The organism is Massilia sp. LXY-5, assembly GCF_059801075.1.
In genome coordinates, this window is sequence record NZ_JBNNEH010000001.1 from 229216 (window position 1) to 340966 (window position 111751).

The 111751-nt window shown below is 65.2% G+C and carries 106 protein-coding genes, 1 tRNA gene and 1 pseudogene (2 of these 108 running past the window's edge); 56 read left to right on the forward strand and 52 right to left on the reverse strand.

Annotation, left to right across the window (positions count from 1 at the left end; genetic code table 11):
- Positions 1-2317: the 5' portion of an MHYT domain-containing protein gene (locus ACI48I_RS01015; protein WP_498573080.1), read on the reverse strand. Its footprint begins 1046 nt before the window's first position; the window shows 2317 of its 3363 coding nt (coding positions 1-2317); the start codon lies at positions 2315-2317; the stop codon falls past the left edge of the window.
- A gap of 242 nt (positions 2318-2559) precedes the next feature.
- Between ACI48I_RS01015 and ACI48I_RS01020 the strand changes: the two genes are divergently transcribed.
- Positions 2560-3366 (forward strand): substrate-binding periplasmic protein, encoded by an 807-nt coding sequence (locus ACI48I_RS01020; protein ID WP_227496666.1) that lies wholly within the window; start codon positions 2560-2562, stop codon positions 3364-3366.
- A 24-nt stretch (positions 3367-3390) separates the two neighbouring features.
- Here the strand turns inward: ACI48I_RS01020 and ACI48I_RS01025 are convergent, their stop codons facing one another.
- From ACI48I_RS01025 to hutC, 9 genes are all read right to left on the reverse strand, one after another.
- Positions 3391-4650 carry a GGDEF domain-containing protein gene (locus ACI48I_RS01025; protein WP_498573081.1) on the reverse strand — a complete coding sequence of 420 codons (1260 nt, stop codon included), beginning with the start codon at positions 4648-4650 and terminating at the stop codon, positions 3391-3393.
- 131 nt (positions 4651-4781) lie between these two features.
- A tRNA-Leu gene (locus tag ACI48I_RS01030) sits at positions 4782-4866 on the reverse strand.
- Positions 4849-5421: a hypothetical protein gene (locus tag ACI48I_RS01035; RefSeq protein ID WP_193688233.1), complete on the reverse strand. Its 573-nt coding sequence runs from the start codon at positions 5419-5421 to the stop codon at positions 4849-4851. The genes ACI48I_RS01030 and ACI48I_RS01035 overlap by 18 nt, the downstream gene beginning before the upstream one ends.
- Before the next feature lie 341 nt (positions 5422-5762).
- Positions 5763-7484 carry an ArnT family glycosyltransferase gene (locus ACI48I_RS01040; RefSeq protein WP_498573082.1) on the reverse strand — a complete coding sequence of 574 codons (1722 nt, stop codon included), beginning with the start codon at positions 7482-7484 and terminating at the stop codon, positions 5763-5765.
- A 134-nt stretch (positions 7485-7618) separates the two neighbouring features.
- Complete coding sequence (locus tag ACI48I_RS01045) at positions 7619-7894, reverse strand: type B 50S ribosomal protein L31 (protein ID WP_193688235.1); 276 nt, start codon at positions 7892-7894, stop codon at positions 7619-7621.
- Positions 7895-8119: 225 nt separating this feature from the next.
- Entirely contained in the window at positions 8120-9382 is a 1263-nt protein-coding gene (gene rho / locus ACI48I_RS01050) for a transcription termination factor Rho (protein ID WP_056343345.1), read from the reverse strand.
- A 160-nt stretch (positions 9383-9542) separates the two neighbouring features.
- Positions 9543-9869 carry a thioredoxin TrxA gene (gene trxA / locus ACI48I_RS01055; RefSeq protein WP_193688236.1) on the reverse strand — a complete coding sequence of 109 codons (327 nt, stop codon included), beginning with the start codon at positions 9867-9869 and terminating at the stop codon, positions 9543-9545.
- A gap of 227 nt (positions 9870-10096) precedes the next feature.
- Positions 10097-10489: a response regulator gene (locus ACI48I_RS01060; RefSeq protein ID WP_498573083.1), complete on the reverse strand. Its 393-nt coding sequence runs from the start codon at positions 10487-10489 to the stop codon at positions 10097-10099.
- 105 nt (positions 10490-10594) lie between these two features.
- Positions 10595-11314, reverse strand: coding sequence for a histidine utilization transcriptional repressor HutC (gene hutC, locus ACI48I_RS01065; protein ID WP_227496667.1), 720 nt, complete (start codon positions 11312-11314; stop codon positions 10595-10597).
- A gap of 138 nt (positions 11315-11452) precedes the next feature.
- Here hutC and ada point away from each other — a divergent pair, with 138 nt between their 5' ends.
- On the forward strand, positions 11453-12535 hold the full coding sequence (gene ada / locus ACI48I_RS01070; RefSeq protein WP_193688239.1) for a bifunctional DNA-binding transcriptional regulator/O6-methylguanine-DNA methyltransferase Ada: 1083 nt from the start codon (positions 11453-11455) through the stop codon (positions 12533-12535).
- 28 nt (positions 12536-12563) lie between these two features.
- Here the strand turns inward: ada and bla are convergent, their stop codons facing one another.
- Positions 12564-13430 (reverse strand): subclass B3 metallo-beta-lactamase, encoded by an 867-nt coding sequence (gene bla / locus ACI48I_RS01075; RefSeq protein WP_193688240.1) that lies wholly within the window; start codon positions 13428-13430, stop codon positions 12564-12566.
- A 143-nt stretch (positions 13431-13573) separates the two neighbouring features.
- Between bla and ACI48I_RS01080 the strand changes: the two genes are divergently transcribed.
- From ACI48I_RS01080 to hutI, 7 genes are all read left to right on the forward strand, one after another.
- On the forward strand, positions 13574-15238 hold the full coding sequence (locus tag ACI48I_RS01080; RefSeq protein ID WP_193688241.1) for an amidohydrolase: 1665 nt from the start codon (positions 13574-13576) through the stop codon (positions 15236-15238).
- Between the two features lie 104 nt (positions 15239-15342).
- Positions 15343-17055: a urocanate hydratase gene (hutU, locus tag ACI48I_RS01085; RefSeq protein ID WP_193688242.1), complete on the forward strand. Its 1713-nt coding sequence runs from the start codon at positions 15343-15345 to the stop codon at positions 17053-17055.
- Between the two features lie 23 nt (positions 17056-17078).
- Entirely contained in the window at positions 17079-18629 is a 1551-nt protein-coding gene (gene hutH / locus ACI48I_RS01090) for a histidine ammonia-lyase (protein ID WP_498573084.1), read from the forward strand.
- A gap of 144 nt (positions 18630-18773) precedes the next feature.
- Positions 18774-19562, forward strand: a complete 789-nt coding sequence (gene hutG, locus ACI48I_RS01095; RefSeq protein WP_498573085.1) for an N-formylglutamate deformylase — start codon at positions 18774-18776, stop codon at positions 19560-19562.
- Positions 19559-20920, forward strand: a complete 1362-nt coding sequence (locus tag ACI48I_RS01100) for a formimidoylglutamate deiminase (RefSeq protein ID WP_498573086.1) — start codon at positions 19559-19561, stop codon at positions 20918-20920. The genes hutG and ACI48I_RS01100 overlap by 4 nt, the downstream gene beginning before the upstream one ends.
- 13 nt (positions 20921-20933) lie before the next feature.
- Positions 20934-21545 (forward strand): HutD/Ves family protein, encoded by a 612-nt coding sequence (locus ACI48I_RS01105; RefSeq protein WP_227496668.1) that lies wholly within the window; start codon positions 20934-20936, stop codon positions 21543-21545.
- Positions 21538-22782, forward strand: coding sequence for an imidazolonepropionase (gene hutI, locus ACI48I_RS01110; protein ID WP_498573087.1), 1245 nt, complete (start codon positions 21538-21540; stop codon positions 22780-22782). The genes ACI48I_RS01105 and hutI overlap by 8 nt, the downstream gene beginning before the upstream one ends.
- Before the next feature lie 91 nt (positions 22783-22873).
- On the opposite strand, the gene ACI48I_RS01115 is transcribed toward hutI, so the two are convergent.
- The 6 genes from ACI48I_RS01115 to ACI48I_RS01140 all read right to left on the reverse strand — a co-directional run bounded on the left by ACI48I_RS01115 (position 22874) and on the right by ACI48I_RS01140 (position 26916).
- The gene (locus ACI48I_RS01115) at positions 22874-23053 is read right to left on the reverse strand and encodes a hypothetical protein (protein WP_498573088.1); all 180 of its coding nucleotides are present in this window, start codon (positions 23051-23053) and stop codon (positions 22874-22876) included.
- Positions 23054-23359: 306 nt separating this feature from the next.
- Positions 23360-23857 (reverse strand): GNAT family N-acetyltransferase, encoded by a 498-nt coding sequence (locus ACI48I_RS01120; RefSeq protein WP_498573089.1) that lies wholly within the window; start codon positions 23855-23857, stop codon positions 23360-23362.
- On the reverse strand, positions 23854-24792 hold the full coding sequence (locus ACI48I_RS01125) for a DMT family transporter (protein WP_193688249.1): 939 nt from the start codon (positions 24790-24792) through the stop codon (positions 23854-23856). Before ACI48I_RS01125 ends, ACI48I_RS01120 begins: the two co-directional genes overlap by 4 nt.
- Before the next feature lie 114 nt (positions 24793-24906).
- Positions 24907-25353, reverse strand: a complete 447-nt coding sequence (locus ACI48I_RS01130; RefSeq protein ID WP_498573090.1) for an outer membrane lipoprotein — start codon at positions 25351-25353, stop codon at positions 24907-24909.
- Positions 25354-25453: 100 nt separating this feature from the next.
- Positions 25454-25909, reverse strand: coding sequence for an Mpo1 family 2-hydroxy fatty acid dioxygenase (locus tag ACI48I_RS01135; RefSeq protein WP_193688251.1), 456 nt, complete (start codon positions 25907-25909; stop codon positions 25454-25456).
- A gap of 56 nt (positions 25910-25965) precedes the next feature.
- On the reverse strand, positions 25966-26916 hold the full coding sequence (locus ACI48I_RS01140; protein ID WP_498573091.1) for a LysR family transcriptional regulator: 951 nt from the start codon (positions 26914-26916) through the stop codon (positions 25966-25968).
- A 183-nt stretch (positions 26917-27099) separates the two neighbouring features.
- On the opposite strand from ACI48I_RS01140, the gene ACI48I_RS01145 reads away from it, so the two are divergent.
- From ACI48I_RS01145 to ACI48I_RS01170, 6 genes are all read left to right on the forward strand, one after another.
- A complete protein-coding gene (locus tag ACI48I_RS01145; protein WP_193688253.1) occupies positions 27100-27282 on the forward strand; it encodes a hypothetical protein in 183 nt (60 codons plus the stop codon).
- A complete protein-coding gene (locus ACI48I_RS01150; RefSeq protein ID WP_498573092.1) occupies positions 27279-28139 on the forward strand; it encodes an alpha/beta hydrolase in 861 nt (286 codons plus the stop codon). Before ACI48I_RS01145 ends, ACI48I_RS01150 begins: the two co-directional genes overlap by 4 nt.
- A gap of 146 nt (positions 28140-28285) precedes the next feature.
- Positions 28286-29473, forward strand: coding sequence for an efflux RND transporter periplasmic adaptor subunit (locus ACI48I_RS01155; protein WP_498573093.1), 1188 nt, complete (start codon positions 28286-28288; stop codon positions 29471-29473).
- A 3-nt stretch (positions 29474-29476) separates the two neighbouring features.
- Positions 29477-32656 carry an efflux RND transporter permease subunit gene (locus ACI48I_RS01160; protein WP_498573094.1) on the forward strand — a complete coding sequence of 1060 codons (3180 nt, stop codon included), beginning with the start codon at positions 29477-29479 and terminating at the stop codon, positions 32654-32656.
- Complete coding sequence (locus tag ACI48I_RS01165) at positions 32653-34146, forward strand: efflux transporter outer membrane subunit (RefSeq protein WP_498573095.1); 1494 nt, start codon at positions 32653-32655, stop codon at positions 34144-34146. The genes ACI48I_RS01160 and ACI48I_RS01165 overlap by 4 nt, the downstream gene beginning before the upstream one ends.
- Positions 34147-34248: 102 nt before the next feature.
- On the forward strand, positions 34249-34797 hold the full coding sequence (locus ACI48I_RS01170) for a DNA-deoxyinosine glycosylase (protein ID WP_193688258.1): 549 nt from the start codon (positions 34249-34251) through the stop codon (positions 34795-34797).
- Between the two features lie 13 nt (positions 34798-34810).
- Here the strand turns inward: ACI48I_RS01170 and ACI48I_RS01175 are convergent, their stop codons facing one another.
- The gene (locus tag ACI48I_RS01175) at positions 34811-35566 is read right to left on the reverse strand and encodes a DeoR/GlpR family DNA-binding transcription regulator (protein WP_498573096.1); all 756 of its coding nucleotides are present in this window, start codon (positions 35564-35566) and stop codon (positions 34811-34813) included.
- 75 nt (positions 35567-35641) lie between these two features.
- Here ACI48I_RS01175 and ACI48I_RS01180 point away from each other — a divergent pair.
- Positions 35642-36205, forward strand: a pseudogene (locus ACI48I_RS01180) (NUDIX domain-containing protein); the annotation flags it as partial.
- An 898-nt stretch (positions 36206-37103) separates the two neighbouring features.
- Positions 37104-37373: a translation initiation factor IF-1 gene (infA, locus tag ACI48I_RS01185; protein WP_193688260.1), complete on the forward strand. Its 270-nt coding sequence runs from the start codon at positions 37104-37106 to the stop codon at positions 37371-37373.
- A gap of 156 nt (positions 37374-37529) precedes the next feature.
- Here infA and ACI48I_RS01190 read toward each other — a convergent pair whose 3' ends face one another.
- Positions 37530-38702 carry a tetratricopeptide repeat protein gene (locus ACI48I_RS01190; protein WP_498573097.1) on the reverse strand — a complete coding sequence of 391 codons (1173 nt, stop codon included), beginning with the start codon at positions 38700-38702 and terminating at the stop codon, positions 37530-37532.
- 57 nt (positions 38703-38759) lie between these two features.
- Positions 38760-39635, reverse strand: coding sequence for an HDOD domain-containing protein (locus ACI48I_RS01195; protein ID WP_498573098.1), 876 nt, complete (start codon positions 39633-39635; stop codon positions 38760-38762).
- A gap of 158 nt (positions 39636-39793) precedes the next feature.
- On the opposite strand from ACI48I_RS01195, the gene ACI48I_RS01200 reads away from it, so the two are divergent.
- Positions 39794-40363, forward strand: a complete 570-nt coding sequence (locus ACI48I_RS01200) for a DNA-3-methyladenine glycosylase (RefSeq protein ID WP_498573099.1) — start codon at positions 39794-39796, stop codon at positions 40361-40363.
- Here ACI48I_RS01200 and ACI48I_RS01205 read toward each other — a convergent pair.
- Together ACI48I_RS01205 and ACI48I_RS01210 are read right to left on the reverse strand one after the other, a co-directional pair.
- A complete protein-coding gene (locus ACI48I_RS01205) occupies positions 40344-42068 on the reverse strand; it encodes a methyl-accepting chemotaxis protein (RefSeq protein ID WP_498573100.1) in 1725 nt (574 codons plus the stop codon). The two genes, ACI48I_RS01200 and ACI48I_RS01205, sit on opposite strands and share 20 nt — an antisense overlap.
- 55 nt (positions 42069-42123) lie before the next feature.
- Positions 42124-42576: a cache domain-containing protein gene (locus ACI48I_RS01210; protein ID WP_193688264.1), complete on the reverse strand. Its 453-nt coding sequence runs from the start codon at positions 42574-42576 to the stop codon at positions 42124-42126.
- Positions 42577-42869: 293 nt separating this feature from the next.
- On the opposite strand from ACI48I_RS01210, the gene ACI48I_RS01215 reads away from it, so the two are divergent.
- From ACI48I_RS01215 to ACI48I_RS01225, 3 genes are all read left to right on the forward strand, one after another.
- Positions 42870-44285, forward strand: coding sequence for a KamA family radical SAM protein (locus ACI48I_RS01215; RefSeq protein WP_193688265.1), 1416 nt, complete (start codon positions 42870-42872; stop codon positions 44283-44285).
- A 24-nt stretch (positions 44286-44309) separates the two neighbouring features.
- A complete protein-coding gene (locus ACI48I_RS01220) occupies positions 44310-45599 on the forward strand; it encodes an MFS transporter (RefSeq protein WP_498573101.1) in 1290 nt (429 codons plus the stop codon).
- Positions 45600-45694: 95 nt separating this feature from the next.
- Positions 45695-47011, forward strand: a complete 1317-nt coding sequence (locus ACI48I_RS01225) for a PQQ-dependent sugar dehydrogenase (RefSeq protein ID WP_498573102.1) — start codon at positions 45695-45697, stop codon at positions 47009-47011.
- A 23-nt stretch (positions 47012-47034) separates the two neighbouring features.
- On the opposite strand, the gene ACI48I_RS01230 is transcribed toward ACI48I_RS01225, so the two are convergent.
- From ACI48I_RS01230 to ACI48I_RS01245, 4 genes are read right to left on the reverse strand one after another with little or no spacing between them, the layout of a single operon-like run.
- On the reverse strand, positions 47035-47367 hold the full coding sequence (locus ACI48I_RS01230) for a hypothetical protein (protein ID WP_193688268.1): 333 nt from the start codon (positions 47365-47367) through the stop codon (positions 47035-47037).
- A gap of 3 nt (positions 47368-47370) precedes the next feature.
- Entirely contained in the window at positions 47371-49887 is a 2517-nt protein-coding gene (ctaD, locus tag ACI48I_RS01235; protein WP_498573103.1) for a cytochrome c oxidase subunit I, read from the reverse strand.
- Positions 49884-50813 carry a cytochrome c oxidase subunit II gene (gene coxB, locus ACI48I_RS01240; protein ID WP_498573104.1) on the reverse strand — a complete coding sequence of 310 codons (930 nt, stop codon included), beginning with the start codon at positions 50811-50813 and terminating at the stop codon, positions 49884-49886. Before coxB ends, ctaD begins: the two co-directional genes overlap by 4 nt.
- Positions 50814-50821: 8 nt before the next feature.
- Positions 50822-51214 carry a c-type cytochrome gene (locus ACI48I_RS01245; protein WP_227496671.1) on the reverse strand — a complete coding sequence of 131 codons (393 nt, stop codon included), beginning with the start codon at positions 51212-51214 and terminating at the stop codon, positions 50822-50824.
- A gap of 90 nt (positions 51215-51304) precedes the next feature.
- Between ACI48I_RS01245 and ACI48I_RS01250 the strand changes: the two genes are divergently transcribed.
- The 3 genes from ACI48I_RS01250 to ACI48I_RS01260 all read left to right on the forward strand — a co-directional run bounded on the left by ACI48I_RS01250 (position 51305) and on the right by ACI48I_RS01260 (position 53164).
- A complete protein-coding gene (locus ACI48I_RS01250) occupies positions 51305-51865 on the forward strand; it encodes a c-type cytochrome (protein WP_498573105.1) in 561 nt (186 codons plus the stop codon).
- Positions 51862-52239, forward strand: coding sequence for a c-type cytochrome (locus tag ACI48I_RS01255; protein WP_498573106.1), 378 nt, complete (start codon positions 51862-51864; stop codon positions 52237-52239). Before ACI48I_RS01250 ends, ACI48I_RS01255 begins: the two co-directional genes overlap by 4 nt.
- A 76-nt stretch (positions 52240-52315) precedes the next feature.
- Positions 52316-53164, forward strand: a complete 849-nt coding sequence (locus ACI48I_RS01260) for a fumarylacetoacetate hydrolase family protein (protein WP_193688273.1) — start codon at positions 52316-52318, stop codon at positions 53162-53164.
- Between the two features lie 36 nt (positions 53165-53200).
- Here the strand turns inward: ACI48I_RS01260 and ACI48I_RS01265 are convergent, their stop codons facing one another.
- Positions 53201-54532, reverse strand: coding sequence for an aspartate aminotransferase family protein (locus ACI48I_RS01265; RefSeq protein ID WP_498573107.1), 1332 nt, complete (start codon positions 54530-54532; stop codon positions 53201-53203).
- A gap of 114 nt (positions 54533-54646) precedes the next feature.
- Here ACI48I_RS01265 and ACI48I_RS01270 point away from each other — a divergent pair, with 114 nt between their 5' ends.
- Positions 54647-55201 (forward strand): carboxymuconolactone decarboxylase family protein, encoded by a 555-nt coding sequence (locus ACI48I_RS01270; RefSeq protein WP_193688275.1) that lies wholly within the window; start codon positions 54647-54649, stop codon positions 55199-55201.
- A 15-nt stretch (positions 55202-55216) separates the two neighbouring features.
- Here ACI48I_RS01270 and ACI48I_RS01275 read toward each other — a convergent pair whose 3' ends face one another.
- The 4 genes from ACI48I_RS01275 to yjgA are packed head-to-tail and all read right to left on the reverse strand — an operon-like array spanning position 55217 to position 57348.
- A complete protein-coding gene (locus tag ACI48I_RS01275) occupies positions 55217-55417 on the reverse strand; it encodes a hypothetical protein (RefSeq protein WP_193688276.1) in 201 nt (66 codons plus the stop codon).
- 50 nt (positions 55418-55467) lie between these two features.
- Positions 55468-56136, reverse strand: coding sequence for an alpha/beta hydrolase (locus ACI48I_RS01280; RefSeq protein ID WP_193688277.1), 669 nt, complete (start codon positions 56134-56136; stop codon positions 55468-55470).
- Positions 56133-56768, reverse strand: coding sequence for a molybdopterin adenylyltransferase (mog, locus tag ACI48I_RS01285; RefSeq protein ID WP_193688278.1), 636 nt, complete (start codon positions 56766-56768; stop codon positions 56133-56135). Before mog ends, ACI48I_RS01280 begins: the two co-directional genes overlap by 4 nt.
- Complete coding sequence (gene yjgA, locus ACI48I_RS01290) at positions 56749-57348, reverse strand: ribosome biogenesis factor YjgA (RefSeq protein ID WP_193688279.1); 600 nt, start codon at positions 57346-57348, stop codon at positions 56749-56751. The genes mog and yjgA overlap by 20 nt, the downstream gene beginning before the upstream one ends.
- A 95-nt stretch (positions 57349-57443) precedes the next feature.
- On the opposite strand from yjgA, the gene pmbA reads away from it, so the two are divergent.
- Together pmbA and ACI48I_RS01300 are read left to right on the forward strand one after the other, a co-directional pair.
- On the forward strand, positions 57444-58796 hold the full coding sequence (gene pmbA / locus ACI48I_RS01295; RefSeq protein ID WP_498573108.1) for a metalloprotease PmbA: 1353 nt from the start codon (positions 57444-57446) through the stop codon (positions 58794-58796).
- 17 nt (positions 58797-58813) lie between these two features.
- Positions 58814-59053 (forward strand): hypothetical protein, encoded by a 240-nt coding sequence (locus ACI48I_RS01300; RefSeq protein ID WP_193688281.1) that lies wholly within the window; start codon positions 58814-58816, stop codon positions 59051-59053.
- Positions 59054-59063: 10 nt separating this feature from the next.
- On the opposite strand, the gene ACI48I_RS01305 is transcribed toward ACI48I_RS01300, so the two are convergent.
- The 5 genes from ACI48I_RS01305 to paaX form a co-directional block, all read right to left on the reverse strand.
- On the reverse strand, positions 59064-60788 hold the full coding sequence (locus ACI48I_RS01305; protein ID WP_498573109.1) for a response regulator: 1725 nt from the start codon (positions 60786-60788) through the stop codon (positions 59064-59066).
- Complete coding sequence (locus ACI48I_RS01310) at positions 60775-62292, reverse strand: ATPase domain-containing protein (RefSeq protein ID WP_193688283.1); 1518 nt, start codon at positions 62290-62292, stop codon at positions 60775-60777. Before ACI48I_RS01310 ends, ACI48I_RS01305 begins: the two co-directional genes overlap by 14 nt.
- A 155-nt stretch (positions 62293-62447) precedes the next feature.
- Entirely contained in the window at positions 62448-62681 is a 234-nt protein-coding gene (locus ACI48I_RS01315; protein WP_193688284.1) for a hypothetical protein, read from the reverse strand.
- Between the two features lie 57 nt (positions 62682-62738).
- The gene (locus tag ACI48I_RS01320; protein WP_498573110.1) at positions 62739-63872 is read right to left on the reverse strand and encodes a M14 family metallopeptidase; all 1134 of its coding nucleotides are present in this window, start codon (positions 63870-63872) and stop codon (positions 62739-62741) included.
- Between the two features lie 166 nt (positions 63873-64038).
- Complete coding sequence (paaX, locus tag ACI48I_RS01325; protein WP_498573111.1) at positions 64039-64977, reverse strand: phenylacetic acid degradation operon negative regulatory protein PaaX; 939 nt, start codon at positions 64975-64977, stop codon at positions 64039-64041.
- A gap of 106 nt (positions 64978-65083) precedes the next feature.
- On the opposite strand from paaX, the gene paaA reads away from it, so the two are divergent.
- The 13 genes from paaA (at position 65084) to ACI48I_RS01390 (ending at position 77549) form a co-directional block, all read left to right on the forward strand.
- Complete coding sequence (gene paaA, locus ACI48I_RS01330) at positions 65084-66073, forward strand: 1,2-phenylacetyl-CoA epoxidase subunit PaaA (RefSeq protein ID WP_498573112.1); 990 nt, start codon at positions 65084-65086, stop codon at positions 66071-66073.
- Positions 66074-66180: 107 nt separating this feature from the next.
- Positions 66181-66465, forward strand: a complete 285-nt coding sequence (paaB, locus tag ACI48I_RS01335) for a 1,2-phenylacetyl-CoA epoxidase subunit PaaB (RefSeq protein ID WP_020651929.1) — start codon at positions 66181-66183, stop codon at positions 66463-66465.
- Between the two features lie 8 nt (positions 66466-66473).
- Complete coding sequence (paaC, locus tag ACI48I_RS01340) at positions 66474-67226, forward strand: 1,2-phenylacetyl-CoA epoxidase subunit PaaC (protein WP_193688288.1); 753 nt, start codon at positions 66474-66476, stop codon at positions 67224-67226.
- Entirely contained in the window at positions 67226-67744 is a 519-nt protein-coding gene (gene paaD / locus ACI48I_RS01345) for a 1,2-phenylacetyl-CoA epoxidase subunit PaaD (RefSeq protein WP_498573113.1), read from the forward strand. The genes paaC and paaD overlap by 1 nt, the downstream gene beginning before the upstream one ends.
- 19 nt (positions 67745-67763) lie before the next feature.
- On the forward strand, positions 67764-68840 hold the full coding sequence (paaE, locus tag ACI48I_RS01350; protein WP_193688290.1) for a 1,2-phenylacetyl-CoA epoxidase subunit PaaE: 1077 nt from the start codon (positions 67764-67766) through the stop codon (positions 68838-68840).
- Positions 68841-68862: 22 nt separating this feature from the next.
- Positions 68863-69654, forward strand: coding sequence for a 2-(1,2-epoxy-1,2-dihydrophenyl)acetyl-CoA isomerase PaaG (gene paaG, locus ACI48I_RS01355; RefSeq protein ID WP_498573114.1), 792 nt, complete (start codon positions 68863-68865; stop codon positions 69652-69654).
- 2 nt (positions 69655-69656) lie between these two features.
- Positions 69657-71219, forward strand: coding sequence for a 3-hydroxyacyl-CoA dehydrogenase PaaH (gene paaH / locus ACI48I_RS01360; protein WP_498573115.1), 1563 nt, complete (start codon positions 69657-69659; stop codon positions 71217-71219).
- Complete coding sequence (gene paaI / locus ACI48I_RS01365; protein WP_193688293.1) at positions 71212-71655, forward strand: hydroxyphenylacetyl-CoA thioesterase PaaI; 444 nt, start codon at positions 71212-71214, stop codon at positions 71653-71655. The genes paaH and paaI overlap by 8 nt, the downstream gene beginning before the upstream one ends.
- 23 nt (positions 71656-71678) lie before the next feature.
- On the forward strand, positions 71679-72995 hold the full coding sequence (gene paaK / locus ACI48I_RS01370; RefSeq protein WP_498573116.1) for a phenylacetate--CoA ligase PaaK: 1317 nt from the start codon (positions 71679-71681) through the stop codon (positions 72993-72995).
- A gap of 19 nt (positions 72996-73014) precedes the next feature.
- A complete protein-coding gene (gene pcaF, locus ACI48I_RS01375) occupies positions 73015-74220 on the forward strand; it encodes a 3-oxoadipyl-CoA thiolase (RefSeq protein WP_193688295.1) in 1206 nt (401 codons plus the stop codon).
- Positions 74221-74222: 2 nt separating this feature from the next.
- Positions 74223-74822, forward strand: coding sequence for a phenylacetic acid degradation protein PaaY (locus ACI48I_RS01380; RefSeq protein ID WP_498573117.1), 600 nt, complete (start codon positions 74223-74225; stop codon positions 74820-74822).
- 72 nt (positions 74823-74894) lie between these two features.
- Positions 74895-76949, forward strand: a complete 2055-nt coding sequence (paaZ, locus tag ACI48I_RS01385; RefSeq protein ID WP_498573118.1) for a phenylacetic acid degradation bifunctional protein PaaZ — start codon at positions 74895-74897, stop codon at positions 76947-76949.
- Positions 76950-77015: 66 nt separating this feature from the next.
- Positions 77016-77549 (forward strand): cupin domain-containing protein, encoded by a 534-nt coding sequence (locus ACI48I_RS01390; protein WP_498573119.1) that lies wholly within the window; start codon positions 77016-77018, stop codon positions 77547-77549.
- A gap of 160 nt (positions 77550-77709) precedes the next feature.
- Here the strand turns inward: ACI48I_RS01390 and ACI48I_RS01395 are convergent, their stop codons facing one another.
- The 6 genes from ACI48I_RS01395 to argH form a co-directional block, all read right to left on the reverse strand.
- Entirely contained in the window at positions 77710-78384 is a 675-nt protein-coding gene (locus ACI48I_RS01395) for an HAD-IA family hydrolase (protein WP_498573120.1), read from the reverse strand.
- Positions 78385-78392: 8 nt separating this feature from the next.
- The gene (locus tag ACI48I_RS01400; RefSeq protein WP_193688300.1) at positions 78393-78620 is read right to left on the reverse strand and encodes a hypothetical protein; all 228 of its coding nucleotides are present in this window, start codon (positions 78618-78620) and stop codon (positions 78393-78395) included.
- 116 nt (positions 78621-78736) lie between these two features.
- Positions 78737-79711 carry a tripartite tricarboxylate transporter substrate-binding protein gene (locus tag ACI48I_RS01405; protein ID WP_498573121.1) on the reverse strand — a complete coding sequence of 325 codons (975 nt, stop codon included), beginning with the start codon at positions 79709-79711 and terminating at the stop codon, positions 78737-78739.
- Positions 79712-79906: 195 nt separating this feature from the next.
- A complete protein-coding gene (locus ACI48I_RS01410) occupies positions 79907-80638 on the reverse strand; it encodes an ABC transporter substrate-binding protein (protein ID WP_498573122.1) in 732 nt (243 codons plus the stop codon).
- Between the two features lie 49 nt (positions 80639-80687).
- A complete protein-coding gene (locus tag ACI48I_RS01415; protein WP_498573123.1) occupies positions 80688-81491 on the reverse strand; it encodes a lipid II flippase Amj family protein in 804 nt (267 codons plus the stop codon).
- Positions 81492-81598: 107 nt separating this feature from the next.
- Complete coding sequence (argH, locus tag ACI48I_RS01420; protein ID WP_498573124.1) at positions 81599-82993, reverse strand: argininosuccinate lyase; 1395 nt, start codon at positions 82991-82993, stop codon at positions 81599-81601.
- Positions 82994-83123: 130 nt separating this feature from the next.
- Between argH and ACI48I_RS01425 the strand changes: the two genes are divergently transcribed.
- From ACI48I_RS01425 to ACI48I_RS01475, 11 genes are all read left to right on the forward strand, one after another.
- Positions 83124-83684 carry a hypothetical protein gene (locus tag ACI48I_RS01425; protein ID WP_227496672.1) on the forward strand — a complete coding sequence of 187 codons (561 nt, stop codon included), beginning with the start codon at positions 83124-83126 and terminating at the stop codon, positions 83682-83684.
- A gap of 85 nt (positions 83685-83769) precedes the next feature.
- A complete protein-coding gene (locus ACI48I_RS01430; RefSeq protein WP_193688305.1) occupies positions 83770-84207 on the forward strand; it encodes a GNAT family N-acetyltransferase in 438 nt (145 codons plus the stop codon).
- A gap of 69 nt (positions 84208-84276) precedes the next feature.
- A complete protein-coding gene (locus tag ACI48I_RS01435; RefSeq protein WP_193688306.1) occupies positions 84277-85491 on the forward strand; it encodes a cyanophycinase in 1215 nt (404 codons plus the stop codon).
- A gap of 276 nt (positions 85492-85767) precedes the next feature.
- Positions 85768-86433 carry a hypothetical protein gene (locus ACI48I_RS01440; RefSeq protein WP_193688307.1) on the forward strand — a complete coding sequence of 222 codons (666 nt, stop codon included), beginning with the start codon at positions 85768-85770 and terminating at the stop codon, positions 86431-86433.
- A gap of 65 nt (positions 86434-86498) precedes the next feature.
- Positions 86499-87818, forward strand: a complete 1320-nt coding sequence (locus tag ACI48I_RS01445; RefSeq protein ID WP_193688308.1) for a caspase family protein — start codon at positions 86499-86501, stop codon at positions 87816-87818.
- A 33-nt stretch (positions 87819-87851) separates the two neighbouring features.
- On the forward strand, positions 87852-88700 hold the full coding sequence (locus tag ACI48I_RS01450; RefSeq protein WP_498573125.1) for a DUF4384 domain-containing protein: 849 nt from the start codon (positions 87852-87854) through the stop codon (positions 88698-88700).
- A gap of 45 nt (positions 88701-88745) precedes the next feature.
- A complete protein-coding gene (locus ACI48I_RS01455; RefSeq protein ID WP_193688310.1) occupies positions 88746-91751 on the forward strand; it encodes a tubulin-like doman-containing protein in 3006 nt (1001 codons plus the stop codon).
- A gap of 72 nt (positions 91752-91823) precedes the next feature.
- Positions 91824-92531, forward strand: coding sequence for a TPR end-of-group domain-containing protein (locus ACI48I_RS01460; protein WP_193688311.1), 708 nt, complete (start codon positions 91824-91826; stop codon positions 92529-92531).
- Between the two features lies 1 nt (position 92532).
- Positions 92533-93207, forward strand: coding sequence for a TPR end-of-group domain-containing protein (locus ACI48I_RS01465; protein ID WP_498573126.1), 675 nt, complete (start codon positions 92533-92535; stop codon positions 93205-93207).
- Between the two features lie 54 nt (positions 93208-93261).
- Positions 93262-94677, forward strand: coding sequence for an IgA Peptidase M64 (locus ACI48I_RS01470; protein WP_498573127.1), 1416 nt, complete (start codon positions 93262-93264; stop codon positions 94675-94677).
- Positions 94678-94824: 147 nt separating this feature from the next.
- Complete coding sequence (locus ACI48I_RS01475) at positions 94825-95349, forward strand: hypothetical protein (protein WP_498573128.1); 525 nt, start codon at positions 94825-94827, stop codon at positions 95347-95349.
- 147 nt (positions 95350-95496) lie between these two features.
- Here the strand turns inward: ACI48I_RS01475 and parC are convergent, their stop codons facing one another.
- Entirely contained in the window at positions 95497-97824 is a 2328-nt protein-coding gene (gene parC / locus ACI48I_RS01480) for a DNA topoisomerase IV subunit A (RefSeq protein WP_193688315.1), read from the reverse strand.
- A gap of 78 nt (positions 97825-97902) precedes the next feature.
- Positions 97903-99900, reverse strand: coding sequence for a DNA topoisomerase IV subunit B (locus ACI48I_RS01485; RefSeq protein ID WP_193688316.1), 1998 nt, complete (start codon positions 99898-99900; stop codon positions 97903-97905).
- Between the two features lie 283 nt (positions 99901-100183).
- On the opposite strand from ACI48I_RS01485, the gene ACI48I_RS01490 reads away from it, so the two are divergent.
- Both ACI48I_RS01490 and ACI48I_RS01495 read left to right on the forward strand, forming a co-directional pair.
- A complete protein-coding gene (locus ACI48I_RS01490; RefSeq protein WP_498573129.1) occupies positions 100184-101017 on the forward strand; it encodes a PleD family two-component system response regulator in 834 nt (277 codons plus the stop codon).
- 52 nt (positions 101018-101069) lie between these two features.
- A complete protein-coding gene (locus ACI48I_RS01495; RefSeq protein WP_193688317.1) occupies positions 101070-102059 on the forward strand; it encodes a gamma-glutamyl-gamma-aminobutyrate hydrolase family protein in 990 nt (329 codons plus the stop codon).
- A 105-nt stretch (positions 102060-102164) separates the two neighbouring features.
- Here the strand turns inward: ACI48I_RS01495 and ACI48I_RS01500 are convergent, their stop codons facing one another.
- Positions 102165-103301, reverse strand: a complete 1137-nt coding sequence (locus tag ACI48I_RS01500; protein WP_498573130.1) for a YbdK family carboxylate-amine ligase — start codon at positions 103299-103301, stop codon at positions 102165-102167.
- Positions 103291-104493, reverse strand: coding sequence for a cation:proton antiporter (locus ACI48I_RS01505; protein WP_498573131.1), 1203 nt, complete (start codon positions 104491-104493; stop codon positions 103291-103293). Before ACI48I_RS01505 ends, ACI48I_RS01500 begins: the two co-directional genes overlap by 11 nt.
- 175 nt (positions 104494-104668) lie before the next feature.
- Between ACI48I_RS01505 and ACI48I_RS01510 the strand changes: the two genes are divergently transcribed.
- Positions 104669-105274, forward strand: coding sequence for a CPBP family intramembrane glutamic endopeptidase (locus tag ACI48I_RS01510; protein ID WP_498573132.1), 606 nt, complete (start codon positions 104669-104671; stop codon positions 105272-105274).
- Positions 105275-105400: 126 nt separating this feature from the next.
- On the opposite strand, the gene ACI48I_RS01515 is transcribed toward ACI48I_RS01510, so the two are convergent.
- From ACI48I_RS01515 to ACI48I_RS01525, 3 genes are read right to left on the reverse strand one after another with little or no spacing between them, the layout of a single operon-like run.
- Positions 105401-106573, reverse strand: coding sequence for a vWA domain-containing protein (locus ACI48I_RS01515; RefSeq protein WP_193688321.1), 1173 nt, complete (start codon positions 106571-106573; stop codon positions 105401-105403).
- A 3-nt stretch (positions 106574-106576) separates the two neighbouring features.
- Positions 106577-107167 (reverse strand): GNAT family N-acetyltransferase, encoded by a 591-nt coding sequence (locus ACI48I_RS01520; protein WP_193688322.1) that lies wholly within the window; start codon positions 107165-107167, stop codon positions 106577-106579.
- Complete coding sequence (locus ACI48I_RS01525; protein ID WP_193688323.1) at positions 107164-108018, reverse strand: AAA family ATPase; 855 nt, start codon at positions 108016-108018, stop codon at positions 107164-107166. The genes ACI48I_RS01520 and ACI48I_RS01525 overlap by 4 nt, the downstream gene beginning before the upstream one ends.
- 179 nt (positions 108019-108197) lie before the next feature.
- Between ACI48I_RS01525 and ACI48I_RS01530 the strand changes: the two genes are divergently transcribed.
- Together ACI48I_RS01530 and ACI48I_RS01535 are read left to right on the forward strand one after the other, a co-directional pair.
- The gene (locus ACI48I_RS01530; RefSeq protein WP_193688324.1) at positions 108198-108533 is read left to right on the forward strand and encodes a c-type cytochrome; all 336 of its coding nucleotides are present in this window, start codon (positions 108198-108200) and stop codon (positions 108531-108533) included.
- 12 nt (positions 108534-108545) lie between these two features.
- Positions 108546-108887, forward strand: a complete 342-nt coding sequence (locus ACI48I_RS01535) for a c-type cytochrome (RefSeq protein ID WP_193688325.1) — start codon at positions 108546-108548, stop codon at positions 108885-108887.
- A gap of 56 nt (positions 108888-108943) precedes the next feature.
- Here the strand turns inward: ACI48I_RS01535 and ACI48I_RS01540 are convergent, their stop codons facing one another.
- The 3 genes from ACI48I_RS01540 to ACI48I_RS01550 form a co-directional block, all read right to left on the reverse strand.
- Positions 108944-109372, reverse strand: coding sequence for a DUF1841 family protein (locus ACI48I_RS01540; protein ID WP_193688326.1), 429 nt, complete (start codon positions 109370-109372; stop codon positions 108944-108946).
- A 64-nt stretch (positions 109373-109436) separates the two neighbouring features.
- Positions 109437-111005, reverse strand: coding sequence for a retroviral-like aspartic protease family protein (locus ACI48I_RS01545; protein ID WP_498573133.1), 1569 nt, complete (start codon positions 111003-111005; stop codon positions 109437-109439).
- Positions 111006-111138: 133 nt separating this feature from the next.
- Positions 111139-111751: the 3' portion of an RNA pyrophosphohydrolase gene (locus ACI48I_RS01550; protein ID WP_193688328.1), read on the reverse strand. The gene runs 8 nt beyond the window's last position; 613 of the gene's 621 nt are visible here — the last part of the coding sequence; its start codon lies beyond the right edge, outside the window; its stop codon occupies positions 111139-111141.

A 111751-nucleotide genomic window follows, 5' to 3' on the forward strand; every position in this document is an offset into this window, starting at 1 on the left:
TGCGCACGCGCGCCTGCTGCGGCGCGAAGCGCGCCACCAACAGCGGCAGCACCACGTGGAAGGTCGTGCCTGCGCCGACGGTGCTCTCGGCCCAGATCTTCCCGCCCATCAGCTCGACCAATTGTTTACTGATCGTGGTACCGAGGCCGGTGCCGCCGAAGCGGCGCGTCATCGAGGCGTCGGCCTGGGTGAACGGGTCGAAGATCGCCTGCAGGCGTTCCGGAGCGATGCCGATGCCGGTGTCCTGCACGCTGAAGTGCAGCATGCCGTCCTGCTGTTCGGCGCGCAGGGTCACGCTGCCGGTGGCGGTGAACTTGATGGCGTTGTCGAGCAGGTTCGTCAGCACCTGGCGGATGCGCAGCTCATCGCCCCGCAAATTGGTCGGCAGGGCCGGGTCGTAATGGATGTCGACCTGCAGGCCCTTGGCGCGCGCGTTCGCGGCCAGCGTCGAGGACAGTTCGTCGATCAGGGACAGCAAATTGAAATCGTTGACCTCGAGTTCGACCGCGCCTTTTTCCAGTTTCGCGGTGTCGAGGATCTCGTTCAGCAGGCGCAGCAGCGAACGGCCGTTGCTGCGCACGGTGTCGAGGTGGCGCCGTTGTTCCGGAGCCAGGTCTCCGTCCAGCAGGACGTCGGTGAAGCCGAGGATCGAATTCATCGGCGTGCGGATTTCGTGGCTCATGTTGGCGACGAAACTGGCGCGCGCGGCGGCGGCCTGCTCGGCCGCGTCCTTCGCCTGGCGCAGCGCGTCTTCCATCGTGCGGCGTTCGCTGATGTCGAGGATCACGCCGTCGAGCCAGGTCAGTTTGCCTGCTTCGTCGCGCACGCCGGTGCCGTTCTCCCACAGCCAGCGGGTCGAGCCGTCGGCGTGAAGAAGGCGGTATTCGACCAGGTAGGGGCGGTCTTCCGCGAGCGCCGCCGCAATCGCCTCGGACACGCGCACACGGTCGGCGGCGTGGATCAGGGCGCCGAAGCAGCGGCGCGGCGCTGTATTGGCACCGTCTGCCGGCGGATCGCCCAGGAAGTCACGCGCCGGATAGCCGGCCACGCGTTCGACGGCGTCGCTGATGAAGACCATCGGGTGCGCGCCTTCGATCCGGCTGCGGTAGGAAATGCCGGGGATGGTGCCGATCAGGGAGCGGAACTGCTGTTCGCTGGCGCGCAGGGCGGCCACCATTTCGCGGCGTTCGGAGATGTCGGTGACGAAGCAGACGAAGAGCTCGCGCTCCTGCATCCGCGCGTGGCCGACGGCGACGCGCAGCGGCACCAGGCTGCCGTCGCGGCGCACGGCATCGACTTCTTCATTGTTGGGCGCCGCGTGGGCGCTGCTGTCGCGCAGGTAGCCGAGCAGGCCGGCCTGCTCGTTGGCGCGCTCGGCCTCGGTCATCAGGAGGCGGATGTTGCCGCCGACGATGTCGGCGCGGCGCCAGCCGAAGATCTTTTCGGCCGAGGCATTGAATTCCTCGATCGTGCCTTCGCGGTCGATCGTGATCACGCCGTCCACCGTCGTGGTGAGCAGGGCGCGCATCCAGGCTTCGCTGCGCGAGAGTTCGAGGTACAGCTGGCGGTAGCGCAGCAGGCCGTTCGCGGCCAGTACGACGACCGTGAACAGCACCGTGATCAGGGAGATCGCCAGCGCCAGGAAGGTGGTGTCGGAGGCGACGGCGTCCTTGCCCACCGTGCCCACGAAACGCGCGGCCGCCATGGCGGTGTAGTGCATGCCGGTGACCGCGCAGCCCATGACGATGGCCGCCAGCAGCAGGCGCCGGCCTTCGCTCACGCGGCGCAGGCGCGCCAGGCCGAAACGCACCCACAGCGCCAGCGTGGCCAGCACCACCGCCACCACGATCGACAGGCCGAACATCAGGGGATCGTAGCGCAGGTCGAGACTCATGCGCATGCCGGCCATGCCGGAATAGTGCATCGCGCCGATGCCGGCACCGAGCAGCACGCCGCCCACCAGCAGGCTGGGGGTGCCGATCCGTTCGCGCGCGATCAGGCTCAGCGCCACGAAGGAGGCGCCGATGCTCGGCAGGTTCGACAGGATGGTGATCATCGGGTCGTAGGTAACCTGTGTGCACAGGTTAAAGGCGAGCATGCCGATGAAGTGCATCGACCAGACGCCGGCGCCGAGCGCCAGGCTGCCGGTGAGCAGGAACAGGGTGCGCTGGCGGGTCTGCTGGCGCGCCTGGCCGGCGATTTGCAGTCCCATCCAGGACGAAAAGATAGCCACGAGCAAGGACAGCACGACCAGTTTCGGGTCGTACACACCGTAACTGAGCAACGACGGATCGTCGGGCAACATGAAAAGCGACATGGGAGGTCCGGCAGAAGAGGTCGCCCGAACAGGCGACGTAATCGTCAGTATGACATTTTCCATACGGAAAGTCTTGTCTGGATTTGTCGAAATTGCCGAACATGCAAGCCTTTGTCGCGCGCATGCCACCATAAGGATGAGCATATTGCCAGGCCGCAGGCAAGGGCAGGCCGTTACGGTATGCTGCGTGGATGCGGGGCACTTTTCGCGCGCTTTTACATTGCCCAGGATGGGTGCACGATATGCTGATTCGACAATTTCGATGGGCGGCGCTGGCCATGGCCTGCCTGCTTGGCGCCGGCCCGGCAGGGGCGGATACGGACGCCGATGCAAGCGCGGATGCGGGTGCGCGGGCGGGCCGTCCCGGGGCGCTGTACATCACGACCGAGGCCGCGGCCCCGTCGAGCATGCTCGACAGCGAGGGCAGCGTGATCGGCATCTCGACCGACAAGGTGCGGGCGGCCCTGGACCGTGCCGGCATGGCCTACACGATCGAGCTGCTGCCCTGGAAGCGCGCCTATGCCGCCGCCCACGACCGGCTTGACGCCTGCGTCTACTCCACCACCCGCACGCCGGAGCGCGAAGCCTTGTTCAAATGGGTGGGGCCGATCGACAGCGCCGAATGGGTCCTGATGGCGCGCGCCGACCACCACTTCGCCCTGCGCACGCTCGACGATGCGCGCCCCTACCGGATCGGCACCTATAACGGCGACGCCCGCGAGCAGTACCTGCGCAGCCGCGGCTTCCGGGTCGACTCGGCGCCGAACGACCTGACCAATCCGCGCAAGCTCTTATTGGGCCGCATCGACCTCTGGGCCGCCGCCCTGCGCGTGGGTAGCCCCGTGCTCGAGCAGAACGGCTGGGCCGGCCAGATCGTGCCGGTGCTGGTGTTCAACCGCCTGGACGTCTATCTTGCCTGCCACCGCGCCATGCCGGACGCGCTCATTGCGCGCCTGAACGGGGCCTTCGCCGCGCTCGCGCGGGAGGGAACGATGCGCAAGATCGAGCGGGCCTACGATAACTGGTCGGTGCGGCAGCCGGCGAAATAGCCGCGTTGCGCGCCGCGTTGGCGGCTACATGAGAAAATCCTGGTGCGCGACGCCGCTGGCTTGTGCAGGCATGTTCACGGAAGGACGCACCTGGTTGCGCCCCGCATTCTTGGCGTGGTACACGGCAGCGTCGGCCCTGGCCAGCAATTCAGCGATACTTTGCCCTTGTTCCATTGTTGAAACGCCGATCGACACCGTGACCTGCACGCGCGGCTTTTCCAGCAGAGGAGACTGCGCAATGCCCTTGCGAATGCGTTCCGCCACTTCGAGAGCGACGGCCAGGGCCGTCTGCGGCAGCACGACCACAAATTCCTCGCCGCCGAAGCGGGCGCAAAAATCTCCCGGCCGCAAGTCAGCGCGTAACCTGTGCGCGAAAGCGCGCAAGACATCGTCGCCGACCATGTGACCCAGTTCATCGTTAATCTGTTTGAAGAAATCGATGTCGAGCATCAGGATGGAAAAGGGCTGGTAAGCGACGGTTTGCAGCTCGACTTGCTGCTTGAGGAAGTTGTCGAGTGCCCGGCGGTTCCACTGCCCGGTCAGCGCGTCGGTCGCGGCATCGAGCTCCACCTTCTGCAGCGCCGAGCGCAGCTGGGCAGCCAGTAATCCATTCGCATACTGCAAGCGAATGCCTTCCATCAGACGTTGTGCGATGGCGCGCGAATAGTAGGCGGTGAGGGCGATGAACACGCCCAGGCCGGCAGCGAAATCGAGCGCACTTGGACTATTGGACGCGGTCAATAAACCCAGTACCGACACCGCCAGCTGGACGCCGATCTGCGAATAATAGGCCGATACGTAGGTACCGTAGACTTGGGCATTGATGGAGGTGACGCCGCACAGCAGGGCCATCAGGATGGCGTCCAGGACGGGGTCGTATCCGACCAGGAACCACGTCGACAAGCCCCATCCGAAGCCATCGAGCGCGGCGACCCAGTGCACCCAGCTGCGATGCACATCCACCTTCGAACCGGCGCCGATCACCCGCTGTAAAACGAACAGGCTGCCCGCCCAGACAAAGGCAGCCGTTGCCAGCCACGACACGATCGAGCCCAGCGGCACGCGGCCCCAGCAGAACCATACCGCAAGCGACCATCCAACCGGCGTCGTCGTGAGTGCGCGCCGCAGCGCGATCACGCATTCCGAAAAACCTTTGGCACGGGCAATGGCCGTGTCGGATTGGCTGATGGAGTCGATGGTGCTCACGGCCTGCCTGTACGCTTGGATAAAGGGTGGACTGGGAGTAAAACCTGCCGGTTGAGCAAGAAAATTATCCCAAGGCAATTGATTTAGTTGTCGAGGATAGCACACAAGTAGCCGCGAGATTGCTATCTGTTGGGCTGCAGGCACAGCGCTACAAAAGCAAAAACCCGCGTTCTCCAAAGAAGAACGCGGGTTTTTTATATTCATGCGTGTGGTGCCGGGAACCGGAATCGAACCGGTACGCCTCGCGGCGCGGGATTTTGAGTCCCGTGCGTCTACCTATTCCGCCATCCCGGCAACGCGCTCCGCATTATCGCTGATTTGGATTGCAGCGGCAACAGTTTCCCGGCTTGAAAGATCGGTGCGGCAGGTGGCGGGGACGGCGGGAGCGGTCGACGCGGCCGGTCCGGCCAGCGCCGCCTGCAGGGCGCGCAGGGTCGGGATCGGGCCGACGACTTCGAGGACATGGGGCTGGATGCGCACGCTGAGCGAGCGCGTGCGCCAGCCGCGGGCGGTGCTGGCGTAACGGATGCGGTCGGGGCCGGCGCATACCTGCGCGTAGCCGAGGTCGGCGAGCGCGCTGTCGAGCGTGGCGCGCAGGTGGCGCGCATCGAAGCGGGTGCTGACGTCGAGCCGGCCGGGGGCGGGCGTGCACAGCGGCAGGGCCAGGCCGGCCAGCACCGGCAGCACGATGCAGGCGAGCGGGGCGCCGGGATCGAGCAGGCGCAGGGCCAGCACCAGCAGCGGCGTGCCGAGCGCCAGCGTCAGGCCGTAGGCGGCCAGCGGCGACAGGCGGCGCGGTCCGGCACCGCGCGGTGCCCCGACGATTTCCGAGAACATTACGCTTTTCATGTTGTCTCCTCTTAGGGGCGAATCTGGATCGGCATGGCCTTTGTCATTGTCGGCCCCGCTTGCGCCCTGGAGTTGACGTGACTCAATAAATCTGCCCGGGCGCACGTCGACCCGCCGAACCACCGCCAACTTGCCGATGGCGACACCATGGAAATGACTTTTGTTCGTACCGGGAGCAGTACTCCTGGCCGTCCTCACGGGCGCACCGCTGGCTGGCGCTGGGCGCTCGACGGCGCCCGCGTCAAGACGCCGGAGGCTTTGCTGCGGGCGGCCATCGGCATATTCCACACTTAACGCGAACAGCGCCAAAAGAAAAGCCGCCCAAGGGGGCGGCTTGACGGTCAGCGGGCGCGCCGGTACAGGCGGAAGCGCTCGTCGCGGTCGGAGGCACGCCGGCCTTCCCACAGCAGCGTGGCGCCGCGCGTGCCCCAGGTGCGCGACAGGAGGCGGTCGTCGCGCGTCTTGACCCGGTCCTGCAGCAGCACGTAATCGCACTGGCCGCCTTCGACGCCGACAAACGGCAGGCGACCGTAGTAGGCGAAGGAGGCGCGCTGGGCCGCGCCCACGTTGGTGTCGATGCAGTTCGCGTCCGCCGGCAGCTTGGCGGCGAGGGCCTGTGCCACGCCGGCGTAGCTCTTGCTGTAGTTCAGGTCCTGCAGGAACAGGGTCATCAGCAGCACCCACAGCAGGATCAGGCCGCTGGACGACAGCACGACGGCGCGCCACAGCACCGTTCTCTGGCGCGACACGCGCCAGCGCACCAGCCAGATCCAGCCGATCGAGACGGCGGCCGCCACGGTGAAGGCGATGATGCCGAATTCCGGCACGAAGCCCGGCACCAGCTTGAGGGCATTGTGCGACAGCTGGGCCGGCCAGCCCGTCAGTTTGGCGATCCAGAACAGCCAGACCAGGGCGGCGAGGGTCGTCAGCGCCATCACCGAGAACCAGTCGATGGCGTTGATCGCGCCGCGCTTCATCGTCGGCAGGCCGAAGGCGGCCATCAGGGCCAGCGGCGGCAGCAGTTTCAGCAGGTCGCCGGTCTCGGGCGACGGGTCGCACAGGAACAGCGCGGTCAGGGCGCCCAGGAAGGTCAGCGGCAATACGATGTGCAGCATGTTTTCCTGGCGCCGCCAGGCCCAGATCGCCCAGCCGGCGAAGGGCCAGGCCGGCCAGAAGAACCAGACGCCGACCCGGAAGAAGGCTTTTGCCGAGGTCCAGCTCGGCACGTCGAACTGGCCCACGTGCGCGCCGAACCATGCCGCCGCCGGCGACTCGCCGTAGGGCTGCACCAGGGTCGCCGGCAGGATCCAGACCAGGGCCAGGGCCAGCGCCGCGACCGCCGCCACCGCCATGTGGCGCAGCGCGCTGGCGGCCGGGATGCGGAAGAAACGCGTGCATAGCAGCAGCGCCAGCAGCAGGACGACCGGCGACACCGGCCCGCGCGTGAGCGCCAGCGCGCCCAGCGCCAGGCCGACCAGGGCCGCGTTGCGGACGCTGGCGGTCTCGATATAGCGCACCGCGCGGTACAGGAAATAGGCGACCAGCGAGCCCTGCAGGGTGACGGCCAGGGTTTCGTGGCTATACAGCAGCAGGCCGAGCGAGCCGAGGTAGACGAGGACCGTGGTGTCGGCCAGGGTGCGGCCATAGGCGTCGGGTTCCGGCTGGCCGCCGAAGGCCAGGCGCAGCGGCTGTGCTTCAGGCCGGCGGCCGAGGTGGAAAGCGGTGTACCAGAGCGACATGCCGCCGGTGACGAACATGCCGATGTTCGACACGCGCGCGGCCAGCACGTCGCCCAGCATCCAGCCGAACAGCTTGATGCAGATGGCGCCCAGCCAGAACACCAGCGGGCCATCGTCCGTGCTCGGGAGACCGGCGACGTTCGGATACAGCCAGTCGTTCAGGCCGCCGCGGGCCATGGTCCACATGATGCCGAAGCTGCCGGCGTCGTCCTTCCACGGATCGCGGCCGATCAGCCCCGGCAGGATATACAGCAGGCCGAGTGCGAACAAGGCCCAGCGCGGCAGGGCCAGCGTGGCGGCGGCGGGGAGGCGGACTGGTTTCATCGATAAGTCTGATGTCTGGAATTAATGTCGCGCTAGTATAGCGAGGAATAAAAAGATGAAAAAAAAGAAGCCGAACGGCTTCTTTTTTTGAGACCCTGGCGGGCTTCGGGAAGCCCGCGCGGGGCTTCCTGAAATTAACCTTCGTTGTTCGCGACTGCGGTCTTCGAACCGACGGCGCCGAACTTCTGGCGGAACTTCTCGACGCGACCAGCGGTGTCGACGATCTTGTGCTTGCCGGTGAAGAACGGGTGCGATTCAGCCGAGACTTCGATCTTGATCAGTGGGTAGTCCTTGCCTTCGTGGTTGATCGTCTCGCGGGTAGCGATGGTCGAACGGGTCACGAATTTGAAGTCGCACGACACGTCGTGGAAGACGACTTCGCGGTAATCTGGATGGGTTTCGGTTTTCATGTTTCTGCCTTGGGTTTATTTGGTAGCCAAACAGCACTTCGTCGGTCGTCTTGCTTCGTGACCCGATTGCCGCTCACTTGCCAGTTGAACTGCTGAACCGACGATTATAAATCGGTTGGGCGGCCGTGGCAACCGCACGCAGGGTGGTCGCGGCGTTTACGCGTGGGCACCTGCGCAAACAAAAAAGGGCAGCCGCAGCTGCCCTTGTCGATGCTTTAACGGTAATTAGCCGCCGCGGCGCATCATGTCGAAGAACTCGATATTCGTCTTCGTCGCACGCATCTTGTCGAGGATGAACTCCATCGCTTCGATCTCGTCCATCGAGTACAGCAGCTTGCGCAGGATCCAGATCTTTTGCAGCTGGTCCGGCTTGATCAGCAGTTCTTCGCGGCGGGTACCCGATTTGTTCAGGTTGATCGCCGGGTAGACGCGCTTCTCGGCCAGGCGGCGCTCGAGGTGCACTTCCATGTTGCCGGTGCCCTTGAATTCTTCGTAGATGACGTCGTCCATGCGCGAGCCCGTTTCGATCAGGGCGGTCGCGACGATGGTCAGCGAGCCGCCTTCTTCGACGTTACGGGCGGCGCCGAAGAAACGCTTCGGACGCTGCAGCGCGTTGGCGTCGACACCGCCGGTCAGCACCTTGCCCGAAGCCGGGATCACGGTGTTGTAGGCACGCGCCAGGCGGGTGATCGAGTCGAGCAGGATCACGACGTCCTTCTTCATTTCGACCAGGCGCTTGGCCTTTTCCAGCACCATCTCGGCAACCTGCACGTGGCGCGTCGCCGGTTCGTCGAAGGTCGAGGCCACGACTTCGCCGCGCACCGAACGCTGCATCTCGGTCACTTCCTCAGGACGCTCGTCGATCAAGAGGACGATCAGGGTCACGTCAGGATGATTCGCGGTGATCGCGTGGGCGATGTGCTGCAGCATGACCGATTTGCCGGACTTCGGCGACGCGACCAGCAGGCCGCGCTGGCCCTTGCCGATCGGGGAAATCAGGTCGACGATGCGGCCGGTGATGTTCTCGGCGCCGTTCATGTCGCGCTCGAGGCGCAGCGGCTCGTTCGGGTGCAGCGGCGTCAGGTTTTCAAACAGGATGCGGTGCTTCGAGGCTTCCGGCGATTCGCCGTTGACCTTGTCCACCTTTACCAAAGCGAAATAACGTTCGCCGTCTTTCGGCGTGCGTACTTCGCCTTCGATCGAGTCACCCGTATGCAGGTTGAAGCGGCGGATCTGCGACGGCGAGATATAGATGTCGTCGGTCGAGGCCATGTAACTGGCATCGGGCGAACGCAGGAAGCCGAAGCCGTCCGGCAGGACTTCGAGGGCGCCGTCGCCGAAGATCTGCTCGCCGGACTTGGCGCGCTTCTTCAGGATCGCGAACATCAGTTCCTGCTTGCGCAGGCGGGCTGCGTTGTCGATGTCGAGGCCGATGGCCATCTCCAGCAGCGCGGAGACGTGCATTGCCTTCAGTTCAGATAAGTGCATGTTGTGTGGGTGTCCCGTGACGGGAAGGTAAAGGTAGGGGAGGGAACGACGTGGAATAAATAAACTGCGTTAAACAACGTCAGGTTGGGAAGCGGCCGGAGCCGACCGGATCCCGTCCGGACAATGGCGGCAGTGCGGGCGCGCTGCCGCCGCTATGCGTTTAGATGTTGCTGTCGATGAAGGCGGTCAATTGGCCTTTGGCCAGTGCGCCGACTTTTTGCGCCGCCACGGCGCCGTTCTTGAACAGGATCAGGGTCGGGATGCCACGGATGCCGAACTGGGCTGGAATAGCCTGGTTGGCGTCGACGTCCATCTTCGCGATCGTGATCTTGCCGTTGTAGTCTTTAGCGACTTCTTCGAGGATCGGGGCGATCATCTTGCACGGACCGCACCACTCGGCCCAGAAATCGACCAGTACCGGAAGCTCGGACTTGAGCACGTCGGTTTCGAAAGAAGCATCGCTGATGTGTTTAATGTTTTCGCTCATGTTTTCCTCAAAGAGAGGTAAGGATCAATGTACGCCTGGAGACGACCGTGTTAAGGCGCGTCCGGCTTCCGCTTGTTGATAAAACAGCTGCAGCACAATGGTGGAGGCAAAGTGCGCGAACTCAATGGGAAGGGCGTCGGGAGGACGTCAGGCGGGGGATTTAGGCCGAATCATACCTTATTTTCCCAAAAAGTGTTCGGGCCTTTGTACAAAATCTTAACATACCCTCAGCACATCACCGCCGAGCGCAACTGGTCCAGGCCAATGGGCTTGCGGAAGATACCCGCCACGCGTAATCCGAGCACCCGCGCCAGTTCGCCGGCGGCATCGCGCACGCCGGAATCCATGCCCGACAGCAGGATCACGCCGCCGCGAAAGCCGCGTTCGGCTGCTGCCTGCAGGAATTCGATGCCGTCCATGTCGGGCAGGGCGAGATCGCAGATGAGGACGTCCGGGCCTTGCTCGGCGAGCGTGGACAAGGCGTGGCGGGTGCTGGCTTCGGTATAGACTGCACGAACCCCGATGGTATGCAGCATGTCTTTCAACATCTCGAGCATGAAAGGATCGTCGTCGAGCACCAGCACGCGCGGCGGCTGGCTTGATGCGGCGAGGTCATTCATACAGTTGGTTCCGGCAAATTATTGACTGGCAGGGATTATGTGCGAGAACGGCTGTCCATGGCACATGTTGTACAAAATATTCTGTCCAGTATTAAGGCATTGCCTTCAGCCGACGCTGCCGTTGAACTGGATCAGGTGGCCCGGATGCCACATCGTGACGACCGAGGCCACGGCGCCGTGCGAGGTCGTCCTGCGTTTCAGCACGAGACAGGGAGAGCGGGCGTCGATGCCGAGCAGTTCCGCCACGTCGCGCGGCGGGGCCAGGGCCTCGAGGCTGTAGGTCGCGCCTTGCAGCGGGGCGACCGCCATCAGGTGTTCGTTCGGGGTGATGCTGGCAAAATCCTGTTCCAGGTAGGCCGGGGCGCAGGCCGGATTGACCCAGCGGTCCTCGAGCTGGATCGGGACTTCGTTTTCGAAGTGCACGATCAGCGAGTGAAACAGCGGAGCGCCCGGCGCCAGGCCGAACTGCAGCGCCAGGGCCTCGGTCGCGGGCGCTTCTTCAAGCAGGTGCAGGCGGCTGGCATGGCGGTGTCCGCGGGCGCGCACTTCGTCGGCGATGTTGCGGATCTCGACCAGGGTCGCCTGGTATTTGCGCGGCGCGACATAGGTGCCCGAACCCTGGCGGCGCGTGAGCACCTGTTCGGCGGTCAGCTCGCGCACGGCGCGGTTGACCGTCATGCGCGAGACGCCGAACTGCCGTACCAGCGCCTGTTCCGACGGCACCAGGTCGCCTTCCTTCCAGCGTCCGGTGGCGATTTCGCCGACCAGGTAGTCCTTGATGCGCTGGAAGATGGGGGTGCTCGCTTGCGCGCTGGATTCGTCCAAACTGCTCTCCGGAAGAGGATAATGATGAGGGTTGACTGCCCCCGATTCTAGCATCGCGAATTCGAAAGCAAGCGGCGGGGTGCCGATATTGCCTCCTGCTGGCAGGATGAAGCCATTCACCCATTCCGGACAAGTGCCATGAAGATCGAGACCATCGCCGAACCTTATGCCAGCCTTGACGCGCGCTGGGCCGCCGTGCAAAGCCGCGACCGCGCCGCCGACGGCGTTTTTGTTTATTCGGTGCGTACGACCGGCGTCTACTGCCGGCCCTCCTGCGGCGCCCGGCCCGCGCTGCGCGCGAATGTCGCTTTCCACGCCAGCTGCGCGGAAGCGGAAGCGGCCGGCTTTCGTCCCTGCCTGCGCTGCAAACCGGGGCAGCCGCCTTTGAGCGAACGCCAGGCCCAGCTGGTCGCCGAAGCCTGCCGCCTGATCGACGCGCAGGACGAGGCGCCCGATCTCGATGCGGTAGCGCGCGCAGTTGGCATGAGCCGCTTCCACTTTCAACGCGTCTTCAAAACGCATGCCGGCGTGACGCCCAAGGCCTATGCAGCGGCACGCCGGGCCGCGCGCGTGCGCGACGCGCTGGCGCAGGAGGGCAGCGTCACCGATGCCCTGTATGCGGCCGGTTTCAATTCCAGTTCGCGTTTCTATGCCGGGAGCGAAGCGATGCTGGGGATGGCGCCTTCACGCTTCAAGGCCGGCGGCGCGGGAGAAGCGATCCGCTTCGCGGTAGGTGCCTGTTCGCTCGGCGCGATCCTGGTCGCTGCCACCGAACGCGGCATCTGCGCGGTGCTGATGGGCAACGATCCGGAGCCGCTGGTGCGCGATTTACAAGACCGTTTCCCGAAGGCGCAGCTGATCGGCGCCGATGCCGGTTTCGAGGCGACGGTGGCGCAGGTCATCGGCTTGGTGGAGGCGCCGCGCATCGGCCTCGATTTGCCGCTCGACGTGCGCGGCACCGCCTTCCAGCAGAGAGTATGGGCGGCGCTGCGCGCGATTCCGGCCGGCGAGACGGTGAGTTATACCGAGCTGGCGCAGCGCATCGGTGCGCCGGCGGCAGTGCGCGCGGTGGCCGGGGCCTGTGCCGCCAATCCCGTAGCGGTAGCGATTCCCTGCCACCGCGTCGTGCGCAACGATGGGGGCTTGTCGGGCTACCGGTGGGGGATCGAGAGAAAGGCGGCGCTGATCGCGCGCGAGAAGGACGATACGGGCCGCGCCTGACCGCGGGGCCGCCGCGGCCCCCTACGAATTACTGCTTCGCCGCTTCCTGCGCCAGCGTCTTCGCCAGCCGCTTGCGGCCCGTGTCGGCGTAGGCGACGCAGGCCCCGGGATTGACGAAGGCGAGGTTACCGAGCTGCTTCTGCTTCGCCTGCCGCTCCAGCAAATCGCTGGCGTCCGGATGCGCCGTCACCAGGATGTCGCAGGGCAGCGCCGCCACGCGCGCAATCGAGCGCTCGATGTCTGCCCTGGCGGTCGGGTAGACCGTATTTCCGCTGTAACGGAAGCTGCCGGCGCTGATCGCATTCAGGCTGTCCGCATACACCATGCTCATCCCCTTGCCGTGTTCGACGGCCGTCCAGGTCCAGCTGATGCCGCCTTGCGTGTGGCCGGGCGTGTAATGCGCCTTGATCGACAGCGGCCCCAGCTCGACGGACTCGCCGTCGCGCACGCTGCGCACCGGAGAAACAGGGGTCATGTCCGGCATGTCGTTGGCGAATTGCGGGTCGCCCTTGTCGGCCTTGCCCGATTCCAGCACCGGTTTCGCGGCCGGGCTGGTGAGCACGGTGGCGCCGCTCAGCCGTTGCAGTTCCGCGATGCCGCCGGCATGGTCGAGATGCTCGTGCGAGACGAGGATGTAGCGGATGTCTTCCAGCTTGAAGCCGAGTTGGCGGATGTGCGCGGCAATCGCCGGGCCTGCCTTCGGGCTGGCACCATCGATCAGGATGTGGCCGGCGGGTGAGGTGATCAGCACCGAGCTCAGGCCCTCGGTGCCGACATAGTAGCTGTTGCCGTAGAGCTGGAACGGGTCTTGCGGCCCTTCCCACTCGGCCGCTGCGGCGAAGGAGGAGGCGGCAAGGGCGCACACGCAGGAGAGGACGGAGGCGATTCGTTTCACAAGGATTCCCATGTTCGTTGATTGGCTATTGCTCATCTGAAATCATAACGAAAAAACAGGTGCGCAGGGTGGCCGCCAGTGTCCAAGCCGGGTGGACTTCGCTACACTCATGTTTTGCATTTTATAAATGTCCAGGAGAGTCCATGCAGCCCACCCTCAAGCAGTGTTCCGCGTTCGTCCTTGCCGCTCTCGCTGCCGCCTGCGCGCAGGCGGACACGGCGATCGTCAACGCCAACGGCTACACGCTGAACGCCAAGGGTGACCTGGTGCAGTTCGCCGCGCTCGCATTCGACGACGGGGGCAAGATCCTGGCCGTCGGAACGAACGCCGAGGTGGCGGCCAAGGCGCCCGGTGCGCGCCAGGTGGACTTGCAAGGCAAGACCGTACTGCCGGGCCTGATCGACGCCCACGGCCACGTGTTCGGCCTGGGCCAGATGCTGACCCAGCTCGATCTGTCGGCCACGACCTCGCTGCAGGACGCCTTGAGGGCCATCGGCGACTACGCACGCGCCAATCCAGGCGACGGTTGGCTGCGTGGCCGCGGCTGGAACCAGGAAAACTGGAAACTGGGCCGCTTCCCGACCGCCGCTGACGTCGACGCCGTCGTCAGCGACCGTCCGGTCTGGTTCGAGCGGGTCGACGGCCACGCCGGCTGGGCCAACAGCCGCGCGCTGGCGGCGGCCGGCATCACCGACAAGACGCCGGATCCGGCCGGCGGCAAGATCATGCGCGATGCTGCCGGCCGCGCCACCGGCGTGCTGGTCGACGCGGCGAAGGAACTGGTCGTGAAAGTTCTGCCGGCCCAGACCGAGGCGGAAGGACGCAAGGTCCTCGACCGCGCGCTCGCCGAGATGGCGCGGGTCGGCCTGACCGGCGTCCATGACGCCGGCCTGGGCGTGGCGGAAGACCGCCTGTACCGCGCCTATGCGGACCAGGGGAAACTGAGCGCACGCATCTACGGGATGATCGGCGGCACCCAGGGCGACTTCGATGTGCTGGCGAAGAACGGTCCTGTTAAAACCTATGGCAAGGACATGTACGCGCTGCGTGCCGTGAAACTGTATTCGGATGGGGCGCTCGGCAGCCGCGGTGCGGCCCTGATCGCGCCCTACAGCGACGAGCCGCATTCGCACGGCCTGCTGTTCCACAAGACGGCCCAGATGGACGCGATGATGAAGAAGGCGATGGCGCGCGGCTACCAGGTCAACGTGCATGCAATCGGCGACGCCGGCAACCACCAGATCCTCGACATCTACCAGAAGGAAGTGGGCGCAACGAAAAGCGCAGCCCAGCGCCACCGCATCGAGCACGCCCAGGTCGTGACGCAGGCCGACATCGTGCGCTTCAAAACGCTTGGCATCATTCCGTCGATGCAGCCGACCCACGCCACTTCGGATAAAAACATGGCGGAAAGCCGCGTCGGCCCCGAGCGCATCAAGGGCGCCTACGCCTGGCGCAGCTTCCTGCACCAGGGGTCGCGCATCGCCTGCGGTTCCGACTTCCCGGTCGAATCGCCGAATCCCTTCTTCGGCATCCACGCGGCCGTCACGCGCCAGGACGCGTCGGGCCAGCCGATTGCCGGCTGGTATCCGAACCAGGCGATGTCGCTAAAGGAAGCCTTCCGCTGCTTCACGCTTGACGCAGCCTATGCGGGCCATGCCGAAAACAGCTTAGGCTCGCTGGAGCCGGGAAAATGGGCCGATTTTATCGTCGTCGACCAGGACTTGTTCAAGGTCTCGCCCTACGACATTTATAAAACCGGCGTGTTGCAGACCTGGGTGGGCGGCAAGGCGGTGTATCAACGGTAAGGCATGACAAAATGGATTGACTGGCTTGTATAGACAACTTAGACTCCGAGCATGTCAGGGTGGACGGAAGGCCGTTCGCCCGTCCTTCTCTCCCAGGAGCTGCCATGACCCAAGAATCGCCCCGAGTTGATGTCGATCCCCGTTTCGATCCGACGCGCAGCATCCGCGCCCCGCGCGGCACCGAGCTCAACTGCAAGAGCTGGCTGACCGAAGCCGCCTACCGCATGCTGCAAAACAACCTCGACGCCGAGGTGGCCGAGGACCCGCAGCGCCTGGTCGTGTATGGCGGCATCGGCCGCGCCGCGCGCAACTGGGAGTGCTACGACCAGATCCTGGCGAGCTTGCGCACCCTGGAAGACGACCAGACCTTGTTGATCCAGTCCGGCAAGCCGGTCGGCGTGTTCCAGACCCACGAAAACGCCCCACGCGTGCTGCTGGCGAATTCGAACCTGGTGCCGAAATGGGCGAACTGGGAGCATTTCAACGAGCTCGACCGCAAAGGCCTGTTCATGTACGGCCAGATGACGGCCGGCAGCTGGATCTATATCGGTACCCAGGGCATCGTGCAGGGCACCTATGAAACCTTCGCCGAAGCGGGCCGCCAGCATTTCGAGGGCGACTGGGGCGGGCGCTGGATCCTGACCGCGGGCCTGGGCGGCATGGGCGGCGCGCAGCCGCTGGCGGCCAGCTTTGCCGGCGCTGTTTCGCTGAACGTCGAATGCCAGCAGAGCAGCATCGATTTCCGCCTGCGCACGCGCTACCTCGACAAGCAGGCGCGCGATATCGACGACGCCCTGGCTCTGATCAAGGAGCACACGCATAAACGCGAAGCGATTTCCATCGGCCTGCTCGGCAACGCCGCCGACGTGCTGCCGGAACTGGTGCGCCGCGCCCGCGCGGGCGGCCTGGTGCCGGACCTGGTGACCGACCAGACCTCGGCCCATGACCTGATCCACGGCTACCTGCCGCAGGGCTGGACGGTCGAAGAGTGGAAGGCGGCGCAGGCCGACCCGGCGCAGCATGCGCGTTTAAAAGCTGCCGCGGCGGCGTCGTGCGCGGTGCACGTGCAGGCCATCCTCGACTTCAAGGCGCTGGGCGCCTACGCGGTCGACTACGGCAACAACATCCGGCAAGTGGCGCTGGACGAAGGCGTCGAGAACGCCTTTGATTTTCCCGGCTTCGTGCCGGCTTACATCCGCCCGCAGTTCTGCGAAGGGCGCGGACCCTTCCGCTGGGTGGCCCTCTCGGGCGACCCGGAAGACATTTATAAGACGGACGCCAAGATCAAGGAGCTGTTCCCGCAGCACGCGCAGGTGCACCGCTGGCTCGACATGGCGCGCGAACGCATTGCCTTCCAGGGCCTGCCGGCGCGCATCTGCTGGCTGGGATTGGGCGAACGCCACCTGGCCGGCCTCGCTTTCAACGAGATGGTCCGCACAGGCGAACTGAAAGCGCCGATCGTGATCGGGCGCGACCACCTCGACACCGGTTCCGTCGCCAGCCCGAACCGGGAGACCGAGAGCATGCGCGACGGTACCGATGCCGTCTCCGACTGGCCGCTGCTGAACGCCATGCTGAATACCGCAGGCGGCGCGACCTGGGTCTCGCTGCACCACGGCGGCGGCGTCGGCATGGGTTATTCCCAGCATTCCGGCGTCGTCATCGTTGCCGACGGTACCGACGCCGCCGCGAAACGCCTGGCGCGCGTGCTGGTCAACGACAGCGGCTCGGGCGTCATGCGCCATGCCGATGCCGGCTACGAATCCGCGATCGCCTGTGCCAAGCGCACCGGCCTGAATCTCCCGATGATCAAGTAAAAGTAAAGTAAAAGGCAGTCAACATGAAACACGAAGCACACCATGGCTGGTCCCTGCAACCCGGCGCCCTGACGCTGTCCGACCTGCGCGCGGCCTGGGCCAGCCATTTCCCGATCGCCCTCTCGCCCGAGGCCGCGGCGCCGATCGCGGCGTCGGCCGCATTGGTAAAAACCATCGTCGACAAGGGCGATCCTGCCTACGGCATCAACACCGGTTTCGGCATCCTGGCCAAGGCCCACATCCCGAACGACCAGCTGGAGCAATTGCAGCGCAACCTGATCCTGTCGCACGCGGTCGGCACCGGCGAACTGATCTCGGATGCGGTCGTGCGGCTGATCCTGCTCACTAAAATCGGCAGCCTGGCGCGCGGCTATTCGGGCGTGCGCCCGGTCATCATCGACACCCTGATCGCGCTGTATAACGCCGGCGTGATGCCGGCCATCCCAAGCCAGGGTTCGGTCGGTGCCTCGGGCGACCTGGCGCCGCTGGCGCACATGACCCTCGCCATGCTCGGCGTCGGTCCGGTGCGCTATCGTGGCCAGGTCATGGAAGCAAGCGCAGCCCTGGCGGCGGCCGGCATCGAACCGGTGACGCTGGCCGCGAAAGAGGGCCTGGCCCTGATCAACGGCACGCAGGTCTCGACCGCACTGGCTTTGCATGGCCTGTTCATGGCCGAGCGCCTGGTGGAAGCGGCGATGGTGACCGGTGCGCTGTCGGTGGACGCCGCGCGCGGCAGCGACGCGCCCTTCGATGCCCGCATCCACGCGGTGCGCGGCCAGCCGGGGCAGATCGCCGCGGCTGCCATCTACCGCGAGCTGGTCGCGGGCAGCGCGATCCGCGCCTCGCACCTGGTCGGCGACGAGCGCGTGCAGGACCCGTACAGCCTGCGCTGCCAGCCGCAGGTGATGGGCGCGGTGATGGACCTGGTGGCGAATGCCAGCCGCACCCTGCTGATCGAGGCGAATGCCGTCACCGACAATCCCTTGTTATTCCCCGAGGATGGCGACATCCTCTCCGGCGGTAACTTCCATGCCGAGCCGGTCGCCTTTGCCGCCGACACGCTGGCGCTGGCCATTGCCGAAATCGGCGCCCTGGCCGAACGCCGCATCGCGCTGCTGATCGACGCGAATTTGTCCGGCCTGCCGGCCTTCCTGGTGCGCGAGCCGGGGCTGAACTCCGGCTTCATGATCGCCCACGTGACGGCGGCCGCGCTGGCCTCGGAAAACAAATCGCTGGCTCATCCGGCCAGCGTCGACAGCCTGCCGACCTCGGCCAACCAGGAAGACCATGTCAGCATGGCGACCTTCGCGGCGCGCCGTCTGGACCAGATGGCGCACAATACGGCGGTTATTGTCGGGATCGAGCTGCTGGCGGCGGGGCAGGGGATCGAATTCCACCGGCCCCTGGCCACGTCAAGGCACCTGGAGCACGTGCACGCGCAGCTGCGCAAGCGCGTGGCGCCTTTCGATGCCGACCGTTTCTTCGCCCCCGACATCGAAGCGGCGCGCCAGATGGTGGTCGATGGCGAGCTGTCGGCGTCGTGCAAGGAGTTGTTCGCAGTACTGCACCCATAGGAACCTCGATAAACCTACTGCGCGTCGTAGGTTCGGTCTGCGATGCTCGCTGTACATTCGTACAGCTGTGCTTCTCGACCAAACCTACTTCCGCTCGCTACGGTTTCTCGAGGTCCCTGTAAACTAATTTCAACAGGAGTCGTAATGGATTTCCGGTTCAAGACAGGCGACGCGCCGATGCTGCTCTCGATGCCCCACGTGGGCACCGACATTCCCGACGAGGTGGCCGCGCACATGGCGCCCTGCGCGCTGGCGAAAGCGGACACCGACTGGCACCTGGCCGAACTCTACGCATTTGCGGACCGCCTCGGCATCTCGACCTTGAGTGCCCGCTGGTCGCGCTATGTCATCGACCTGAACCGGCCGCCCGAGAATACGAACTTGTATCCGGGCCTGGATACGACCGGTCTCTGCCCGGTCGATACCTTCGGGCGCGAAAGCCTGTACCAGGAGGGGCGCGTGCCGGATCAGGCCGAGGTGGCGCGGCGCCTGGAGCGTTACTGGCAGCCCTACCACACCCAGCTGCGCGCCGAGCTGGGGCGCCTGCTGGCGCTGCACGGACGGGTGGTGCTGTGGGATGCGCATTCGATCGCCTCGCACGTGCCGCGTTTCTTCGAGGGCCGGCTGCCAGACCTGAATTTCGGGACTGCCGAGGGTAAATCCTGCGATCCGGGTCTGGAAAATGCCGTCCTCAAGGTGGCACGTGCCCAGGACCGCTTCAGCATCGCGGTGAACGGCCGTTTCAAGGGCGGCCACATTACCCGCTTCTATGGCCAGCCGAAGGAGGGCGTCCACGCGATCCAGCTCGAGATGTGCCAGTGTTTATATATGGACGAAACGCCCCCCTTCGCCTACCGGCCTGAAGTCGCGGCCGAGGTCCAGCCGCTCCTGAAGGACATGATTGGCGCAGCGTTGGCCTGGGTGCACACATGAACGCCCTGTTCGCGCGCCACGCGCTGCTGCCGGATGGCTGGCAGGGCGACGTGCTGATCGAATGGGATGCGCGCGGCGACCTGACACGGGTGCAGCCCGGTGCCCGTCCGCCGATCGGCGTGCCGCGCGCCGATTACGTGGTGCCGGGCATGGTCAACCTGCATTCGCACGCGTTTCAAAGGGCGCTGGGCGGCCTGACCGAAAAGGCGGGAGATGGACCCGACAGTTTCTGGACCTGGCGCGAGCTGATGTACCGCTTCGCCGCCCACATCACGCCCGAGCAGGTGGAAGCCATCGCGGCCCAGCTGTTCTCCGAATGCCTGCGCCATGGCTACACGGCGCTGTGCGAATTTCACTATATCCAGCGCGATCCGGCAGGAGACATGTACGCGCGGCCCGCCGAGATGGCCGAACGCGTCGCGGCCGCCGGCCAGCAGGCCGGCATCGGGCTGACCATGCTGCCGGTCCTGTACAGCCACAGCGGCTTCGGCGAACAGCCCCTGAAACCGGAGCAGAAGCGTTTTCAAACGGATGTCGATACCGTGCTGCGCATTGTCGAAGCCCTGGAGCCGCTGCGCGGCGGCCAACTGGAAGTCGGCGCGGCGCCGCATTCGCTGCGCGCGGCCGGCATCGAACAAATCCGGGCGCTGGCGGCTGCGCTGCCGCGCGAACGCCCGCTGCACATCCACATCGCCGAGCAGCAGGCGGAAGTCCGGCAAAGCCTGGACTTCTGCAGGCAGCGTCCGGTCGAATACTTGTTCAACCAGCTCGCCGTCGACGCGCGCTGGTGCCTGGTGCATGCGACCCACCTGAACGAGGGGGAGCTGGCGCAGCTGGCCGCCAGCGGCGCCGTTGCCGGCCTGTGCCCGACGACCGAAGCCAACCTGGGCGATGGCTTGTTCCCGCTCGGCGAATACCTGGCGGCGGGCGGGCGCTGGGGTATCGGCAGCGACAGCCACGTGTCGCAGAGCCCGGTCGAAGAACTGCGCTGGCTCGAGTACGGCCAGCGCCTGGTGCACCAGCGCCGCAATGTCGCCGCCACGCCAGCGCGGCGCGACGTGGCATTGAACCTGTGGCAGGATGCACTCGGTGGCGGCGCCCAGGCGGCCGGGCGGCCGGTCGGGGCGTTGGCGCAGGGGCGGCGCGCCGACCTGCTGGTGCTCGATTGCTCCCATCCGAACCTGGATGGCGTGTGCGAGTCCGATGTGCTCGGCCGTCTGGTATTCTGCGGTAACGACAACCTGGTGCGCGACGTGCTGGCCGGCGGCCGCTGGGTGGTGCAGGGCGGGCGCCACATGGCGCAGGAAGCGATCGGGCGCCGCTACCGGCAAGCCATCCAACGATTGCGCGAAGTATAAGCATGAGCGAGGCATGAGCATGAATATCCTGATTCCGTTTGCCGGCCTGTCGGCAGTCCCGTGGAAGAACGGCGGCGGCAGCACCACCACGATCGCGATCGGCCCGCCCGAGGCCGGCTTCGACGACTTCGACTGGCGGGTCAGCCTCGCCACGATCGCGGAAGACGGTCCCTTTTCTCGCTTCCCCGGCGTCGACCGCACGCTAGCGCTGGTCGACGGCCACGGCATGACGCTCGATATCGACGGCAGCGAACGCGTGATCATCTGCGAGAGCGGCCCGGTGCTCGCCTTCGACGGCGATTCGGAAGTCAACGCCAAGCTCAATCGCGGCCCGACCACCGACTTCAACGTCATGACCCGCAGCGAGCGCTGCTATCACCAGTTCGGCCGCCGCCGCCTGGCCGGCAAATCGCGTTTCGTCGCGCGCGCCGACCTGACCCTGCTGTTCCTGGCCGAGGGCGATACCCTGGAAATCGCCAGCGACGCCGAGCGCATCAACATGGTGCGCTACGACGCCGTGCTGTTCGACCCGGGAACCATCTGGTCGATCGAGGCGAACCAGGCGGTGATCTTCATTGTCGACATTTTCTATTACAACGAGGACGAGGAATACGAAGATGAGTGAGCGCCACGGGCCGCGCTATGACGCGGTGTTTGCGAACGTGAACCTGGCCACGATGGTCGAGGGCTTCGGCGAAGTCAGGGATGGCGCGATCGCCGTGCACCACGGCCGCATCGCCTGGCTGGGCCCGCGCCGCGAGGCGCCCCGTGCCGCCGTCATCCACGACTGCGACGGCGCCTGGCTCACGCCCGGCCTGGTCGACTGCCACACCCACATCGTCCACGCCGGCAACCGCAGCGACGAGTGGGAGGCGCGCCTGGAAGGTGCCAGCTACGAAGACATCGCGAGAAATGGCGGCGGCATCATGTCGACCGTGCGCGCCACCCGTGCCGCGAGCGTGGTCGACCTGCTGCGCGAAAGCGCGCCGCGCGTCTCGCAACTGCTGGCCGAAGGCGTCACCACACTCGAAATCAAATCCGGCTACGGGCTGAACCTGCAGGGCGAAGCGAATCTGCTGCGCGCCGCGCGCCGTATCGGCGAACTGCTGCCGGTGAAGGTGCGCACCACCTTCCTCGGTGCGCATGCGCTGCCGCCGGAGTTTATTGACCGTCCCGACGACTACATCGCCGAAGTCACCGAACGCATGCTGCCGCTGCTGGTGAAAGAAAACCTGGTCGACGCCGTCGACGCCTTCTGCGAGCGCATCGGTTTCAGTTATGACCAGACCGAACGCGTGTTCGCCGCCGCTCGCAAGCTCGGGCTGTCGGTGAAACTCCATGCCGAACAGTTATCGGACCAGCGCGGCGCCGAACTGGTGGCGCGCTACCGCGGCCTGTCGGCCGATCACCTGGAACACGTGACGCCGGCCGGCGTCGCCGCCATGGCCGCTGCCGGCACCGTTGCCGTGCTGCTGCCCGGCGCCTGGTATTTCCTGCGCGAGACGCAGGCGCCGCCGATTGCCGCCCTGCGCGAAGCCGGCGTGCCGCTGGCGGTCGCCTCCGACTGCAACCCCGGCACCTCGCCAATGAGCTCGCTGCTGCTGGCGATGAACATGGCCTGCACCTTGTGGCGCCTGACGCCGCGCGAGGCCCTGCAGGGCGCCACGGTGAACGCGGCGCGCGCGCTGGGCCTGCAGGACCAGGTCGGCACGCTGGAAGTGGGCAAGCGGGCCGATTTTGCGCTGTGGGACATCAAGCGGCCGGCCGAGCTGGCGTACGCGATCGGGTTCAATCCCTGCCAGGCGGTCGTGAATGGCGGCGTGATGCGGGCGCGGGATGTGGAATTGCCGGCGGGGTTTTAAGGCAGTTGCGCGGTAGCGGGCGGAACGAGCGGCCGTCCAGCTTGATAAAACCGTTCGGCGCGGGCGGATGCCTGTCGCCTGCGCGACATCGTCACAGCGACTGCAGCTTCGACCGCGTCGCCGACACAGCCCGGTGCAGTATCCGCTCCGCATGGAAATCGTTCTCGCGCTGGGCGGCGATGTGTTCCAGGCTGCGCTTGTAATTGTCCAGGCGGGAGCGTAGCCACGCCTTGTAGAGCCGCGCGGTAATCGGTTTCAGACTTGGTTTCATAGGGTCCCCTTGTGCGAAGAACACATTGTCGGGGACACCCATTCCTTGCATTTGTGTTCACTCAATCGTGCAACAGCGCTTACCGAACCTTGAGCAGGGTCAATTCGCCCATCTCCAGCTCGGTAATTATAGGTATCAGACAATCCGTAAGAGAGGTAAGCAATTGTAAGAACAACGGCTCCCGGCGATCTCACGCGGCTATAGTGAAATCGTTGATTTCCAGTCTCCCCTCCCCATTGACTCAATGGGTTCGCCCACGGCACCTCCCGGTCCCGTGGGCTTTTTATTGCCGGGCGATTTGGTTGATCAATCCGCGCGGCGCGCCAGGTGATCGAGCGCCTCGCCGGTGACGCGGCAGATGCGCCATTCCGGCAGGATCTCGGCGCCCATCGTCTGGTAGAAGCCGATGGCCGGCTCGTTCCAGTCCAGCACCGACCACTCGAAGCGGCCGCAGTTGCGCTCCACGGCGAGCTGGGCCAGCTTCGACAGCAGTGCGGTGCCGTAACCCTTGCCGCGGTGCGATTGGCGCACGTACAGGTCTTCGAGGTACAGGCCCTTCTTGGTGAGGAAGGTCGAGAAGTTGTGGAAGAACAGGGCAAAGGCGACAACTTCGCCGTTTTCCTCGCCGACGATCGCTTCGCAGGCCGGACGGGAGCCGAACAGGCCGTCGTGCAGCAGCTCTTCGGTGGCGACGACCATGTGCTCGAGTTTCTCGAACACGGCCAGCTCGACGATCATCGAGTGGATGTGGGTGACGTCGGCAGGTTCGGCGGGACGGACGGAAAAATGGGTGGCAGCGGTCATTGGATTTCGGTTGCGTTGTTCAAAGTAACGGTGTGCACGGGTTTGGCTGCGGGTGCGAGCAGGGCCCAGGCCACGCTGCCCAGGCACAGCAGCATGCCCAGGAATTCGACGGGACCGGGACGGTAATGTTCGAGTTGGATGGACAGCAGCACCGACAGCACCGGCGTGATGACGCCGATGTAGACGGCTTTCTGCGGCCCGATGCGGTTGATCAGGGTGAAATAGGCGAGGAAGGCGATCACCGAGCCGAAGATCGACAGGTATAACAGGCCCAGGGTATACGAAAGGGTCGGCGGCAACACGAAGCGCTGGCCGGTCAGCAGGACGTAGACGGCCACCAGCGCCGTTCCCCAGAACATCGACCAGGCGGTGGTCAGCATCACGTTGCCCGACTGTTCGCGCACCTTGCCGACGACGATGCTGCCGGCCGAGCTGGCAATCGTCGCGACCAGGGCCAGGATGACGCCCAGCAGGAAATGCCCGCTGCCGCCCGCCTGCACGTCGCGCCAGGCGGCGCCGATCGAATGATAAAAAAGCAGGGCCACGCCGCCGGTGGCGACCGCGCCCGCGCCCCAGGTGCGCGCCGCGATCGGGGTGCCGTAGAACACGCGGCCCAGCACCGGCGTCCAGAACACCATCAGCGCGAACAGCACGGCCACCAGGCCCGAGACCACGACTTCCTCGGCCTGGTAGGTGCAGATGTACGACAGGCCGAAGGTCGCCATGCCTTGCAGCATCAGCCACTTCTGGGTGCGCCAGGGCAGCTGCAGTTTGACACCGCGGCCGATGCAGATGGCGAACAGTACGCTCGATGCCAGCGCGAAGCGGTAGACCACGGACACCGCCGGCGGGACCTCGCCCAGCTGCAAGGTAATGGCAAAGAAGGTCGAGCCCCAGATGAGCGAGGCAATGGTAAACAGGGCGGAAGAAGGCATCGCGGAAGTATACGTGCTTTCCCCATTTCCTGCCGTCTACAAGTTGGAAAAACACGGGCGCACGGCGGGGCTGGCGCCCCCTTGTGGCGAGGCCGCATCAACCGGAAGACGCGCTCAGTGCGTCACACGCGTCATGTAGCCATTGCTCAGCAGGCGCACCCGCTCGCCGGGGCGGAACAATTCGTCGGCGGCCTGGGTGACGGCGCGCAGCTCGCCGCTGTCGAGTTTGACGGTGATTTCGAAGCCGGGACGGTTGTTGGCGCCCGCCTCGACCCGCTGGCCGATCAGTCCGCCTGCAATGGCCCCGACGATGCCCATCGCCGCCGAGCCATTGCCACGGCCGGCCTGGGAGCCGGCCAGACCGCCCAGCGCCGCGCCGCCCATCGTACCGACGCCCGACTCCGGATTGACGATGACGACATTGCGCACCGACTCGACCGTGCCGGTGCGCACGACTTGCTCGTTCTGGGTCTGGTAGGCGCGGTAGACATTGCCCGACTGCGGCGTGCTGGCGCAGCCGGCCAGCAGGGCCGCGATGATGAAGAGGGAAACAGCTTTCATGACGGCCTCCGGGAAACGCACTGCGTTTTCGAAAGCTTACTACTGGAAGGCGGGCCGCGCCGCACACGTCGTTGCGGCGAACCGACTCAGTAGGCCAGATTCAATAGGCGAGATTCAGGCGCCGGTACAGGAAGCCCAGCACGAACAGCGGCCCGACCAGCAGGAAGCGCAGGTCCTCGAGAAACGACGGTTTCTTGCCCTCGATCTTGTGGCCGATGAACTGGCCGATCCAGGCGACGACGAAGACGGCGATCGACAGCGGCAGTACCGTCATCGGCGGCATCGCGGCCAGGATCGCCAGCATCAGGATAGACATCGCCAGCATGCCGACCGCGAACGGCTTCGACAGCTGCAGGTAATACCACATCGCGCCGGCCACGGCGGCCAGGGCGACGACCGGGTGCAGCGCCCACAGGATGCCGAGCAGAGAGAAGACGATCACCGGCACGCAGACGAAGTGAATCAGTTCGTTGGTCGGATTGCGATGGCTCTCGCTGTACTGGGCGAGCAGGGCGTCGATGTTGCGCGTGTTGTGCGACTGTGCGGTCTGGTCCATGGGCGTCTCCGGCCGAATTGTTATGCGAAGATTCTACACCCGTTACGGCCGCGAAATCAGGCGGCAAGGCCGGCCGCCGGCGCGACTGCCGGCTGCGCGCCGAGGCGCATCTGCGGGTGATTCGCGAACACCTCGGACACCCATTCCACGAACACGCGCACCTTGGCCGACATGTGGCGGTTCTGGGGGTAGACGATGTGCACCGGCAGCGCATCGCTGACCCAGTCCGGCAACACCTGCACCATGCGTCCTTCCTCGACGTGGCGCATCAGGAGGTAATCGGTCATCTGCACGATGCCCAGGCCCGCCAGGCCCGCCTGCACATAGGTGTTCGAATCGTTCAGGGCGATCACGCCCGGCATCGGCACCTCGATCCGCTCGCCGTCGCGGTTGAAATCCCAGTCGTAGACTTTACCCGTCTTGGCCGAAAAATAGTTGACGCAGCGGTGGCGGACGAGATCGTTCGGATGCTGCGGCATGCCGTAGCGCGCCAGGTAGGCGGGGGAGGCGGCGGTGACGAAGTTGATGATGCCGACCCGCCGCGCAATCAGGCTCGTGTCCAACAGGGGCCCGCCGCGCACGGCGCAGTCGACGCCTTCCTCGACCAGGTCGATCGGCCGGTCGGTGCTGCCCAGCTCCAGCGTGATGTCGGGGTAGCGCTCGAAAAACGAGGGGAGCGCAGGCACCAGGATCTCGCTCGACAGTCCGGTCGGCGTGTCCACGCGCAGCCGGCCGCTCGGATTGATGCGCATGCGCGACAGCGACTCCTCGGCTTCGCGCACGTCGGACAGGATGCGCACGCAGCGTTCATAGTAGGCGGCGCCGTCGGAGGTGACGGTGACCATGCGCGTCGTCCGGTGCAGCAGCTTGGCCGAGAGCGAGGCTTCCAGGGCCTGCACCAGGGTCGAGACGCTCGCCTTCGGCAGGTCGAGCACCTGCGCGGCGCGCGTAAAACTGCCGGTATCGACCACCTGGACGAACACTTCCATCGCCTGCAGCTTGTTCATATACCGCCTCTTTAATCCATTCTTAAGCTTATTGTTCGCGAAATCCGAACAATGGATTCGCAAATGCCATCTTTATCAGATTGTAGATGATGTCTATAGTGTCCGTACTGGAGCATCAATGACGTGGCAAATCGGAGCAGCAGAATGAACATTCGGAACATTCGGGGAACGCGGGACAGCATCGTGGCAACGGTCGCACTGGCGATCAGCACCGTGGCGATGGCGAGTGTCGTTGGCAGCGGCGCTTATGCGCAGGCGGCCGGTGCCGAAGCGCGTGGCATGCATGCATTGTCGACCGTGATGTCGCATTCCCTCTGCAACGAGAACCCGACCCTGGCCGCCGTTTCGCCGGAGGTGACGCCATGAACAACCGTCTCGATGTGGCGAACGCCATCGCGGACGAGGTCCGGGTGCGCGAACTGGAAGTAAGCGGAGAACAAGGCCCTTTGAAGGCGCGCCTGTACGCCGCCGGCCCCGCCAAGACCAGGCGCGATACCCTGGTCGTCTTCTTCCACGGCGGCGGCTTCGTTGCCGGCGACCTCGATGATGCCGACGGCTTCCTGCGCCACCTGGCCGGCGTCAGCCATACCCCGGTGATCCTGGCGTCGAATTACACGCTGGCCACCGTGCGCCCCTTCCCGGCCGCCGTCGAGGATGCCCATGCCGTGCTGCTGTGGGCCAAAAAGAACAAGACCAAACTTGGCTGGAACGGCAAGCATCTGCTGGTGGCCGGCATCGAGGCCGGCGCCAATCTCGCCGCCGTCTGCGCCCTGATGTCGCGCGACCGAGGCGCACCGAAACTGGCCGGCCAGATCCTGTTGATGCCGATGCTCGACCCGGGCCTGTCGACCTGCTCGATGCGCGAAATGCCGCAGTGTGCCGACAAAGCCAGGCTGGCCGACAGTTGCGCCGCCGCCTACCGCGGCTACCTGCCGAACGCGGCCGACCGTACCCACCCGTACGCGTCTCCGCTGCAATCGAGCCGCCTCAAGAATTTGCCGCCCGCCTTGATCCTCTCGGCCGACGACGACCCATTGCGCGACGAGGCCGAAGCCTACGGCGCAAAACTTGCCAGCTTCGGCGTGCCGACCACGGTGCGCCGCATGCTGCCCGCCCCGCAAATGGCGGACGACCGTAACGAATGCGCCTGCGAACAATCGGCGCTGGTCGAAATTGCCGACTTCATCGCAAGTCTCGAGGAGCAGGGGGCTCCTCCAGCCTGAGTCAGCACCTTTCCTGATTTTCCACATTCACTGAACTGGACAACCGCGCCACCCGGCGCGGCGGGGCCCGCTTTTTCCTGTGATGCGTCATGGGCGGGACGGGTGTCGCCATCTTTTTAACATTCTCACAAGAAAAAGGGGTCAACATGAGAAACCTGACACAACTTTCAAGCGCGGCCAAGCCGCTGATCGCTGCATTGGCAGCGGTCGGCCTGATCGGGCTCTCGCTCGCCGGCTGCGACAACGCGACCGGCAAGACTGCCGCGCCGGCGGCGCCAGGCGCGCCGCCGGTCTCGGCCGCCATCGTGCTGGAAAAGCCGATCGCCGAGACCCAGGAATTCTCCGGCCGCCTGGAAGCGATCGAACGGGTCGAGATCCGTCCGCGCGTCAGCGGTTTCATCACCGCTGTCAACTTCAAGCCGGGCAGCGAGGTGAAAAAGGGCGACGTGCTGTTCGTGGTCGACCCGCGTCCCTACCAGGCCGAAGCCACGCGTGCCCAGGCCGCCGCCGCATCGGCCCGTGCCAAGGCCGATCTCGCCAAACGTGAACTGGCGCGCGCCGAGAGTCTGATGGCCGATAAAGCCATCGCCCGCCGCGAGTTCGACGAAGCCGCCGCCAGCCAGAAGGAACTCGAAGCCAATGCCGGCGCCGCCCAGGCCCAGTACGAAGCGGCGCGCCTCAACCTCGCCTATACCCGCATCGTGTCGCCGATCGACGGCCGCGTCTCGAAAGCCGAGATCACGATCGGCAACCTGGTCGACGCCACCGCGGTGCTGACCTCGGTCGTCTCGCTCGAGCGCATCTACGCCAGCTTCGACGGCGACGAGGACACCTATCTGCGCGTCGGCGCCAAGGCGCGGGACGGCGCGCCGGTGGCGGTGCGCGTCGGTCTCGCCAACGAAGAGGGCTTCCCGCATGAAGGAAAACTCGAATTCGTCGACAACCAGCTCGATACCCGTACCGGCAGCGTGCGCATGCGCGCCGCCTTCGACAACAAGGATGGGGCGCTGGTGCCCGGCCTGTTCGCCCGCGTCCAGCTGGGGGCAGCAGACAGCCGCAAGGCGGTCGTCATCAACGAGCGGGCAGTGGGCACGGACCAGAGCCGCAAGTTCGTGTTCGTGGTCGGCGCCGACGGCAAGGCCGAATACCGTCCGGTGATCCTGGGCCCGGTGGTCGACGGCCTGCGCGTGGTGCGCAGCGGCGTGAAACCGGGCGAAAAAATCGTCGTCAACGGTCTCCAGCGCGTGCGTCCCGGCGCACCGGTGGCGCCGCAGATCGTCCCGATGGACAGCGCAGCGCCAGTGGCTTTGGCTGCTGCGAACGTGAAGGAATAAGCCATGAACTTCTCACGCTTCTTTGTCGACAAACCGATTTTTGCCGTCGTGCTGTCGGTGCTCGTCTTCGTGTCGGGCCTGATCGCAATTTTCCAATTGCCGGTTTCGGAATACCCGGACGTGGTCCCGCCCTCGATCGTGGTGCGCGCCCAGTACCCGGGCGCCAACCCGAAGGTGATCGCCGAAACCGTGGCCGCGCCGCTGGAAGAGCAGATCAACGGCGTCGAGAACATGCTCTACATGTCCTCGCAAAATACCTCGGACGGCGCGCTGATGCTGACGGTGACCTTCGCCATCGGTACCAACGTCGAGCAGGCCGAGACGCAAGTGCAGAACCGCGTCCAGCGCGCGCTGCCGCGCCTGCCGGAAGAGGTGCGCCAGATCGGCGTCACGACGGTGAAAAGCTCGCCGAACCTGACGATGGTGGTGCACCTGAATTCCCCGGACGGCCGCTATGACGACCTGTATCTGCGCAACTACGCGACCCTGAACATCAAGGACCGCCTGGCGCGCATCGAGGGCATGGGAGAGGTGCAGCTGTTCGGCTCCGGCGACTACGCGATGCGTGTCTGGCTCGACCCGCAAAAGGTGGCTGCGCGCGGCCTGGTCGCCGGCGACATCGTCGACGCGATCCGCGAACAGAACGTGCAGGTCGCGGCCGGCGTGATCGGCCAGGGACCGGCGAAGGACGCCGAGTTCCAGCTGACCGTGAATACGCAAGGCCGTCTGCAGACGGTCGAGGAATTCGGCAGCATCATCGTCAAGACCGGAGAAGACGGCTCGACGACCTTGCTGAAAGACGTGGCGCGCCTGGAAATGGGTTCGAATTCCTATGCCCTGCGCTCGCTCCTGAACAACAAGTCGGCGGTGGCCATCCCGATTTTCGAGGCGCCAAATGCGAATGCGCTGCAGCTGTCGAAAGACGTGCGCGCCACCATGGCCGAACTGTCGAAAGAGTTTCCGGAAGGTGTCGAATACAGCATTGTGTACGACCCGACCCAATTCGTGAGCGAGTCGATCGACTCGGTCATCCACACCCTGGTCGAAGCGATCGTGCTGGTGGCGATCGTCGTGATCGTGTTCCTGCAAAGCTGGCGCGCATCCATCATCCCGCTGCTGGCCGTGCCGGTGTCGGTGGTCGGCACCTTTGCCGTGATGCTGATGTTCGGCTTTTCGATCAACACCTTGTCCCTGTTCGGGCTGGTGCTGGCGATCGGCATCGTGGTCGACGACGCGATCGTCGTGGTGGAAAACGTCGAGCGCAACATCACCAACGGCCTGAACCCGCATGACGCCACGATCCAGGCGATGCGGGAAGTGTCCGGCCCGATCATCGCCATCGCGCTGGTGCTGTGCGCCGTGTTCGTGCCGATCGCTTTCGTCTCCGGCCTGACCGGCCAGTTCTACCGCCAGTTCGCCCTGACGATCGCGATTTCGACCGTCATTTCGGCCTTTGCTTCGCTGACGCTGGCCCCGGCCCTGTCCGCCGCGCTGTTGAAAGCGCACGACGCGCCGAAGGACCGCCTGACGCGTGGCATCGACACGGTCTTCGGCCGCTTCTTTGCCGCCTTTAACCGCTTCTTCGGCCGTGCCTCGCACCGTTACGAAGGCGGCGTGCAGACGGTCCTGCGTCGCAAGACCATGTCGCTGGCCGTGTATGCGGTGCTGGGTGTGGCGGCCCTGTTCATGTTCAAGGCGGTGCCGCCGGGCTTCGTGCCGCAGCAGGACAAGGCCTATCTGATCGGTTTCGCCCAGCTGCCGGACGCCGCCTCGCTCGACCGTACCGACGCCGTGATCCGCCGCATGTCGGCCATCGCCAAGGAAATCCCGGGCGTCGATTCCTCGGTGGCCTTCCCGGGCCTGTCGATCAACGGTTTTACCAATGCGCCGAACGCCGGCATCGTGTTCACGACCTTGAAACCGTTCAGCGAGCGCCACGGCAAGGAGCAGTCCGCGGAAGCGATCGCCGCCGAAATCAACAAGCGCATGGGCGCCGTGGAAGACGCCTTCGTGATGGTGCTGCCGCCGCCACCGGTGAGCGGCCTGGGGACCACCGGCGGTTTCAAGATGATGCTGGAAGACCGCGGCAACCTCGGCTACGACGCGCTGTACAAGGCGGCGCAGGCGATGCAGGCCAAGGCCTGGGCCGATCCGCGTTTGCAGGGCGTGTTCTCGAGCTACCAGATCAACGTGCCGCAGCTGTTCGCCGACATCGACCGGGTAAAAGCCAAGCAGCTCGGGGTGCCGCTGCAGACCATCTACCAGACCTTGCAGGTGAACCTCGGTTCGCTCTACGTGAACGATTTCAACCAGTTCGGCCGGACTTACCAGGTGCGGGTGCAGGCGGACGCCCAGTTCCGCTCGCAGCCGGAGCAGATCGCGCAGCTGAAGGTACGCAGCGTGAAGGGCGAGATGATTCCGCTGTCCTCGCTGATGCAGGTGAAGGACAGCTATGGCCCGGACCGCGTGCAGCGCTATAACGCCTATGTGACGGCCGACATGAACGGCGGCCCGGCGGCCGGCGTCTCCTCGGGCCAGGCGCAAGCCATCTTCGAGCAGATCGCGAAAGAGACGCTGCCGAAAGGGATCGCGTATGAATGGACGGATCTCACCTACCAGGACATCCTGTCGGGGAATACCATGGTCTTCGTCTTCCCGCTGTGCGTGCTGCTGGTGTTCCTGGTGCTGGCCGCCCAGTACGAAAGCTGGACGCTGCCGCTGGCCGTGATCCTGATCGTGCCGATGTCGATCTTGTGCGCCCTGGTCGGCGTCAAATTGACCGGCGGCGACAACAACGTGTTCACCCAGATCGCGCTGTTCGTGCTGGTGGGACTGGCCTCGAAGAACGCGATCCTGATCGTGGAATTCGCCAGGGAGCTGGAACACCATGGCCGCAGCGTGATCGACGCCGCACTGGAAGCGAGCCGCCTGCGCCTGCGTCCGATCCTGATGACCTCGATCGCCTTCATCATGGGTGTGGTGCCGCTCGTGTTCAGTAGTGGCGCCGGCGCCGAGATGCGCCATGCGATGGGCGTCGCCGTGTTCGCCGGCATGCTGGGCGTGACCTTCTTCGGCCTGTTCCTGACGCCGCTGTTCTACGTCCTGCTGCGCACCTTCGCCAAACGTTTCGAGAAGCCTGCCGCCGCTCCTGCGGTGGTGGCAGTGGAAGGAGTCGCACAATGAAATCGATGATTGCACGCGGTATTGCACCCCGCTTCATAGCCCCGCTATTGGCGGCACTGCTGCTGACCGCCTGCGCCGCGCCTGTCTTCAGGCAGCCTGCGCTCGATACGCCGGTGGCGTTCAAGGAAGCGGCCCCTGTTCTCACCGCTGCCGACGGTAGCCGCTGGGCCCCGGCCCGCCCGGCCGAGCAGCAGCCGCGCGGCGAATGGTGGCTCGCCTTCCAGGACCCGGGACTGACGGAACTGGTCGACGAGGCGAGCAAGAACAACGCCAGCCTGGCCGTGGCTGCGGCGCGCGTGAAACAGGCAAGGGCGATTGCCGGAATTGCGCAAGCGGAGCGCATGCCGCAGGTCGGCCTGGGTGTCGGTGCCCAGCGCGCCCGGCCATCGGCATTGGAATCGGGCCTGCCGCAGGGCAGTGCGCTTGCGCCGCACACCAGCTACAGCGCCAGCCTGAGTGCCAGCTACGAAGTCGACCTGTTCGGCCGTGTGAGTTCCAGCGTGGAAGCGGCGCGCCAGGATGCCGGCGCCAGCGAGGCCAGTTACCGCTCGGTGCTGCTGTCTCTGCAGGCGGACGTGGCGCAACAGTGGTTCCGCCTGCGCACCCTCGACGCCGAACTGGCGACCGTCGACGACGCGGTGCGCCTGCGCGAGGAAAGCGTGCGCGTCAACCAGCGCCGTTTCGACCTGGGAGATATCGGCGAATTCGACCTGACCCGCGCCAAGACCGAACTGTCGGCCACGCGGGCCGAGGCGATCGGCCTGCAGCGCCAGCGCACGAATGCCGAACACGCACTCGCCGTGCTGCTGGGCCGTCCGGCCGCGCGCTTCACGGCGAGTACCAGTCCGCTGCCGGAGGGCGTCGCGCTGCCGGCGATTCCCGCCGGACTGCCCTCGACCCTGCTCGAGCGCCGGCCCGACATCGCCGCCGCCCAGCGCACGATGGAAGCGGCGAATGCCCGCATCGGCGTGGCGCGCGCCGCCATGTTCCCGGCGCTGAACATCAATGCCGCGGGCGGCGGCGTCGGCGGCACGATGGCCGAGGTGTTCAATTGGAGCAGCCGCTCCTGGGTGCTGGGCGCGCTGCTGTCGCTGCCGATCATCGACGGCGGCCGCAACAAGGCCAACGTGACGCGCAGCGAGGCGGCGCTGGAAGAGTCGGTCGCGGCGTACCGGCAAAGCGTGCTGGTCGCCTTTGCCGAGGTCGAGGACAACCTGGCCGGCGTGCGCATCCTGGCCGAGCAGGGTGTAGAGGTCGACGACGCCGTGCGCTCGGCACGCCGTTCGGCGGAACTGGCGCGCAAGCTCTACGATGCCGGCCGCTCGAGCTACCTCGACCTGCTCGACGCCCAGCGCAACCTGGCCTCCGTCGAGCGCAGCGCGGTCCAGCTGCGCGGCAACCAGGTGCTGACGACGGTTGCCCTGATCCGGGCGCTGGGCGGCGGCTGGGATGCGCCGGCAGCGCAAACGCTGCCGCTCGCCGCGCGCTGATTCGATCCCTGGTTTTATCGTGTGCCCCTTGCGGCGAACCCCTGGCGGGTTCGCCGTTTTTTATGTGCGGCCCCGCCGAGCGGGCGAGGCTACAATCGGCGCATGACGACTTCGGCACCGATTGAATCCACCCTGCTGACCGGCCTGGCGCCGGTACTCGCCCCAGGCATCCGCATCCTCATCCTCGGCAGTTTTCCGGGCGCGCGGTCGCTTGCCGCCGCCCAGTACTACGCGCATCCGCGCAACCAGTTCTGGCGCCTGGTCTCCGCATTGGTCGACGAAGACCTCGCGGCGCTGCCTTACGAACAGCGCCTGCCGCGCCTGCTGGCGCACGGCATCGGCCTGTGGGACGTATTGGGTGCCTGCGAGCGCGAAGGCAGCCTCGATTCCGCCATCCGCAAACCGGCCGCCAACGATTTCGAGCGCCTGCACGCGCTTTGCCCGGAATTGAAAACGGTCGGCTTCAACGGCCAGGCGTCAGGAAAATTCGCGGGCCAGTTCGAACAGGCCGGCTACCGGACCGTCGTGCTGCCGTCCAGTTCACCGGCCCACATGGCGCTGAGCTTCGAACAGAAGCTCCAAATCTGGCGCCAGCTGGTCGCAAGCGACGCGCCCGATCTCCCTGCCCCGGCCCAGGGCTCCCTGCTGTGACCTTCCCGCCCGCTTACGCCAGGTGAATTGAAATCCCACGCTTGCGGTAGGGTGCGAGGATCTCTTCCGACACGCTTGCCATCGTCACCAGTCCCGAGAGCTCGTCCAGCGGGATGACCTGGTAAGGGGAAGCCGTCGCCAGCTTTTCGGGGGAGGCCAGTACGATCGTCTCCGCGGCCGCCGCACTGAGGGCGCGCTTCACGCAGGCTTCTTCGAAGTCGCCGGTCGACAGGCCGGCCTCCGGGTGCACGCTGCACACCCCCATAAAATACACGTCGGCGCGCACTTGCCGGATCGCCTCCACGGTCGCCGAACCGACGCCCACCACCGAATGCTTGAACAGGCGCCCGCCCAGCATGATCACCTCGACGCCCGGATGCGTGCTCAGCTCGACGGCGACCGAAGGGCTGTGCGTGATCACGGTCGCTTGCAAGTCCCAAGGCAGGTGCCGCACCAGTTGCGCTGAGGTGGTGCCGCCGTCGATGAAGACGACCTGTCCCGGCTGGATCAGTTGCGCGGCGACGCGGCCGATGGCGCTCTTGTCGTCGACGGCAATGTGCTGGCGCGCCGTGAAATCGGCCATCGCAGGCGAGGCGGGCAGGGCGCCGCCGTGGACACGCTGCAGCAGGCCTTCTCCGGCCAGTTCGCGCAGGTCGCGCCGGATCGTGTCTTCCGATACGTCGAGCAGGCCTGCAGCGGCCTTGGCGACGATTTTGCCTTCCTGCTTGAGCAAGTCCAACAGGATGAGTTTTCGCTGGGAAGTCAACATGGCTACACGATTTATCTTGATATTGCACGATTTTGCACGATAGTATGCAAGAGTGCAAACTATTCGGAGAAAGTCATGCAGGAACGCGTCCGTATTCGTCACGAGCAATTGCTGGCTGACGATTGGCATGTGCTGAAAAAGACCACCTTCGACTATTGCCGGCGCGACGGCCGCTGGCAGACGCTGACCCGCGAGACCTACGACCGCGGCAATGGCGCCACCGCGCTGCTGTACAACCGCGCGCGGCGCACGGTGCTGCTGACGCGCCAGTTCCGTTTTCCCGCCTATGTCAATGGACATGACGGCTTCCTGATCGAGGCGGCTGCTGGCCTGCTCGACAAGGCCAGCCCGGAACAGCGCATCCGCGCCGAACTGGAAGAGGAAACCGGCCGCCGCATCGGGCACCTGGACAAGGTATTCGACGTCTTCATGAGTCCCGGATCGGTCACGGAAAGGCTCCACTTCTTCGTCGGCGAATACGACGCCCGCTCGCAAGTGGGCGAGGGCGGTGGCCTGGAAGCGGAAGGCGAGGACATCGAGGTGCTCGAGCTCGATGCCGACGAAGCCATGGCGATGGTTGCACGCGGCGAAATCATGGACGGCAAGACCATCATGCTGCTGCAGTACCTGCATTTGAACCTGCTCGCGCCGCGCAGCATGATGATCCTGATTGCCGGTCCTTACCGTTCCGGGACCGGCGACGATCCGGCGCGCCTGGCGGCGAATGTGGCTGCGATGGAGGCATGCGCCTTGCCGCTGTACGAGCGTGGACACGTGCCCGTGCTGGGCGAATGGCTGGCGCTGCCCATCGTCCATGCGGTCGGATCGCAGGCCATTGGCGACAGCGTGTACGACGCCATCTTCCATGCGCATTGCGAACGTCTGCTCGCGCATTGCGACGCGGTCCTGCGTATCGGCGGCCCGTCGGCGGGTGCTGACCGGATGGTCGCGGCAGCCGAGCGGCGCAGGCTTCTCGTCTACCGCGACCTGACCGAGGTTCCCTGCGTGGCGTCCGCGGTATCGGCTGAACTGTTGCAGGCGAGCGGTGAATAAACCGCTCGTCCATACGTCGTTTGCCGATCCGTGTTACACTGGTTCCAGTCGTCGAGGCCTCAAGGCCTGGAAGACATCCCGCAGCAGCCCGCAACGCGATATGTGTAATGTCGCCAGCGACCAGCCGAGCGGGATTGTGATTCGAGATACGTTGGTCGACTTACACCGATGGAGGCACCACGCAGATAGCGCGGGCGTCCAGGGCTCCGCACCTTGCAGATAGCATCGGCTGGAGCAGCGATACAAGCATTGGCAAACCATTGAAACGAAGCCCGCAGCAAGCGGGCTTTTTTTTCTTCCCGCGCAGGTCGGCGTCCGGCTGCAGTCCCGGATCGAAGCCGCCGCCGTCAACTGTCCGCCAGATAGCGGCCCATTCACCTCTTATTCCGATCCAGTCAAGCTTCAGGCACTGGCATCGAGCAGCATCGTCGCGGCGCCGTCATCTTGCGCCAGCTTGAAACACCCATCTTTAAAGGAAAACACCATGGCAAAAGAAGAACTCATCGAAATGAATGGCCTCGTGACCGAAGTGCTGCCGGAACTGCGCTTCCGCGTCGATCTCGACAACGGCCACAAGCTGATCGCCTACACCTCGGGCCGGATGAAAAAAAACCACATCCGCATCCTGGCCGGCGACAAGGTGACGCTGGAATTGTCGCCTTATGACCTGAACAAGGGCCGCATCGTGTTCCGTCACATCGAAACACGCGGCGCCCCGGCGCCACGTACGGGCGGCTTCCAGCGCCGCCGCTGAGCGGGCGCCGTTAAGTCGTTGGTGGCTGGACCTCGATGCGTGCAACGCGCCCATCGGGATCCGCCATCGTCGCAGCGGCGCGGCCATATAATCGCGCCCCCAGGACGGCTCCTGCTCCTGGCGAGCCGTCCTTACTCCCTTCAGTTCTCCACCGCCTCAATTGCGGCGCGTTCCGGCTCCGATGCCGCGCAGGTGCGCCAGCTTCGCCGAATAGCGCTCGCGCGTTTCGCCGCGCACGCTCGTATCGCGCGCCAGCGCCAGCTGCTTCTCCGCCGTTCCCAACTCTCCCAGCTGCATGTTTGCGATGCCGAGCCAGAAATGGAACTCGTCGTTGTAGGGCGCGCGCGCCACTTCGCGGGCGAACAGTGCGCGTGCTTCTGCGAACCTCCCGGCCGTATAGGCGCGCATCCCCTGGTCGAAGTAGTGATAAGGCGGCGCCGGATAGAGGCGCGCCAGCCGCTGTGCCAGCGCCGCGGACTCGGTGCCTTTGCCGTTGGCGGCCAGTACCGGGGCCAGGTTCTGCATCACGACCAGGCTGTCGGGTTCCTGGTCGAGGGCGGCGCGGTAGACCTGTTCGGCCAGCAGCGAGCGTCCGCTGCGCTCGTAGACGACGCCCAGGGTGTTGAGCGCGGCCGTCAAGGCCGGTTTTTTCAGGAGGGCGCCGCGCGCCCACCAGTAGGCGTCGGTGTAGCGCCCCTGCGCCAGTTCTTCCGCCGCGCGGTTGTTCATGTAGCGCGCGACGATATCGGCTTCGTCGAGAAAGCGCACGCGCTCGCTGGCCTGGGGCGGCAGCGGCACGAAATCGACGGTCAATATGGCCGAGGTGTCGTAATCGCCGCGCGGTCCGCCTGCGCCGAGCACCAGGTTCACGTGCGAACTGACGAGGTAGAGCGCACGGTCGCGGCTCCAGGTTTCCTCGACCTGCACCTCCTGGAAGCGCACGCTCATGCCCAGTTCGCGCGCGAAGGCGGCAGTCATGATCACCAGCGACAGGCAGTTACCCTTGCGCGCGGCATAGGTCTCGGCGGCCGTACCGGTGTAGGTGGAATCGTAGTCGAGCGCGAGTTCGTGGCGGTCGTAAAGGGCGCGCAACAGGCCTGATGCCTGACCGTTCTCGCGCAGGAGCGTGCGGAAGGCTGTGCTGTTGAGGTGATGCCGCATCGCGGGGCTGAGTGCGAACAGGCCGTTCGCATCGACCCGTGCCGCTGGCGGCGGAAAGGCGGCGTCGTCGAGGAGGGCGGCGATGCGGCTGGTGGAGACAGGGGGCTGGCCCACGTGGGCGCAGCCGGACAGCAACACGAGCAGCGACAAAATCCAGGTTCTCATCATGCCTCCCAGCCGGTAGCGACACTTCAGTATCGTCCTGGCGGGGCGGCCTGTCAAAGCCTAGTGGTCGTCGTGCAGCGCTTCCTCGAGTTCGTCCAGCAGTTCGGCTGTTTCGTCCTCGTCGAGCGAGAGATAGGCGCGCGCGCGCTCGCCGCCCTTGTCCCATTCCGGCGAGCCGGCGTGGCCCTGGTAGCGGCGGATTGCGCGCTCGGCCAGCAGCGACAGGGCGACCAGCGAGCGCACGACGTCGTCGGTGTGCTCGTCTTCCAGCACGGCGTAGTCGTGGTGGTGCAGGATGGCCCAGGACACCTCGCTCGACAAGCCCCAGTTACGCGCCAGCAGGGTGCCGACGGCCGCGTGGTTGGTGCTGTGGCGCTCGTCCTCGAGTGCCGTGAACGCCCGCACCGCTTCGGCGCCGGCGTCCAGGAACGTGGCTTCGTAGTCGGGAAAGCGATTTACCAGAAGCGGCATGCCGGTATCGCAGAACAGGCCGAAGGTATGGGCGATATCGGGCGCGCCGATGCGCAGGCGGCGCGACAGGAACACCATCGCGTGCGAGCGCTTGGTCGATACGTCCCAGAAGTTGGCGAGGGCCGCGCGCTCGACCGGAATCGCCTGGCGCGCCAGCAGGCCGGTCATCAGGGCCGCCACCTGGTTAATCCCGAGGAACAAGATCGCCTGCTCGATCGACTTCGCGCGGCGCCCGCCGAACAGCGACGAATTGGCGAGCTTCAGCAGGGCGCCGGCCATGCCGACGTCGCGCGCGACGATGCGGCCGATGCGTTCGGGAGAGGGATCGCTTGAGGCCAGTTCCGCCTGCAGGTCGGCCAGCAGGGTGGGACGCGGCGGGATGCGGATCGACTTGATCAGCTCGTCAACCGGGTCGGCCGGCGCGGCAGCGGGCACCGCGACGCGCGATGCGGCACGCGTTGGCATTGCTTTAGCGGCAACATTACTCATGGAAGAAAGGTGCTTAGGGGAAATAAAAGCGAAGACCGTCACTATAAACGATGCTGCATTTCCTTGCAGTAATAGGCCAGCTTATGTGGAAAATCGGACAGAACGGTGTTGTCGGAAGGCCTAAAATCGCTCGCATGAACACAGCGAACCTTGCAGGAATCGATTTTTATGCGCCCAGCGAGATCGTCGCGCGCCAGTTGATCGGGGTCGTGGTGCTGGTCGACGGCGTCGGCGGACGCATCGTCGAGACCGAGGCCTATGACCGCGAAGACCCGGCCTCGCATGCCTTTTCCGGTCCTACCGAGCGCAATATGGCGATGTTCGGCCCACCGGCGCATTGTTACGTCTATCGCTCCTACGGCATCCACTGGTGCCTGAATTTCGTCTGCCGCGAGGAGGGGCACGGCGCCGGGGTGCTGATCCGTGCGATCGAGCCGCTGGCGGGGATTGACGTGATGCGCGCGCGCCGCGATGCCGAGGACATCGCGGCGCTGTGCTCGGGGCCCGGAAAACTGTGCCAGGCACTGGAGGTGACGCGCGACTTCAACGGCCGCTCGCTGGCGCAGCCTCCGTTCGCGCTGGAGGCCGCGCCGGCCGGACTGGAGATCGTCAGCGGCCCCCGGATCGGCATCTCCAAGGCGATGGACGTGCCCTGGCGTTTCGGCCTGGCCGGCTCCCGCTTCGTCAGCCGTCCGTTCCGCTGATCCGCTCGCGGCGCGCGCTTTTGACGGCAGCGCCGGCATCCGGCAGGGCGCGCGGCGTGCCGCGCATCGCGCTGCCCGGCGCGCGCCGCTCCGCCGGATCCTGGAACTCGGCCATATCGCACGTTTGGGACGTTTCGGATGCCTCGGCCAGCGGCTCGATGCCCTCGATTTTGAACACCGAGACCGCGCGCGCCAGGTTCACCGTCTGCTCATGCAGACTTTCCGCGGCCGCCGCCGCTTCCTCGACCAGGGCCGCGTTCTGCTGGGTCATGTCGTCCATCTGCCCCACCGCGCGATTGACCTCCGCAATGCCGTCGGCCTGCTCGGTGCTGGCCACGCTGATGCGCTCGATGATGTCGTTCACCTGTTTGACCGAGGCGACGATGTGGCCCATGCTGTTGCCCGCTTCGTTGACGGAAGCGGCGCCGCCGTCGATGATCGAGACCGAGTCCGCGATCAGCGACTTGATTTCCTTCGCCGCCGCCGCCGAACGCTGTGCCAGCGTGCGCACTTCGGAGGCGACCACGGCGAAGCCGCGCCCCTGTTCCCCGGCGCGCGCCGCTTCGACCGCCGCGTTCAGGGCCAGGATATTGGTCTGGAACGAGATGCCGTCGATGACGCCGATGATCTCGACGATCTTGCGCGAGCTGGCCCGGATCGATTCCATCGTCGTCACCGCGCGGTCGACCGCCTGGCCGCCGTGATCGGCCAGGCGCGCCGCTTCGGCCGCGAGGTCGGTCGCCAGGCGTGCGTTATTCGCGTTGTCCTTCACCGCCACCGTCAGCGTTTCCATCGCGCTGGCGGTCTGCTCGAGCGAGCCGGCCTGCATCTCGGTGCGGGTCGACAGGTCGAGGTTGCCGGTGGCGATCTCCTTCGAAGCGGTGTCGATCGAGCGCACCGAGGTCAGGATCGCGTGCAGCGTCGTGGTCAGGGTGCCGATCGTGTGGTCGAGCGCACGCGACGTGTCGGCGATCTCGTCTTTGCCATCGCTATCGGTGGCGCTGGCGAGGCGCCCTTCGGCCAGTTCGGACACCACGTCCGAAATCGCCCGGATGTCGGACAGCATGGCGCGCCGCACCAGCATCGTCACCGTGAGCGAGAGCGCGATCGACAGCACGACCAGCACCGCCATCGAGATGCCGAGCGTGCGGAACTCGGCGCCGGCGGCGGCATAGGCCTGCTCGCTCAGGTGCGTTTCCAGCGTCGCCAGCTGGGCCAGCTGGGTATTCAGTGTGACGAATTCCTTCTCCGCCTTCTGCATCGAATTGGTCGCGATCGACTGGTCGACCGAGGCCATCTCGATGGTGTCGAGGACCGCCTTTCGGTAAGCGGCGAGGGCGGTCCTGGAGGCCTCGATCAGCTTGCGCTCGGACGGCTCGGCGACTTTCGCCAGCGCGTCCAGGCGGGTCTTGATGTCCGCGTGCTTGTTGTTGATCTCCTTGACGAGGGCATCGAGCCGGTTCTTGGCGAAGCTGCCGCTGACCCAGGCCAGCAACTGATAAATGTTCGCGTGCGCGTACTTGGCGTCGCCGGCGACATCGGCCGCGTCCTGCAGGCGCGCCGCGCGCACCTGCACCATGTTCTCGAGCGAGGCATGCTGGCGCACCATGCCGTAATAGGCGGCGCCGGAAAGCAGCGTCAGCAGCACGAGCACCAACCCCGGCGCCAAGAGCAGCTTCGGGCCAATCCGTAGTTTTTTCAGCATCCCGTTCTCCCGCAATGAAAAAAGGCGGCCGAAGCCGCCCCAGGTGAGACCACGTTTACTTCTTGTAGATACCGGCTTCCAGCACGACGCCGTCGACCAGCAGGATATAGGTCGTCTTCGGCTCGATCTTGCCGTTGGTCGGGTTCTTGTACTGGTAATCGACCCAGCCTTTACCCTTGGCGGCGGCCAGTTCGATGATTTCGCGGCGGTATTTCTTGCCGTTCGCGTCAGGCACGTCGGTCAGGTCCTTGCCGACGATCGACGGGTTGTACGGGTGCGCCAGCACGATGCCGGTCTTGACGTCGCGCAGGTCGACATACAGTTCGCCCTGGACGAAGTCCGGATCCTTGGCGTTGATGCGCTTCATCATTTCATCCTTGCCCTTGGCCTTGATCAGGGCGGCGCCGCGTTCGGCCATCGCGATCGCATCCTTTTCGGTCGGTTCGGCCAATGCACCCGAGCAGGCGAGTCCGAGGCACAGGGCGGTGGCAGTGGCGAGCAGCTTCATGAGAACGGTCCTTTCGGTTGAATCCAGCTGGAGGGAAACTTTCCTAAGTGCATTGAGGAATGTACGCTGCACTTTCGCTAGGCAACTTGCGCTATCGCAAATGGGTAAGGACGCTGCACACATGGCGCCACATGTCTTGCAGCAAACATTCAATTCCATGTGGAAATTTTGTGTGTATTTGATTGATTGTGTGCAATTGCGCGCGCCGTGCACGCTCTACGATGAGTTCCCGTCGGCAACTTCTTACTCAAGAATTCGTCCGTCGCCCCACCCCATCTTTCCTTTCCAGGAGCATGCCCGTGACCACCACCGAATCGACGCCCGCCAAGTTCAAGCCGTATACACGCCAGACCATCGCGCTTGCCCGTCAGTGGCAATGGATGAGTCCAGAGTTGCAGGAAGCAACCCAGGTCGTCTCGCATGTGCTGCCGTTTCGCGTCAACGAATATGTGCTCGACCAACTGATCGACTGGGACCGGATTCCCGACGACCCGATTTTCCGGCTCACCTTCCCGCACCGCGACATGCTGCCGGCTCGCGAGTACGAACAGCTGCGCGACCTGGTGCTGCATAAAAAGGACGATGCGGCGATCGCAAAGCTGGTGCACCAGATCCGCATGCGCATGAACCCGCACCCGGCCGGCCAGATGACCCATAACGTGCCGCGCGTGAACGATGCGCCCCTGAAGGGCTTGCAGCACAAATACAAGGAAACCGTGCTGTTTTTCCCGAGTTCGGGCCAGACCTGCCACGCCTACTGCACCTTCTGCTTCCGCTGGCCGCAGTTCGTCGGCATGGACGACATGAAGTTCGACGCCCGCGAATGCTCGGAGCTCGTCGCCTACCTCAAGACGCATCCGGACGTGACCGACGTCCTGATCACCGGCGGCGACCCGATGATCATGAATACGCGCTCGCTGACCGAATTCCTCGAGCCGCTGCTGGCGCCGGAGCTGGCGCATATCCAGAACATCCGCATCGGCACCAAGTCGGTTGCCTACTGGCCGCAGCGCTACGTCTCGGACAAGGATTCGGATGACCTGATGCGCCTGTTCGAGCGGGTGGTAAAAGCCGGCAAAAACCTCGCCATCATGGGCCACTACAACCATGCGGTGGAGCTGCGCCAGCCGATCGCGCAGCAGGCAGTCAAACGCATCGTCGGCACCGGCGCCACGCTGCGCATGCAGGGCCCGCTGATCCGCCACATCAACGAAGACCCGAAGAGCTGGGCCGAGCTGTGGACGACCGGCGTGCGCCTGGGCGCCATCCCGTACTACATGTTCGTCGAGCGCGACACCGGTCCGAGCGAGTATTTTTCGCTGCCCCTGGCGCGCGCACACGAGATCTTCCAGCAGGCCTATTCGATGGTCTCGGGCCTGTCGCGCACCGTGCGCGGTCCTTCGATGAGCGCCTTCCCGGGCAAGGTCGTGATCGACGGCGTGGTGACGATCAATGGCGAAAAACTGTTCGCGCTGCAGTTCCTGCAGGCGCGCAATCCGGAATGGGTGCGTAAGCCCTTCTTCGCCAAATACGACTCGGAAGCCACCTGGCTCGACCACCTGAAACCGGCTTTTGGGCGCAAGAAGTTCTTCTTCGAAGACGAGGCCGGCGAAGGCGGCCACCACGGACCCGCCGGCCGCGTGATCCCGATCGTGCAGGCGTCGCAGAACGACCGCCGCGCCAGCGACAGCCAGCCCAGCGCTGCTTGAGCTGAACCCGGACCCGGACCCGCCATGGGCGACCAGAACGCGCCACGCCTGTCCGGCGTGGCGGTTTTCTTCTACGTGTTCCTGCCGTTCGCGCTGGGACACTACCTGTCCTCGCTGCTGCGCAACGTGAACGCCGTGCTGGCCCCCGACCTGGTCGGCTCGCTCGCGCTCACGCCGGGGCAACTGGGCCTGCTCACCAGCGCCTTCTTCTTCGCCTTCGCGCTGGTGCAGCTGCCGGTCGGGATTGCGCTCGACCGCTACGGGCCGCGCAAGGTACAACTGCTGCTGATGCTGGTGGCGGCCGTCGGGGCCCTGCTGTTCGCGCGCGGCCAGGGCTTCGGCCAGCTGGTGCTGGCGCGGGCGATCATGGGCCTGGGCCTGGGCGGCTGCTTCATGTCGGCCGTGAAAGCCATCTCGACCTGGATCGCACCGGGCAAGCTGCCTTCGGTGCACGGCTACCTGATCGCGGTCGGCGGCCTCGGTGCGGCATCGTCGACCATGCCGGTGCGCATGGCGCTCGAATACACGGACTGGCGCGGGCTGTTCGTGCTGCTGGCAGCATGCATCGCCGCCAGCGGTGCCCTGATCTGGCTGTTCGCGCCGCGCAGCGCGGCATCCACCGGCAACCGCCCGCCGATGCTGTCCTCGATCCTCAGCGTCTACCGCACGCCCGCGTTTCGCTCGACCATTTCCCTGGTCCTGCTGCCGCATGCGGTGTTCTTCGGGATCCAGGGCCTGTGGATCGGGCGCTGGCTGGCGGACGTGGCGCGCTTTCCGAACGATGCCGTGGCCTACCTGCTGTATCTCGGCATGGCCGCCGTCATCTTCGGGGCGATCGCGGTGGGCATGATCACCGAATGGGCGGGCCGGCGCGGCGTGACGCCGCTCGACGTCGCCGGCGCCGGGATTGCCCTGTTCATGCTGGTGCAGGCGGCTTTCGTGTTCGGCTACAAGCCGAGCTTCCAGCTGCTGTCGGTGCTGTTCACGCTGGTGGGCACGATCACCGGCATCGAATACGCGATCGTTGCCCAGAGCATGCCGCGCGAGCTGACGGGCCGCGCCGCGACCTGCCTGAACCTCCTGATTTTTGTCGGCGCCTTCCTGGTGCAGGCCGGGTTCGGACTGGTGGTCGGGCTGTGGCATCCGGACGGCGGCGGGCATTATCCGGCCTTGGCGTACCAGGTGGCGTTCGGGGTGCTGGTGCTGCTGCAGCTGCCCGGACTGGTCGGCTACGCGCGGCGGCGATTTGCGTCTTGCCCAGCTCCCGACCCGGCCGCGCCGGCGGACATCGAGGAGGCGCGCACACCCGCCTGAGCGGCGCATGTGCCATGGACGGAATCGAGCGGAACGGTCTTGTCTTATTCGCTACAATGGGCCGACCCGTCCTTCGATTCCGTCCAGGAGACATCATGCGCTTTCGCTCGTCCTCCCTCGTGGCCGCCGCCGCGTTACTCAGCCTGTCTGCATGCGGCGACAAATCCACGCTCCCGGTCGGCGCCGGTGTCGGGCCTTCGCCGACCCTGCCGGAGCCGAAGAAAAGCCTGATCCCGACGGTCGACATCGCGCCGGCCAAGGGCTGGAACGGTGCCAGGCCGCTTGCCGCCCAGGGCCTGGAAGTGAGCGCACTGGCGAGCGGCCTGGATCACCCGCGCTGGCTCCACGTGCTGCCCAACGGCGACGTGCTGGTGGCCGAGACCAACGCGCCGGAGCGGCCGGACGACAAGAAGGGGATTCGGGGCTACATCATGGGCAAGGTGATGGCGAAGGCCGGCGCCGCCGTCCCGAGCGCCAACCGCATCACCCTGCTGCGCGACACGGATGGCGACGGCGTGGCAGACGTGCGCAGCGTCTTCCTGAAGGGACTGTATTCGCCCTTCGGCATGGCGCTGGTGGGAGACATGCTGTACGTGGCGAACGCGGACGGCATCGTGCGCTTCCCGTACAAGGAAGGCGCGACCGAGATCACGGCCGCGCCGCAGAAGGTGGCGCCGCTGCCGGGCGGGTCGCTCAACCACCACTGGACCAAGAACATCATCGCCAGCAAAGACGGCAGCAAGCTGTACGCGACCGTCGGCTCGAACAGCAATGTGGCCGAAAACGGCATGGAGAACGAGGTCAATCGCGCGGCGATCCTCGAAGTGGACCTGAAGAGCGGCAGCACGCGCCTGTTCGCTTCGGGCCTGCGCAATCCGAACGGCATGGCCTGGGAACCGCAGACCGGTACCCTGTGGACGGTCGCCAACGAGCGCGACGAGATCGGAAGCGACCTGGTGCCCGACTATCTCACTTCGGTGAAGGAGGGCGCCTTCTACGGCTGGCCCTACAGTTACTATGGCCAGCACGTCGACGAACGGGTGAAACCGCCGCGTCCGGACCTGGTGGCGAAAGCGATCGCTCCCGACTACGCCCTCGGCGCCCACGTCGCCGCGCTGGGCCTTACGTTTGCCGAAGGCGCGAAGCTCGGTCCCGCCTATGGCAGCGGCGCCTTCATCGGCCAGCACGGCTCCTGGAACCGCACGCCGCTGTCGGGCTATAACGTCGTGTTCATCCCCTTCGCCGGCGGCAAACCGAACGGCAAGCCGGTCGAGGTGCTGACCGGATTCGTCGACAAGAACGGCGATGCGCGCGGGCGGCCTGTGGGTGTGGCGATCGACAAGGCAGGCGCGCTGCTGGTGGCCGACGATGTCGGCAATGTCATTTGGCGCGTGCGGCCGGCGGCGAGGTAGATTCTCGATCGTTCGCGAACGAATTACGAACAACTATCGACGAACCACAAAGGCACCGAGGTCCACGCAATCCCCGCGAACGCCAGCAGCGCCGTGAGCGCCGCCGCCCAGTCCAGCAGGGCCGTACCCTCGTCGCCGCCGCCAAGCGTGCGCCGGCCACGCCACGCCAGCGCCGCGCAGATCGCCAGCGCGACGATCGTCATCAGGGCCAGCGGCAGCCGGTGCGGACTGCCCGGGGCGAACCCGGCCGGGCTGCACTGGCCCGCCACCAGCACATAGCTGCCGGCGAAATGCGCGGCCCAGACCAGGAGCGGCAGGGTACCGCGAATGAGCTTCGTGAAGAACCGTTCGCGCATCGATCACTCCATCAGCAAGGGAACGCCATGCACCGCCAGCGCCAGGGCGATGCCCTGCAGCGTCGTGTAATGCCAGATCAGCGCCGTGTTGTCGAGCGTCGCACGGCTGGCCGGGGACAGGCGGCCGCTCCATGCGCGCGCCGCCAGATAGGGGCCGGCCAGTGCCAGCACGATCACGTGCAGGCCCTGGTAGCTTAGCAGCGCCGCGATCGTCGCGCTCCATGCCATCGTGCGCGGCGCCAGGCCTGCCAGTTGATAACCGTGCAGGTCGACCAGGAAGCTCGCCAGGACGCAGCCGGTCGCCGCGAGCGCCAGCCAGGGCAGGCGCCGTTTGCCGAGGCTGCGCCCGGCCCACAGCATCAATCCCGAGCCGGCAAGCAGCAGGGCGCCCGCGATCAGCGGCCAGCGCAGCGCCGGCAGGCTGGCCGAAGGCGGAGGACACACCTCGAGACGCATCGAGATGTGGATATAGGCGAAGACGAAGGAAGCGAAAATGGTCGCGTCCACCACCAGCATGATGATCGTCGCCCACCAGGAGTGCGAAGCCGTGCCGCGCGCGCCCACGGGCAGCACCAGCGTGTCCGAAACGCGCGCTTCGGTCATGGATGGCTTCCTGTCCGAACCCCACAGCCAGATCACGGTCGCGACGATCGCCGCGATGCCGCAGATCCAGGCCGTCACGTTCATCTTGACCGTCAGCAGCAGGAAGAAGCCCGCAGTGCCGGCCGCCGCGATGAAGGGCAGCCAGCTGTCGCCCGGCAGGATCAGCAGATACGTCGGCTTACCCGCGACCGGGCTGGTGGCGATCGTCTCGCGTCCGCCGCTCACCGTGCCGGGCAGGTAGTGCTGGCCTGCCTCCACCTGTTCGGCAAGGCCCGGCTGGTCCCATAAGGGATCGGCGGATCGTACTTCCGGGATGCTGCGCGTCGCGTAGTCTTCCGACGGCAGCCATTCGAGGGTCGAGGCATTCCAGGGATTGCCGACCGGCTGCCCGGGCCGGCGCAGCGTGCGCACGGTATCGACCAGGAACACGACAACCCCGAGCGCCAGCATGAAGGCGCCAATCGTGGATGCCATGTTCAAGCCGTCCCAGCCCATCCCGGCTGGATAGGTATACACCCGGCGCGGCATGCCCAGCAGCCCGGTGACGTGCATCGGGAAGAAGGCAATATTAAAACCGCCGAACATCAGCCAGAACGCCCATTTCGCCACCCGCTCCGACAGGCGCTGGCCCTTGATCAGCGGCAGCCAGTAGTACAGGGCCGCGAACACCGGGAATACCATCCCGCCGACCAGCACGTAATGCAGGTGGGCGACAATAAAATACGTGTCGTGCGCCTGCCAGTCGAAGGGCAGCAGCGCCACCATCACGCCCGTCAGGCCGCCGAGGACAAAGATGAACATGAAGCCGGCCAGGAACAGGGCCGGCGCCGTCATCGTGATCCTGCCGCGCCAGAGCGTGGCGATCCAGGCGAACACCTGGATCGCGGTCGGCACCGCGACCGCCATGCTGGCGGCCGATACGAAACTCATCGTCATCACGCCCAGGCCGGCCGTGAACATGTGGTGCGCCCACAGCGCAAAGCTGAAGAAGCAGACGACCACCAGCGCCACGATGATCGCTTTTCTCCCGACCAGGGCGGTGCCGGCAATCGTCGGAATCATGGTCGAGACCATGCCGGCGGCGGGCAGGAAGATGATGTAGACCTCGGGGTGGCCGAAGAACCAGAACAGGTGCTGCCACAGGATCGGATCGCCCCCGCGCTCGCCGATGAAGAAGGGCCAGTCGAAGGCGCGCTCCATCTCCAGCAGGGCGGTGCCGGCGATGATGGCCGGGAAGGCGAACACGATCATCACGGCGACCACCAGCATGGCCCAGGCATATACCGGCATGCGAGAGAGCGTCATGCCCGGTGCGCGCGTAAACAGGATGCCGACGATCAGTTCGATGGCGCCGGCGATCGCCGAGATCTCGATGAAGCCGATCCCGAGCAGCCAGAAGTCGGCGTTCAGCCCCGGCGAATACTGTTTACCCGTCAGCGGCGGGTACATGAACCAGCCGCCGTCGGGCGCGAGGCCGAAGAACAGGGTACAGAAGAAGGCCAGGCCGCCAATCGCATACGCCCAATAGGCGTAGGCCGACAGGCGCGGGAAGGGCAGATCCCGCGCGCCCAGCATGTTCGGCAGCAGGTAGACGGCCAGCGCTTCGACGATGGGAATCGCGAACAGGAACATCATCACCGTGCCGTGCATGGTGAAGATCTGGTTGTAGCTGCCGGCCGCGAGCAGCGTGTTGTCGGGCACGGCCAGCTGGGTGCGCATCATCAGGCCGAGGATCCCGGCCAGCAGGAAGAACAGCAGGGCGGTGCCGATGTAGAGCAGGCCGATATTCGTGTTGTTGACGCTGGTGAGAAAGCGCAGGCCGGTCGGCGTGCGCCAGGTTTTCTCCAGCCGCGCCAGCTCGTCGGGAGGGCGGGGGAGGGAGCTCGGTAGTGTCGCTTTGCCGATGGTTGTCGTCATTTCAGCTGCTCCAGCCAGGCGGCCAGGGCGTGCAGCGCCTCGCCGTCGATGTCGAGGGCGGCCGGCATGCGCGCGCCCGGCTTGATCGCTTGCGGATTGGCGATCCAGCCGGCCAGCGTGCCGCGGTGATTCTGCAGGGTGCCGGCGGCAATATGCATGCGGCCGCCCACGTGGGTCAGGTCCGGGCCCAGGCGCGCGCCCTCGGCCACGCCGCGGACCGTATGGCAGCTCTGGCAGCGCTGCTCGAGAAAGGCGGCGCGGCCGCGTTCGATCAATGCCTTATCCGGCGCCCTGGCCGGCTGCGCCTCGCGCGCCAGCCAGGCGTCGAATTCGGCGGGCGCCATGGCCACCACGTGCAGCGCCATACGCGCGTGCTGCTCGCCGCAGTATTCGGCGCACTGGCCGCGGTAGATCCCGGGTTTGTCGGCATGCAGGGTGAGGCCGGTGACGCGTCCCGGTACCGTATCCATCTTGCCGTTCAGGGACGGCACCCAGAGGCTGTGGATCACGTCCGTCGACGTCAGGCCCAGGTAGACCGGGCGTCCCGTGGGAATGCGGATCTCGTTGGCGCTGACGATGTCGCGCCCGCTGGCCGGATCGCGGTAACGCACCTCCCACCACCACATTTTCGCGGTGACGCCGATGCTCATCGCCCCGCGCGAGGTTTGCGGCGACAGATTCGCGCTGCGCCAGGTGCTCCAGACCAGCAGCGCGGTGAGCACCACGACCGGGAAGGCAATGCCGGCGCCGGCGATCCACCAGCGCGTCGAGGCGTGGCGCGCATCGCGTCGCAGGCTGAGTACCATCAGCGCCATGACGGCAATAAAAATGACCGCGCCGCCGCCGAACAGCACCCAGGCCAGGTGCGCGATGATGGCCGCGTCGGGACTGGCCGGGTGCAGGACCGACTGCAGCGGAAGGTTCATCGTTCCCGTCATTGCAGCGTGAACAGGTAGGCCGCCATATGGCGCGCTTCCTGGGGCGAGACGCCCAGGTCGGGCATGCCGGTGCCGGGTTTCATGGCCGGCGGGTTGTCGAGCCAGCGGGTGAGATTGTCCGCCGTGTTCGGGATACCCCCTGCGATATAGCTGCGCCGCCCGAACTGGGCCAGGGGCGGCCCGGCATCGCCGACTGCGCCCGGCACCTCGGGAATCGCGTGGCAGGCCGTGCACTGGTAGTGCGCCATCAGGCGCTGGCCCTGGGCCGGATCGCCGCCGCTCACCTTTTTCGGCACGTCGCGCTCGCCGCAGCCGGCCAGCAATGCCGCGCACATGCCGGCGAGGCAGAGCGCACGGGACAATGCGAGGAGGTGAAAGTGATTGCGCACAATTGAATCCGATGAAGCCGATGGCTCTATATAATACAAGAGAAACAATATCATTTTTTCAACAGTGCGCACCCCAGCCAGCCACGACCCATGCCTTCGAACCGGACTCGCCTGATCCTGAAAACCGCTGCCGCCACGCTGGTGCTGTCGGGCCTGGCCGCCGCCGTCGCCGGCACCGTCGTCATGCGCGCCGGCTGGTACGACATCGGGGCCACCGCCCAGCACCTGCAGCCCGTGTATTCGCTGCTCGAACTGGGCATGCGCTACTCGGTGCGCAATCATTCGAGTGAGGTCAAGGTGCCCCCGCTGGGTGCGCCGCAGCAGGTGCAGCGCGGGGCGCAGGTCTTCAACGCCCAGTGCGCCCAATGCCATGGCGGCCCCGGTTTTGCCCAGGCGAAGATCGGCCAGAGCATGCAGCCCCTGCCTGGCCCCCTGGTCGACGCCAGCGCGCGCTGGCAGCCGCGCGAGCTGTACTGGATCACCAAGCACGGCATCAAGATGAGCGGGATGCCGGCCTGGCAGTTCCACCTGAGCGAGGACGAGCTGTGGGCGGTGGTGGCCTTCATGGGCGTGCTGCCGACCCTGTCGGCGCGCGATTACGCGCAGGCGACGGGTGCGCCCGCGCCGGTGCCGGCGGGAGCATCGCGATGAGTGCGCGCCTGTTCGGCTGCAGTGTGGTGCAAGTGCTGGCGCTGGCGCTGCTGGCCGGCTGCCAGGACAAGCAGCTGGCCGCCAGCGTGCAGGGCGATCCCGCGCGCGGACGCATCGCGCTGGCCCAGCATGCCTGCCGCGCCTGCCACATGATTCCCGGCGTGACCGGCTCCGAGACCTATGTCGGGAGGCCGCTGGACGACCTGGCCGAACGCCGCTTCATCGCCGGGGTGCTGCCCAACACCCAGGCCAACCTGGTGCACTGGATCCGCGATCCGAAATCGGTCGACCCGCGCACCGCGATGCCGACGCTGGGCGTGAGCGAACGTGATGCGCTCGACATGAGCGCCTGGCTGCTGACCGCGAAAAAATAAGCGCAACTGGTATCATGCGGACCCGTCCGGGACGCCATGGTGGCGCCTGCGGACGAGCGAAAGACAAGGGGAAAACATGAGATTGGTGCGCTATGGCCGCCCGGGCAAGGAAAAGCCGGGCCTGTTCGACGACGAAGGGCGCCTGCGCGACCTGTCCGGCGTCATCGCCGACATCGATGCCGCCGTGCTGAACGATCGCGCGCTGCGCAAACTGGCCAAGGTCGACACGAAGACGCTGCCGCTGGTGCGCGGCAATCCGCGCCTGGGCGTGCCGGTCAAGGGCGTCGGTAAATTCATCGGCATCGGCATGAACTACGCCGACCACGCCGCCGAGACGGGCGCCGCGGTGCCGACCGAGCCGGTCTTCTTCACCAAGGCGATCAGCTCCCTGAACGGCCCGGACGACCCGATCCAGCTGCCGAAAGGCTCGAAAAAAACCGACTGGGAAGTGGAGCTCGGCGTCGTCATCGGCACCCGCGCCCAGTACGTGAGCGAAGAGGAGGCGTTGAACTTCGTCGCCGGCTACTGCGTCGTGAACGACGTCTCCGAGCGCGCCTACCAGTTCGAAATGGGCTCACAGTGGGATAAGGGCAAAGGCTGCGATACCTTCGGCCCGGTCGGCCCCTTCCTGGTCACGCGCGACGACGTCTATGACGTGCAGGACCTCGACCTGTACCTGGAACTGAACGGCAAGCGCATGCAGACCGGGAACACCTCGAGCATGATTTTCACGGTGGCGCAGATCGTCAGCTACGTGTCGCGCTTCATGACGCTCGAGCCGGGCGACATCATCACCACCGGCACGCCGCCGGGCGTCGGCCTGGGGCGCAAGCCGCAGCGCTTCCTGAAAAAGGGCGACACGCTGAGATTGGGGATTGCCGGCTTGGGCGAGCAGCAGGCGGAAGTGGTGGCGTTTCCGAAATGAAGATGTCGGGTGGGCACATCGTGCCCACCCATCCGGTCATTTCACCAGCGCCGCGTCGACCGCTTCGGCCAGCCGCGCCACGATCTCCGACAACTCCGACGCACTCACGATGAACGGCGGCGCCAATAAAATGTGGTCGCCGCGCTGGCCATCGATCGTCCCGCCCATCGGATACACCATCAGCCCGCGCGCCATCGCCTCTGCCTTGATCGCCGCATGGAGTTTGCGCTCCGGCGCGAACGGCTCCTTGGTCGCCCGGTCCCGCACCAGTTCGATCCCGAGGAACAGCCCGCGCCCGCGGATGTCTCCCACGTGTTCGTGCTTCCCGAAGACGTCGCCCAGCATGCGTTTCAGGGTGGCGCCGCGCCGCTGCACCTGCTGCAGCAGGCCGTCGCGCTCGATCACCTGCTGTACGGCCAGCGCGGCCGCTGCCGCCACCGGATGGCCGATGTAGGTGTGGCCATGTAAAAAACTGCCGCTGCCCTGGCGCAGGCGCTCGACGATCGCGCCCTGGGCCAGCACCGCGCCGATCGGCTGGTAGCCGCCGCCCAGCCCCTTCGCCACCGTGATGATGTCAGGCGCCACGCCATCCTGTTCAATTGCGAACAGGGTGCCGGTGCGGCCCATCCCGCACATGACTTCGTCGGCGATGAACAGGATGCCGTGGCGGTCGCAGATCTCGCGCACGCCCTTGAAGTAGCCGGGCGTGGGCGGAATCGCGCCGCCGGTGGCGCCCACCACCGGTTCCGCGACAAAGCCGATCACCTTGTCCGGCCCGGCCTTGATGATGGCCGTCTCGAGTTCGTCGAGCAGAGCGGCCGTGTACTCGTCGACGCTCTGGTTGTCGCGGCGGTCGCGGTATTCGTAGCAGGGAGCCACGCGCGGCACCTCCATCAGCAGCGGCGCGAAGGGCTTGCGGCGCCACTCGTTGCCGCCGACCGCGAGCGCGCCCAGCGTGTTGCCGTGATAGCTCTGGCGCCGTGCGATGAAGAGCGAGCGTCCCTCTTCGCCGCCTTCGACGAAATACTGGCGCGCCAGCTTCAGCGCCGTCTCCATCGCCTCCGAGCCGCCCGAGACCAGGTAGACCGCCCCGATCCCGGCGGGCGCGCGCGCTACCAGCGTGTCGGCCAGCTCTTCGGCCACCTCGGTCGTGAAGAAGGCGGTGTGCGCGTAGGCGCAGCGGTCGATCTGGCGGTGCATCGCGGCGATCACGTCCGGGTGGCCATGCCCGAGCGAAGACACGGCCGCGCCGCCGCTGGCGTCGAGGTAGGCGTTTCCGGCGCTGTCGTAGACGGTGACACCCGAGGCGCCGACGGCAAACGGCGGCGTCTGGCGCAGGCTGCGGTGGATGATATGAGTCATGAGCACTCCCTCCGGCAAAAAGTTGACGGTTGACAATAAGCTTGCCGGGGCCGGATTCCTTTGATCTTTGCCGTAAGCTGTGCGAATATTTTCTGTAAAGACACTTCCGTGACGCCCACCATGACCGACCGCCTCCGTCCGATCCCACCCAGCGAGATGACCGAAGCCCAGCGCCGGGCTGCCCAGGCCGTCATCGAAGGGCCGCGCGGCGCCCTGTACGGGCCGTTTGTCCCGCTGCTGCGCAGTCCCGAGCTGCTGGAAAACGCGCAGCGCATGGGAGAGTACCTGCGCTACCGCAGCGCGATCGGGATCAGGTTATCGGAACTGGCGATCCTCGTCACCGCGCGCCAGTGGAACCAGGGCGTGGAGTGGGCGATTCACGCGCCGATCGCGGCGCAGGTCGGCGTGCCGCCTGAAGTGATCAATGCGATCGCGCGGCGCGAGCGGCCGGCAAGCATGCTGGTGGACGAATCGGTGGTGCATGACTTCTGCATCGAGCTGCACCAGACCAAGGAAGTGTCGGACCGGACCTATGCCGATGCGGTGGCGCTGTTCGGCGAGCAGGGCGTGGTTGATTTGATGGGATTGAACGGCTATTACACGTTTCTGGCGATGGTCATGAACACGGCGCGCACCGAGATTCCCGTGTCGAGCGCGCCGCCGCTACCGAAGTAGCAGCGGCGCCGGGCATCAGGCCAACGCTTCCTTCGCCGCTTCTTCCGGGCTCAGGCCGTCATAAAACAGGTCCGTGAACCACTCGACCTGCTCCTCGATATGGTCCTGCGCTTCCTTCTGCGTGGCGCCGCCGGCGACCAGGTGTTTTTCGACTTCGATGCACCAGTTAATCAGTGCCATCGTTTCTTCGTCGAGCTGCTCTTCCTTCTTGGCCATGATGGGCTCCAATGTAAAACGGGAGCCGCAGCTCCCGTGGTTGAGGCTTCTTAAGCCAATACCTTCTTCAGCCAGGCCGAGATGTCCTGCACTTCCTCGAAGCAGAGCGAATGCTGCATCGGGTAGTCGTGCCACTCGATCGTATAACCGAGTTCCTTGAGGATGTCGCGCGACTGCTCGGCGCGGATGAAGGGCACCACGTGGTCCTGGCGGCCGTGCGCCATGAAGACCGGGGTGTCGATGCTTTCTTCGGTGCGCTCGTGGACGACCTTTTCGTTGAGCGGCAGGTAGCCCGACAGGCACAGCATGCCGGCCAGCTTTTCCGGGTGGCGCAGGCCGGTCTGCAGCGTCATCGCGCAGCCTTGCGAGAAGCCGGCCAGGATGATGCGCGAGGCCGGGATGCCGCGTGCCTTTTCGCGGGCGATCAGGGCCTCGACGTCGCGCTGCGAGTCGCGCAGGCCGGTTTCGTCTTCGCGGCGCGTCAGTTCGGCGCCGGTGATGTCGTACCAGGCGCGCATGATGTAGCCGCCGTTGATCGTCACCGGAATCGTCTTCGCATGCGGGAAGACGAAGCGGATGCCGCCCAGGCCTTTCAGGTCGAGCTCGCGCACCAGCGGCACGAAGTCGTTGCCGTCGGCGCCCAGGCCGTGCAGCCAGATGATCGCGGCCGTCGGGTTGGGCGCGGTTTCGATTTCGATGTTTTGCAGCAGATCGCTCATGCGTTGTCCTGGGTAGTGGCGGCGGGGCGCTGGGCCGTCTTTGGGCGCCATGCCTTGCTGACCGCCGGATTGGTTTCCATGTAGGGGCCGCCGATCAGGTCGATGCAGTAGGGGACGGCCGCGAAGATGCCGCCGGCGACGACATTCCCGTCGGCGTCTTTCAAGCCCTCCAGCGTTTCCTTGATCGCCTTCGGCTGGCCCGGCAAGTTCATGATCAGGGCCGCGTGGTCTTCCAGCTCGCGGATCACGGCGACCTGGCGCGACAGGATCGCGGTCGGCACGAAGCGCAGGCTGATCTGGCGCATCTGCTCGCCGAAACCCGGCATTTCCTTGGTGCCGACGGCGAGCGTGGCCTCGGGCGTGACGTCGCGCCGCGCCGGGCCGGTGCCGCCGGTGGTCAGCACGAGGTGGCAGCCGGTCACGTCGACCAGTTCGACCAGGGTCTTCTCGATCTGCGTGCGCTCGTCGGGAATCAGGCGCGGCTCGATGCGGTAGGGCGTCGTGATGGCCGAAGCGATCCAGTCCTGCAGCGCAGGAATGCCCTGGTCCTCGTACACGCCGCCGCTGGCGCGGTCCGAGACCGACACTAGGCCGATCACCAGCGGCACATCCTTACTCGTCTGCGGACTCATCGTCGTCGGATTCGCTTTCGTCGTCGGTCGGGGCGGCCTTCTTCTTGCTCAGGTCCTTCAGGATCTGGAACAGTTCGCGGTAGGCCTTCGGCGGCTTGTTCTCGGCCTGCTCCTTGCGCGCATTGCGGATCAGGGTGCGCAGGTGCTGCACGTCGAGTTCCGGATGCTCTTCCAGCAGCGTGGTGAGTGCCTTGTCGTCGGTCAGCAGCTTCTCGCGGCGGCGCTCGAGCGCGTGCAGCGCGGCCGTCTCGGCCTTCGAGGCGCCTTTCCAGCTGTCGATGGTGCGCTGGATGACGGCCACTTCCTCTTCGGTGAGCGTGCGCATCTTCTTGCCGACGAACTGCAGCTGGCGACGGCGGCCTTCGTGGTTCGTGATGGTCTGGCACATCAGGATGGCGTCCTTGACGTCTTCCGGCATCGGCACGCGCTTGACGCGGTCGCGCGGCTCGGCAACGAGCTGCGCGCCGAGTTTCTGCAACTCGTCCATCTGACGCTTGAGTTCAGATTTGGAAGGGCGTTCGTATTCTTGCTCGAACTCGTTGGACTGGAAGCCCACCGAGCCGCGGTTTGGATTTGGCATGGTATCGAATGATCCGATTGGCACGGAGCCGATCAGTAAAAACAGTAAACGGCTGCTATGATAACTGTTTTAGGGCTCGCGACGAAAAACACGATATGAACGACTCCGTTTTTACCCACACCCAGGACCAGCTGAAAGCGCTGGCGCAGAGCGTGCTCGCTTTCGCCAAAGAGCAGGGCGCGACCGATGCCTCGGTCGAGATCAGCGAGGGTAGCGGACTGTCGGTGTCGGTGCGTCGCGGCCAGATCGAAACCATTGAGCAGAACAAGGACAAGGGCATCGGCGTGACGGTGTACGCCGGCCAGCGCCGCGGCAACGCCAGCACCTCCGATTTTTCGGAGACCTCGCTGCGCGCCACCGTGGAGGCGGCCTGGAACATCGCCCGCTTCACGGCCGAAGACGATGCTGCCGGCCTGCCCGACGCCGACATGCTGGAGATGAACCCGCGCGACCTGCGCCTGTGCTACCCATGGCAGATCAGCACCGAGGCAGCCGTGGAACTGGCCCAGCGCTGCGAGAACGCGGCCTTCGAGGTCGACCGCCGCATCACCAACAGCGAAGGCGCCAGCGTCTACGTGCAGCAATCGCACTTCGTGGCCGCCAACACGCGCGGCTTCATGGGCGGCTACCCGTTCTCGCGCCACACGATGTCGGTCGCACCGATCGCCGGCAAGGGTAATAAAATGCAGCGCGACGACTGGTACACCTCGGCGCGCGACCCGAAAAAGCTGGCCAAGCCGGAAGCGGTCGGCCGCTACGCCGCCGAACGCGCGCTGGCACGCCTGAACGCCAGAAAACTCGACACCCGCAGCTGCCCGGTGCTGTTCGAGGCGCCGCTGGCTGCCGGCCTGGTCGGCGCCTTTGTCCAGGCCGTCTCCGGCGGCTCGCTCTACCGCAAGTCGAGTTTTCTCCTCGATACCCTGGGCAAGCAGGTCTTCCCGAGCCACATCCAGATCATGGAAGACCCGCACGTGATCGGCGAAGTCGGTTCTTCGCCTTTTGACGAGGAAGGCGTGCGCACCGTGCGCCGCAAGGTCATCGACAGCGGCGTGCTGCAGGGGTACTTCCTGTCCTCGTATTCGGCCCGCAAGCTCGGCATGAAAACCACCGGCAATGCGGGCGGCGCGCACAATCTCACCATCACGTCGGACGAGACCAGGCTGGCCGACGATTTCGAAGGCATGCTGCGCAAGATGGGCACCGGCCTGCTCGTGACGGAACTGATGGGGCAGGGCGTGAACTACGTCACCGGCGACTATTCGCGCGGCGCCTCGGGCTACTGGGTCGAGAATGGCGTCATCCAGTATCCGGTCGAGGAAATCACGATCGCCGGCAATATGCGCGAGATGTTCCAGCAGATCGTCGGCGTCGGCAACGACGTGCTGTCGCGCGGGAATAAATCGACGGGCTCGATCCTGATCGAGAAGATGGTCGTCGCAGGTAATTGATTTATATAGGGAATAGCATGAGCCGATTCGTTCGTATCGACAAGGAAAACAACCCGAAGAAGGCGGTGCTGCTGAACCTCGACCTGGTGGCATCGGTCGAGCTCTCCCCCCAGTCCGACCTGCTCAGTTCAGCCGATGAAAAGCGGGTGTATGCCAGCTGCCTGGCGCACGACAAGACGGTGATCGCGACCGTGCACTTCGATACGGTCGAAGATGCGCATGCCTGGGTGGAGAAGCACCTGGGCGTGCAGCTCTGAGGCTGGGTCCTCAGCCCGCCGTTGCCTCGTCTCCCAGCTTGTGCAGCGCCTTCTCCACGGCCGTGGCCAGCTCCGCCAGCTGGAACGGCTTGCGTAGCAGCATATCGTTTCCGATCACCTGTTCGATCGCCTTCATGTCGGCATAACCGGTGGCGATGATCATCGGCACGCCCGGCAATTCGGCGCGGGCGCGCTGCACCAGTTCCGCCCCCGTCATCCCCGGCATCAGGTAGTCTGTAATGATCAGGTCGGGCCGCGCCCGCAGCAGTTCGCGCAAGCCGGCCTCGCCGTCGGCCGCCTGGGCCACCCTGTGGCCGAGCGCCTCGAGCGATTCGACCATCGACTCGCGCACGAAATCGTCGTCCTCGACCACCAGGATACGCGCCCCCGGACGCGGCGTGGCGGTGACCGCGCGTTCCGGCAGGGCTGGCGCGCCTGCGCCGCTGGAGGCCACCGGCAGCCAGATCTCGACTGTCGTGCCGATCCCCTGTTCGCTCAGGATGCGCGCCGCGCCGCCCGATTGCTGGGCCATGCCGTAGACCTGGGACAGGCCCAGGCCCGTGCCCTTGCCGACGCCCTTGGTGGTGAAGAAGGGCTCGAATACGCGCGCCGCGACTTCAGGCGGCATGCCTTCGCCGCTATCGGTGACCGCGATGCGTACGTACTCGCCGGGCGGCAGCAAGCCCTCCGGCGGCGTGGCCGGCCCGGCGCTGAAGCGCAACTCTCCGCCGCCATCCATGGCGTCGCGCGCATTGATGGCCAGGTTCAGCAGCGCCATCTCCATCTGGTTGGTGTCGGCCATCACGCTGGCGCCGGGCGCCTCGACCTCGAACCGGAGGCGGATGCTGGAGCCGAGCGAGGTGGCGACCAGCTCGCGCACGCCTTCGAACAGGGTATGGACGTCGAGCGGGCGCAAATCCAGGCTCTGGTTGCGCGAGAAGGCGAGCAGCTGGCTGGTGAGTTTGCCGCCGCGCTGGCAGGCGCGGCGCGCCACTTCGGCGCGCTGCTTCGCCACCTCGTCCTTCGACATCAGCAGGATCAGGTCCATGCTGCCCTGGACCACGTTGAGCAGGTTATTGAAATCGTGCGCGATGCCGCCGGTGAGGCGGCCCACCGCTTCCATCTTCTGGAACTGGACCATGGCCTGCTGCACCCGCTCGCGCTCGATCACTTCGTTCATCAGGCGGTCGTTGGCCTGGGCCAGCGCGCGGGTGCGCTCCTCGATGCGCGCTTCGAGGGTTTCGTTCAGGTGCACCAGCGCTTCCTGGCTCTGGCGCAGGCTCTCGGCGGTGCGCTCGCGGTCGAGCAGCACGTCGCGCGCCTGGTACTGGCGGCGGCGCGCGCGCAGCACCGAGGTCGCGGCACTGCGCAGCGTCTGCGCGTTCAGCGGGCGCTCGAGCAGGATCACGTTGCCCAGTTCGCCGAGACGGGCGCGGGCGCCGTCGGCCGGCACGCCGATGATGCGGGTCAGGAGCACGACGAAGGGGAAGTCGGACCAGTGTTCCTGGCGCTCGAGCCAGGCGAGCAGGGGAGTACTGTCTTCGCCCTGCAGCGCTTCCTCGGCGACGATGGCCGCGCCGGCGCCGGCCGCGATGTCGGCCATGAAACGGTCGAAGCTGTCGACGATCTCGCACACGAAGCCGTCACGCGACAGTACCGAGCACATGACCTCGGCGTCGCGCCCGCGCGGCGCGAAGATCAGGATGCGCTCTTCGCGCGGGTCAGTCTTTTGCATGCGCAGTCGGCACCATCATCGGCGTCGACCCGTGATAGCTCGGCAAACCGGTGAGGACGCCTTCGAAGCCTTCGAGCGGCTCGCCGACGCGCACCCCGTCGCTGCCGAGCTGCAGCTCGTGGATGGTCAGCGCGTGGCTCGTGGTACGGCTCTTGATGACGGTGATGGCGCGGCGCAGGCGGCCGTTCGATTCGAAGAAGCGCAGCAGCACCGTGGTATCGGCCAGGTAGCTCAGGTCGACGTCGCTGTGCACTTCGCCGATCAGGCCGTGCTGGCCCAGCACCAGCACCGTCGTCACGCCCTGCTGGTTCAGGTAGGAGAGCAGTTCGTGCATCTGCAGCGTCAGGTACTGCTCGCCCGGCATCGCCTGCAGGTAGGCGTTCAGGCTGTCGATGGCGATGAAGCTCACGCCATGCTGCTCGACCGCATCGCGCAGCATCTGCGCGAACTGGCCCGGCGACAGCTCGGCCGGATCGATGTGGTGGATGCGCAGCTGGCCATTGTCGACGAAGGGCCGCAAGTCCATGCCGAGGGCCACGCAGCGGGCGAAGAAGGTGCCGAGGCCCTCGTCGAACAGGTAGAACGAGGCCGTTTCGCCGCGCTCGAGCGCCGACAACAGGCAGCGTGCCGACAGCGTGGTCTTGCCGATGCCGGAAGGGCCGACGATCAGGGTGTTCGTGCCGCGCACCATGCCGCCACCGAGCAGCTTGTCGAAACCGGACGACCCGGTCGAGCGGATCGCTGGCATGAAGTCGAGCATGTGCTCGGCCGCGACCAGGCGCGGATACATCGTGATGCCGCCGGTGTCGAGCGTGTAGTCGTGGAAGCCGCCACGGAAGCGGATGCCGCGCATCTTGATGATGTTGACGCGGCGCCGTTCCTTGCCGTATTCCTTGGCGATCTGCTCGAGGCTGATGACGCCGTGCGCAATGCTGTGCAGGTGCTGGTCGGGCTGGCTGGTTTTGTCGTCGAGCAGCAGCACGGTGCAGGCACGGGTGGTGAAGAACTGCTTCAGGGCCAGGATCTGGCGCCGGTAGCGCAGGGGGTTCTGCGCCAGCAGGCGCATCTCCGACAGGCTGTCGAAGACCACGCGCACCGGTTTCACGTGGTCGACCTCGGCCATCACGTTGCGCGTGGTTTCGCCCAGTTCGACCTCGGAAGGATGGAAGATCGACTGCTGGGCATCGATGTCGAGGGCCGTGTCGCTGGCCAGTTCGAACAGGGACAGGGCGTCGATCGACCAGCCATGGCTGGCGGCGACGGCTTTCAGTTCGTCGGTGGTTTCGGACAGGGTGATGTACAGGCCGTGTTCGCCGCGCGCTTCGCCGTCGAGCAGGAATTGCAGGCCGAGCGTGGTCTTGCCGGCGCCGGGCGAACCTTCCACCAGGTAGACGCGCTGCGGGGTCAGGCCGCCGCCGAGGATGTCGTCGAGGCCGGCGATGCCGGTCGAAATGCGCGGGGGAGGAGAGGGGTCTGCGGTGCGCAGCGAGGATGCGGAATTCATGAAGACGGCCTATCGAATGACCGGGGCGACTGCTGACTGCCGGCAGACGCCGTCGCAAGCCCGAGCGGGTGTGGGTGCACTGCCGTCCGATCCGGCATTGCTGATGCCGCGATTATAGAACGATTTGCTGCCGCGCCAAGCCCCGCACGTGCTCGTCAGGTGTTCTCGATACGGCTCAGGCGCTGGCCGTAAATACCCCAGGTGACGTCGACGCCGTCGACCTGGCCGCGCAGGACCCAGCCGGTGCCGAATTTCTCGACGGTGATCTCGGTTTCAAGCTCCCTGGCGACTTTTTCGGCCCACATGCGGGCCGCGCCCTGGCCTTTAAAAAGCTCCTGGCCGTTGTAGGTGACGGTGGCGTCGAAGACGGAGGCGGCGAAGATGGTCATGGTGCGTGGTTCTCTCTAAAGTGAAAAACGCCCCGGCTGGCGGGGCGTCGAAGCTTGTTACTTGATCGCGCGGACCGACTGCAGCACCGGCTGCAGCACCGCCGCACCCAAACGGGCGCTGCGGGCGCCGTCCCAGCCCACTTGCGGGTCCGGGTCGTTGGCGTTGTCCTTGAACGGCAGTTCGAGGGTCAGGGACAGGCAGCCGAAGGCGTGTGTGACGTGGGGCGAACCCATGGTCAGCGTCTCTTCGGTATACGGCGATTCGCCGTAGCCGTGCACGTCCTGGAAGTCGGGGCTGGCGATTTTGAAGTCGTCGCTGAAGCGTTTTTGCGCCGCGGCCTGCTCGGGCGTGAAATTCGGGAGCGACTCGCTGCCGGCCACGAACACATACGGCAGGCCTTCGTCGCCGTGCACGTCGAGGCAGAGGTCGACGCCGGTTTCATGCATCTTCTGCTTGACCAGGAAGACTTCCGGGCTGCGTTCCATGGTCGGGTTCAGCCACTCGCGGTTCAGGTTGGCGCCGGCCGCGTTCGTGCGCAGGTTGCCGCGCACCGAGCCGTCCGGGTTCATGTTCGGGACCACATAGAACACCGTCTCATTCAACAGCTGCCGTCCGAACGGATGCGCCGGATCCAGTAAGGCGTCGAGCATGCCTTCGACGAACCATTCGGCCATCGTTTCGCCCGGGTGCTGGCGTGCGATGACCCAGACTTTCTTTTTGCCTTCCGCGGGTTCGCCGATGACGAGCATGTTCAGGTCGCGGCCGTCGACGGTCGAGCCGAGATCGAGCATGCGCACGTGTTCGCTCATCTGCGCGCGGTCGAGCAGTTCCAGGTGGCGTTCCCACGAATAGGGTTCGAAGTAGGCGTAGTAGACGCTGTCCATGCCCGGCGTGTGCGCGATCGTCATGACCTGGCCGTCGTAGGAAGTCGGCACGCGGAACCAGTTGATGCGGTCGTAGCTGGCCATCGCGTTGTAGTCTTCCCAGCCGGCCGGATACGCGGCCTGGCCGGCGTTGAGCAGGCGGATGGTGCAGGCTTGTCCCCCCGCGCCCTGGAGGCGGAAGTAGAACCACTGGGTGATGTCGGCGTGCGAATCCTTGCGGATGTTCAGATCGATTGCGTTCGCGCTCGTGGCGTTCACGATCTCGATGGCGCCAGCGTCGAACTGGCTGCTGATCTTGATAGACATGGTGTGTCCTGTAGATGGAAAGCGTAAAGCCGAGATCATACTCGGTTTCAGGGTGTATTTGAGGACGTGGATGGTCATGTGATGATACCGCGTGGGCGCGAGAGCCCGCCCTACAAAACCGATAACCGTAGGGTGGGCTCTCGAGCCCACGCGGTCCACCCGTTGGTCAGCCGCGCAATCCGCCAAAGCGCTGAAAAAACGCGTCATCCGCCGCCGGCGCCGCCTCATCCTCGCGCCGCAATACGGCATCGATATGCACCTCCGCCTGCGCGTACACCAATAAATAGACGGCCCGCGCCACCTGGTAGGCATCCGACCCCGGCCACGGATCGGGCAGCAGCTCGATCGGCAGCATCGGATCGTGCAGCTGCAAGCGCCGGTATGCGTGAATCAGCAGCGAGCGGATCGCAAACGCACTCGCGGGCGCCACGGGCGAGTCCTCGCGCAACAGGGCGAGCAGCGGCGTGAACTGCGCAATGAAATCGCGATAGCCCTGCGCCACGGCGGTAAGATCCCAGCCTTCCTTGACGAGTTCCCGCAGCGGCCGCGACCCGGTACCGGGCAGCTCGCCCGCGCTCAGCACGAATACCCGGTCCGCCGCGCCGGTGCGCTGAAGCGCATCGGCCAGCCCTTCGGAGTCGGCGCCCGGATGCGCCAGCACGCCCGGCCCCAGCATGGCGAACCCTTCCCACTCGAGTTCCTTGCGCACCGCCGCGCGCAGGTCGCCGTCGATGCTGCCGGGTTTTCCGGTCTGGGCCAGCACCAGTGTCCAGCGTCCGTCCCAGTGCAGGCCGGGCGGGGCGTAGATGCGGCGGTCGGCGCGCTGGAAACGCGCAAGCGATTTCGCCTCGAAGGTATAACGGCTGCGCCGCCCCTCGCGGCTCGCATTCAGCCAGCCCTCCTGTACCAGCCGGAATACGCTGGTGCGCACCAGGCGGTCGGTCACGCCCAGCGGGGCCAGCAACTCGATCAGGCTGCCCAGCCAGACCGCGCCGCCGTGCGGGGCGATGGCGTCGCCCATCACCGTCATGACGAGCGATTTCGAACGCAAGGTTTCAGCCGAAAGCGCGGCGGCGATCCACTCCATGCTGCTTATTTGTTTCATGCAATTCCGTTGTTGGGTGCTGCTCGATATGATTCAAAATTTTGGTGTACATCTCGTTTTCTGTATCGTATTATTGTTGGACGATGTTTGCAACCGGAGACTGACCATGTACGCACAGATGGTGGAAACGGGCCTCAAAAAGGTCCAGACGAACGAGGACATGAGTGCCGAAGAGCAGGCCTTCCAGGCCCGCATCGACGCAGGCGTGAAGATCGAAGCGAAGGACTGGATGCCCGATGCCTACCGTAAGACGCTGGTGCGCCAGATCTCCCAGCACGCGCACTCGGAAATCGTCGGTCAGCTGCCCGAGGGCAACTGGGTGACGCGTGCGCCGACGCTGAAACGCAAATCCGTCCTGCTGGCGAAAATCCAGGACGAAGCCGGCCACGGCCTGTATTTATATAGTGCCGCCGAGACCCTGGGCGTGTCGCGCGACGAACTGCTGGCCGCGCTGCACTCGGGCAAAGCCAAGTATTCCAGCATTTTTAATTATCCGACCCTGAGCTGGGCCGACATGGGGGCGATCGGCTGGCTGGTCGACGGCTCGGCCATCATCAACCAGATCCCGCTCTGCCGCTGCTCGTACGGTCCGTATGCGCGCGCCATGATCCGCGTCTGCAAGGAAGAGTCCTTCCACGCGCGCCAGGGCTACGACATCATGATGAGCCTCGCCAAGGGAACGCCGGAACAGAAGGCGATGGCGCAGGATGCGCTGAACCGCTGGTGGTGGCCGTCGCTGATGATGTTCGGCCCGTCGGACGCCGAGTCGGTCAACAGCGCGCAGTCGAGCAAATGGCGCATCAAGCTGTTTTCGAACGACGAGCTGCGCCAGCGCATGGTCGATCAAACCGTGCCGCAAGCCGAATACCTCGGCCTGACGATCCCCGACCCCGACCTGAAGTTCAACGAAGCGACGGGCCACTACGAATTCGGCGAGATCGACTGGAGCGAATTCCACAACGTCCTCAAGGGCAACGGCCCCTGCAACCGCGACCGCCTGCGCACGCGTGTGAAAGCCTGGGACGACGGCGAATGGTTCCGCGACGCGCTGGTCGCCCACGCCGACAAGCAAGCCGCCAAAAAGGCCGCAGCATAAATGTAGGGTGGGCACTCCGTGCCCACGCGGTACGCACGTATCGGCACTTCGCGGCCGTGAGGGATCGTCCGCGAACGTCCACAAACATCGAAACACCGGAGACAACCATGAGCAAAGAATGGCCCCTGTGGGAAGTATTCATCCGCAGCCAGCACGGCCTCGCCCACAAGCACGTCGGCAGCCTGCACGCCCCTGACGCCGAAATGGCGATCAACAACGCGCGCGACGTCTACACGCGTCGCAACGAAGGCGTCTCGATCTGGGTCGTGCGCGCCGCCGACATCGTCGCTTCCAGCCCCTCCGACAAGGAAGCCCTGTTCGAGCCGGCCAACAGCAAGGTTTATCGTCACCCGACCTTCTTCCCGATGCCGGAAGAAGTCAAGAACCTGTGAGTCCAGTCATGGATGCGAAGATCGAATACCTCCTGCGCCAGGGCGACAACGCCCTGATCCTCTCGCAACAGCTCAGCCAGCTGTGCGGCAAGGGCCCGGCGCTCGAAGAAGACATGGCGCTGACCAACGTCGCGCTCGACCTGCTGGGGCAGACCCGCATGTGGCTGACCTATGCCGGCGAGCTCGAAGGACGGGGACGCGACGAGGACAAGCTCGCCTTCCACCGCGACGCCGGCGAGTACCGCAACTGCCTGCTGGTCGAGCAGCCGAACGGCAGCTATGCCGACACGATGGTGCGCCAGTTCCTGTTCGATACCTGGCACTACTTCCTGATGCGCGGCCTGCTGCAGTCCAGCGATCCGCGCATCGCCGAGATCGCGGAGAAATCGTTCAAGGAAGTCACCTACCACCTGCGCCGCAGCGGCGACCTGGTGGTGCGCTTGGGCGACGGCACCGATGTCAGCCACAGGATGATGCAGGACGCGCTCGACGACCTCTGGATGTACAGCGGCGAATGTTTTATTTACGACGAGATCGACAACGCGATGGTGGAGCAGGGCATCGCCCCGAAAGCGGAAGACCTGCGCGCCGCCTTCCTCGACCACGTGAACGACATCCTGGTCGAAGCGACACTTGTCATGCCGTCGCCGGAGGCGTACATGCAGCGCGGCGGCAAGCAGGGCCGCCACACGGAACGCCTCGGGTTTATTTTGGCCGAGATGCAGTTCCTGCAGCGCGCCTACCCCGGAGCGGAGTGGTAATGAACGCGCAGGAAGTCACCACCAGCCAGGTCTGGTCCTGGCTCGGTGAAGTGCCGGACCCGGAGATCCCGGTGATCTCGGTGGTCGACCTCGGCATCGTGCGCGACGTCGCCTTCGACGGCGACGAGTGCGTGGTGACGATCACGCCGACCTATTCCGGCTGCCCGGCGATGCAGGTCATCAGCGAGCTTGTGAGCGAAGCGCTGCACGCGCACGGCCTGGAAAAGGTGAAACTGGTGAACCGGCTGTCCCCCGCCTGGACCACCGACTGGATGAGCGAGACCGGCAAGGCGGCCCTGAAGGGCTATGGCATCGCGCCGCCGGTGCAGCAGGCGATCGACATCAGCGGCCTGCGCGGCGGCGTCAAGCGCGGCACGTTCAAGGAGCCCGAGATCACCTGCCCGAACTGCGGTTCGACGCATACGCAACTCACCAGCCAGTTCGGTTCGACCCCGTGCAAGGCGCTCTACAAATGCCTGGACTGCCGCGAACCCTTCGATTACTTCAAGTGCCATTGAGCCCGAACAGCCAACGACCATGAGCAAATTCTATCCACTCACCGTGGCCAAGGTGAAGCACGAGACGCGCGACGCGGTCGCCGTCACCTTCGCCGTGCCGCCGGAACTGAAATCCACCTTCGCCTACCAGCAGGGCCAGCACCTGACCCTGCGCGCACAGATCTCCGGCGAAGACGTGCGCCGTTCCTACTCGATCTGCTCGGCCGTGCAGGACGAACAGCTGCGCGTGGCGATCAAGAAGACGCCCGGCGGCCTGTTCTCGAACTGGGCCAACGACAGCCTGCAGGCCGGCGCCACCCTCGAAGTCATGCCGCCGATGGGCCACTTCAACGTGCCGCTCGACCCGGACAGCGAGCGCCACTACCTCGCCTTTGCCGCCGGCAGCGGCATCACGCCCATCCTGTCGATCATCAAGACGACCTTGCTGGCCGAGCCGAAGAGCCGGTTTACGCTCGTCTACGGCAACCGCGCCTCCTCGTCGGTCATCTTCCGCGACGAACTGACGGACTTGAAGGACATCTACATGGGCCGCCTGAAACTGGTCTATGTGATGAGCCGCGAGCAGCAGGACATCGAACTCTTCAACGGCCGCATCACGGGCGAGAAGTGCAGCGCTTTCCTGCGCCACTGGATCGACGTGCAGGACATCGACGTCGCCTTCATCTGCGGCCCGGAAGACATGATGCACGGCGTCTCGAAATCGCTGCAGGACGCCGGCATGGCCAAGGAAAAGATCCGCATCGAGCTGTTCGCCGCGAGCATCCCGAAGCACGAGCACAAGCCGCGCCCGATCGTCGAAGGCGCACGCCACCAGACCGAAGTCACCGTGATCATGGACGGCAGCGCGGCGAGTTTTACCATGGACAAGGACAAGGAATCGATCCTCGATGCCGGCCTGCGCGCCGGCATCGACATGCGCTACTCCTGCAAGGGCGGCGTCTGCTCGACCTGCCGCTGCAAGGTCGTCGAGGGCAATGTCGAGATGGACGTGAACTACGCACTGGAAGACTACGAAGTCGCACGCGGGTTTGTCCTGTCCTGCCAGGCCTTCCCGATCACGGACACCGTCATCGTCGATTTCGACCAGCACGAATAACTATAAAACTGGAGGAGACACCATGAGCTACGAATCGATTCAATTCACGATTGAAGACGGCGTCGCCGTCCTGACCCTGAACCGCCCGGACCGCCTGAACAGCTTCACCCAGGCCATGCACCTCGAAGTACGCGACGCGCTCGACAAGCTGCAAGCGGATAAATCCGTGCGCGTGCTGGTGCTGACCGGCGCCGGCCGCGGTTTCTGCGCCGGCCAGGACCTCGGCGACCGCGCCGTCGCACCGGGTGCGCCGGGCGTGGACCTGGGCGAATCGGTCGAAAAGTTCTATGCGCCGCTGGTGCTGACGCTGCGCTCGCTCCCGATGCCGGTCATCTGCGCCGTCAACGGCGTGGCAGCCGGCGCCGGCGCCAATCTCGCATTGGCCTGCGACATCGTCCTCGCCGCGAAATCGGCCAGTTTCATCGAAGCCTTCTGCAAACTGGGCCTGATTCCGGACACCGGCGGCACCTGGCACCTGCCGCGCCTGATCGGCCATGCGCGCGCCACGGGTCTCGCCATGCTTGGCGAGAAGCTCAGCGCCGAGAAGGCCGAGCAATGGGGCCTGATCTGGCGCGCCGTCGATGACGATGCGCTGATGAGCGAGGCGATGGCAATGGCGAAGCACTTCGCCACGGCGCCAACCAAAGGGCTCGCCTTTACCAAGAAAGCGCTGCAGGCCAGCTACGCCAATACCCTGCCGGACCAGCTGAAACTGGAAGGCGAGATGATGCGCGAACTCGGCTACAGCCACGACTACCGCGAAGGCGTTGCCGCCTTCATCGCCAAGCGCCCGGCGCAGTTCAAGGGAGAGTAAGGATGACGCCACTGGCAAAGGGCAGCATCGTTGCCGTCATCGGCAGCGGCGCCATGGGTTCCGGCATCGCGCAAGTGGCAGCGGCCAGCGGCCACGAGGTACGCCTGTTCGACACGCGTCCTGAAGCCGCAAGCAAGGCCATCGCCGACATCGGCAAGGTCTACGCCAGGCTGGTCGAGAAGGGCCGTATGGGCGCCGCCGAAGCGGATCTCGCACGCGAACGCCTGCAGACGGTCGATGCGCTGAGCGGCGTAAAAGATGCCGCGTTGGTGGTGGAGGCCATCGTCGAAAACCTCGATGTCAAGCGCGCCCTGTTCGCCGAACTGGAAGCCATCGTCGACGCGCGCTGCATCCTCGCGACCAATACCTCCTCGATTTCCGTCACCGCGATCGCGGCGGGGCTGCGCCATCCCGAGCGCTTGGTCGGCATGCATTTCTTTAACCCGGTGCCGCTGATGGCGCTGGTCGAAGTCATCAGCGGACTCGCCACGGATAAGGGCGTTGCCGACACCGTCTACGCCACCGCGCAAGCCTGGGGCAAGGACCCGGTGCACGCGAAGTCGACCCCGGGCTTCATCGTCAACCGCGTCGCCCGCCCATACTATGCCGAAGCGCTGCGCCTGCTGCAGGAAGGCGCAGCCGATGCGCCGACGCTGGACGCCGTGATGCGCGACAGCGGCGGTTTCCGCATGGGTCCCTTCGAGCTGATGGACCTGATCGGCCATGACGTGAATTTCTCGGTCACGCAGTCGGTGCACGCGGCCTATTTCGGCGATCCGCGCTTTACGCCCTCGGTGCTGCAGCAGGAACTGGTGAACGCCGGTTTCCTCGGTCGGAAGTCAGGCCGCGGCTTCTATCGCTACGGTGACGATACGGTCAAACCCGTGGTGCAAACCGAGCCGCATGCGGTGCGCCCGCACACGGTCGGCATCAGCGTTGCGCGCGAAGTCACGAGCAGCGTCCTCTCCCCGATGGAAGCCCGCCTGACGCATGCCGGTTTTACGGTTGCCCACCGCGAGCCGCTGCAGGGCGCCGAAAAGCACGAGGCGCCGGCCTTTCATACCAACGGCGTCGCGATCTTCCTCACCGACGGCCGCAGCGCCACCGAGCGCGCCGCCGCCAACGACCACCCCAACACCGTGGTCTACGACCTGCTGTTAGACCACGCCAAGGCCACGCGCATCGCGCTGGCGCGCGCCGACCAGTGCAGCGAAGAAGCCTACCAGGCCGCTGTCGGCCTGTTCCAGGCGGCCGGCTTCCAGGTCACGCGTCTGGACGACGTGCCCGGCATGGCCGTGATGCGCACCGTCGCCATGCTCGCCAACGAGGCGGCCGACGCCGTGAACCAGGGCGTATGCAGCGCCGTCGCGGTCGACATCGCGATGCAGAAGGGCGTGAACTATCCGCGCGGGCCGCTGGCCTGGGCCGACAGTGTCGGCATCGCCCACATCGTCACCGTGCTCGCGAATCTCGGCGCGAGCTATGGCGAAGACCGGTATCGGGTTTCGCCACTCCTGCGCCGCAAGCTTGCCGCCAACCCATTCGGAGCACGTTTCCATGCATAGCGTTCATGTCGATCCACAGGCACTGGCCGAACTGGCCGGCAAGACCATGTACGAACGCGATCCGGCGAGCCAGGCATTGGGGATGAAGCTCGACGAAATCCGTCCCGGCTATGCGCGCATGTCGATGCCGGTACGTGGCGACATGCTCAACGGTCATGCCACCTGCCACGGCGGTTTTATTTTCATGCTGGCCGACAGCGCTTTCGCCTTCGCCTGCAATTCGCACAATTTCAATACGGTCGGCGCAGGCTGCACGATCGACTACCTGGCTCCAGGGCGCGAAGGCGACCTGTTGATCGCCGAGGCGGTCGAGCAGGCGCTGGCCGGCAAAACCGGCGTCTACGACGTCACGGTGAAAAACGGAGAAGGGCGCACGGTCGCGCTCTTTCGCGGCAAGTCCCACCGCGTGAGCGGGATGGTGGCTGAAGTCGCATAGTCGAAGCTAGAGGAGACACGAACATGGTCCAACGCATTCCCTCGCCCGGCGAGCTGGAACCGATCGAACGCGCCAGCCGCGACGAACTGCAGGCCCTGCAGCTCGAACGCCTGAAGTGGTCATTGCAGCACGCCTACGACAACGTGGCGCATTACCGCAAGGCCTTCGACGAAGCGGGCGTGCATCCCGGCGATCTGAAGACCCTCGCCGACCTGGCGAAATTCCCCTTCACCGAAAAGAAGACCCTGCGCGACAACTACCCGTTCGGCCTGTTCGCAGTGCCGCGCGAGCAGGTGGTGCGGGTGCACGCCTCGTCCGGCACGACCGGGCGCCCGACGGTGGTCGGCTATACGAAGAAGGACATCGACACCTGGGCCGACGTCGTCGCACGCTCGATCCGCGCCGCAGGCGGCCGTGCGGGCGACATGGTGCACGTCGCCTACGGCTACGGCCTGTTCACCGGCGGACTCGGTGCCCACTACGGCGCCGAGCGCCTGGGCTGCACCGTGATTCCGATGTCGGGCGGGCAGACGGAGAAGCAGGTGCAACTGATCTGCGATTTCCAGCCGTCGATCATCATGGTCACGCCGTCCTACATGCTGAACATCGTCGAGGAATTCAAGCGCCAGGGACTCGATCCGGGGCAGTCCTCTTTAAAGGTCGGGATTTTTGGCGCGGAGCCATGGACCAACGAGATGCGCCGCACCATCGAAACCGAGGCCGGCATCGACGCGGTCGACATCTACGGCCTCTCGGAAGTGATGGGCCCCGGCGTGGCCAGCGAGTGCATCGAGAGCAAGGATGGGCCGGTGATCTGGGAAGACCATTTTTATCCCGAGATCATCGATCCGGACACGGGTGAGGTGCTGCCCGACGGCGAAGAAGGAGAGTTGGTATTCACCTCGCTCTCGAAGGAAGCGCTGCCGATCATCCGCTACCGCACCCGCGACCTGACGCGCCTGCTGCCGCCGACTTCGCGCGCGATGCGCCGCATGGGCAAGATTACGGGCCGCTCGGACGACATGCTGATCATCCGCGGCGTGAACGTGTTCCCGAGCCAGATCGAGGAACTGGTATTAAAGATGCCGGCGCTGGCGCCGCAATACCAGCTGGTCGTGGCGCGCGACGGCCACCTCGACACGCTGGAAGTGTTCGGCGAGCTGCGCGAAAACACGCACACGCAGGAGAGCGTCGATGCCCTGTGCCGCGAACTCCAGCACTGCATCAAGACCTATGTCGGCGTGACGACCAAGGTGACGCTAACGCCGCCGATGGGCATCGAGCGCACGCTGACCGGTAAAGCCCGGCGCGTGGTCGACAAGCGCCCGAAGAATACATGAGAGATCAGAGGAGAGACACATGAACGACGCATTCATCTGCGACGCCATCCGCACCCCCTTCGGCCGCTACGGTGGCGCGCTCGCTTCGGTGCGCGCCGACGACCTGGCGGCATTGCCGATCGCTGCCCTCATGGAGCGCAACAAGGACGTCGACTGGGCCATGGTCGACGACCTGTACTGGGGCTGTGCCAACCAGGCCGGCGAAGACAACCGCAACGTGGGCCACATGGCCGGTTTGCTGGCCGGGCTGCCGCCTGAAGTACCGGGCAATACGATCAACCGCCTGTGCGGCTCGAGCCTGGATGCGGTCGGCCTGGCCGGGCGCGCGATCATCTCGGGTCAGGCGCAACTCATCATCGCCGGCGGCTCGGAAAGCATGACGCGCGCGCCCTTCGTGATGGGCAAGGCGGAGACGGCCTTCTCGCGCGCCGCGAAGATCGAAGACACGACCATCGGCTGGCGTTTCGTGAACCCGCTGATGAAAGCGAAATACGGCATCGACTCGATGCCGGAGACGGCCGAGAACGTGGCGAAGGATTTCAACGTGAACCGCGCCGACCAGGACGCGTTCGCGATCCGCAGCCAGCAGCGCTGGGCGCGTGCGCATGCCGCCGGCCTGTTCAAGGACGAGATCGCGCACGTGACGCTGCATTCGAAGAAAGGCGAGTCGCGCGTATTCGATACCGACGAGCATCCGCGTCCCGACACCACCATCGAAGCGCTGGCGAAACTGAAGGGCGTGGTGACGCCGGACGGTACCGTCACCGCCGGCAACGCCTCGGGCGTGAACGATGGCGCCTGCGCCTTGCTGATCGCCTCCGGCAGCGCCGCCGAGCGCTTCGGCCTGACGCCGCGCGCCCGCATCGTCGGCATGGCGACCGCCGGCCTGCCGCCGCGGATCATGGGTTTCGGGCCGTCGCCGGCGACAAAAAAGGTGCTGGCGCAGACGGGACTGACGATTGGCCAGATGGATGTCGTCGAACTCAATGAGGCCTTTGCGGCACAGGGCCTGGCCGTGATGCGCGACCTCGGTCTCCCCGATGACGCCGAACACGTCAACCCGAATGGCGGCGCGATTGCGCTGGGCCACCCGCTGGGCGCGTCCGGGGCACGCCTGGTCACCACCGCTGTCTACCAGTTGCAGCGCACCGGCGGGCGCTACGCGCTGTGCACGATGTGCATCGGCGTCGGCCAGGGCATCGCCCTCATCATCGAACGGGTATAACAATGGTCAAGGTCTATGAAATCGACGGCGTGCGCCCCGTGGTGCACCCGACCAGCTATGTGCATCCGACGGCGGTGCTGATCGGCGACGTAATCGTCGGCCCGCGCTGCTACATCGGCCCGCTGGCTTCCCTGCGCGGCGACTTCGGCCGCCTGATCCTGGAAGAGGGCGCCAACGTGCAGGACTGCTGCGTGATGCACGGCTTCGAGGATGGCGAGACGGTCATTGAAGTCGACGGCCACATCGGCCACGGCGCCGTCCTGCACGGCTGCCGCGTGGGGCGTAACGCCATGGTCGGCATGAACGCCGTCGTGATGGACGGCGCCGTCGTCGGCGAAGAATCGATCGTCGCCGCGATGAGTTTTGTAAAAGCCGGCATGATCATCCCGCCGCGCAGCATGGTGATGGGCACCCCCGCCAAGGTGATGCGTGAGCTGAAAGACGAAGACATCAAGTGGAAGAGTTTCGGTACGAAGCAGTACCACCAGCTCACCGAACGTTCCCTGGCCACCATGCGTGAAGTCGAAGCCTATACCGAGATCGAACCAAATCGCCCGGCCTTCGACTTCAGTGCCAATGGCGGCCACACCCCTAAAGCGTAGGGTGGGCATTCATGCCCACGCGGTACGGCATTCGCACACCACCTGCCTACATAAATCCTGAGGAGACAATACATGGCTAACGCAAGCACCCTGCAAAGCTGGATCGCCGGCCGCTGGATCGGCCAGGAGGCCGCGGCGCCCCTGCACAGCGCCCTCGACGGCCAGCTGGTCTACCACACCCACGCCGAAAAAATCGACTTCGACGAAGCCGTCACCTACGCCCGCAAGACGGGCGTCCCCGGCCTGATGAAGCTCGACTTCCAGACCCGCGCCCAGCGCCTCAAAGCCCTGGCCATGTACCTGATGGAGCGGAAAGAAGAACTCTACGAGATCTCGCACCTCACGGGCGCCACGCGCCAGGACAGCTGGGTCGACGTCGAAGGCGGCATCGGCACCCTGTTCGCCTACGCCAGCATGGGTTCGCGCGAGCTGCCGTCCTCGAACGTGCTGCACGAAGGTCCGGCCATCGCCCTGGGCAAGCGCGGCGGCTTCGCCGGCACCCACATCCTGGTGCCGAAAGGCGGCCTGGCCGTTCACATCAACGCGTTTAATTTTCCGATCTGGGGCCTGCTCGAAAAATTCGCGCCGAGTTTTCTCGCCGCCATGCCCTGCATTGGCAAGCCGGCCACCGCCACCAGCTACCTGACGCATGCAGTCGTCAAAATGATGCAGGAATCCGGCCTGCTGCCCGAGGGTTCGCTGCAGCTCGTGATCGGCTCGACCGGTGATTTGCTGGACCGCCTGACCGGCTTCGATGCCGTCACGTTTACGGGTTCGGCCGATACCGCCGCCAGGCTGCGTTCCAACCCCAACCTGATCCGCGAGTCGGTGCCGTTCACGGCCGAAGCGGACTCGCTGAACGCGGCCATCCTGGCGCCGGACGTCACACCCGACGACCCGGAGTTCGACCTGTTCGTCAAGGAAGTCGCGCGCGAGATGACCGGCAAAGCCGGCCAGAAGTGCACGGCGATCCGCCGCATCATCGTCCCCGAGCAGCATGTCGATGCGCTGGGCGAGCGCCTGCGCGATCGGCTCTCGAAGGTCGTCGTCGGCAATCCGAAGATGGAAGGCGTGCGCATGGGCGCGCTGGCCTCGATGGACCAGCACCGCGATGTGTCGGAGCGCGTCGAGATGCTCGCGCGCGGCAACGAGATCATCTTCGGCGCCCACCACGGTTTCAATCCGGTGGGTGAGAATGCCGCCAAGGGTGCCTTCATTTCTCCGACCCTGCTCCTGTGCCGCAACGCGTCCGTCAACACGGCCGTGCACGACATCGAAGCCTTCGGCCCGGTCAGCACCATGATGACCTACCGCGACATCGACGAAGGCCTGCACCTGGCCGCATTGGGCCGCGGAAGCCTGGTCACGACGCTGGCGACCAAGGACCCGCTGATCGCCGCTTATGCGGTGCCGATCGCCGCGGCCTCGCACGGCCGCGTGCACATCCTGGACCGCGAATCCGCCGTCGACTCCACCGGCCACGGCTCGCCGCTGCCGCAGCTGAAACACGGCGGCCCGGGACGCGCCGGCGGCGGAGAGGAGCTGGGCGGGATCCGCGCCGTAAAACACTTCCTGCAGCGCGCGGCGGTGCAGGGTTCGCCGACGATGCTGACCGCCGTCACGGGCGAGTATGTGCGCGGCGGCGCGGTCAAGGAGACGGAGATCCACCCGTTCCGCCGTCACTTCGAGGAGCTGGAAATCGGCCACTCGCTGCTGACGCACCGCCGTACCGTGAGCGAAGCGGACATCGTCAACTTCGGCGGCGTCTCGGGCGACTATTTTTATATGCACTTCGACGAGATCGCGGCCAGGGACACGCAGTTCGGCAAGCGCATCGCCCACGGTTATTTCGTGCTGTCGGCGGCGGCCGGCCTGTTCGTCTCGCCGGCGCCGGGTCCGGTGCTGGCCAACTACGGCCTGGACAACCTGCGCTTCGTGGCGCCGGTGGCGATCGGCGACACCATCCGCGCAAGGCTCACCTGCAAGCGCAAGGTCGACCGCAACCGCACGGATGAACAGGGTCGCGGCCAGGGCGTGGTTGCCTGGGACGTGCAGGTGACGAACCAGAACGACGAACTGGTGGCAAGTTACGATATCCTGACGTTGGTACAAAAACGCGCGAGCTGACTCTTCCCGGTCGATCGGGGGGGAGCCGGCAGCCCTTGCAGCTCCCCCTGACAGGAAGGAAAAAGTATGTCGCGGTTAGACCTGAGCAGTATCCCCGTACTGACCGGAACCGGTTATCCGGATCCCTTTGCCGAGGCCGTCAACGGACGCAGCCGGCAGGCACTGGGCGAGGCCGGCGGCCTGACCCAGTTCGGCGTCAACCTGGTCGAACTCAAGCCCGGCGCGGCTTCGTCGCAGCGCCACTGGCACACTCATGAGGACGAGTTCGTCATGGTCGTGTCGGGCGAGTTGACCCTGATTACCGACGAGGGCGAGACCCTGATGCGCGCCGGCGACTGCGCGGCGTTTCCGGCGGGGCGGCCGAACGGCCACCATCTGGTCAACCGCAGCTGGGGCAACGCCCTGTTCGTCGCGGTCGGGCCGAACATTCCCGCGGACAAGGCGACGTATCCGGACATCGACCTGATGTTTGACGGTACGACCAACAGCTATTTGCACAAGGATGGGACGCCGTATCCGAAGCGCGATGCCAACACTGCGGCAGCCCAGCCGCCGGTGGAAGAACACACGCTGGAACCGCGGGTGTACCGGCACGAGTAATCGCAAGTCGCAGGCTGCAGCGCACCGTAGGGTGGGCTCTTGAGCCCACGCGTTGCGGCGTTCGCGGCACCTCGTGCTTCACAGAGGGACGCGCACGTTTGCAATCTCCGAACACGGTGGAGCATGCGAAGGTACGAACGCGTGGGCTCGAGAGCCCACCCTACGGTGCGCTACCGCCACAGGTTATCTGCAACAGCCCATCTGCGGTGCGCACGGCCTTCAAATCCGCATAATCGAGCACCCCAAACACATCGGTCTCCATCGGATGCGCATGCGTCAGCGTCACGACAATACTCTCCATCCCCGCCGCCTTCGCCGACTGCAGCCCCGCCTGCGTATCCTCGAACACCAGGCAATCTTCCGGCGCAACCCCCAGCTTGTGCGCGCCCAGCAGGAAAGGGTCCGGCGCCGGCTTGCCGTGCTTCACATCTTCGGCCGCCACCAGCAAGTTGCTTGAGGGCAGGCCGGCTGCCGCGAGGCGCGCCTTCGCCAGCGCGCGCGGCGCCGAGGTGACGATGCCCCAGCGGTCGGGCGGCAGGCTGGCCAGGAAGTCCGCCGCGCCATGGATGGCTTCGATATCGGCGACGTCTTCGATCTCGGCCGCCGTGATCCAGGCCGCTTCGGCGATCGGATCGACGCCGGGCAGGCCGAGCTGGCGGATGGTGTCGTGGGTGCGCTTGCCGTGCAGGGTCGGCAGGAAAGTGTGGACGTCGAGACCATGGCGCGCCGCCCAGGCGGTCCAGACCCGTTCGGCGGAGCGGATCGAAGTCAGGATGGTGCCGTCCATGTCGAACAGGAAGGCGGCAAAGCTGCGGTCAGTAAGGGAAGTAGCCATTGGGTACCTCAATCGAGCTTGCGCGCGTAGCGCTCCTTGACCACCTGGCTGATGAAGGTCGACAGGCCGCTGCCCAGCGTTGCCAGCCTCTGCATCTCCGCGATATTGTCCGCGCCGGCGCTCTGGTCGGTGTACAGGTAGCGGTCGCCGCCTGTAAAACGGATCGTGATCGAGCGGTCGCCGATCTCGTAGGCGAGCACGCCCGATTCGCCGCTCAGGTTTTTGTAGCGTTGCATGCCGTCCCCCCACACTGAAGTCGTGCGGGGATTTTATGCACGAAAAGAGGCGCGCTCTGTGCTGCTTTCAACAGTGCGCGCCTGCCGACAGCCTGGTGCAGTTCAGTCGGCGCAGTTCAGTCGGCGTAAGTGCCGGATTTCTTGATGATCGGCCCCCACTTGTCGATTTCCGCCTTCAAATGGGCGCGCAAGGCGTCGGGCGTCGCGCGGTTCGGGGCCACCGGGTCGGTGCTGAGGTCGGCAAGACGCTGCTTGACGGCCGGATCCGCGACGGCGTGCTGCAATGCGCTGCTCAGCCTGTTCACCACCTCCTTCGGTGTTGCCTTCGGGGCATACAGGCCATGCCAGACCGAGAGTTCGAAGCCGGGCAGGCCGCTGCTCGCGAGCGGAGGCAAACCGGGCAAGCTGGCGACCGCATTTTTATAGGTCACGCCATAGGCCTTGACCTTGCCGCTTTTGATGTGGCTCATCGTGTTGGTGGCCTGGTCGCACATCAGGTCGACCTGGCCGCCCAGTAAATCGTTCATCGCGGGGCCGGTGCCCTTGTAGGGGACGGTGGTGAGCTCGACGCCGACGGCGCTCATGAAGAGCATGCCGCACAGGTGCGATGCCGCGCCGATCCCCGCATTGGCAAGCGTCACTTTCTCCTTGTTCGCCCTGAGATAGGCGAGCAGCTCCGGCATGTCCTTGGCCGGGAAGTCCTTGCGGGCGATGAGGGTCGAGGTCGCATCGGTGGCGAGGCCGATCGGTTCGAAACTGTCGATGCTGTTGTAGGGGAGCTTGCGATACAGGCTCGGTGCCGTGGCATGCCCTACGTGATGGAGAAAGATGGTATAGCCGTCGGGAGTGGAGCGGGCCACGCGCGCGGCGCCCAGGGTACCGCCCGCGCCGCCGACATTCTCGACAATGATCTGCTGCTTCAGGTCGATGCCCATGGCCTGGGCCAGCAGGCGGGCGATGGTATCGGTGGGGCCGCCGGCCGCGAAGGGAACGATCATCGTGATCGTCTTGTCCGGGTAGCCCGCCGCATACGAAGTCGGGCTTGCCGCCAGCGCAAGGCAGAGGAGGGAGGTCGAGAGTGCGGTCTTCATGCTGTTGTCTCCATGTTGTTGTCTCCATGACGTGGAACTGGAAGGGGCTTACCTCTACAGCCGCACCGGACTTGCCGCCGGTTTGCGTGGAACACAAACATAGATTAATGCCGGGGAAGCATTCGATCATTCACCCGGATTCAGTTCTGAGGTGAAGAAAAGTGAAGACCGGCCTTGACCTGCCGGCAGGGCTGCTTACGCCGCCGGCGCTACCGAGGCCCCTTCGACGCCGTGCCGCGCCAATGCCGCGGCAACGAAGCCGCCCGCTTTCATGTCCTCGACAAAACGGGCGAGGAAGGCCGCCGCATCGGCGCCGCGGCTTTTTGGCGTGCCCATCGCCTGCTGGATCACCATGAAGCGCCCATCAAGCAGGCGCAAGCCGCCGAGGCGCCGGGCATCCGCTTCCAGCTGCTGCTTCACGCCGGCCGCCACTTCCGCGCCTTCTTCGATGAACACGTCGACCACCGTCGGCGATGTCGGCGAGCGCACGATCTGCGCGTGCTGCAGCGTGCGGCTCAGGTAGAGGTCGTAGGCGCTGCCCTTGCCGACGACGACGCGGTGGGCGGCCTCGTCGACTTCGGCGTTGGCACGGAGCGGCGAATCCTCTTTCACCAGGTAGCAGCCCTCGATCAGGACATAGGCGCCCGTGAAGGCGATGTGCTCGCCGCGCAGCGGGTCGATGGCAAGGAAGCCGATGTCGGCCTCTTCCGCCACCACGACCTCGACCGACTTACCGGCCGCGTCCACCACCACCAGTTCCAGTTCCACGTCCAGCAGCCGGGCGAACTCGCCGGCCAGGTCGACCGATACGCCGGCGGCGTGGCCCTCCTCGTCGCGGTAGGCCAGGATGGGGTTGCCGAGGTTGATGGCGGCACGCAGCTTGCCGGTGGGCGTGAAGGCGGAGCGGATGGAGGAGGGTGGGCTCATGGATGGCGGATCGGCAGGCGCACGCGGGTCACGTGTGCGATCAAACATATCACACCGCCCGCGCCACGAACGTAATCAACAGCGCGGACGGCACCAGCAGCGCCTGCGCCAGCAAGGTACCGGCCAAACGGCTCCCGACCAGCCAGACGATCGCCTGGCGGAACTGCGATTCGCTCACCCGCCCCTCGACCACGTCGTCCGTCATGCCTGACATGTGCGGGTCAATAAAAACGGCCATCATGATGGTCGCGCCGCCGTTGATGATGGAAGAAAGGGTCGAGGAGGTCACGCGCACGCCTGGGTCGAGCGCACCCGCATACAGGGAGGCGAACACGCCGACCGTCCACAGCGCCACCGCGCCGACATTGAGCAGGGTGATCGACAGCGAGACGCCTCCCTTGCTGCGCAGGCCGCTGACGTTCGCGCCCGCCGGCAGCGTGGCCGCATCTTTTACGTAGGACAGCCCGCCCTTGAAAAAGCCGTGCAGGATCAGTTTCGGCACCGAGCGGTGCACCTGGAAGTGATCCACGGCGCGGCAGAACACCCGTTGAAAGGTCGGGATCAGGAGGGCGCCGGCGACCGTCGCCAGCGAGCTGGCCACCAGCAGCCAGCGGAAGTCCGCCAGCAGGTTCGTCGCCACCGTCCCGGCCAGGTTCGATTCGACGCGCTTGGCGAGGAAAGGGCCGAGGAAGGAATTCGAGGTGCGCGAGACCAGCACCAGGATGGAAAACAGCGCGAACGAGACCGCGATGCGGCGCGTGCGCACGCCGGCGATGCGCACCGAATAGGCGAGGGTGCCGATCAGGTGGATGACGAAGGTGAGAAAACAGATCAGCCAGAGCTGGGTGTCCATGCGGGGGCGCCGTTGTTGTCAGGCATGCATGCTGACATCGAACGGACGCCGGGGCAAGGAAATTGCGGCAGGGTGGGCACGCAGTGCCCGTCCTGCCGGCTCAACTCTTATTTGAGCTGCCCGCGCACGCGTTCGATCGCCTTGCGCACCTGGTTCGGCGCGGTGCCGCCGACGTGGTCGCGCGCCGCAACGGAGCCTTCCAGCGTCAGCACGGCGAACACGTCGTCCTCGATCAGCGGCGAGAAGGTACGCAGGGTCTCGAGCGACATCTCGGAGAGGTCGCATTTGGCGCTGTCGCAGGCACGCACGGCATGGGCCACGGCTTCGTGCGCGTCGCGGAACGGCAAACCCTTTTTCACGAGGTAGTCGGCCAGGTCGGTCGCGGTGGCATAGCCCTGCAGCGCGGCCGCGCGCATGTTCTCGGCTTTTACGGTAATGCCGCCGGCCATGTCCGTAAAAATGCGCAGCGTGTCGAGCACGGTGTCGACGGTGTCGAACAGCGGTTCCTTGTCTTCCTGGTTGTCCTTGTTGTAGGCCAGCGGCTGGCCTTTCATCAGGGTCAACAGGGAAGCCAGGTGGCCATACACGCGGCCGGTCTTGCCTCTAGCCAGTTCCGGCACGTCCGGGTTCTTCTTTTGCGGCATGATCGAGGAGCCGGTGCAGAAGCGGTCGGCGATGTCGATGAAGCCGATGCGCGGGCTGATCCACATCACGAGTTCTTCCGACATGCGCGAGACGTGCATCATGATCAGCGCAGCAGCCGCCGTGAACTCGATCGCGAAATCGCGGTCGGAGACGGCGTCGAGCGAGTTGTGGCAGACGTCCTCGAAGCCGAGGTTTTTTGCCACGCGCAGGCGGTCGATCGGGAAGGTGGTGCCGGCCAGTGCGGCCGCGCCCAGCGGCAGGCGGTTCACGCGGCGGCGGGCATCGAGCATGCGCTCGGCATCGCGCCCGAACATTTCCACATAGGCCAGCATGTGGTGGCCAAAGGTGATCGGCTGCGCCACCTGCAAATGGGTGAAGCCCGGCATGATGGTGTCGAAGTGGCGTTCGGCCAGGTCCGTCAGGGCGCCGCGCAGGCTGTTCAGCAGGACCACCACGTCGTCGATCGCGGCGCGCACATACAGGCGGATGTCGGTGGCGACCTGGTCGTTGCGAGAGCGCCCCGTGTGCAGGCGCTTACCGGCATCGCCGACGAGTTCCGTCAGGCGCTTTTCGATGTTCAGGTGCACGTCCTCGAGGTCGAGCAGCCACTCGAAGCTGCCGGCCTCGATTTCGCTTTTGATCTGCGCCATGCCGCGCTCGATCTCCGCGCGGTCGGCATCGCTGATGATGCCTTGCGCGGCCAGCATCTCGGCATGCGCGAGCGAGCCCTGGATGTCGAACATGGCCAGCCGCTTGTCGAAGAAGACGGAGGCCGTGTAGCGTTTGACGAGGTCCGACACGGGTTCGGAGAAGCGTGCCGACCAGGCTTCGGCTTTTTTGGAGAATTGTTCGGTCATGGTGGGTTCCTTTGATTTATTCGATTATAAACCGGCATCCCGCAGCACCGCCGGTGGGGCCTGCGGATGACAAGCCGGCCGAAATCGCCGATTATTCAACTGTTAACATGGACCGACCGAAGGAATCACGATGAAACGATGGCTCAGCCTTGGCCTCGCCGCCGCAATGAGCACCGCCGCCGCAGGCGCCGCCCAGCCGGTGCATACTGCGCCCGCCCAACCCGCCACGGCGAAAGAGGCCGACGGCGCCTCGGTCGACAGCACGGTTGCCGCCCTGTACGACGTGATTTCCGGGCCGGCCGGCGCGCCGCGCAACTGGAACCGGATGCGCGCGCTGTTCGCGCCCGACGCGAAACTGATGGTCGTCACGCCCAACCGCGAAGGGGGCGGCTTCGCCCTGCGCACGATGACGGTCGAGGACTACATCAGCCGCAACATGAGCGCCTTCAACACGAACGGTTTCTACGAGCGCGAAATTGCCCGCACCACCGACGCCTTCGGCCAGCTGGTGCACGTGTTCAGCACGTATGAATTGCTGCGCTCGCCGAACGATCCGAAGCCTTTCATGCGCGGCATCAACAGCATCCAGCTCGCCTTCGACGGCAAACGCTGGTGGATTGCCAACCTCGTCTGGCGTGCCGAAGACGCCGGCCTGGCGCTGCCGGAACGCTACCTGCAGAGCCACCAGTAGGCGGGCGCGATGCGGATGCCAATCGAATCTTGTCGTTTGCATAAACAGGACTAGAATTGGCTTTTTCGCCAGACCGGCCAGGCAGATGAATACCAACGATTCCAGCTTCGAGGTCAGCACCGACCAGTCGCGGCTCGACATCCCGATGATCTACCGCTTCCTCAGCGAGCAGTCGAGCTGGGCGGTGGGGATCTCGCGGCCGATCGTCGAGCGCGCCATTGAAAATTCCCTGTGCTTCGGCGGCTACCTCGATGGCCGCCAGATCGCCTTCGCGCGCGTGATCACCGACTTCGCCACCTTCGCCAACCTGGTCGACGTCTTCGTGCTCCCCGAGTACCGCGGCCACGGCTACGGCAAGCAACTGGTGGCGGTCGTGCTGCGCCACCCGAGCCTGCAGCGCCTGCGCCGTTTCATGCTGGCGACAAGCGATGCCCAGGGCCTGTACGAACGCTTCGGTTTCACGCCGCCGCGCAATCCGGAGACACTGATGGAGCGTTACTTCCCGAACATTTATCTCTCCTGAGAAGGCTCAACACGGCGACATCTTCCAGGATTCACGCTTAGCATTTGGGCTTGATGAAGGAGTGTCGCCATGTGGCCGATCGCTGGTTCCGTTGCGCTTGCCGTTGCTTTGCTCTCCACCCCGGCCAAGGCCGCCGAGCTGCCTGCAGCGAAAGGTTCGCTTGTCATCATCGGTGGCGCGCTGCGCCCGGATAATGCCGCGGTGTGGGAGCGTATCGTCCAGCTGGCCGGCGGGCAGGGCGCCCGCATCGCCGTCTTCGCCTCCGCTTCCGCCAATCCCGAAAAATCCGGCGCCGCCCTGGTCGAACGCCTCAACAAATACGGCGCGAACGCCTTCTTCGTACCGGTCGCCGTGCGCCTGACCGGCACCGACTATCAGGCCGCGGCCGATAATCCCGAACTCGCCGCCGCCGTGCGCGGCGCCGGCGGAGCCTATTTCGCCGGCGGCGACCAGGCCCGCATCACGCGTGTCCTGCGCCGTCCCGACGGCTCCAACACCGCGGTGCTCGACGCCTTGTGGGACCTGTACCGCCGCGGCGGCGTGATCGCCGGCACCAGTGCCGGCGCCGCCATCATGAGCAGCACCATGTTCGGCCACCCGAAGCCCGTGCTCGCCACCCTGAAACAGGGGCTGACCGACGGCCAGGAAATCACGCCCGGCCTTGGCTTCATCGGCGACGACGTCTTCGTCGACCAGCACCTGCTGGTGCGCGGACGCTTTGCACGCATGCTGCCGGCGATGCTGAAGAAGGGCTACAAGCTGGGCCTGGGCATCGACGAGAACACGGCGATGGTGGTGGGCCCGAACCGCGACGTCGAGGTGGTCGGCTACAAGGGCGCGCTGGTGGTCGACCTCTCCGCCGCCGACGCCCGCCAGGGCGCGATCTTCAACGTCAGCAACGTGCGCCTCAGCTACCTCGACAATGGCGACCGTTTCAACATCGCCCGCCACAGTTTTACCCCGGCGCCGGATAAAGCCGACGGCCGCCTCGACCCGGCCCGGCCGTACTACCGCGAGCCGCTGTTCTCGGCCGACATCCTCGGCAACAGCACCGTGGTCGACCTGATGGGCAAACTCATCGACAGCGACCAGCCCGAAGCCATCGGCCTGACCCTCGACAGCGCCAACGCCGTGCAGCCGGAGCTCGGCTTCGAATTCAAGTTCTCGCGTACGGGTGAGAGCGTGGGCTACGTGTCGGCCACCACCGAGGCGTATTCGGTCTATAACGTGCGGCTCGATATCCGGCCGATCGTGGTGAAGAGGCCTTTGTACCAGTACCGGTAGGCTGGCGCGAAAGTTCATTTTGTACAGCTAATATTTTCTGTAAGCATCTAATTGTGACAATTGGATAGTTTTCGTAAGGAAATATCTGACATACTGCCCAGTCGTGCCACGGGTAGGTGCACAGGGCGGCGTACTGACGGATGTCTTGTCACGTTCCCATGAGGTTGTTCGGCCCGGGCCAAAAAACCAAAACAGGGGAAAAACATGCGAGTAAATAAGAATTGGTCGCGTAGCGTACTGCTCGCGGTGATGACGTGCGTCGGATCGTCCGGCGCAATGGCCCAGGAGTCTGCCTATGCCGCACTGGATGCCTGCGCGAAGGACGAGCAGATTCGCCTGACCGCCCAGGGTGCGGCACTGGGCCTGGTGACGGGTCTGGGTGGTGCCATGTTCGCCGGTAAAAAGGACAAGGCATTGAAGGCGGCCGCCATTGGCGCCGCCGCCGGCGGTGTCGCCGGTTTTGCCACCGCCTATTACACCGGCATCGACAACTGCAAGAAAAAAAATCCACAGTGGATGACCGAATCGGCGCTGGTGCGCGACCCGAGCAAAAGCTATCAGCAGGTCAAGAAGGAGCACGGCTACCAGGCGCGTGACGGCATCAAGCTGTATCTGCAGGACATGGCCGCTCCGGCGTCGGTCCAGCCGGGCGAGCGTTTCGCCATCGATACCGTGTACGACGTGATGACGCCGACCGACGCCGAGACCGAAGTGGTCTTCCAGCGCAAACTGTTCGTCACCACCGACGGCAAGGAAACCGAGATGACCTTCCCGCTGGCCAGCAGCACCACCCGCGTGGTGGAAGCGGGCCGGTCGAAGGAAACCATCCATGTGCCGACGCCGCCGAATGCCGCCAAGGGCACGACCTACCGCGTAGAAATCAGCGCCGCCGCCGGCGGCAAGCCAGCGGCGACACAGTCGCGCACGGTCAGCGTCATCTAATCAACATCAGCGTGCCGCGCCGCCGGCGGCCGCTGGCGTCCGGCGTGCGTGTATCGAATCTTGCCATGACCAATTCCTTCCTGCGCGTGCTGGCGCTGTTGACGGTGCTGCTGCTCGGCGGCTGCGCCGCGAGCCAGATGCACGGCTACGAACCTACCTATTATTCCTATAACGTTCCGCAGCCGCTGCTCGACGCGGTCCGGCTGAAGCTGCGCCAGAATGGACTCGTCGACGCAGGCATCGTGCGCGACAGCACGGGCCGCGTCCGCCTTGCAGGCAGTTACGCCAACGAGGACGAGGTCGACCGTGCTTTCGTCATCGTCCAGTCCATCGTCGGCATCAAGTCGACCTCGCCGTTCTACCCGGAGAACGTCAAGCTGACGCGCTGGGAGAGCGAGGCGAGCCGGGCGCTCGCGGCGAACACGACGGCAAGCCGTGCCGACACGCGTCCGGGCCGCCGCATTGCGTTTGTGGTCGGCATCAATACCTTCAAGGACAGCAAGCACTTCAAGCCGGTGCCCGGCGAGGACGATGCGCGCGTCGTGATGCGTTCGGCCGAAAAGGCCGGCTACAGCGTGATTTCCCTGCTGGGGAGCCAGGCCACGAAGGCGGCGATCGAGGCGGCGCTGGCCCGCGTCGAACGCGACTTGCGGCCACAGGACAGCCTGTTCATCTACGTTTCCACGCACGGCACCCAGCCCCTGCCGACGCCGCAAGGCGGCGACAACCGCAGGATGTCGATCGTCGCGTGGGATTCGGGTGACGCCAGCATCAACAACGAGCCGGACTACTACCTCAACCTGCAGCGCACCGCCGTGTCCGATACGCTGGTCCAGCAGCTGGCGAAGAAGCCGACCAGGAACACGCGCATCCTGATCGACACCTGCTACAGCGGCGAAATGCTGCGAGGCTTGCCCGATGCCAGCGGCGGATATATTGCACGCACCAACCATGGCGCGCCGGAACGGGCGGGTATTTCGCTCGCGTCGTGGACCGGTCCCGCCTTTACCGCAAAAGGCATTCGCCAGGCGTTCGAAGGCCCGCCGGCCGACCTGGGCAAGGGCAAGGCCGCGCGCACCACCCTGGCCGACGAACTCGGCAGCGAGCGCGCCTACACCATCATCACGGCCACCAGCGAAGGCGAGCAATCGCTGGCGCCCGGCAATCCGGACAGCACGTTCACGCTCGGCGCACGCCAGCTCAAGGGCTCATTCTTCACCCAGGCTTTCTTCGCCTATCTCGACGAGGCACAAGGGCATGTCGAGCCTGCATTCGAGAAGGCCCGCGAATTTACCCGCAACAAGGCGCAGGAAGTCAGCCGCGGCGAACGGACCCAGGTACCACGCCATTTCGCCACGCAATCGGCGGACCGCAATTCGCTCTGACCGCCGCTCTTTACTCATCTATCAGGACAGCACATGAAAAAAGCAATCACCGTAGCGACTCTTCTGCTCCTGTCGGGCGCAGCCTCGGCGCAGGAGGGCTATAGCGCCAAGTCGCTGTTTTTCGGCGAAGACGGCAGCGTCGTTGCCGCCTCGACCGGCAAGAAGCCGGTACCTGCCGCCAGTGCGCCCGTGCTGGCAAAAAACGAGGCCAAGCCAAAACAAAAGAAGAGCCTGGCACCGCGCCAGATCGGGGCCAGCTACTTCATCCGCCTCAAAGGCGAAGACGGCTCGACGCGCGACGTCCTGGCCAACCGTACCTTCAGGAGCGGTGACCGCTTCCAGCTGGGCGTCAAGGTGAACCGGCCTTCGTACGTCTATGTGCTGAACCAGGACCCGGACGGCAACCTGGCGCAAATCTTCCCGGTCGCCGGGCAGGACAACTATATCAATGCGATGGGAACGGTCTTCCTGCCGGCGCGCGGCGCGTTCGAGTTCGATGCGAAGCCGGGTGCCGAGCAGCTGCTGGTCTTCCTCTCGCCGACGCCGATGAACGGCGGCGTCAACGAACTGGTCGGCAGGACACAGCCCGACCTCGACGCGGGCCTGGTGGCCGGCGCCACCTGCAACGGCGGCGCCGAGCGCATGGCATCCGCACCGGCCACGCTCGATGGCCCGGCATTCGCTTCGAAAGCCATCACCTTCAAGGAGGACAGCGGCGCGACCTGCGGCGCGGCACGGCCGGCCTATGCGTCGAAGGCCGTCGTCTTCAGCGACGACCCCGAGCCTGGCCAGGGTGGACAGGTTGCCTCCTACGTCGTCAAGAAGCCCGGCGCGAAGTCGGACAAGAACCTGTTCCTGAAAATCAAACTGGCCCACGAATAATGCCTTCGGCGCACCGCTGACGAACCCGAGAGAACCAAGTTAACCATGTCAAACAATCACCTCATCATCGGCCTGGGCGGCACCGGCGGCAAAATCATCCGCCAGATTCGCAAGACAATCGAACGCAACAAGGACACGCAGGACGCGGGCCGCTCGCAGGCCCGGTTTGCCTACCTCTACATCGACACCTCCACCGACGAGCTGGACAAGAAGGAAGAGTGGAAGGTGCTGGGCAAGGACGTCGGCCTGAACCGGAGCGAAGTGCTGATCAACACGGCCAGCAACGTGCGTCCGGTGCTCGACGATCCGGATTCGTTCCCCGGCCTGAAGAGCTGGATCGAACCGCGCAGCATCTTCGATTTCGTCAAGCCGGGCATTGCGGGTGCAGCGCAGCGCCGCAAGCTCGGGCGGGTGGTGTTCGCGCAGAACGCGCCGAACTTCGTCAAGGCGCTCGAAGGACGCATCGCCGAACTCGAAGCGAGTCCGGGCAAGGTCGGCGCGACCATCCACGTGGTATGCGGCCTTGCCGGCGGCACCGGCAGCGGTTCGGTGGTCGACGCGGTCGCGCAGATCCGCCATAAATGCCCGGATTACGACCAGTACCGCATCCTGGTATATGCGCTGCTGCCGGAAAAGAATTCGAAGCGCGTCAAGGACGTCGCCGGCTTCTCGAACTATTACGCCAACGGTTACGCCGCGCTGGCCGAGTTGAATGCGATGGCGGTCGGTAAATATCACCCGACCAACCTGCTCGACGGCGAGCCGCTCGCGCACGACACCTATTTCAACGGCTGCTACCTCGTCAACAATATCAACGAGCACAATATCCAGTTCGAAGTCGAATCGGAAGTGCCGAAAATCGTTGCCGAGTTCATCTACCAGAAGACCCTGAACAAGGAGTGGGAAGGGCTGGGCCGCGCCGAGAAGGGCGAAAACGACATCAAGAATTTCGAGAGCGACGACGACATCGGCAAGGCGCGCGCCAAGCTGTTCCTGTCGTTCGGCATCAAGCGCGTCGTGGTGCCGGAGCAGGAAATCAAGGAATACCTGGCCTACGGGTTCGCCGAACAGGCGGCGCGCCAGCTGATGTTCAATAACTTCCGCCAGGGCGAAGGCTATGCCGACGAGGCGGTCGAAAAGGACTGGGGCTTCGAGGCACGCAAGCCCGAGACGGCCCAGGCCCTGTTGCTGACCGATGCGCACCTGCTGCTGGAAACGGGCATCCTCGTCGACGATGCGCGCAACACGACGTGGAAACCGGCCGCCGAATACTGGAAACAGATCGTCAGCCGCCTCGCGCCCGAGATCAAGGCCGACACCACGCTCGAACAGACGACCTGGGTGCCGGCGCTCAATACCCGCCTGGCGAAGGTGTTCGACGACACCTACCGGACCATGGGCGGGGTGCGCAAGTTCTACGAGGTGAAGGGCAATGCCCGGGTCGAGATGGCGCGCCATATCGGCCGCCATATCGAGAAGGAGTTCTTCGGCCGCTGGAAGGCCGGCAGCGCTTCCCTGATCCAGCTGCGCCAGCTGACCGACGCCCTCATCGGCGTGCTCGACGAACGCCTGGTCGGCTACACCGACCGGATCGCCAAGATGCCGGCCGCCGAGCAGGCGGTACAGTTGCGCAGCCGCGAGTTGAACGAACAGTTCAACAAGGTCGGCTTCTTCGGCAAGCACCTCACCGACAAGCGCAGCGCGCTGTTCTCGGATATCGCGACCCAGTACCAGGAAATGTATGTCCTGCGCACGACGCTCGAAGGCCTGAAATTCGGCGCCAGCCTGATCCCGTTCGTCAAGGAGCAGCTCAACAGCTTGCGCGGCCGCATCGACGAACTGCACCAGAACCTGGCCGAGGCGACCAAGCGCTTCGGCAACGAGCGCGCCAACCGCCTGCAGCCGAACGACGCCGCTTACCAGAAGCGCGTGTTCGACCAGGACGCGATCGCCGGCATCATGAAGGCGATCACGGTCGACGAACCGGCCCAGGCCGCGCGTACCCAGCGCGTGCGCCAGGCGATCATCGACCTTGGCGGTACCGATGTCGGCTCCTTCGACCAGCTCCAGCAAAGCCTGAGCCTGGGCAGCATCATCGGCTGCCTGTCGCAGGAAGCGGCCCAGATTGTCGAGCTGGCGCATGCGGAAATCGCAGCCAACCTGCCGCCTGTGCTGCGCGTTAACATCGTCGAGCGCCTGCAGAAGAAGTACGACGCCAATCCCGACGGCCTGCGCGATTTCGTGCGCGAGCTGTACGACGAGGCCGGCAGCATGCTGACCTTTAACAAGACCGAAGTCGACCGTGCCGTGGCGAACAACGCCGGCGGCTCGCGTGGACGTACCCAGACCGTCGGCGTGTTCGTGCCGGAGTGCGCCCACCAGGCGCCGTTCCGCGCGGCGCTGGCCCAGGTATTCGAGGAGCAGAAGGACCCGGTCTCGGACACCAAAGTCGCTGTCGGCAACCTGCCCAACCAGATCGTGATCATGAAGATCGCTTCGATGATGCCGGTACGCTTCGTCGAATCGCTGGCCGAGCTGAAACGTCATTACGACGGCCTGCTGAAGGATCACAACGAATCCTATCTGCTGCACGGCACCGGCGATGGCCTCGAGCTGCCTACCCTGTATGCGCGCTCGTCGGCCGAACTGCAGGCCAAGGCGCAGGCGCGCCGCGCGCCGATGCTGACGGTGGCACGCCTGCTCGGCATGGTCAAGGAACGCCAGAACCACACGACCGGCCTGCCGGAATGGGCATTCATCTACGAGGAAGACGGTTTGCCGAGCGCGCGCGTGCTGGCCGGCCGCAGCTGGGACGATGTGCTCAAGAGCGACCTGTCATCCGACATCGAGCGCGCCATCGAACGCGATGTCGGCGCACGTATCGACGCCGAATTCCGGCACGTGGACCGGAAGAACGAACTGCTGTCGGCCTACCAGAAACTGGCGCGCGACCGCTTCGACGCCGCCGGGGCAAACGACCAGGACCCGGGCTACCAGCTCTTGCGCAGCATGAACGGTTCGGTGCGCACCATCATCGGCATTGCCGCCTGAGGTCCGGAATCGGGGCCGGTTTCATGCCGGCCCCGCAAAAAAATCAACAATATTGTTTAGAAAGTTTCAATCATGGCAAAGTATAAATGCCCGACCCTGGGCGACTGCGAGCGCGCAAATACCGGTGAAGTGTTCGAGCGGGCACCCGGAGAAGACTTGAAGTGCCCGGGCTGCACGACCTTGCTCGAGCCCCAGCTGTCTTCCGAGGCCGCGCCGAAGCGCCCGGTCGCCCTGGTCGCAGGCGTCGCCGCGGCGATCGTTCTGCTGGGGGCAGGTGGCGCCTATGCCTACCTGAAGCGCGGGCCGGCCGAACCGGTTGTCGCACAGGCCGCGGCCGACGCTGCGGTACCGGCACCCCAGCAGCAGGCGCAGGGCGGAATCGCGCCGTCCGACAGCGAGACCGCCGCGCTGCGCCGCGAGGGCGAAGCGCGCCTGGTCGACGGCAAGGCCGCGGAGGCGGAGTCCGCGGGCAGCAAGGCCGCCGCCAACGAGATGCTGAAGGTCGCCATTGCCAAGATGGCCCAGGGCAAACTCGACGATGCCGAGAAAGAGTTCGAAGCGGCACGCGCACGCGCGCCGCAGCAGCCGCTGGTCTATTACAACCTGGCGGTACTGCGCCTGAAGCAGCAACGCACCGACGACGCGCTGAAGCAGTTCGAGGCGGCTTTCATGGCGGGCTTCGAGCATTTCAAGGAAATGGACAGCGACCCGGATCTCGATGCGTTGCGCGCCGACCCCCGCTTCACCGAACTGGTCAAGAAATACCGTCCGAGCGCCTGACATGGCGCGCTGGCAACGAGCGGCGGGCGCCGCACTGGCAATGGCACTGGCCCTGGCGGTGCAGGGCTGCGCACGGGAAGACGGCAGCCGCATTCTCGGCCACTGGCGCGCCGAGCGGTTTGCGGTCATGTCGCTGAAACTGCCGGTCGGACCGGAACTGCACATTACGCGCGACCGGCTGGCCAGCGCTGACAACGCGCTGGCACTGCCGATCTCCGCCATCACGCAGGACGATGACGAGGTGACGCTCGAAACGGCGGGCGCCATCGGATTGAGCTTTCATTTCGTGGAGCCGGACCGGATGTATGTGGAGCTGCCTTTCGTGGGCAAGATCTACTATCGCCGCGTGGCCGATACGCCGCCGGAAGCGGTCGCGCAAGGTTCTGCGCCTGCGGCGCAGGCAAGCGTGCCTGCACCCGCGGCGCCGGCCGCGCCAGTCCGGCCGGTAGCCGAGACCGCACCGGCGGCGCCGGCCGCGGCACCCGGCGAGCAGTACTACCACCAGGCGCTCGCATCCGCCCGCGAGGGCGATGACGACGGCGCGCTGCGTCACCTGCATCGCGCATTCGGCGCTGGTTTTAGTGGTGCCGGGCGCGTTGCAGCGAGCCCGGAATTCGCACACCTGCGCACCGATGTCCGGTTCCAGGTGCTGCTGTCGCGCTACAACGGGGAGTAATCGGGGGCGTGCCAGGATTACAATGCGGGGATCCGATTTTCCAAGGGACCTCCCATGATTCGATTCTTTCCGCGCCTGCTTGCCGCCGCTTCCTTGGTGGCGGCCGGACTGGCCCAGGCGGCGCAACCGGCCACCGTACGCGTCGACTATACCCACAGCGGCAACGCCCTGTCCGACAGCTACGCCCTGGAGCAGGTCCTGGTCGAGCCGCTGCCCTGGCCAGGCGACACTACGAGAAACCTGGACAACACGAACCGCGGCCAGAACCGGGTCGAGGTGGCCGATGCGAAGACGGGAGATTTACTGTATTCGCGCGACTTCTCCACGATTTTCGGCGAGTGGCGCACGACGGACGAGGCCACTAAAATCAGCCGCGGCTTCAGCGAATCGGTGCGCTTTCCGAAGCCCGATCGCCCGGTGCGCGTGCGCATCCTGAAGCGCGACGAGCGCAATGCCTTTTCGGTTGCCTGGAGCGTGGAGATCGATACCGATGCGCCCGACGTGGTGAGAAAACAGCCGGCGGCACCGGCGACGCCGATCCCGATCCGCGTGAGCGGCCCGTCGCCGCAGAAGGTGGACCTGCTGGTGCTGGGCGATGGCTACACGCAGGCGGACATGAAGAAGTTCGAGACCGATGCGCGGCGCCTGGCCGCGCACCTGTTCACAGTCTCGCCTTTCAAGGAGCGCGCGGACGATTTCAATGTCTGGGCGCTGGCCGTGCCGACCCTCGAATCGGGCGTGTCGCGCCCCTCGACGGGCGTGCACCACGCCTCGAAGCTCGGTACGCGCTACGACATTTTTGGAAGCGAGCGCTATGTGCTCACCCTGGACAACCGCGCGCTGCGCGAGATCGCCCAATACGCGCCCTACGAATTCATCGAGATCCTGGTGAACAACGAGACCTATGGCGGCGGCGGCATCTTCGGGCAGTTCAGTACCGCGGCAGCTTCCAACGAGTGGGCCGATTACCTGTTCGTGCACGAATTCGGCCACCACTTCGCCGGCCTGGCCGACGAGTACTACACCTCGCCGGTCGCCTATGCGGCCAGCAGCACGCGCATGGAACCGTGGGAACCGAATGCGACGGCATTGCGCGACCCGGCCAATTTGAAATGGGCGAAACATGTAAAGGCGGGCACGCCGCTGCCGACGCCGTGGCCGAAAGCCGAGTACGAGGAATACTCGCGCGCCTACCAGAAGCGGCGCGCCGCGCTGCGCGCCGCGAACCGGCCGGAGAGCGAGATGAATGCGCTGTTCAGGGAGGACCTGGCGCGTACCAAAGCCTTGTTCGCGAAGCAGCCCTACCGGCAGATGATCGGTGCCTTCGAGGGCGCGAACTACGAGGCCAAGGGATATTATCGGCCGGCGATGCAGTGCATCATGTTCGACCGCAGCGAAGCCTTCTGCCCGGTGTGCCAGGACGGGATCACGGACATCATCGACCTGTATGCGGGGGTGAAACAGCGCTGAAAGTGGATTGATGCTGCTCAGCAGTAGTGTGTGTGGTGGCGAACAGACCCCGTGTGCATGGAGGCATATTCTGGTCTCGAAGTTAATAAAAAGTTAAACGATGCGGGCATGGCCTGCACCCCACCATTGCACCGAAAGGACACCATCATGAACAAACTGCTCGCCACCCTGATCGCCGGTCTCGTCGTTACCAGCGCCTATGCGCAGACCGCCACCACGACCACCACCACGACCGCACCAGTAGCCGTCACCACCACGGCCAACACCAAGGACGTCGTGAAGGCCGAAGCCCGTGCCGAGGAAGACGTGGCCAAGGCCGAAGCGAAGGAAATGAAGGCTGCCGCCAAGGCCGACGAGAAGGCCTCGAAAGCCGTCGCCAAAGCGCAGGAAAAGAAAGCCAAGGCGCACGCCAAGGCCGTGAAGGCGCACGCCAGCGCCTCCGAGAAGATCACCAAGGCCGATCCTGAAGACCGCGCCAAGGCGATCGCCAAGGGCGAAGAGAAAGTGTCGGAAGCGAACCTGAAGGCCGAGAAGACCATGATCAAGGCCGATGAAAAGGCCCTGAAGGAGCAGGTCGACGCCGCCGCCGACAAGGCGCGTGCATCGGCCAAGATCGAGCAGGTGCGTGCCGAGGCGATGGCCGACGTGCACAAGGCAGCGGCCAAGAAGTAATCGGTTCGATGCAATAAAAAATGCCGGCGCGAGCCGGCATTTTTTTTAGGGTTGTTTGCGTGCGTTCGGGTTCGCACGGGCACGTACGCGTGGGCTCGAGAGCCCACGCGTTACGGACCGTTGCACAGCCGCGGAAACAGGGACGAATTACTCGCCCGTCGAACGCATCGCCAGATCCGTCGCCTTCAACTTCTGCGACAAGGGCTTGCCCTTCCTTGCGCGCTTGCCGAAATGCGGCTCCAGCCCCGACGCGAACAGCTCCACGGTACGCGGCTTCGAACCGGCCCAGGTGCCGATCACGTTCACGCCCTTCTGGCTGATCGGTTGCGCCGCCAGCAGCTGTTCCTTCGGATCGAGTTCCATCAGCGTCACGCCGCGCCCGCCGTTGGTCAGCACCTTCATTTCGTCGATGCCGAACACCAGCACGCGGCCATTGCCGGACAGGCAGGCGATCGCGCCGGCGGAATCGGGCACCACGCGCGGCGGCAGCGGTACGGCGCCGTCATCGAGCGTGATGAAGGATTTGCCACCCTTCAGGCGGCTGACCATGTCGCCCGCCTTCGACATGAAGCCGAAGCCGTTGGACGTCGCCAGCAGCAGTCGCGTGTCGGCCGTTCCCGCGAAATAATGCAGGATGCGCACGCCGCCCGACAGGTCGACCAGGGTCGTGATCGGCACGCCGTCGCCGCGCGCGCCCGGCAGGGCGGCCACCGGCACCGAATAGGTCTTGCCGTTGTCGCCGATGCCGACCAGCGAATCGACCGTGCGGCACTCGAAAGCGCCGTACAGCGAGTCGCCCGCTTTGAACGTGAACTGCGCCGGGTCGTGGCCGATGCCGGTGCGTGCGCGCACCCAGCCCTTCTCGGAGATGATCACGGTGACGGGTTCGTCGATGATCTTCTGCTCGGCGACCGCCTTCTGCGCTTCCTCGATCAGGGTACGCCGTGCGTCGCCGAAGGTCTTGGCGTCGGCTTCGATCTCGCGAATGATGGTGCGCTTCATGGTCGACGGATTGGCCAGGATGTCTTCCAGCTTCTCCTTCTCGCCGCGCAGCTGCGCCAGCTCCTGCTCGATCTTGATCGCCTCCAGGCGTGCCAGTTGGCGCAGGCGGATCTCGAGGATGTCCTCGGCCTGGCGGTCAGACAGACGGAACTCGTCCATCAGGGCCGCCTTCGGCTCGTCCGAGTTGCGGATGATGGCGATCACCTTGTCGATGTTGAGCAGGACGATCTCGCGGCCTTCCAGGATGTGGATGCGGTCGTTGACCTTGCCCAGCCGGTGCTCGGTACGGCGCCGGACTGTCGTGAATCGATAATCGATCCATTCCTGGATGATCTCGTTCAGGCCCTTCTGGCGCGGACGGCCGTCGCCGCCGATCATCACCAGGTTGATCGGGCTGGAGGTCTCGAGCGAGGTATGCGCCAGCAGCAGCAGCATGAATTCGTTCTGGTCCTGGTTCTTCGACTTCGGCTCGAACACGAGGCGCACGGCGGCTTCGCGGCCGGACTCGTCGCGCATCGTGTCGAGCGAATTCAGGACCGTCTGCTTCAGGGCGATCTGTTCCGGCGTGAGCGTCTTCTTGCCCAGCTTGACCTTCGGGTTGGTGATCTCTTCGATCTCCTGCTGGACCCGGGCGGCCGAGGTGCCCGGCGGGAGTTCCGTCACCACGGCTTGCCACTGGCCGCGCGCCAGTTCTTCGATCTTCCAGCGCGCGCGCACCTTCAGCGAGCCGCGGCCGCTGGCGTACATGTCGGCGATCTGCGAGGCCGGGGTGATGATCTGGCCGCCGCCCGGGAAGTCCGGGCCGGGCATCATCGTCATCAGTTCCGCATTCGAGATCTTCGGGTTGCGGATCATGGCGACGGTGGCGTCGGCCACTTCGCGCAGGTTGTGCGACGGGATCTCGGTGGCCATGCCGACCGCGATGCCGGAGGCGCCGTTGAGCAAGACCATCGGCAGGCGCGCCGGCAGGGTGCGCGGCTCGTTGGTGGAACCGTCGTAGTTCGGCTGGAAGTCGACCGTGCCCATGTCGATTTCATCGAGCAGCAGGCGCGAGATCGGGGTCAGGCGGGCTTCGGTATAGCGCATCGCTGCCGCGCCGTCGCCGTCGCGCGAGCCGAAGTTGCCCTGGCCGTCGATCAGCGGGTAGCGCAGCGAGAAGTCCTGGGCCATGCGGACCAGGGCATCGTAGACCGACTGGTCGCCGTGCGGGTGCAGTTTACCGAGCACGTCGCCGACCACGGCCGCGGACTTGCGCGGCTTTGCGGTCGGACCGAGGCCGAGTTCATTCATCGCGTACAGGATGCGGCGCTGGACCGGCTTCTGGCCGTCGGCCACGTCGGGCAGGGCGCGGCCTTTCACGACCGAGACCGCGTAGTCGAGGTAGGCGCGTTCGGCGAAGGTCGACAGGGTCAGCGTTTCGATGTCGTCGGCCGGCTCGGCGGCTTGTTCGAAGAGGTTTGCTTGGGTAGTCATATTCAGTTTGTTTCGTTTTTTGACGGTGCAGGGTGGGCATGCCCACGCGTTGACGTGCGGTTCAACACCGCACACCCATCAAATATCCGCTTCGGTTTCGTTGCCGTGTTCCTCGATCCAGGCGCGGCGGGCGGCGGCTTCGCCTTTGCCCATCAACATGTTGAAACGCGCGCTCGATTCGCCGTGGTCGAAACCGCCCAGGGCCACCGGCAGCAGGCGCCGCGTGTCCGGGTTCATGGTCGTTTCCCAGAGCTGCTCGGCGTTCATCTCGCCCAGGCCTTTAAAACGGGAGATGTTCCAGCTGCCTTCCTTGAGACCGTCCTTTTTCAGCTTGTCCTCGATCGCCAGCAGTTCGCCGTCGTCCAGCGCGTACAGCTTCTGCAGCGGCTTCTTGCCGCGCGGCGGCACGTCGACGCGGTACAGCGGCGGACGCGCCACGCAGATGTGGCCATGGCGGAACAGGGCAGGGAAGTGCTTGAAGAACAGCGTCAGCAGCAGGACCTGGATGTGGGAGCCGTCCACGTCCGCATCGGACAGGATGCAGATCTTGCCGTAGCGCAGACCGCTCAGGTCAGGCGAATCGCCCTGCGAGTGCGGGTCGACCCCGATGGCGACCGAGATGTCGTGGATCTCGTTGTTCGCGAACAGGCGGTCGCGGTCGGTTTCCCAGGTATTCAAAACCTTGCCGCGCAGCGGCAGGATCGCCTGGTATTCCTTGTCGCGGCCCATCTTCGCGGAACCGCCGGCCGAATCGCCCTCGACCAGGAACAGTTCATTGCGCGTCAGGTCGGTCGATTCGCAATCGGTCAGCTTGCCCGGCAAGACAGCCACGCCCGAGGACTTCTTCTTTTCGACCTTCTGCAGCGAGCGCATGCGCGACTGCGCCTGCTTGATGACGAGGTCGGCCAGCTTCTTGCCGTATTCGACGTGCTGGTTCAGCCACAGCTCGAGCGGCGGTTTCGTAAACGTCGAGACGAGTTTGACGGCGTCGCGCGAGTTCAGGCGTTCCTTGGTCTGGCCCTGGAATTGCGGGTCCAGCACCTTCGCCGACAGCACGAAGGAGACGCGTGCGAACACGTCTTCCGGCAGCAGTTTGACGCCTTTCGGCAGCAGGCCGTGCAGTTCAACAAAACCTTTCACGGCGCCGTACAGGCCGTCGCGCAGGCCGGACTCGTGCGAGCCGCCGCTTGGCGTCGGGATCAGGTTGACGTAGGACTCGCGCACGACGGCGCCTTCCTCGTTCCAGGCCACGACCCAGGCCGCCCCTTCGCCTTCGGCAAAACTCTCGTCGCCCGCCGCCGCATAGCCGGCACCCTCGAACAGCGGGATCACGGTCTGGCCGCTGGTGCTCTGGTTCATTGCCTCGACCAGGTAGCCGCGCAGGCCTTCGTCGTAGCGCCAGGTCTGGACGTCGCCGGTTTTCGCGTTCGTCAGCGTGACGGTCACGCCCGGCAGCAGCACGGCTTTTGACCTCAGCAGGCGCACCAGGTCGCCCATCGGGATGTTCGGCGAATCGAAATATTTGGCGTCCGGCCAGGCGGTGACGCGGGTGCCGTTCTTCTTGCCGCCGCGCTCGAAGGGTGCGGAGGAGAGCGGCTCGATCACGTCGCCGTCGGCGAAGACCAGGTTGTGGACGCCGTTGCCGTCCTCGGTCTTGCGCCAGACGGTGATCTCGAGGCGCTTCGACAGCGCATTGGTGACCGAGACGCCGACGCCGTGCAGGCCGCCCGAGAAGGCATAGGCGCCGCCCGAACCCTTGTCGAACTTGCCGCCGGCGTGCAGGCGCGTGAACACGATTTCGACCGTGGACACGCCTTCTTCCGGGTGGATGCCGACCGGGATGCCGCGGCCGTCGTCCTCGACGGTGACGGAACCGTCGACGTTCAGGGTGACGCCGATGTTGCTGCAGTAGCCGCCCAGCGCCTCGTCGGAGGCGTTGTCGATGACTTCCTGGATGATGTGCAGCGGGTTCTCGGTCCGGGTGTACATGCCCGGACGCTGCTTCACGGGTTCGAGTCCCTTGAGGACGCGGATGGATGATTCGCTGTAGTCGGGTGCGGGTTTCTTGGTTGCCATGCTGATCAGTGTTTTTTCGAAAGCCTGCGCATTCTATATCTTGTCGGGAGGAAAAAGCAGGAAGGGCGTAACGGATTGTTCTTGTCAACGCGTGGAAACGTGACTAGATTGGTACGCAAGGTTGCTACGCCAAGCGGCCCCGAGAAACCGTTGAGCGGAAGGCGTTCATTGAGAACAATACTGTACATGCATACAGTAATAATCGCAAGACTCGCCATCTTACCGCAGTTTTCCGTACAACAGGTCCGTGGGCTGTCCACGTCGCACGCACCGGATGATCATCATGCATGCACAAAAAATGCCGACGGCAGTACGACTGCTCGGATTTTCACCAGGCGCTGTCGTGCACCTGGCTACCTTGCTGGCAGGTGCGCCGCGCTCGGGACCGCTGTATTCCTGCCTGCATGAGGACAGCCTGCAGGAACCCGACATCGTGCTGGCCGACGGCGGCAATCCGGCGGCCCTGGCCTGGCTCGACGGCATGCGCTGTGCGCCGCCCGCGCTGGTGATCGGCGGTTCGCCCCACGCCGATTACGCCCACCTGGCGCTCCCGATCGACCCCGAGCAGTTGCATGCCTCCCTCGTCAGACTGCTGGCCGAACGGCGGCGTGCGCTGGCGCTGCTGAGCGCGCGCGGCGAGCCGCTGCTGGCCGAGCGCCGGCGCCGTCCCAGGCTCGGGGCCGACGCCGGCTGCGCCGATGGACGCCAGCCGCCGCGCGACGGCAAGGTGCTGATCGTCGACAAGGGCGGCGCCTTCCGTGACCATCTGGCCGGGCTGGTGGGTGATGGCCGACTGGCGATCGCCTGGACCGACAGCGCGCCGATGGCAGTGCGCCTGTGCGACGAGACACCGGTGTCGCTGGCGATGATCAACACGGCCACGCCCGGCATCGACCCCTACGGACTGAGCCGCAACATCAAGGCGCAGGACGGGGCAGGGCGCACGGCCGTGGTGCTGCTGGTGGGACGGACATTCAATTATGACAGTACGCTGGCGCATGGCGCCGGGGTACGCGGGCTGCTCGACAAGCCGGTGGGGGACCGCAGCCTGGTGTGCATGCTGCAACGCTTGACGAGTCTGCAGGACATGCCTGCCTCGGTCAGCTCAGCCATGTGATTTTGTTACAACTTCGAATCGTGCGCGGCAGTGGCGGGGCTATATTCGTCCCATGGCAGACGAACAACCCAAGCCCGACGCCGAGCCTTCCGGCCCGCCGCTGGAAAACCGTGCCGAGACCCCGCAGCGCATTCCGGACCGCCGCGCAAGCAGTGGCGGCGTGCCGCGTTACCAGCGTCCAGGCGACACGCCCTTCGCGCTGGCCGGGCGGGTGCTGCGTTCACGCTGGCGTGCACTGCGCGACCGCTTCAGCCGCGACTTCATGCGCCGCACCCTGCGCATCGGCGTCTCGGCGCGCATCTTTCATCCCGAACCGGGTTCGACCGGCCTGCGCAGCAAAAATCTCCAGTACCTGGAGGAGTCGATCGCCCAATGGGTGATGTCGCGCGACGTGCTTGTGTTCATGATCCCGACCGTGAACACCAACGGCCTGCTCCATCCCAGCAACATCACCCTGCGCCACTACGCGCGCCACCTGGACGGCCTGGTATTGCAGGGCGGGGCCGACGTCTCGCCGCAGACCTATTCCGAGTCGCCCACCCGCCCCGAGTGGAGCGGTGACCGCGCGCGCGACCTGTACGAACTCGAACTGCTGCACGAATTCGTCGAGGCCGGCAAGCCGGTGCTGGGCGTCTGCCGCGGCTGCCAGCTGATCAACGTGGCGTTCGGCGGTACCCTGTACCAGGACGTGGCGACGAATGTTCCCTCCGCGCTGGCCCACGTGCACACCGACTATGACGCCCACCGCCACGCGATCGAATTCCCGCCGGGCTCCTCGCTCGGACGCATGTTCCCCAACGCCGGGCGCCCGATCGTCAATTCGATCCACCACCAGGCGGTCAAGGAACCCGGGCGCGATATCCGCATCGAGGCGGTGTCGTATCCGGACGGGATCGTCGAGGCGATCCGCTACGACAAGGCGGACTTCGTGATGGGCCTGCAATGGCACCCGGAATTCCACCGGGCCGGTGGTACGGACCTGCTCGATTGCACGCCGGTGCTGGATGAGTTTTTACGGGCGGCCAGGGAGACGCGCTTGTAAGAAATGTCGCCAATATTCAGTTGCGATCCGCGTGGGCTCGAGAGCCCACCCTACGTTACACCGCTGCCGCGTGATCAATCTTGGAACGGTGGTGCAATCGAAACGCTACCTGCGCCGGAACCGCCGCTCGCCGCGAAACCAGTTGATCGCCGCATGCACCATCCCCTCGACGCTGCCCTGCTGCTCGTACTGCTGCCGCAGCAGCGTCGCGTCACTGCCATGCGTCGCCGCCAGCGCCAGGTGCTTTAAACCATCCAGGCTCCCCAGCGCCGCGGCATACGGCTCCATTTTATTCAGCGTCGCCAGGATATCCTCGCGCAGCGACACCGTTTCGTAGGTCTTCGGATGCGTGATCGCTCCCTCCAGCCCGAAGCGGCAAGCCTGGAAGCGGTTGTAGTTATAGACGAGGTAATCGTCCTCGACCGGCGGCTCGTCGAAGCGTTCCAGAAGATAGCTGCACAGCGCCTGCAGATAGGCCGCCAGCGCCGCCGCGCGTTCCACCGTCAGCGGCGTGTCGCACACGCGCAGCTCGATCGTGCCGTACTCGGGTTTCGGGCGCAGGTCCCAGTAAAAATCCTTCATGCTCTTGACGATGCCGGTGCGCTCCATCTTGGCGAAATAGGCCGACTCGAACTCCGCCCAGCTGAGCATGAAGGGCGCGCGCCCGCTCATCGGGAAGGCGAACACGGAATTCAGGCGCGCCGAATCGAAATGACTGTCGTGGCCCTGCACGAAGGGAGAAGAGCTCGACAAGGCGATGAAATGCGGGATGTAGCGGCTCAAGGCGTGCAGCAGGTACATGGCGTTGTCGCCGTCGCCGCAGCCGATGTGCACGTGCTGGCCGAACACGGTAAATTGCTTGGCCAGGTAGCCGTACAGCGAGGACAAATGTTCGAAGCGGGCTTTCGGAAAAATCTTCTGTTCCGACCAGTGCTGGAAAGGGTGGGTGCCGCCGCCGGCGATGCCGATGTTCAGCTGGTCGCCGGCTGCGACCAGGGTGTCGCGGATTTCCTGCAATTCGGCCAGCAGCGCCGGATAGGTCGATTGCACGCTCGAATTAATCTCGATCATGCTCTCGGTGATCTCCGGCGTCACGTTGCCGGGGAAGGGCTTGCGGGCCAGCAGGTGCAGCAAATCCGGGCTGGCGGCAGTGAGGTCGAAGTCGGACAGGCTGACCAGCTGCAACTCGAGTTCGACCCCGAAGGTCAGCGGCGTGGACTGGGTAAACGGTTCAAGGGGCATGCGACGCCTCCGGGCGGGTCTCTGGTATTTCGCGTGCCCACACCAGGGCGCGCTGGATGATGATCGGCCCGAACACTTCCAATAACATCGTCACCGCCGCCACCGAACGCAGTTCCTCGACGACGTGCACGCCGGCCAGCCGCGCGTGTTCCAGCAGCAGGATCACGAACACGGACAATGGCGCCAGCGCCACGCCGGCCAGCGCCCCCTTGCGCCAGGAGATGCCCGCCAGGTGGGAAAAGGCCATGACGCCTGCCGTCTTGGTAACCAGGCGCGCCAACACGAGCACGGCGGCAAGCAGGCTGCCGGCCGCGACCTTCTGCCAGTCGAGGGTCGAAGCGGCGAACACGAACAACAACACCGTCAGCAATTCGCCCAGCGCTCCAAAGCCGCGCTGGGCCTGGCTGAAGGCGACGCGCCGGTGGCGCGCGACCAGGCCAAAGGCGAGCGTCGACACCACCGGCGACAAGCCGCCCGCATACGACAGGGCGACCAGCAAAATCACCGCCAGCGCAAAGGCGGCGGTCGCATCCTGGCGCGGATTCCTGAGTCCACGCAGCAGCGCCGGCACGGCCAGGCCGAACACGGCGCCGGTCAGGATCGACATTGCCAGTAACACCAGGCTGTTCCAGATGGCGTCGCCCAGGTCCTCGAAGGTGCGGAAAATCCAGAACGCCACGATGACATTGAACGCGAACACGGCCAGCACGCAGTTCTGGGCCGTCAGGTGCAGCACGCGTTCCGTCACCTGGCCCGAACTGCGCTGTTCGTTGATGACCCGCACCACGGTGGCGGGCGAGGTCGCCATCGACAGCGAGGCCAGCATCAGCGCCGTCATCTGCGCCGAACCGAAGGCGCCTGCGATGAAGTAGACGGCAATGAAGGTGGCCAGCGATTCGGCCAGCCCGCTGACGCCGATCCAGGGATTGGTGCGCAGCCAGTGCAGGTTGATGCGGTAGCCGAGCTCGAACAGGATCAGGCCGAAGGCGACGTCGGCCAGCATCGATACGGGGCCAATGTCGGGAAGCGGCAGGATGCCGAGCTGCGGGCTGCCCAGCGCGAAGCCCACCAGGCCGTAAAAACTAATGCGCGGCAAGCCGGTCCAGCGCTGCCCGAATTCCCCCGCGATCCAGGCGATGGCGATCGCGAACGGCCACGCGAGGCTGGTCAGGATCGGCAACAGGTCGAGCATGCGGGCTCCTTGAGGGGAACGGGTCTTTGTCGATTTTACAAGACTGGTATGGTGCAGGCTGCACACGATTGGACCTGTGAATAACGGAAGAGTTCGTTGTCAGGGGAGCTGGCGCTGGCTAGAATGGCGGGCCCCTATCGATTCCTCATTCGTCGCTTCGCCCCGACGTGCTTTCATGCCCCAACCGAATGCCCCGCAAACGCAGCCCCAGCCGGGCCGCGCGCCGATCCGCCTTCTCGCCCAGGTGCTGACCTGCGTCGCCTTTTCGCTGATCGCATTGTTGATCATCTTTTTTGCGCAGGCGCAGCCCTTGTCCGTCTTCCGTGGCCCGATGACGCTCGGTGAGCAGTTGCTGCTCGGCCTCGGCCTGTCGGCGCTGGCGGCGGTGGCTTCCTATGTCAGCTTCCGCCTGACGGCGACATCCGAGGCGACCGCGAACACGATCAAGGCCTACGGCCGGCTGGACCTGTCGGGCTTCAATCCCGTCTGGATCAGCCTGGCCGCCGCGATCGGCGAAGAGCTGCTGTTCCGCGCGGCGCTGCAGCCGCTGCTGGGGGTGTGGATCACCTCGGTGATCTTCCTGCTGACGCATACGCCGGTGTACCAGTTCCGGCGTTTGAACCGCGCGACGCTGGTGCAGGCGGCGGGGGTGTTCGGGGCCAGCGTGGCGCTCGGCTTCATTTACCAGTACGTCGGACTGCTGGCCGCGATGATGGTGCACACGGCGCTTGATGTGATCGGGTTGTATGTGGTGCGCAATGCGGTGCGGGGAGCGCGCTGAGGCGGAGTGGCTGATCACATTGTGAACGCGTGGGCATGCCCACCCTACGTCGTGCATCGGCCTGTGACTGCGATGTAGCGTAGGGTGGGCATGCCCACGCGTGACGCGTGAAAGGCCCGCAGCCCTTTATTTACTCAACAAACGCATCGCCCGCTCCAATCCTTCGAGCGTCACCGGGAACATCCGGTTGTTCATGATCTGGCGAATGACGGCAATCGACTGCCGGTATTGCCACAGATGTTCCGGCTCCGGATTGAGCCAGGCGAACTTCGGAAAGGCGCGGCAGAAGCGGGCCAGCCATTCGGCGCCGGCCTCCTCGTTGTTGTATTCGACCGAGCCGCCCGGCGCCAGCACCTCGTAGGGGCTCATGGTCGCGTCGCCGACGAAAATGATGCGGGTGTCGTTCGGGTACTTGCGCAGCACGTCCCAGGTGTCGAAGCGCTCGGCGTGGCGGCGGCGGTTGTTCTTCCACAGGTAGTCATACACGCAGTTGTGGAAGTAATAGAACTCCATGTTCTTGAATTCGCTCTTCGCCGCCGAGAACAGCTCCTCGGTGCGCTCGATGTGGTCGTCCATGGTGCCGCCCACGTCCAGTAACATCACCACCTTGATCCGGTTCTTGCGCTCGGGCTGCATGCGGATGTCGAGGTAGCCGGCATTATTCGCCGTGGCGTGCACCGTCGCGTCGAGCGCGAATTCGTCGAGGGCGCCGGTGCGCGCGAAGCGGCGTAGGCGGCGCAGGGCGACCTTGATGTTGCGGGTGCCGAGTTCACGCTCGTCGTCGTAGTCCTTGTACGAGCGCTGGTCCCACACCTTGACTGCCGTGCGGTTGCGGCCGGCGCCGCCGATGCGTACCCCTTCCGGATTGGTGCCGCCATGCCCGAACGGCGACGTCCCGCCGGTGCCGATCCACTTGCTGCCGCCTTCGTGGCGCTCCTTCTGCTCCTTCAGCAGTTCGTTCAGGCGGTCCATCAGCTTGTCGTAGCCGAATTTTTCCAGCGCCGCCTTCTGCTCGGGCGTCAGCTCGCGCTCCATGCGTTTGATCAGCCAGTCGAGCGGGATCTCGCCTTTACTGGTGTCGAACACGGCCTCGATGCCCTTGAAGTAGCTGCCGAAGGCGCGGTCGAACTTGTCGAAATGGGCTTCGTCCTTGACCAGCACCAGGCGCGCGAGATAGTAGAACTCGTCGAGGGAAGGGGCGATGACGCTCTTTTCCAGGGCCTCGAGCAGGGTCAGGAACTCCTTGATCGAGACCGGGACTTTCGCGTTACGCAGCGCGAAGAAAAAATCGATCAGCATGGTTTATGCGGTGGCGTGCCGCGTCAGTTGATAGTGCAGGTGCGTCTTGATCTCATGCCATTCGCCGCGCACGATGCTGTACATGACGGTATCGCGCACGGTGCCGTCGCGCCGCGCGCCGTGGTGGCGGATGACGCCGTCCTTCTTTGCACCCAGCCGTTCGATGGCCTTCTGCGAGGCATAGTTGAAATTATCGGTGCGAAAACCCACCACCGCGCAGCCGAGGGTGTCGAAGGCATGCGAGAGCAGGAGCAGCTTGCAGCTGGTGTTCACGTGAGTACGCTGGACGCTTTTCGCGTACCAGGTGTAGCCGATCTCGACCCGGTCGACGGCGGGCAGGATGTCGTGGTAGCTGGTGGTGCCGAGCACGGCGCCGCTCGAGGAATCGACCACGGCGAACGGGATGCGGTCCGCCATTTCCAGCGCGGTGTGCACATAGGCCTGGGTGCGGTGCGGCTCCGGCACCGAGGTCACGCGCAGGTTCCACAGCTCGCCGTCGGCGGCGGCCAGGCGCAGGCCGTCGACGTGTTCGAGGCGCAAGGGCTCCAGGCGCACGCCGTTGAATTCGAGCGCCGTCGGCTCGACGTGGATCATCGGTTCATCCTCGACATGGAGAGGAGGCGTTCGAACAGGTGCACGTCCTGCTCGTTTTTCAGCAGGGCGCCATGCAGCGGCGGGACGACGGTTTTGTTGTCCTTGCTGTGCAGGGCTTCGGCCGGGATGTCCTCGGCCATCAGGAGTTTCAGCCAGTCGAGGAATTCCGAAGTCGAAGGCTTCTTCTTGATGCCGGGGATGTCGCGCACGTCATAAAAACTCTGCAAGGCGGCAGCCAGCAGCTCCTGCTTCAGGCGCGGGTAGTGGACCTGCACGATGTCGGCCATCGTTTCCCGGTCCGGGAATTTGATGTAGTGGAAGAAGCAGCGGCGCAGGAAAGCGTCCGGCAGTTCCTTCTCGTTGTTGGAGGTGATGATCACCAGCGGACGGTGTTTGGCGACGACCATTTCGCGCGTCTCGTAGACGTAGAACTCCATGCGGTCGAGTTCGCGCAACAGATCGTTCGGGAACTCGATGTCGGCCTTGTCGATCTCGTCGATCAGCAGGACCACCGGTTCCGGGGCGGTAAACGCCTGCCACAGCACACCCTTGACGATATAGTTGTGGATGTCGCGCACGCGCTCGTCGCCCAGCTGCGAATCGCGCAGGCGCGAGACGGCGTCGTATTCGTACAGGCCCTGCTGGGCCTTGGTGGTCGATTTGACGTGCCACTGCAGCAGCGGCATGTCCAATGCGGCCGCCACTTCCTCGGCCAGCATGGTTTTACCGGTGCCGGGCTCGCCCTTGATGAGCAGAGGACGCTGCAGCGTCAGGGCGGCATTCACGGCCAGCTTCAGGTCGTCGGTGGCGACATAGCTCTCGGTGCCTTCGAAACGGGGATGGGCTTGCATACGCGTCAATGGAAAGAGGATAAATTCCGAGTATATGCCAGAATTTCGAGGCTGGTGCAGCTGCCACGGATGGGCGCACGACGTTGGTAGACTGCAATCTTTTGTTGGGCTAGAATCAACAGCTTGGTACTTGTTTTTGCGGTAGCGGTATTCGATTAAAAAATTTTGCGATTCCCACCATGAAAAAACTTTTGGCAGTACTCGCGCTGGCAGCTTGCGCCGGCTCGGCTTCGGCGGCGGACGTCGTCGGTAACCCGAAGGCAGCCCCGAACAAGATCGAAATGTGTATCGGTTGCCACGGCATCCCCGGCTATAAAGCCAGCTTCCCCGAGGTCTACCAGGTGCCGATGATCGGCGGCCAGTCGGCCAAGTACATCGAATCCGCGCTGCACGCCTACAAGAAGGGCGACCGCAAGCATCCATCGATGCGCGGCATCGCCGCCAGCCTGTCGGACCAGGACATCGCCGACGTCGCCGCCTATTATTCGCAGCAGAACGCCCAGACCCGCAAGTAAGGACCACACGCCATGAAAAAACTGATCATCGCGCTGGCCCTCGGCGCCGTCTCCTTCAGTGCCGCCGCCGCTGACGTCAAGCGCGGCGAAGAGCTGACCAAGAAATACAATTGCGCCTCCTGCCATGGCGCCGACTTCACCAAACCAATCGACCCGAGCTATCCGAAGCTTGCCGGCCAGCACGCCGACTACATCGCCCACGCCCTGATGGCCTATAAACGCGGCGGCGACCAGGCCAACGGCCGCAGCAACCCGATCATGGCCGGCTTTGCGAAACCGCTGTCGAACCAGGACATGGCCGACATCGGCGCTTACCTGCACAGCCTGCCGTCGCAGCTGGTGGTGAGCAAGTAAGCGGCTAGCAGGAAGCGTGATGCGAAAAGGCGGCCTTGGCCGCCTTTGTCGTTTTATCAGCGCGTCGCGCGCCTTCTGACGCAATCGATGTATGCCTCGGTATCCGGCGGCACGCCGTTCCGCTGCGAGGTCCAGATCATCTCGCCCAGGCACTCCATGATGTCGTGGTGGGCATCGTGCTCGCCGATGCGGGCGACCAGCAGGTCGTGCGCGGCCTTGATACCGCGCGGCTGGTCGATCGAGACCTGTTCGGCGATCGACAGGTGCATCGACAGGTGCAAGAACGGGTTCGGCTGGCCGCCTTCGACCGAATAGTCGCGCGCGACGGCCGCGTCGGCGTCCATCAGGGCGTCGTGGTATTCGGGGTGCTGGACGATCCAGTCGGCGGCGATGGCGTCCATCGGCGTCAGGATCTCGCCGGCGCGTTGCTTGCGGAAGGCGTCGCAGAAAAAGCGGCGCACGTCGTGCGAGGACGGTGTAAACATGGTGGAAACGGGAAGGCGGTGGGGAAGGGCGTCATTGTAGCGCGCCGCCAGCGCCTGCGCTGACTCAAGCCTGCGGCGGCGGTGGTGGCGGTGGCGGTGGCTGCGGTGACTGCGGCCGGGGAAGGGCGGCCGCCGCGTTCGGGCACCCGAGGCTGGTGCGCTGCTCGGCCAGGGCCGGCAAGGCCGCCTGGTCGCCATGCGCGCTGTGCCACTGCCCCATGGCCTGGACCGTCTGGCAGCTGCGCTCCCGCGACAGTTTGGCGTCCTTGGCCGCTGCCGCGAGCACCTGCGCTGCGTTCAGCTTTCCGAGATAGAAATCGGTGATCGGCGCGGGCCATTCGTTGTCGCGGTTGGCCAGGCGCGCGTCGGCTAGTTCGGTTCTTGCCAACTCGGCCTGGCCGCTACGCACGCGTGCCAGATACAGGTCCAGCGCCGCCGCGTGGTGCGTGGGCAGCTTGTCCAGTCCGGCACGCAGCCGGGTGACGGCTTCGCCGTATTTGCTCTCCAGCAGCAACCTGTGTCCGGTCAGGATATTGGCTTCGGCATTCCCTGCGCGCGCCGCCTTTTCCGCCCATTGCGCGGCCAGCGCGGGGTCGCGCGGCACCAGCTTGCCTGCCATGTAATAGGTGGCCAGCGCCATCTGGGCGTCGGCATTGCCGGCCTCGGCCTCGGCCTGGATCCACGGCTCGAGTGTGTGCCGCTGGCCGAAGGGTTCGCCGCCGATATAGGACAGGTAGATCTTTTCCTGGCTCATCGCGAACAACACGCGGTGCGCGCGCAGGAAGTCGGCGCCCAGCAATACCTCGGCCGTGCCTTCGTAGTCGAGGACCCCGACCTCGGCATTGTGCACGACTTCATCGCCGATTTCGAAGCGCTTGAAGGTCGTGCGCCAGCGGGCGACCTTGCGCGTGCCCACGCCGGTGGCCTCGCCCGCCCGTACGAGCTCCGGGGCGTCGAGTGCGAGGCCCGCGCGCCTGGCCGCGTTCAGGGTCACGAAGGAGGTGCTGGCGCCGCTGTCGATGATCGCGTCCAGTTTCACGCCGTTGACGACGACCGTGAAATGGGGATTGGCCGCGGCGTGCATGTGTTTGTCGAAGGGCAGGACCACTGCGTTCTGGTCCCAGTAACCGAGGAAATGGTCGCCGCAGTCCTTTGGCCGGAAGAATTTCAGTTCTTTCGTGGCGAGCGATATTTCCAGGTCCGACTGCAGCAGAAAGGGGGCACCGACCAGCGCCTCGTAGTGCGGGCGGATGCCGAACTCCGTCAGCACACGCAGCCAGGTACGGCCGCTCTTTGCCGGACCGATCGAAAACTCGTCGACACGGGTCTGGTAGATCCAGGCGTTGCCGCCGATGCCGTAAGCGCTCTCGCCCGTGTTGCGCAAGGCGAGCTTGCGGCGTTCGGTGGCGGTCCTGGTCAGGAGCGTCTGGAAGGAGCCGGTGTCGACGATCATCGTCGCTGCCGTACCATTGATGCTGCCCTCGGTCGTGATGTCCAGGCCGATGCCGGCATAGCGCAAGGGCAGGCGCGCCACCTCCACGTATTTGCAGCCGGGTTCGGCCGCCGTGGCGAAGGAAGAGAACAATGGAGATGCAAGGAGGACGCTGCACAGCAGGTGGCGATAAGCATTCATGCAACTAATTCTAAACGGAAACTTTCCTGTTTAGTAACTTTTTGCCATGAACGCCGCGCGAAAAAAAAGCAAGCGACACCGTCTGCACGGTGTGCCTGCTTTTCATGGCCTCGCGGCCGATGTGACGGACGCCTTACTTGTCCGGCGCCAGCATCAGTTGTTGCGTTTCGGCCCCGGCCTCGTGCAGCTTGGCCGGGGGTTTCCCGGCGCTGCTTCCCTGCCCACGCGGCTGGCGCAGGTAGCGCGCGCTGTGGCGCCGCTCGCCGTGCCCGCTGCCCGGCGGACTGGTGAGGAAACGCGACAGCTCCTGCAATGCGCGCTGGTAGACGTCGCGCTTGAACTCGATGACCACGTCCAGCGGCACCCAGTAATCGTGCCAGCGCCAGGCGTCGAACTCCGGATGGTCGGTCAGGCGCAGGTTGACGTCGTTGTCGCGCGCAACCATGCGCAACAGGAACCAGATCTGCTTCTGGCCGCGGTAATGGCCGCGAATTTCCCGCTTGATGAAATGGTCGGGCACCTCATAGCGCAGCCAGTCGCGGGTGCGGCCCACGATCTTGACATGCTCCTGGCGCAAACCGATTTCCTCCTCGAGCTCGCGGTACATCGCCTGTTCCGGCGTCTCGCCGTATTTGATACCCCCTTGCGGAAACTGCCATGAGTGCTCGCGCACCCGCTTGCCCCACCACACCTCGTTGTTGGCGTTAAGCAGGATGATGCCGACGTTGGGGCGGAACCCTTCCCGA

What these genes read in the sequence shown, in the direction of transcription:
- ACI48I_RS01275 (WP_193688276.1), bottom strand. Translation starts at nt 55,417, where the DNA reads ATGGCCAAGAAGGAAGAGCAGCTCGACGAAGAAACGATGGCACTGATT.
- ACI48I_RS01100 (WP_498573086.1), top strand. Translation starts at nt 19,559, where the DNA reads ATGAACGCCCTGTTCGCGCGCCACGCGCTGCTGCCGGATGGCTGGCAG.
- rho (WP_056343345.1), bottom strand. Translation starts at nt 9,382, where the DNA reads ATGCACTTATCTGAACTGAAGGCAATGCACGTCTCCGCGCTGCTGGAG.
- ACI48I_RS01300 (WP_193688281.1), top strand. Translation starts at nt 58,814, where the DNA reads ATGAGCCGATTCGTTCGTATCGACAAGGAAAACAACCCGAAGAAGGCG.
- ACI48I_RS01155 (WP_498573093.1), top strand. Translation starts at nt 28,286, where the DNA reads ATGAGAAACCTGACACAACTTTCAAGCGCGGCCAAGCCGCTGATCGCT.
- ACI48I_RS01505 (WP_498573131.1), bottom strand. Translation starts at nt 104,493, where the DNA reads ATGCTCGACCTGTTGCCGATCCTGACCAGCCTCGCGTGGCCGTTCGCG.
- ACI48I_RS01020 (WP_227496666.1), top strand. Translation starts at nt 2,560, where the DNA reads ATGCTGATTCGACAATTTCGATGGGCGGCGCTGGCCATGGCCTGCCTG.
- ACI48I_RS01150 (WP_498573092.1), top strand. Translation starts at nt 27,279, where the DNA reads ATGAACAACCGTCTCGATGTGGCGAACGCCATCGCGGACGAGGTCCGG.
- ACI48I_RS01220 (WP_498573101.1), top strand. Translation starts at nt 44,310, where the DNA reads ATGGGCGACCAGAACGCGCCACGCCTGTCCGGCGTGGCGGTTTTCTTC.
- ACI48I_RS01315 (WP_193688284.1), bottom strand. Translation starts at nt 62,681, where the DNA reads ATGACCATCTTCGCCGCCTCCGTCTTCGACGCCACCGTCACCTACAAC.
- ACI48I_RS01475 (WP_498573128.1), top strand. Translation starts at nt 94,825, where the DNA reads ATGAACAAACTGCTCGCCACCCTGATCGCCGGTCTCGTCGTTACCAGC.
- argH (WP_498573124.1), bottom strand. Translation starts at nt 82,993, where the DNA reads ATGACCGAACAATTCTCCAAAAAAGCCGAAGCCTGGTCGGCACGCTTC.
- ACI48I_RS01540 (WP_193688326.1), bottom strand. Translation starts at nt 109,372, where the DNA reads ATGTTTACACCGTCCTCGCACGACGTGCGCCGCTTTTTCTGCGACGCC.
- ACI48I_RS01450 (WP_498573125.1), top strand. Translation starts at nt 87,852, where the DNA reads ATGAAAAAAGCAATCACCGTAGCGACTCTTCTGCTCCTGTCGGGCGCA.
- ACI48I_RS01530 (WP_193688324.1), top strand. Translation starts at nt 108,198, where the DNA reads ATGAAAAAACTTTTGGCAGTACTCGCGCTGGCAGCTTGCGCCGGCTCG.
- ACI48I_RS01535 (WP_193688325.1), top strand. Translation starts at nt 108,546, where the DNA reads ATGAAAAAACTGATCATCGCGCTGGCCCTCGGCGCCGTCTCCTTCAGT.
- ACI48I_RS01390 (WP_498573119.1), top strand. Translation starts at nt 77,016, where the DNA reads ATGTCGCGGTTAGACCTGAGCAGTATCCCCGTACTGACCGGAACCGGT.
- ACI48I_RS01440 (WP_193688307.1), top strand. Translation starts at nt 85,768, where the DNA reads ATGGCCCAGGAGTCTGCCTATGCCGCACTGGATGCCTGCGCGAAGGAC.
- ACI48I_RS01260 (WP_193688273.1), top strand. Translation starts at nt 52,316, where the DNA reads ATGAGATTGGTGCGCTATGGCCGCCCGGGCAAGGAAAAGCCGGGCCTG.
- hutH (WP_498573084.1), top strand. Translation starts at nt 17,079, where the DNA reads ATGAAACACGAAGCACACCATGGCTGGTCCCTGCAACCCGGCGCCCTG.
- ACI48I_RS01415 (WP_498573123.1), bottom strand. Translation starts at nt 81,491, where the DNA reads ATGGACACCCAGCTCTGGCTGATCTGTTTTCTCACCTTCGTCATCCAC.
- mog (WP_193688278.1), bottom strand. Translation starts at nt 56,768, where the DNA reads ATGAGTCCGCAGACGAGTAAGGATGTGCCGCTGGTGATCGGCCTAGTG.
- hutU (WP_193688242.1), top strand. Translation starts at nt 15,343, where the DNA reads ATGACCCAAGAATCGCCCCGAGTTGATGTCGATCCCCGTTTCGATCCG.
- ctaD (WP_498573103.1), bottom strand. Translation starts at nt 49,887, where the DNA reads ATGACGACAACCATCGGCAAAGCGACACTACCGAGCTCCCTCCCCCGC.
- ACI48I_RS01495 (WP_193688317.1), top strand. Translation starts at nt 101,070, where the DNA reads ATGGCAGACGAACAACCCAAGCCCGACGCCGAGCCTTCCGGCCCGCCG.
- paaZ (WP_498573118.1), top strand. Translation starts at nt 74,895, where the DNA reads ATGGCTAACGCAAGCACCCTGCAAAGCTGGATCGCCGGCCGCTGGATC.
- ACI48I_RS01520 (WP_193688322.1), bottom strand. Translation starts at nt 107,167, where the DNA reads ATGATCCACGTCGAGCCGACGGCGCTCGAATTCAACGGCGTGCGCCTG.
- ACI48I_RS01485 (WP_193688316.1), bottom strand. Translation starts at nt 99,900, where the DNA reads ATGGCAACCAAGAAACCCGCACCCGACTACAGCGAATCATCCATCCGC.
- ACI48I_RS01040 (WP_498573082.1), bottom strand. Translation starts at nt 7,484, where the DNA reads ATGAAACCAGTCCGCCTCCCCGCCGCCGCCACGCTGGCCCTGCCGCGC.
- ACI48I_RS01205 (WP_498573100.1), bottom strand. Translation starts at nt 42,068, where the DNA reads ATGCTGAAAAAACTACGGATTGGCCCGAAGCTGCTCTTGGCGCCGGGG.
- paaD (WP_498573113.1), top strand. Translation starts at nt 67,226, where the DNA reads ATGAACGCGCAGGAAGTCACCACCAGCCAGGTCTGGTCCTGGCTCGGT.
- ACI48I_RS01460 (WP_193688311.1), top strand. Translation starts at nt 91,824, where the DNA reads ATGGCAAAGTATAAATGCCCGACCCTGGGCGACTGCGAGCGCGCAAAT.
- coxB (WP_498573104.1), bottom strand. Translation starts at nt 50,813, where the DNA reads ATGAACCTTCCGCTGCAGTCGGTCCTGCACCCGGCCAGTCCCGACGCG.
- ACI48I_RS01425 (WP_227496672.1), top strand. Translation starts at nt 83,124, where the DNA reads ATGAAACGATGGCTCAGCCTTGGCCTCGCCGCCGCAATGAGCACCGCC.
- ACI48I_RS01225 (WP_498573102.1), top strand. Translation starts at nt 45,695, where the DNA reads ATGCGCTTTCGCTCGTCCTCCCTCGTGGCCGCCGCCGCGTTACTCAGC.
- ada (WP_193688239.1), top strand. Translation starts at nt 11,453, where the DNA reads ATGAAGATCGAGACCATCGCCGAACCTTATGCCAGCCTTGACGCGCGC.
- hutI (WP_498573087.1), top strand. Translation starts at nt 21,538, where the DNA reads ATGAGTGAGCGCCACGGGCCGCGCTATGACGCGGTGTTTGCGAACGTG.
- paaE (WP_193688290.1), top strand. Translation starts at nt 67,764, where the DNA reads ATGAGCAAATTCTATCCACTCACCGTGGCCAAGGTGAAGCACGAGACG.
- ACI48I_RS01545 (WP_498573133.1), bottom strand. Translation starts at nt 111,005, where the DNA reads ATGAATGCTTATCGCCACCTGCTGTGCAGCGTCCTCCTTGCATCTCCA.
- paaI (WP_193688293.1), top strand. Translation starts at nt 71,212, where the DNA reads ATGCATAGCGTTCATGTCGATCCACAGGCACTGGCCGAACTGGCCGGC.
- ACI48I_RS01105 (WP_227496668.1), top strand. Translation starts at nt 20,934, where the DNA reads ATGAGCATGAATATCCTGATTCCGTTTGCCGGCCTGTCGGCAGTCCCG.
- ACI48I_RS01130 (WP_498573090.1), bottom strand. Translation starts at nt 25,353, where the DNA reads ATGAAAGCTGTTTCCCTCTTCATCATCGCGGCCCTGCTGGCCGGCTGC.
- infA (WP_193688260.1), top strand. Translation starts at nt 37,104, where the DNA reads ATGGCAAAAGAAGAACTCATCGAAATGAATGGCCTCGTGACCGAAGTG.
- paaG (WP_498573114.1), top strand. Translation starts at nt 68,863, where the DNA reads ATGAGCTACGAATCGATTCAATTCACGATTGAAGACGGCGTCGCCGTC.
- ACI48I_RS01280 (WP_193688277.1), bottom strand. Translation starts at nt 56,136, where the DNA reads ATGAGCGATCTGCTGCAAAACATCGAAATCGAAACCGCGCCCAACCCG.
- ACI48I_RS01320 (WP_498573110.1), bottom strand. Translation starts at nt 63,872, where the DNA reads ATGTCTATCAAGATCAGCAGCCAGTTCGACGCTGGCGCCATCGAGATC.
- ACI48I_RS01490 (WP_498573129.1), top strand. Translation starts at nt 100,184, where the DNA reads ATGCATGCACAAAAAATGCCGACGGCAGTACGACTGCTCGGATTTTCA.
- parC (WP_193688315.1), bottom strand. Translation starts at nt 97,824, where the DNA reads ATGACTACCCAAGCAAACCTCTTCGAACAAGCCGCCGAGCCGGCCGAC.
- paaX (WP_498573111.1), bottom strand. Translation starts at nt 64,977, where the DNA reads ATGAAACAAATAAGCAGCATGGAGTGGATCGCCGCCGCGCTTTCGGCT.
- ACI48I_RS01170 (WP_193688258.1), top strand. Translation starts at nt 34,249, where the DNA reads ATGACGACTTCGGCACCGATTGAATCCACCCTGCTGACCGGCCTGGCG.
- ACI48I_RS01445 (WP_193688308.1), top strand. Translation starts at nt 86,499, where the DNA reads ATGACCAATTCCTTCCTGCGCGTGCTGGCGCTGTTGACGGTGCTGCTG.
- ACI48I_RS01515 (WP_193688321.1), bottom strand. Translation starts at nt 106,573, where the DNA reads ATGCTGATCGATTTTTTCTTCGCGCTGCGTAACGCGAAAGTCCCGGTC.
- ACI48I_RS01510 (WP_498573132.1), top strand. Translation starts at nt 104,669, where the DNA reads ATGCCCCAACCGAATGCCCCGCAAACGCAGCCCCAGCCGGGCCGCGCG.
- ACI48I_RS01195 (WP_498573098.1), bottom strand. Translation starts at nt 39,635, where the DNA reads ATGCCAACGCGTGCCGCATCGCGCGTCGCGGTGCCCGCTGCCGCGCCG.
- paaB (WP_020651929.1), top strand. Translation starts at nt 66,181, where the DNA reads ATGAGCAAAGAATGGCCCCTGTGGGAAGTATTCATCCGCAGCCAGCAC.
- ACI48I_RS01305 (WP_498573109.1), bottom strand. Translation starts at nt 60,788, where the DNA reads ATGCAAAAGACTGACCCGCGCGAAGAGCGCATCCTGATCTTCGCGCCG.
- ACI48I_RS01270 (WP_193688275.1), top strand. Translation starts at nt 54,647, where the DNA reads ATGACCGACCGCCTCCGTCCGATCCCACCCAGCGAGATGACCGAAGCC.
- ACI48I_RS01255 (WP_498573106.1), top strand. Translation starts at nt 51,862, where the DNA reads ATGAGTGCGCGCCTGTTCGGCTGCAGTGTGGTGCAAGTGCTGGCGCTG.
- ACI48I_RS01395 (WP_498573120.1), bottom strand. Translation starts at nt 78,384, where the DNA reads ATGGCTACTTCCCTTACTGACCGCAGCTTTGCCGCCTTCCTGTTCGAC.
- ACI48I_RS01525 (WP_193688323.1), bottom strand. Translation starts at nt 108,018, where the DNA reads ATGCAAGCCCATCCCCGTTTCGAAGGCACCGAGAGCTATGTCGCCACC.
- ACI48I_RS01250 (WP_498573105.1), top strand. Translation starts at nt 51,305, where the DNA reads ATGCCTTCGAACCGGACTCGCCTGATCCTGAAAACCGCTGCCGCCACG.
- ACI48I_RS01435 (WP_193688306.1), top strand. Translation starts at nt 84,277, where the DNA reads ATGTGGCCGATCGCTGGTTCCGTTGCGCTTGCCGTTGCTTTGCTCTCC.
- ACI48I_RS01080 (WP_193688241.1), top strand. Translation starts at nt 13,574, where the DNA reads ATGCAGCCCACCCTCAAGCAGTGTTCCGCGTTCGTCCTTGCCGCTCTC.
- ACI48I_RS01410 (WP_498573122.1), bottom strand. Translation starts at nt 80,638, where the DNA reads ATGAGCCCACCCTCCTCCATCCGCTCCGCCTTCACGCCCACCGGCAAG.
- ACI48I_RS01500 (WP_498573130.1), bottom strand. Translation starts at nt 103,301, where the DNA reads ATGCCCCTTGAACCGTTTACCCAGTCCACGCCGCTGACCTTCGGGGTC.
- paaA (WP_498573112.1), top strand. Translation starts at nt 65,084, where the DNA reads ATGTACGCACAGATGGTGGAAACGGGCCTCAAAAAGGTCCAGACGAAC.
- ACI48I_RS01215 (WP_193688265.1), top strand. Translation starts at nt 42,870, where the DNA reads ATGCCCGTGACCACCACCGAATCGACGCCCGCCAAGTTCAAGCCGTAT.
- ACI48I_RS01470 (WP_498573127.1), top strand. Translation starts at nt 93,262, where the DNA reads ATGATTCGATTCTTTCCGCGCCTGCTTGCCGCCGCTTCCTTGGTGGCG.
- ACI48I_RS01380 (WP_498573117.1), top strand. Translation starts at nt 74,223, where the DNA reads ATGGTCAAGGTCTATGAAATCGACGGCGTGCGCCCCGTGGTGCACCCG.
- ACI48I_RS01135 (WP_193688251.1), bottom strand. Translation starts at nt 25,909, where the DNA reads ATGGACCAGACCGCACAGTCGCACAACACGCGCAACATCGACGCCCTG.
- ACI48I_RS01405 (WP_498573121.1), bottom strand. Translation starts at nt 79,711, where the DNA reads ATGAAGACCGCACTCTCGACCTCCCTCCTCTGCCTTGCGCTGGCGGCA.
- ACI48I_RS01035 (WP_193688233.1), bottom strand. Translation starts at nt 5,421, where the DNA reads ATGAAAAGCGTAATGTTCTCGGAAATCGTCGGGGCACCGCGCGGTGCC.
- ACI48I_RS01165 (WP_498573095.1), top strand. Translation starts at nt 32,653, where the DNA reads ATGAAATCGATGATTGCACGCGGTATTGCACCCCGCTTCATAGCCCCG.
- ACI48I_RS01310 (WP_193688283.1), bottom strand. Translation starts at nt 62,292, where the DNA reads ATGAATTCCGCATCCTCGCTGCGCACCGCAGACCCCTCTCCTCCCCCG.
- ACI48I_RS01430 (WP_193688305.1), top strand. Translation starts at nt 83,770, where the DNA reads ATGAATACCAACGATTCCAGCTTCGAGGTCAGCACCGACCAGTCGCGG.
- ACI48I_RS01120 (WP_498573089.1), bottom strand. Translation starts at nt 23,857, where the DNA reads ATGACCGCTGCCACCCATTTTTCCGTCCGTCCCGCCGAACCTGCCGAC.
- pmbA (WP_498573108.1), top strand. Translation starts at nt 57,444, where the DNA reads ATGAACGACTCCGTTTTTACCCACACCCAGGACCAGCTGAAAGCGCTG.
- ACI48I_RS01125 (WP_193688249.1), bottom strand. Translation starts at nt 24,792, where the DNA reads ATGCCTTCTTCCGCCCTGTTTACCATTGCCTCGCTCATCTGGGGCTCG.
- trxA (WP_193688236.1), bottom strand. Translation starts at nt 9,869, where the DNA reads ATGAGCGAAAACATTAAACACATCAGCGATGCTTCTTTCGAAACCGAC.
- ACI48I_RS01060 (WP_498573083.1), bottom strand. Translation starts at nt 10,489, where the DNA reads ATGAATGACCTCGCCGCATCAAGCCAGCCGCCGCGCGTGCTGGTGCTC.
- ACI48I_RS01455 (WP_193688310.1), top strand. Translation starts at nt 88,746, where the DNA reads ATGTCAAACAATCACCTCATCATCGGCCTGGGCGGCACCGGCGGCAAA.
- ACI48I_RS01175 (WP_498573096.1), bottom strand. Translation starts at nt 35,566, where the DNA reads ATGTTGACTTCCCAGCGAAAACTCATCCTGTTGGACTTGCTCAAGCAG.
- ACI48I_RS01465 (WP_498573126.1), top strand. Translation starts at nt 92,533, where the DNA reads ATGGCGCGCTGGCAACGAGCGGCGGGCGCCGCACTGGCAATGGCACTG.
- pcaF (WP_193688295.1), top strand. Translation starts at nt 73,015, where the DNA reads ATGAACGACGCATTCATCTGCGACGCCATCCGCACCCCCTTCGGCCGC.
- yjgA (WP_193688279.1), bottom strand. Translation starts at nt 57,348, where the DNA reads ATGCCAAATCCAAACCGCGGCTCGGTGGGCTTCCAGTCCAACGAGTTC.
- ACI48I_RS01230 (WP_193688268.1), bottom strand. Translation starts at nt 47,367, where the DNA reads ATGCGCGAACGGTTCTTCACGAAGCTCATTCGCGGTACCCTGCCGCTC.
- ACI48I_RS01200 (WP_498573099.1), top strand. Translation starts at nt 39,794, where the DNA reads ATGAACACAGCGAACCTTGCAGGAATCGATTTTTATGCGCCCAGCGAG.
- ACI48I_RS01045 (WP_193688235.1), bottom strand. Translation starts at nt 7,894, where the DNA reads ATGAAAACCGAAACCCATCCAGATTACCGCGAAGTCGTCTTCCACGAC.
- paaH (WP_498573115.1), top strand. Translation starts at nt 69,657, where the DNA reads ATGACGCCACTGGCAAAGGGCAGCATCGTTGCCGTCATCGGCAGCGGC.
- hutG (WP_498573085.1), top strand. Translation starts at nt 18,774, where the DNA reads ATGGATTTCCGGTTCAAGACAGGCGACGCGCCGATGCTGCTCTCGATG.
- ACI48I_RS01160 (WP_498573094.1), top strand. Translation starts at nt 29,477, where the DNA reads ATGAACTTCTCACGCTTCTTTGTCGACAAACCGATTTTTGCCGTCGTG.
- ACI48I_RS01210 (WP_193688264.1), bottom strand. Translation starts at nt 42,576, where the DNA reads ATGAAGCTGCTCGCCACTGCCACCGCCCTGTGCCTCGGACTCGCCTGC.
- ACI48I_RS01140 (WP_498573091.1), bottom strand. Translation starts at nt 26,916, where the DNA reads ATGAACAAGCTGCAGGCGATGGAAGTGTTCGTCCAGGTGGTCGATACC.
- ACI48I_RS01190 (WP_498573097.1), bottom strand. Translation starts at nt 38,702, where the DNA reads ATGATGAGAACCTGGATTTTGTCGCTGCTCGTGTTGCTGTCCGGCTGC.
- ACI48I_RS01400 (WP_193688300.1), bottom strand. Translation starts at nt 78,620, where the DNA reads ATGCAACGCTACAAAAACCTGAGCGGCGAATCGGGCGTGCTCGCCTAC.
- paaC (WP_193688288.1), top strand. Translation starts at nt 66,474, where the DNA reads ATGGATGCGAAGATCGAATACCTCCTGCGCCAGGGCGACAACGCCCTG.
- ACI48I_RS01115 (WP_498573088.1), bottom strand. Translation starts at nt 23,053, where the DNA reads ATGAAACCAAGTCTGAAACCGATTACCGCGCGGCTCTACAAGGCGTGG.
- paaK (WP_498573116.1), top strand. Translation starts at nt 71,679, where the DNA reads ATGGTCCAACGCATTCCCTCGCCCGGCGAGCTGGAACCGATCGAACGC.